This is a genomic window from Arthrobacter sorbitolis, assembly GCF_054510995.1.
Map to the genome: position 1 here is coordinate 274,424 of NZ_JBTNDM010000002.1, position 114,268 is coordinate 388,691.

At 71.0% G+C, this 114,268-nt stretch carries 101 protein-coding genes and 1 tRNA gene (2 of these 102 cut by a window edge); 50 read left to right on the top strand and 52 right to left on the bottom strand.

From position 1 onward, the window contains the following. A protein-coding gene (locus tag ACX80K_RS05965; protein ID WP_459270953.1) for a tyramine oxidase subunit B crosses the window boundary here: on the top strand, positions 1–236 show its final stretch. 895 nt of this gene lie to the left of the window's left edge; only the last 236 of its 1,131 coding nucleotides appear in the window; its start codon lies beyond the left edge, outside the window; it ends in the stop codon at positions 234–236. A gap of 108 nt (positions 237–344) precedes the next feature. On the opposite strand, the gene ACX80K_RS05970 is transcribed toward ACX80K_RS05965, so the two are convergent. Next, complete coding sequence (locus ACX80K_RS05970) at positions 345–1,376, bottom strand: DUF695 domain-containing protein (RefSeq protein WP_459270954.1); 1,032 nt, start codon at positions 1,374–1,376, stop codon at positions 345–347. A gap of 25 nt (positions 1,377–1,401) precedes the next feature. Further along, complete coding sequence (gene trmB / locus ACX80K_RS05975; RefSeq protein WP_459270955.1) at positions 1,402–2,280, bottom strand: tRNA (guanosine(46)-N7)-methyltransferase TrmB; 879 nt, start codon at positions 2,278–2,280, stop codon at positions 1,402–1,404. 216 nt (positions 2,281–2,496) lie between these two features. Here trmB and ACX80K_RS05980 point away from each other — a divergent pair, with 216 nt between their 5' ends. The 3 genes from ACX80K_RS05980 (at position 2,497) to ACX80K_RS05990 (ending at position 5,778) form a co-directional block, all read left to right on the top strand. After that, on the top strand, positions 2,497–3,258 hold the full coding sequence (locus ACX80K_RS05980) for a GAF and ANTAR domain-containing protein (protein WP_459270956.1): 762 nt from the start codon (positions 2,497–2,499) through the stop codon (positions 3,256–3,258). 326 nt (positions 3,259–3,584) lie between these two features. Continuing rightward, positions 3,585–5,261: a DEAD/DEAH box helicase gene (locus tag ACX80K_RS05985; RefSeq protein ID WP_459270957.1), complete on the top strand. Its 1,677-nt coding sequence runs from the start codon at positions 3,585–3,587 to the stop codon at positions 5,259–5,261. 115 nt (positions 5,262–5,376) lie between these two features. Next, positions 5,377–5,778 carry a YccF domain-containing protein gene (locus tag ACX80K_RS05990; protein ID WP_459270958.1) on the top strand — a complete coding sequence of 134 codons (402 nt, stop codon included), beginning with the start codon at positions 5,377–5,379 and terminating at the stop codon, positions 5,776–5,778. A 48-nt stretch (positions 5,779–5,826) separates the two neighbouring features. On the opposite strand, the gene ACX80K_RS05995 is transcribed toward ACX80K_RS05990, so the two are convergent. From ACX80K_RS05995 to ACX80K_RS06015, 5 genes are all read right to left on the bottom strand, one after another. Beyond that, a complete protein-coding gene (locus ACX80K_RS05995) occupies positions 5,827–7,557 on the bottom strand; it encodes an amidase (protein WP_459270959.1) in 1,731 nt (576 codons plus the stop codon). Continuing rightward, positions 7,557–8,585, bottom strand: coding sequence for an agmatine deiminase family protein (locus tag ACX80K_RS06000; RefSeq protein WP_459271375.1), 1,029 nt, complete (start codon positions 8,583–8,585; stop codon positions 7,557–7,559). The genes ACX80K_RS05995 and ACX80K_RS06000 overlap by 1 nt, the downstream gene beginning before the upstream one ends. A gap of 149 nt (positions 8,586–8,734) precedes the next feature. Then, a complete protein-coding gene (locus ACX80K_RS06005; protein WP_459270960.1) occupies positions 8,735–10,276 on the bottom strand; it encodes an APC family permease in 1,542 nt (513 codons plus the stop codon). Positions 10,277–10,535: 259 nt separating this feature from the next. Beyond that, on the bottom strand, positions 10,536–12,023 hold the full coding sequence (locus ACX80K_RS06010) for a flotillin family protein (protein WP_459270961.1): 1,488 nt from the start codon (positions 12,021–12,023) through the stop codon (positions 10,536–10,538). 141 nt (positions 12,024–12,164) lie between these two features. Then, positions 12,165–14,147 carry a penicillin-binding transpeptidase domain-containing protein gene (locus tag ACX80K_RS06015; RefSeq protein WP_459270962.1) on the bottom strand — a complete coding sequence of 661 codons (1,983 nt, stop codon included), beginning with the start codon at positions 14,145–14,147 and terminating at the stop codon, positions 12,165–12,167. A gap of 113 nt (positions 14,148–14,260) precedes the next feature. Here ACX80K_RS06015 and ACX80K_RS06020 point away from each other — a divergent pair, with 113 nt between their 5' ends. Then, entirely contained in the window at positions 14,261–15,274 is a 1,014-nt protein-coding gene (locus ACX80K_RS06020; protein ID WP_459270963.1) for a serine hydrolase domain-containing protein, read from the top strand. 88 nt (positions 15,275–15,362) lie between these two features. After that, positions 15,363–17,987, top strand: a complete 2,625-nt coding sequence (gene clpB, locus ACX80K_RS06025) for an ATP-dependent chaperone ClpB (RefSeq protein ID WP_459270964.1) — start codon at positions 15,363–15,365, stop codon at positions 17,985–17,987. A gap of 68 nt (positions 17,988–18,055) precedes the next feature. Here clpB and ACX80K_RS06030 read toward each other — a convergent pair whose 3' ends face one another. Then, entirely contained in the window at positions 18,056–19,354 is a 1,299-nt protein-coding gene (locus ACX80K_RS06030) for a septum formation family protein (RefSeq protein WP_459270965.1), read from the bottom strand. Between the two features lie 294 nt (positions 19,355–19,648). Between ACX80K_RS06030 and ACX80K_RS06035 the strand changes: the two genes are divergently transcribed. Further along, positions 19,649–19,888, top strand: a complete 240-nt coding sequence (locus tag ACX80K_RS06035) for a DUF3073 domain-containing protein (protein WP_459270966.1) — start codon at positions 19,649–19,651, stop codon at positions 19,886–19,888. A gap of 149 nt (positions 19,889–20,037) precedes the next feature. On the opposite strand, the gene ACX80K_RS06040 is transcribed toward ACX80K_RS06035, so the two are convergent. The 3 genes from ACX80K_RS06040 to ACX80K_RS06050 form a co-directional block, all read right to left on the bottom strand. Then, positions 20,038–21,198: an ROK family transcriptional regulator gene (locus tag ACX80K_RS06040; protein ID WP_459270967.1), complete on the bottom strand. Its 1,161-nt coding sequence runs from the start codon at positions 21,196–21,198 to the stop codon at positions 20,038–20,040. A gap of 86 nt (positions 21,199–21,284) precedes the next feature. Further along, entirely contained in the window at positions 21,285–22,343 is a 1,059-nt protein-coding gene (locus ACX80K_RS06045; RefSeq protein WP_459270968.1) for a LacI family DNA-binding transcriptional regulator, read from the bottom strand. 480 nt (positions 22,344–22,823) lie between these two features. Then, positions 22,824–23,642: a DUF2382 domain-containing protein gene (locus ACX80K_RS06050; RefSeq protein WP_459270969.1), complete on the bottom strand. Its 819-nt coding sequence runs from the start codon at positions 23,640–23,642 to the stop codon at positions 22,824–22,826. 322 nt (positions 23,643–23,964) lie between these two features. Here ACX80K_RS06050 and ACX80K_RS06055 point away from each other — a divergent pair, with 322 nt between their 5' ends. Continuing rightward, complete coding sequence (locus tag ACX80K_RS06055; protein ID WP_459270970.1) at positions 23,965–24,582, top strand: hypothetical protein; 618 nt, start codon at positions 23,965–23,967, stop codon at positions 24,580–24,582. Between the two features lie 100 nt (positions 24,583–24,682). Here ACX80K_RS06055 and ACX80K_RS06060 read toward each other — a convergent pair whose 3' ends face one another. From ACX80K_RS06060 to ACX80K_RS06070, 3 genes are all read right to left on the bottom strand, one after another. Beyond that, positions 24,683–26,173, bottom strand: a complete 1,491-nt coding sequence (locus tag ACX80K_RS06060; protein WP_459270971.1) for an FGGY family carbohydrate kinase — start codon at positions 26,171–26,173, stop codon at positions 24,683–24,685. A gap of 3 nt (positions 26,174–26,176) precedes the next feature. Then, positions 26,177–27,367, bottom strand: coding sequence for a xylose isomerase (xylA, locus tag ACX80K_RS06065; RefSeq protein WP_459270972.1), 1,191 nt, complete (start codon positions 27,365–27,367; stop codon positions 26,177–26,179). Between the two features lie 116 nt (positions 27,368–27,483). Next, on the bottom strand, positions 27,484–28,521 hold the full coding sequence (locus ACX80K_RS06070; protein WP_459270973.1) for a LacI family DNA-binding transcriptional regulator: 1,038 nt from the start codon (positions 28,519–28,521) through the stop codon (positions 27,484–27,486). A gap of 178 nt (positions 28,522–28,699) precedes the next feature. On the opposite strand from ACX80K_RS06070, the gene ACX80K_RS06075 reads away from it, so the two are divergent. Further along, a complete protein-coding gene (locus ACX80K_RS06075) occupies positions 28,700–29,845 on the top strand; it encodes an endo-1,4-beta-xylanase (protein ID WP_459270974.1) in 1,146 nt (381 codons plus the stop codon). Between the two features lie 31 nt (positions 29,846–29,876). Next, positions 29,877–32,915 carry an endo-1,4-beta-xylanase gene (locus tag ACX80K_RS06080; RefSeq protein ID WP_459270975.1) on the top strand — a complete coding sequence of 1,013 codons (3,039 nt, stop codon included), beginning with the start codon at positions 29,877–29,879 and terminating at the stop codon, positions 32,913–32,915. 165 nt (positions 32,916–33,080) lie between these two features. Here the strand turns inward: ACX80K_RS06080 and purM are convergent, their stop codons facing one another. From purM to ACX80K_RS06125, 9 genes are all read right to left on the bottom strand, one after another. Continuing rightward, positions 33,081–34,205, bottom strand: coding sequence for a phosphoribosylformylglycinamidine cyclo-ligase (gene purM / locus ACX80K_RS06085; protein WP_459270976.1), 1,125 nt, complete (start codon positions 34,203–34,205; stop codon positions 33,081–33,083). Next, on the bottom strand, positions 34,202–35,761 hold the full coding sequence (gene purF, locus ACX80K_RS06090) for an amidophosphoribosyltransferase (protein ID WP_459270977.1): 1,560 nt from the start codon (positions 35,759–35,761) through the stop codon (positions 34,202–34,204). Before purF ends, purM begins: the two co-directional genes overlap by 4 nt. 68 nt (positions 35,762–35,829) lie before the next feature. Next, on the bottom strand, positions 35,830–36,966 hold the full coding sequence (locus ACX80K_RS06095; protein ID WP_459270978.1) for an EAL domain-containing protein: 1,137 nt from the start codon (positions 36,964–36,966) through the stop codon (positions 35,830–35,832). Positions 36,967–36,976: 10 nt separating this feature from the next. After that, complete coding sequence (locus ACX80K_RS06100) at positions 36,977–37,150, bottom strand: DUF1059 domain-containing protein (RefSeq protein ID WP_459270979.1); 174 nt, start codon at positions 37,148–37,150, stop codon at positions 36,977–36,979. Between the two features lie 107 nt (positions 37,151–37,257). Continuing rightward, positions 37,258–37,674 carry a hypothetical protein gene (locus tag ACX80K_RS06105; protein WP_459270980.1) on the bottom strand — a complete coding sequence of 139 codons (417 nt, stop codon included), beginning with the start codon at positions 37,672–37,674 and terminating at the stop codon, positions 37,258–37,260. Between the two features lie 19 nt (positions 37,675–37,693). Beyond that, positions 37,694–39,298 (bottom strand): DUF2079 domain-containing protein, encoded by a 1,605-nt coding sequence (locus tag ACX80K_RS06110; RefSeq protein WP_459270981.1) that lies wholly within the window; start codon positions 39,296–39,298, stop codon positions 37,694–37,696. Further along, on the bottom strand, positions 39,295–39,660 hold the full coding sequence (locus tag ACX80K_RS06115; protein ID WP_459270982.1) for a sterol carrier family protein: 366 nt from the start codon (positions 39,658–39,660) through the stop codon (positions 39,295–39,297). Before ACX80K_RS06115 ends, ACX80K_RS06110 begins: the two co-directional genes overlap by 4 nt. 13 nt (positions 39,661–39,673) lie before the next feature. Beyond that, positions 39,674–40,678 (bottom strand): asparaginase, encoded by a 1,005-nt coding sequence (locus ACX80K_RS06120; RefSeq protein ID WP_459270983.1) that lies wholly within the window; start codon positions 40,676–40,678, stop codon positions 39,674–39,676. 142 nt (positions 40,679–40,820) lie between these two features. Next, positions 40,821–42,497, bottom strand: coding sequence for a molybdopterin-dependent oxidoreductase (locus ACX80K_RS06125; RefSeq protein WP_459270984.1), 1,677 nt, complete (start codon positions 42,495–42,497; stop codon positions 40,821–40,823). A gap of 115 nt (positions 42,498–42,612) precedes the next feature. Here ACX80K_RS06125 and purD point away from each other — a divergent pair, with 115 nt between their 5' ends. The 3 genes from purD (at position 42,613) to ACX80K_RS06140 (ending at position 46,179) form a co-directional block, all read left to right on the top strand. After that, the gene (purD, locus tag ACX80K_RS06130; protein ID WP_459270985.1) at positions 42,613–43,905 is read left to right on the top strand and encodes a phosphoribosylamine--glycine ligase; all 1,293 of its coding nucleotides are present in this window, start codon (positions 42,613–42,615) and stop codon (positions 43,903–43,905) included. Beyond that, on the top strand, positions 43,902–44,801 hold the full coding sequence (locus ACX80K_RS06135; RefSeq protein ID WP_459270986.1) for a phosphoribosylaminoimidazolesuccinocarboxamide synthase: 900 nt from the start codon (positions 43,902–43,904) through the stop codon (positions 44,799–44,801). Before purD ends, ACX80K_RS06135 begins: the two co-directional genes overlap by 4 nt. A gap of 370 nt (positions 44,802–45,171) precedes the next feature. Beyond that, the gene (locus tag ACX80K_RS06140) at positions 45,172–46,179 is read left to right on the top strand and encodes an SMP-30/gluconolactonase/LRE family protein (protein WP_459270987.1); all 1,008 of its coding nucleotides are present in this window, start codon (positions 45,172–45,174) and stop codon (positions 46,177–46,179) included. A 54-nt stretch (positions 46,180–46,233) separates the two neighbouring features. Here the strand turns inward: ACX80K_RS06140 and ACX80K_RS06145 are convergent. The 5 genes from ACX80K_RS06145 to ACX80K_RS06165 all read right to left on the bottom strand — a co-directional run bounded on the left by ACX80K_RS06145 (position 46,234) and on the right by ACX80K_RS06165 (position 53,496). Then, positions 46,234–46,310, bottom strand: a tRNA-Pro gene (locus ACX80K_RS06145). Between the two features lie 99 nt (positions 46,311–46,409). After that, positions 46,410–48,260, bottom strand: coding sequence for an ABC transporter ATP-binding protein (locus tag ACX80K_RS06150; RefSeq protein ID WP_459270988.1), 1,851 nt, complete (start codon positions 48,258–48,260; stop codon positions 46,410–46,412). Further along, positions 48,257–50,089 carry an ABC transporter ATP-binding protein gene (locus ACX80K_RS06155; RefSeq protein ID WP_459270989.1) on the bottom strand — a complete coding sequence of 611 codons (1,833 nt, stop codon included), beginning with the start codon at positions 50,087–50,089 and terminating at the stop codon, positions 48,257–48,259. Before ACX80K_RS06155 ends, ACX80K_RS06150 begins: the two co-directional genes overlap by 4 nt. A 106-nt stretch (positions 50,090–50,195) precedes the next feature. Next, complete coding sequence (locus tag ACX80K_RS06160) at positions 50,196–51,143, bottom strand: metallophosphoesterase (protein ID WP_459270990.1); 948 nt, start codon at positions 51,141–51,143, stop codon at positions 50,196–50,198. A gap of 1 nt (position 51,144) precedes the next feature. After that, positions 51,145–53,496 (bottom strand): transglycosylase domain-containing protein, encoded by a 2,352-nt coding sequence (locus ACX80K_RS06165; RefSeq protein ID WP_459270991.1) that lies wholly within the window; start codon positions 53,494–53,496, stop codon positions 51,145–51,147. A 35-nt stretch (positions 53,497–53,531) separates the two neighbouring features. Here ACX80K_RS06165 and ACX80K_RS06170 point away from each other — a divergent pair, with 35 nt between their 5' ends. Genes ACX80K_RS06170 through ACX80K_RS06180 form a run of 3 tightly spaced genes read left to right on the top strand, consistent with a single transcriptional unit; the run spans position 53,532 to position 55,096 of the window. Beyond that, positions 53,532–53,687 carry a DUF4177 domain-containing protein gene (locus ACX80K_RS06170; protein WP_459270992.1) on the top strand — a complete coding sequence of 52 codons (156 nt, stop codon included), beginning with the start codon at positions 53,532–53,534 and terminating at the stop codon, positions 53,685–53,687. 2 nt (positions 53,688–53,689) lie between these two features. Then, a complete protein-coding gene (locus tag ACX80K_RS06175; RefSeq protein WP_459270993.1) occupies positions 53,690–54,178 on the top strand; it encodes a RidA family protein in 489 nt (162 codons plus the stop codon). Between the two features lie 3 nt (positions 54,179–54,181). Beyond that, positions 54,182–55,096: an NUDIX hydrolase gene (locus ACX80K_RS06180; RefSeq protein ID WP_459270994.1), complete on the top strand. Its 915-nt coding sequence runs from the start codon at positions 54,182–54,184 to the stop codon at positions 55,094–55,096. A 135-nt stretch (positions 55,097–55,231) separates the two neighbouring features. On the opposite strand, the gene ACX80K_RS06185 is transcribed toward ACX80K_RS06180, so the two are convergent. After that, the gene (locus tag ACX80K_RS06185; RefSeq protein WP_104050098.1) at positions 55,232–55,909 is read right to left on the bottom strand and encodes a Crp/Fnr family transcriptional regulator; all 678 of its coding nucleotides are present in this window, start codon (positions 55,907–55,909) and stop codon (positions 55,232–55,234) included. Positions 55,910–56,143: 234 nt separating this feature from the next. Here ACX80K_RS06185 and ACX80K_RS06190 point away from each other — a divergent pair, with 234 nt between their 5' ends. Next, on the top strand, positions 56,144–57,343 hold the full coding sequence (locus tag ACX80K_RS06190) for a MarP family serine protease (RefSeq protein ID WP_459270995.1): 1,200 nt from the start codon (positions 56,144–56,146) through the stop codon (positions 57,341–57,343). A gap of 7 nt (positions 57,344–57,350) precedes the next feature. On the opposite strand, the gene ACX80K_RS06195 is transcribed toward ACX80K_RS06190, so the two are convergent. Next, on the bottom strand, positions 57,351–58,355 hold the full coding sequence (locus ACX80K_RS06195) for a DUF2332 domain-containing protein (RefSeq protein WP_459270996.1): 1,005 nt from the start codon (positions 58,353–58,355) through the stop codon (positions 57,351–57,353). 210 nt (positions 58,356–58,565) lie between these two features. Between ACX80K_RS06195 and ACX80K_RS06200 the strand changes: the two genes are divergently transcribed. The 3 genes from ACX80K_RS06200 (at position 58,566) to ACX80K_RS06210 (ending at position 62,299) form a co-directional block, all read left to right on the top strand. Continuing rightward, entirely contained in the window at positions 58,566–60,260 is a 1,695-nt protein-coding gene (locus tag ACX80K_RS06200) for an ABC transporter substrate-binding protein (RefSeq protein ID WP_459270997.1), read from the top strand. 96 nt (positions 60,261–60,356) lie between these two features. Continuing rightward, complete coding sequence (locus ACX80K_RS06205) at positions 60,357–61,361, top strand: ABC transporter permease (protein ID WP_459270998.1); 1,005 nt, start codon at positions 60,357–60,359, stop codon at positions 61,359–61,361. After that, positions 61,358–62,299, top strand: coding sequence for an ABC transporter permease (locus ACX80K_RS06210; protein WP_459270999.1), 942 nt, complete (start codon positions 61,358–61,360; stop codon positions 62,297–62,299). Before ACX80K_RS06205 ends, ACX80K_RS06210 begins: the two co-directional genes overlap by 4 nt. A gap of 9 nt (positions 62,300–62,308) precedes the next feature. Here the strand turns inward: ACX80K_RS06210 and ACX80K_RS06215 are convergent, their stop codons facing one another. The 5 genes from ACX80K_RS06215 to ACX80K_RS06235 form a co-directional block, all read right to left on the bottom strand. Further along, positions 62,309–63,286, bottom strand: coding sequence for a DUF5996 family protein (locus tag ACX80K_RS06215; protein ID WP_459271000.1), 978 nt, complete (start codon positions 63,284–63,286; stop codon positions 62,309–62,311). 75 nt (positions 63,287–63,361) lie between these two features. Beyond that, positions 63,362–65,248, bottom strand: a complete 1,887-nt coding sequence (locus tag ACX80K_RS06220; RefSeq protein WP_459271001.1) for a dipeptide ABC transporter ATP-binding protein — start codon at positions 65,246–65,248, stop codon at positions 63,362–63,364. Between the two features lie 50 nt (positions 65,249–65,298). Further along, positions 65,299–65,808, bottom strand: coding sequence for a type II 3-dehydroquinate dehydratase (aroQ, locus tag ACX80K_RS06225; RefSeq protein ID WP_459271002.1), 510 nt, complete (start codon positions 65,806–65,808; stop codon positions 65,299–65,301). Positions 65,809–65,815: 7 nt separating this feature from the next. Next, positions 65,816–67,147 carry an MFS transporter gene (locus tag ACX80K_RS06230; protein WP_459271003.1) on the bottom strand — a complete coding sequence of 444 codons (1,332 nt, stop codon included), beginning with the start codon at positions 67,145–67,147 and terminating at the stop codon, positions 65,816–65,818. A 102-nt stretch (positions 67,148–67,249) separates the two neighbouring features. Next, positions 67,250–67,831, bottom strand: a complete 582-nt coding sequence (locus tag ACX80K_RS06235) for a TetR/AcrR family transcriptional regulator (RefSeq protein WP_459271004.1) — start codon at positions 67,829–67,831, stop codon at positions 67,250–67,252. Positions 67,832–67,940: 109 nt separating this feature from the next. On the opposite strand from ACX80K_RS06235, the gene ACX80K_RS06240 reads away from it, so the two are divergent. Further along, on the top strand, positions 67,941–68,363 hold the full coding sequence (locus tag ACX80K_RS06240; protein ID WP_459271005.1) for an organic hydroperoxide resistance protein: 423 nt from the start codon (positions 67,941–67,943) through the stop codon (positions 68,361–68,363). 48 nt (positions 68,364–68,411) lie between these two features. On the opposite strand, the gene acs is transcribed toward ACX80K_RS06240, so the two are convergent. Then, positions 68,412–70,370 carry an acetate--CoA ligase gene (gene acs / locus ACX80K_RS06245; protein ID WP_459271006.1) on the bottom strand — a complete coding sequence of 653 codons (1,959 nt, stop codon included), beginning with the start codon at positions 70,368–70,370 and terminating at the stop codon, positions 68,412–68,414. A gap of 320 nt (positions 70,371–70,690) precedes the next feature. Between acs and ACX80K_RS06250 the strand changes: the two genes are divergently transcribed. From ACX80K_RS06250 to ACX80K_RS06260, 3 genes are read left to right on the top strand one after another with little or no spacing between them, the layout of a single operon-like run. Beyond that, positions 70,691–72,130, top strand: a complete 1,440-nt coding sequence (locus ACX80K_RS06250) for a PrgI family protein (protein ID WP_459271007.1) — start codon at positions 70,691–70,693, stop codon at positions 72,128–72,130. Between the two features lie 43 nt (positions 72,131–72,173). Further along, positions 72,174–72,977 (top strand): endonuclease III, encoded by an 804-nt coding sequence (nth, locus tag ACX80K_RS06255; RefSeq protein WP_459271008.1) that lies wholly within the window; start codon positions 72,174–72,176, stop codon positions 72,975–72,977. After that, positions 72,970–73,668 (top strand): NUDIX hydrolase, encoded by a 699-nt coding sequence (locus tag ACX80K_RS06260; RefSeq protein ID WP_459271009.1) that lies wholly within the window; start codon positions 72,970–72,972, stop codon positions 73,666–73,668. Before nth ends, ACX80K_RS06260 begins: the two co-directional genes overlap by 8 nt. A gap of 8 nt (positions 73,669–73,676) precedes the next feature. Here ACX80K_RS06260 and ACX80K_RS06265 read toward each other — a convergent pair whose 3' ends face one another. Continuing rightward, positions 73,677–75,362, bottom strand: coding sequence for a bifunctional 3'-5' exonuclease/DNA polymerase (locus ACX80K_RS06265; RefSeq protein WP_459271010.1), 1,686 nt, complete (start codon positions 75,360–75,362; stop codon positions 73,677–73,679). A 104-nt stretch (positions 75,363–75,466) separates the two neighbouring features. On the opposite strand from ACX80K_RS06265, the gene ssd reads away from it, so the two are divergent. The 7 genes from ssd to ACX80K_RS06300 all read left to right on the top strand — a co-directional run bounded on the left by ssd (position 75,467) and on the right by ACX80K_RS06300 (position 81,174). Beyond that, on the top strand, positions 75,467–76,528 hold the full coding sequence (gene ssd, locus ACX80K_RS06270) for a septum site-determining protein Ssd (RefSeq protein WP_459271011.1): 1,062 nt from the start codon (positions 75,467–75,469) through the stop codon (positions 76,526–76,528). A gap of 86 nt (positions 76,529–76,614) precedes the next feature. Next, positions 76,615–77,883 (top strand): TadA family conjugal transfer-associated ATPase, encoded by a 1,269-nt coding sequence (locus ACX80K_RS06275; protein WP_459271012.1) that lies wholly within the window; start codon positions 76,615–76,617, stop codon positions 77,881–77,883. Between the two features lie 203 nt (positions 77,884–78,086). Next, positions 78,087–78,662 (top strand): type II secretion system F family protein, encoded by a 576-nt coding sequence (locus ACX80K_RS06280; RefSeq protein ID WP_459271013.1) that lies wholly within the window; start codon positions 78,087–78,089, stop codon positions 78,660–78,662. An 8-nt stretch (positions 78,663–78,670) separates the two neighbouring features. Further along, complete coding sequence (locus tag ACX80K_RS06285; protein ID WP_459271014.1) at positions 78,671–79,318, top strand: type II secretion system F family protein; 648 nt, start codon at positions 78,671–78,673, stop codon at positions 79,316–79,318. 548 nt (positions 79,319–79,866) lie between these two features. Next, positions 79,867–80,313 (top strand): DUF4244 domain-containing protein, encoded by a 447-nt coding sequence (locus ACX80K_RS06290; protein WP_459271376.1) that lies wholly within the window; start codon positions 79,867–79,869, stop codon positions 80,311–80,313. A 95-nt stretch (positions 80,314–80,408) separates the two neighbouring features. Continuing rightward, positions 80,409–80,798 (top strand): TadE family type IV pilus minor pilin, encoded by a 390-nt coding sequence (locus ACX80K_RS06295; RefSeq protein WP_459271015.1) that lies wholly within the window; start codon positions 80,409–80,411, stop codon positions 80,796–80,798. Beyond that, positions 80,791–81,174, top strand: a complete 384-nt coding sequence (locus ACX80K_RS06300; protein ID WP_459271016.1) for an Rv3654c family TadE-like protein — start codon at positions 80,791–80,793, stop codon at positions 81,172–81,174. The genes ACX80K_RS06295 and ACX80K_RS06300 overlap by 8 nt, the downstream gene beginning before the upstream one ends. 40 nt (positions 81,175–81,214) lie before the next feature. Here the strand turns inward: ACX80K_RS06300 and ACX80K_RS06305 are convergent, their stop codons facing one another. Beyond that, entirely contained in the window at positions 81,215–83,662 is a 2,448-nt protein-coding gene (locus ACX80K_RS06305; protein WP_459271017.1) for a DEAD/DEAH box helicase, read from the bottom strand. A 48-nt stretch (positions 83,663–83,710) separates the two neighbouring features. Next, positions 83,711–84,361, bottom strand: coding sequence for a GNAT family N-acetyltransferase (locus ACX80K_RS06310; protein ID WP_459271018.1), 651 nt, complete (start codon positions 84,359–84,361; stop codon positions 83,711–83,713). 86 nt (positions 84,362–84,447) lie between these two features. On the opposite strand from ACX80K_RS06310, the gene trhO reads away from it, so the two are divergent. The 6 genes from trhO to proC all read left to right on the top strand — a co-directional run bounded on the left by trhO (position 84,448) and on the right by proC (position 93,117). Further along, positions 84,448–85,374 carry an oxygen-dependent tRNA uridine(34) hydroxylase TrhO gene (gene trhO, locus ACX80K_RS06315; protein ID WP_459271019.1) on the top strand — a complete coding sequence of 309 codons (927 nt, stop codon included), beginning with the start codon at positions 84,448–84,450 and terminating at the stop codon, positions 85,372–85,374. After that, positions 85,374–87,191, top strand: coding sequence for a DUF7059 domain-containing protein (locus ACX80K_RS06320; protein WP_459271020.1), 1,818 nt, complete (start codon positions 85,374–85,376; stop codon positions 87,189–87,191). Before trhO ends, ACX80K_RS06320 begins: the two co-directional genes overlap by 1 nt. A gap of 122 nt (positions 87,192–87,313) precedes the next feature. Beyond that, the gene (gene topA, locus ACX80K_RS06325; protein ID WP_459271021.1) at positions 87,314–90,061 is read left to right on the top strand and encodes a type I DNA topoisomerase; all 2,748 of its coding nucleotides are present in this window, start codon (positions 87,314–87,316) and stop codon (positions 90,059–90,061) included. Between the two features lie 61 nt (positions 90,062–90,122). Continuing rightward, positions 90,123–91,136 carry a Ppx/GppA phosphatase family protein gene (locus ACX80K_RS06330; protein ID WP_459271022.1) on the top strand — a complete coding sequence of 338 codons (1,014 nt, stop codon included), beginning with the start codon at positions 90,123–90,125 and terminating at the stop codon, positions 91,134–91,136. 1 nt (position 91,137) lies between these two features. Next, complete coding sequence (locus ACX80K_RS06335; RefSeq protein WP_459271023.1) at positions 91,138–91,938, top strand: sugar phosphate isomerase/epimerase family protein; 801 nt, start codon at positions 91,138–91,140, stop codon at positions 91,936–91,938. Between the two features lie 321 nt (positions 91,939–92,259). Then, positions 92,260–93,117, top strand: coding sequence for a pyrroline-5-carboxylate reductase (gene proC / locus ACX80K_RS06340; protein WP_459271024.1), 858 nt, complete (start codon positions 92,260–92,262; stop codon positions 93,115–93,117). On the opposite strand, the gene ACX80K_RS06345 is transcribed toward proC, so the two are convergent. From ACX80K_RS06345 to ACX80K_RS06355, 3 genes are all read right to left on the bottom strand, one after another. Continuing rightward, the gene (locus ACX80K_RS06345) at positions 93,083–94,279 is read right to left on the bottom strand and encodes a glycosyltransferase 87 family protein (protein WP_459271025.1); all 1,197 of its coding nucleotides are present in this window, start codon (positions 94,277–94,279) and stop codon (positions 93,083–93,085) included. The genes proC and ACX80K_RS06345 overlap by 35 nt on opposite strands. 97 nt (positions 94,280–94,376) lie before the next feature. Then, positions 94,377–95,045 carry a potassium channel family protein gene (locus ACX80K_RS06350; RefSeq protein ID WP_104050125.1) on the bottom strand — a complete coding sequence of 223 codons (669 nt, stop codon included), beginning with the start codon at positions 95,043–95,045 and terminating at the stop codon, positions 94,377–94,379. After that, positions 95,038–96,450, bottom strand: a complete 1,413-nt coding sequence (locus ACX80K_RS06355) for a TrkH family potassium uptake protein (RefSeq protein WP_459271026.1) — start codon at positions 96,448–96,450, stop codon at positions 95,038–95,040. Before ACX80K_RS06355 ends, ACX80K_RS06350 begins: the two co-directional genes overlap by 8 nt. Before the next feature lie 164 nt (positions 96,451–96,614). Here ACX80K_RS06355 and ACX80K_RS06360 point away from each other — a divergent pair, with 164 nt between their 5' ends. The 4 genes from ACX80K_RS06360 to ACX80K_RS06375 all read left to right on the top strand — a co-directional run bounded on the left by ACX80K_RS06360 (position 96,615) and on the right by ACX80K_RS06375 (position 99,184). Then, positions 96,615–97,817, top strand: a complete 1,203-nt coding sequence (locus ACX80K_RS06360; protein ID WP_459271027.1) for an acetoin utilization protein AcuC — start codon at positions 96,615–96,617, stop codon at positions 97,815–97,817. A gap of 42 nt (positions 97,818–97,859) precedes the next feature. Then, a complete protein-coding gene (locus ACX80K_RS06365) occupies positions 97,860–98,381 on the top strand; it encodes an ArsR/SmtB family transcription factor (protein ID WP_459271028.1) in 522 nt (173 codons plus the stop codon). 306 nt (positions 98,382–98,687) lie between these two features. Continuing rightward, entirely contained in the window at positions 98,688–98,900 is a 213-nt protein-coding gene (locus ACX80K_RS06370; RefSeq protein ID WP_459271029.1) for a helix-turn-helix domain-containing protein, read from the top strand. 185 nt (positions 98,901–99,085) lie between these two features. Further along, the gene (locus ACX80K_RS06375) at positions 99,086–99,184 is read left to right on the top strand and encodes a 30S ribosomal protein bS22 (RefSeq protein ID WP_003792170.1); all 99 of its coding nucleotides are present in this window, start codon (positions 99,086–99,088) and stop codon (positions 99,182–99,184) included. Positions 99,185–99,332: 148 nt separating this feature from the next. Here ACX80K_RS06375 and ACX80K_RS06380 read toward each other — a convergent pair whose 3' ends face one another. Then, a complete protein-coding gene (locus ACX80K_RS06380) occupies positions 99,333–100,145 on the bottom strand; it encodes an HAD family hydrolase (protein WP_459271030.1) in 813 nt (270 codons plus the stop codon). Positions 100,146–100,220: 75 nt separating this feature from the next. Between ACX80K_RS06380 and ACX80K_RS06385 the strand changes: the two genes are divergently transcribed. Both ACX80K_RS06385 and ACX80K_RS06390 read left to right on the top strand, forming a co-directional pair. Continuing rightward, a complete protein-coding gene (locus ACX80K_RS06385) occupies positions 100,221–100,475 on the top strand; it encodes a glutaredoxin family protein (protein WP_459271377.1) in 255 nt (84 codons plus the stop codon). Positions 100,476–100,610: 135 nt separating this feature from the next. Continuing rightward, positions 100,611–101,318, top strand: coding sequence for a redox-sensing transcriptional repressor Rex (locus tag ACX80K_RS06390; protein WP_459271031.1), 708 nt, complete (start codon positions 100,611–100,613; stop codon positions 101,316–101,318). 40 nt (positions 101,319–101,358) lie between these two features. Here the strand turns inward: ACX80K_RS06390 and ACX80K_RS06395 are convergent, their stop codons facing one another. Together ACX80K_RS06395 and ACX80K_RS06400 are read right to left on the bottom strand one after the other, a co-directional pair. After that, positions 101,359–102,021, bottom strand: a complete 663-nt coding sequence (locus tag ACX80K_RS06395; RefSeq protein ID WP_459271032.1) for a hypothetical protein — start codon at positions 102,019–102,021, stop codon at positions 101,359–101,361. A 191-nt stretch (positions 102,022–102,212) separates the two neighbouring features. After that, positions 102,213–102,770, bottom strand: coding sequence for a YceI family protein (locus ACX80K_RS06400; RefSeq protein WP_459271033.1), 558 nt, complete (start codon positions 102,768–102,770; stop codon positions 102,213–102,215). A 167-nt stretch (positions 102,771–102,937) separates the two neighbouring features. Here ACX80K_RS06400 and ACX80K_RS06405 point away from each other — a divergent pair, with 167 nt between their 5' ends. The 5 genes from ACX80K_RS06405 (at position 102,938) to ccsB (ending at position 107,918) form a co-directional block, all read left to right on the top strand. Continuing rightward, a complete protein-coding gene (locus ACX80K_RS06405; RefSeq protein WP_459271034.1) occupies positions 102,938–103,612 on the top strand; it encodes a histidine phosphatase family protein in 675 nt (224 codons plus the stop codon). A 90-nt stretch (positions 103,613–103,702) separates the two neighbouring features. Further along, the gene (locus ACX80K_RS06410; RefSeq protein WP_459271378.1) at positions 103,703–104,272 is read left to right on the top strand and encodes a TlpA family protein disulfide reductase; all 570 of its coding nucleotides are present in this window, start codon (positions 103,703–103,705) and stop codon (positions 104,270–104,272) included. Positions 104,273–104,332: 60 nt separating this feature from the next. Next, positions 104,333–105,100: a cytochrome c biogenesis CcdA family protein gene (locus ACX80K_RS06415; protein WP_459271379.1), complete on the top strand. Its 768-nt coding sequence runs from the start codon at positions 104,333–104,335 to the stop codon at positions 105,098–105,100. Positions 105,101–105,159: 59 nt separating this feature from the next. Then, complete coding sequence (resB, locus tag ACX80K_RS06420; protein WP_459271035.1) at positions 105,160–106,884, top strand: cytochrome c biogenesis protein ResB; 1,725 nt, start codon at positions 105,160–105,162, stop codon at positions 106,882–106,884. After that, complete coding sequence (ccsB, locus tag ACX80K_RS06425) at positions 106,884–107,918, top strand: c-type cytochrome biogenesis protein CcsB (RefSeq protein WP_459271036.1); 1,035 nt, start codon at positions 106,884–106,886, stop codon at positions 107,916–107,918. The genes resB and ccsB overlap by 1 nt, the downstream gene beginning before the upstream one ends. 352 nt (positions 107,919–108,270) lie before the next feature. Here the strand turns inward: ccsB and ACX80K_RS06430 are convergent, their stop codons facing one another. Then, complete coding sequence (locus ACX80K_RS06430) at positions 108,271–108,717, bottom strand: PLD nuclease N-terminal domain-containing protein (protein ID WP_459271037.1); 447 nt, start codon at positions 108,715–108,717, stop codon at positions 108,271–108,273. A gap of 30 nt (positions 108,718–108,747) precedes the next feature. Here ACX80K_RS06430 and ACX80K_RS06435 point away from each other — a divergent pair, with 30 nt between their 5' ends. After that, positions 108,748–109,053 (top strand): DUF4229 domain-containing protein, encoded by a 306-nt coding sequence (locus ACX80K_RS06435; protein ID WP_459271038.1) that lies wholly within the window; start codon positions 108,748–108,750, stop codon positions 109,051–109,053. Between the two features lie 27 nt (positions 109,054–109,080). Here the strand turns inward: ACX80K_RS06435 and ACX80K_RS06440 are convergent, their stop codons facing one another. The 6 genes from ACX80K_RS06440 to ACX80K_RS06465 all read right to left on the bottom strand — a co-directional run bounded on the left by ACX80K_RS06440 (position 109,081) and on the right by ACX80K_RS06465 (position 113,614). Continuing rightward, positions 109,081–109,962, bottom strand: a complete 882-nt coding sequence (locus tag ACX80K_RS06440) for a 1,4-dihydroxy-2-naphthoate polyprenyltransferase (protein ID WP_459271039.1) — start codon at positions 109,960–109,962, stop codon at positions 109,081–109,083. Positions 109,963–110,007: 45 nt separating this feature from the next. Continuing rightward, positions 110,008–111,138 carry an AMP-binding protein gene (locus tag ACX80K_RS06445; RefSeq protein WP_459271040.1) on the bottom strand — a complete coding sequence of 377 codons (1,131 nt, stop codon included), beginning with the start codon at positions 111,136–111,138 and terminating at the stop codon, positions 110,008–110,010. A gap of 7 nt (positions 111,139–111,145) precedes the next feature. Continuing rightward, on the bottom strand, positions 111,146–112,099 hold the full coding sequence (locus ACX80K_RS06450) for a 1,4-dihydroxy-2-naphthoyl-CoA synthase (protein WP_459271041.1): 954 nt from the start codon (positions 112,097–112,099) through the stop codon (positions 111,146–111,148). 87 nt (positions 112,100–112,186) lie between these two features. Next, positions 112,187–112,624, bottom strand: coding sequence for a VOC family protein (locus tag ACX80K_RS06455; RefSeq protein ID WP_459271042.1), 438 nt, complete (start codon positions 112,622–112,624; stop codon positions 112,187–112,189). Positions 112,625–113,012: 388 nt separating this feature from the next. Continuing rightward, on the bottom strand, positions 113,013–113,186 hold the full coding sequence (locus ACX80K_RS06460; protein WP_459271043.1) for a hypothetical protein: 174 nt from the start codon (positions 113,184–113,186) through the stop codon (positions 113,013–113,015). Beyond that, entirely contained in the window at positions 113,183–113,614 is a 432-nt protein-coding gene (locus tag ACX80K_RS06465; RefSeq protein ID WP_459271044.1) for a hotdog fold thioesterase, read from the bottom strand. The genes ACX80K_RS06460 and ACX80K_RS06465 overlap by 4 nt, the downstream gene beginning before the upstream one ends. 454 nt (positions 113,615–114,068) lie before the next feature. Between ACX80K_RS06465 and ACX80K_RS06470 the strand changes: the two genes are divergently transcribed. After that, positions 114,069–114,268, top strand: the 5' portion of a protein-coding gene (locus tag ACX80K_RS06470; RefSeq protein ID WP_459271045.1) for an ABC transporter substrate-binding protein. It continues 1,093 nt past the right edge of the window; 200 of the gene's 1,293 nt are visible here — the first part of the coding sequence; the start codon lies at positions 114,069–114,071; its stop codon lies beyond the right edge, outside the window.

The following is a 114,268-nucleotide window of genomic DNA, read 5'->3' on the forward strand; positions in this document are numbered from 1 at the left end:
CGCACTGGTTCGGGCTCCTCGGGAACGGGACACTGCCGCCCGCGAAGATCGAGGAGATCGCCGACATCGCGACCGGGAAGCTCCCCGGTCGCCGGGACGACGACGAGATCATCCTCTACTCCGTCGGAGGGATGCCCGTGGAGGACGTCGCCTGGGCGACGGACCTCTACCGCGTCGCCGAGGAGAAGGGCATCGGCACTGTCCTGAATCTCTGGGACGCGCCGGCCCTCGCCTGAGCGGCGACACTGCCACCCCCACACTGCCACCCCGTCGAGGGCGCCGGTGGTCCTCGCACGCGCCGGACCCGCTGCCGGCCGGTGCGGTCGGTGTCGGGCGGCACGCCGTCAGGCGAAGTCCTGCATCTTCCTCCAGCCGGGGTCGAGCGCGTGCCTGGCCGTCACGGGTCGCCGCTCCCGCGCGGCGGCGTCGAGGACGTCCCGTCCGTTCTGGTCCTCGGAGTCCGAGTAGAAGTGGAACGTCCTGACGCCCTTCGAGGTCTCGGCCGCGACGAGCATCCCGCGGTGGCCGAGGCCGCGCACGAGGGCGTCCTCCAGGTCGTCCAGGGCGCCCAGGGCCGACGGCCGGGGAAGGCCCTGCCCGTCGGCGTCGAACGGGACCCGCAGTGCCGTGTGGAGGTCGAACCGGGGATGGTCGATCCACCGCAGCGGACGCAGGACCCGCACGAGGACCGGGTCGCCGGTGCCGAGCGTCCCCTGCATCAGCAGCCAGCCCGGATCGGGCAGGGTCCGCGCCAGGTCCGTCACCCGGGCCGGCAGATCCGACGCAGGGATGCTGCCCACGACGTCGTCGACGATGCAGTCCACACGGCGGACCCAGCGTTCCACGTCGTCCTCGCCGAGCAGCCACTCGAGCAGCAGGACGCACAGGCCGTGCTCGTCGTCCCACTGGCCCGTGAAGCCGGGGTTGTGGACCGCGACGATCAGGCCGTCGCCCCCGGGTGCGACGGCGGCGTGGACGCGGGTGCGGCTCAGGTCGAAGGTCCTGCCGCGGTAGGTGATGGTCGAGTCGAGCATGTCGGGCCGTGCGCTGCGGGCGGGGAGGAACTCCCAGCGCCTGCCCGACGGCGGGGACGCCCGGTACCAGCGCTCGGCCACGGGACGCAGCGCGGCATCACCTCCGCTGGAGACGCAGAGGGTGTGCTCGGCGTCGACGCCCGTCCGTGTCTCCCACTCGAGGCCGCGGGCGATCGCCCGCACCCTCCGGGTCATCTCGTCGACGTAGGCCCCGAAGTCGCCGGCCCGCGTGGCGGTGGTCAGCAGGTCCTCGCCGTCGTCCGCCCACCACTGCCAGAACGCGACGATGGGGTCCGTGCCCCGCCCCCGGCCGGGGCGTGCCCGGCGGCCGAAGAGTCCCATAGCGCCTGCTTCCCCCGGTGCCCGGTCAGCGGCGGCGGTAGGTGAGGTCGAAGACCATGCGTCCGGCCGTGATCGCCTTGTTCTCGAAACTCGTGAGCGTCCGCCCGTCGAAGCGCGGCGCCCACCCGCCGCGCTCGTCGACGCCTTCGTTGACTCCCGTATTGCCGGTGCTCACCGGGTCTCGGCCTTCCCGCACCGGAGCGCCGCCCACGACGGACTCCACGCCGCTCTCCCACACCTGGGTGAGGGGACTCTCCGCGCCGGCGCGCTCGCCGTCGTGCAGGTTCTCGAAGTGCCCGCTCGCGTCCAGGGCCGCGCGCATCTGCACCGCGTAGCTGGACCAGTCGGTGGCCAGGCGGAAGATGCCGCCCGGTTCGAGGACACGCGCCGCAAGCCCGACGTAGTCCTCCTTGACGAGCCTGCGCTTGTGGTGGCGGGCCTTGTGCCAGGGGTCGGGGAAGAACGTCCACAGCTCGGCGACGGAGGACTCCGGGATCATCCCCGCGAAGGCCGCTGCCGCATCGACCTGAGCGGTGCGCACGTTCGTCAGTTCCTTCTGGCTGATGCGCAGCATCGTCTGGGCCAGCCCCGGGCGGTAGACCTCGAGGGCGAGGTAGTCGCGGTCCGGGTCGAGTCCGGCGGCGTGCGTGATGGCCTCGCCGAGCCCCGAGCCCACCTCGACGACGAGCGGTGCGGTCCGCCCGAACACCGCACCGGCGTCGAACACGAACCCGGGTGCCACGGAGGTGTCGGCGTTTTCGAGGCGCGGCACGTCGACGAGGAATTCCGCCGCGAGTTCGTCCCATGCCTCGCGGCGCCGTCCCTGCAGGCGCGAGCCCCGCCGGACGAAGGACACGGGCTGGGTGCGGTGCGGCTGGTCGGGGGTCTGTGCTTGTGGCTCCATCACCCTCAAGGCTACCGGCAGCGGGCGGGCCGGCCCTTCCATCCCGGGGCGCACCGGACGGCGCCTTCCGGTGCGCCGGAATGATCCCGGCCCGACGTCGGGCAGGCCGGTCTGCGGGCCGCGAGGCCACGCGGCGTCCCACCGGCAGCCGGCGGTGCTCTGGTGCAAGCAGTCCGAGGGTGGCAGAGTGATCCCACTGACCCGAGGAGGCGCGAGATGGAGACGGGTTTCAATGCGGTGGCGCCGGCTGGGGCTGGTGGCGGTGACGCCGCGGGCAACTTCGCCGGCGACCTGGCGACGCAGCTGAGCGGACTGGCGCGGGAGTTCCGACGCCAGCCGGACGTGGAGTCGACCCTCGCGGAGATCGTCCGGGCGGCCCTCTCCCTCATCCCTGCCGCGACGGACGGGTCGATCAGCCTCGTCCGGGCCCGTCGGCGCGTGGAATCGCGGGCCGCGTCGGGGGAGCTGCCCCGGATCATCGACGCCCTGCAGACCGAGACCGGGCAGGGCCCCTGCCTCGACGCCGTCTTCCGGGAGCGGATCGTCCGGGTGCCCAGCCTCCGGGAGGAGACCCGGTGGCCCGACTTCGCGAGGCGTGCCTGGGATGCCGGGGCCCGCAGCATGCTCTCCTTCCAGCTGTTCGTGGAGCGCGACAACCTCGGTGCCCTCAACCTGTACGGCGCGGAGGTCGGTGAGTTCGGGGAGGAATGCGAGCAGGTGGGCCTCCTGGTCGCCGCGCACGCCGCGATCGCGCTGTCCGACGCGCAGGAGATCTCCAATCTCAACGCGGCACTCATCAACAGGGACGTCATCGGCCAGGCGAAGGGCATCCTGATGGAGCGCCACAAGCTGACCGCCCACGAGGCGTTCCTGGTGCTGTCCTCGGCGAGCACGAAGACCAATACCCGGCTGATCGAGGTCGCCGAGCAGCTCGCCCTCCACGGGGACTTGGCGGCGCGACGCCGGCGGACAGACTAGGGGGCCGGACCCGCCCGGCATCCCGCCCGGCATCCCGCCCGTCGCCCGGCGTCCCGTCCGGCGCCCCGTGACGGGAACGGTGGCCGCGCCGCCGGGCGCCGATGCGGGCTCGGGGCTGCTCTGCTGGTAAACTGGGGATACTTGCCTGCGCAGGGCGGATCGGTTCCGCCAGTGAGATGCGCAGCCTGCGTCGCTAGAACGCATTCTTTTGTCCCGCATCCAGCTTCCGGAACCGGAAGCGCGGTGGACACTGTCTGACTTTTCTTCGGCGAACCCCCGTGCCGACCGGTGCCGGGGAAGATGAGAAGAAAGCTCCTGTACTTCACATGACTACTTTTGCTGCCCTCGGTGTGCCCAAAGCGCTGGTCGAGAACCTCTCCGCGCAGGGGATCACCGAACCGTTCCCCATCCAGGTCAAGTCCCTCCCGGACTCCCTGGCCGGGCGCGACGTCCTCGGCCGCGGCCGCACCGGCTCGGGCAAGACCCTCGCCTTCGCGCTGCCGATGGTCACCCGCCTCGCCGAGCAGGAAGCGGCCTACCGCCGCAAGCCGGGACGGCCGCTGGCCCTCGTGCTCGCTCCCACGCGTGAGCTCGCCACCCAGATCAACGCCACGGTCGAGCCGCTCGCCCGGGAGCTCGGCCTCAACACCACGGTGATCTACGGCGGTGTGTCCCAGCAGCGCCAGGAGAAGGCGCTCCGTGCCGGCGTCGACATCGTCATCGCCTGCCCCGGCCGCCTCGAGGACCTGATGCGCCAGAAGCTCATCACGCTCGAGTCCGTCGAGGTCACCATCCTCGACGAGGCGGACCACATGGCCGACCTTGGGTTCCTCCCCGTCGTGAAGAAGCTCCTCGACACCACGCCGAAGGACGGCCAGCGCCTGCTCTTCTCGGCCACGCTCGACAACGGCGTGGACAAGGTGGTCAACCGCTACATGACCAACCCCGTCACCCACTCGGTCGACGATCCGCAGGCCGCGGTCACCACCATGGAGCACCACGTGCTCATGGTCGGCGACCAGACGCAGAAGAAGCAGCTCATCGTGCAGCTCGCCTCGGGCACCGGACGCCGCCTGCTGTTCATGCGGACCAAGCACCACGCCCGCAAGCTCGCCAAGACCCTGACCGACGCCGGCATCCCCGCCGTCGACCTCCACGGCAACCTCTCCCAGAACGCCCGGGACCGGAACCTGGCCGAGTTCTCCTCGGGCGACGTGCGTGTCCTGGTCGCGACGGACGTCGCCGCCCGCGGCGTGCACGTGGACGACGTCGAGCTCGTGGTCCACGTGGATCCGCCCACGGAGCACAAGGCCTACCTGCACCGCTCGGGCCGCACGGCCCGCGCAGGATCCTCGGGAACCGTGGTCACGATCACCCTGCCCGAGCAGAAGTCCGAGGTGCAGAAGCTGATGAAGGCCGCAGGCGTCGACGTCGCCTTCGAGACCGTTAAGGCGACCTCCCCGCTCGTCCAGTCCCTGATCGGCGACCTCGCGGACAAGATCGATCCCCGCACCCGGGCCGCGCTCCTCGCATCCCGCGAATCGGCGCGTGGCGAGGGCACCTCGACCGGCGCGAACGCCGAGCGCAAGCGCGCCCGCCGTGGCACGGCAGCCCCGGCTGCCGGAGGCCGTGGAGGACGGGGTGGACGCGGACGCGTCTCCGCCGAGCCCCAGTCGGCGCAGGGCAATCGCGCCGACCGCCGCAAGGACCAGCCGCAGGCGCCCCGCTTCGGGTCCGACGCCGGTGCCGCCCCGAAGACCGGTGGTTCCCGCCGTCGCGCCGACGAGCCCCGCACCGCCTCGGAGACCTCGACGCGCAGCCGTCGTCCCGCCTCCGGCCAGCGCGTCGGCGACGCCGTCCGCAGGCCTGCCGCAGGAGCCCCCGCGGCAGGCGGCCAGCGGAGTCACGCGCCGTCGTCGGCCCCGCGGACCGAGGGCGCACGCCGCGCCGCCGGCGCCCGCAGGGCGAGCGCGCCCGCGTCGAACGACCGCCGCACCCGCTAGCAATCCTGCCGCCCGACGCGGCCGCGCACGTCGAGGACCCCTACCCGGAAGGGTGGGGGTCCTTCCCGTTCCCGGAAGGGGTGCGTTGCCGCGGCTCGTACGGGACAATGGGCGGATGAGCGCAATCCTGAACGTCATCTGGCTTCTGTTCGGCGGCATCTGGCTCGCCCTGGGGTACTTCGCGGCGGGGATCATCTGCTGCCTGCTGATCGTGACCATCCCGTTCGGCGTCGCCTCGTTCAGGATCGGCATGTACGCGCTGTGGCCCTTCGGCCAGACCGTCGTGAACCGGGGCGGGCCGACGAACGGCTTCGCCGCGGTCGGGAACGTCATCTGGCTCCTCGTCGCGGGGATCTGGATCGCGATCGGCCACGTGCTCACGGCCATCCCGATGTTCGCCAGCATCATCGGCATCCCCCTCGGGATCGCCAACCTCAAGCTCATCCCGGTGTCCCTCGCGCCGCTCGGCAAGGTGATCGTCCCGTCGTCGGGCACCTACCTGCCCACCTACCGCTGAGTCCTGCCGCTGAGTCCTGCCGCTGAGTCCTGCCACGGTGACACCCGGTCAGCCGTCCGCTTCCAGCCGGGGCGTCCGCGGTGGTGCGACGCGCCGGGCCGTGCCGGTGCGTTCGAAGGCGGCCGCCAGCTCGAGCAGGCCCGTGTCGGCATAGGCGGGCCCGGCGAAGGTCAGGCCGACCGGCATCCGCAGGTCCTCGAGCAGTCCCATGGGTACGGTGACCGTCGGGATACCCAGGTGCCGTGGGACGAGGTTCCCGTTGGACACCCAGACACCGTTGCGCCAGGCGATGTCCGCCGACGCGGGGTTCCGGTCGCTGTCCGCGGGTCCGATGTCCGCGGCCGCCGGGAAGATCACGGCGTCGAGCCCGTGCTGCTCCATCCACAGGTCGAGGTCCAGCCGCCGGGTCTCCTCGAGTCCTCGCAGTCCCTCCTCGAGATGCGGGATGTCCGTCAGTCCGTCGATGGCGTGCTCGCGGACGTGCGCCGGGTACCCGGTGATGTCGTCGTCGAACCCGTGGTAGCGGTCCGGGAGGGCGCCCTCCGGCGGGGGGAAGATCGTCGACCCGTCGACATCGGCGAGGCCGGAGAGCGCGGGGTCGCCGTTGGCTTGTAGGAAGTCGTGCCACGCCCACGCGGACAGATCCGTGATCTCCCGGCGCATGAAGTCCTCACTCACGAGGCCGCGGGAGGAGAGGGTCGGTGCTCCCGGGCGATCACCTTCGTAGTTGGAGACGACGGGGAAGTCGACCTCGACCACCTCAGCCCCTGCGTCCTCGAGGTCGCGGCGTGCGGCCTCCCAGAGCGCGATGACCGACGGGCGCGTGGAGATCCGCTGCCCGGTGGGTCCGCCGATGCCCGGCGCCTCGCCCGTCCCGGCGTCCGGGTCCGCGTTGATGTACATGCGGGGGACACCGAAGCGTCTGCCGGCGAGTACCCGGCGCGCGTCGTCGATGCTGCCCGGGCGGAGGGCGGGGTAGGAGGCGGGCCGGAGTTCCGACGCCGGGGGGATGGGGAGCCAGGGCTGCGCCCTCCAGAAGTCTCCGCGCGTCTCCGCGTCGTCGGCGACGATGACGTCGAGGACCTCGAGGAGGTCCGCCATGGTCCGGGTGTGCGGGACGACGACGTCCATGGTGGGGACGAGGGGCCAGTTGCCGCGCACGGAGATGACCCCGCGGGACGGGGTGTAGGCGCACAGCCCGTTGTTGGAGGCGGGTGCCCGGCCCGAGGACCACGTCTCCTCGGCCAGGCCGAAGGCGGCGAAGCACGCGGCCGTCGCCGTCCCCGAGCCGTTCGAGGATCCGGAGGCGAAGGCAGCGGTGAGGTAGCCGGCGTTGTAGGGGCTCTCGGCCCGGCCGTAGAGCCCGCGCTGCATGCCCCCGTTGGCCATGGGCGGCATGTTGGTGAGGCCGATCAGGACAGCTCCGGCGCCGCGGAGACGCTCGATGGTGAACGCGTCGCGCCGGGCGACCAGATCCCGGAAGGCGGGGGACCCGGCCGCGACGGTGAGGCCCTCGACCTGGTAGCTGTCCTTGGCCGTGTAGGGGATGCCGTCCAGCGGCCCGAGCAGCTTGCCCTCGGCACGGCGGCGGTCCGACGCGCGCGCCTCGTCCGGTGCATCGGGATTCATTACGACGACGGAGTTCAGCCGGGGGCCGTCCCGGTCGAACGCCTCGATCCGGCGGAGGTAGGCGGTGACGAGCTCCTGGCTGGTCGCCGTGCCCGTTTCGAGGGCTTCCCTCAGCTCCGCGAGACTCGCCTCCACCACGTCGAAGCCCATCAGGCACCGCCCGTGCCCCGTGGGGCAGGTTGCTGCTGCGTGATGCAGTGGATGCCGCCGCCGAAGGCGAAGATGTCCCGGGCGTCGACGAGTTCGACGGTCCGGCCCGGGTACGCCTCCTGCAGGATCGCCGCGGCGACCACGTCGTTGGGGTCGTCGAAGGCGCAGAGCACCACCACACCGTTGGCGACGTAGTGGTTGATGTAGGACCAGTCGACGATCCCGTCGTCGTCGTGGGTGACGGTGGGCGCCGGTACGTCGATGATCGACAGGGGGCGGCCGTCGGCGTCGACGGCCGCTTCGAGTTCCCTCCTGAGGAGACGGGTCACGTCATGGTCCGGATGCCCCGGATCGTCCTGCCGGTGGAGGAGGACCGATCCCGCGGGGGTGAAGGCGGCGACGATGTCGACGTGCCCCCGGGTGCCGAACTCCCCGTAGTCACGGGTCAGGCCCCGGGACAGCCAGACGGCGTGGCGGGTGCCGAGCCGGGCGTGGATCTCGGCCTCGACGGATTCCCTCGTCGCCCCTGGGTTGCGGCCCGGATCCAGCTGGACGGTCTCCGTCAGCAGCACGGTGCCGCGTCCGTCCACGTGGAAGCCGCCACCCTCGTTGACGAGTCCGCTGCCGAGGGCCGGTACTCCGGCCAGGTCCGCCACCGCGCGTCCCACGTGCCGATCCCTGGCCCAGGCCGCCCAGTGCTGGGCGCCCCACCCGTTGAACACCCAGTCGACGCCGGCGACCGCGCCGCCCGGACCGTGGACGAAGGTGGGGCCGGAGTCGCGCAGCCACGCATCGTCCAGTGGAGCCGATCCGATCGCGACGGTTCCTCCGAGGAGCGCCGTCGCCGCCTCGGTGTCCGCGGGATCGGCGAGGACCGTCACCGGCTCGTAGCGGGAGATGGTCCGCGCGACGCGCGCCCAGGCGGTCCGTGCCCGCTGCAGGGTGTCACTGCCGGGGCGCCCGAAGGTGTCGTTCGCGGGAGGGAAGGCCATCCAGGTGCGGTCGTGGGGCTCCCACTCCGCGGGCATCCCCTGCGTTCCCGGGTCGGCGGCTGCCTCGACTGTGAGGGACGTGCTGTCGTGCTGTCGGGAGTTCACTGCGGTTCCTTCGGATCGGGGGGGTGTCGGGACGGCGCCGGGGAGTGTCGGGACGGCGCCGGGGGCTGCCGGGAGGCTCGTCAGTCGTCGAGGACGAGCGACGACGAGTCGCGCGTCAGGGTCCGGCCGCGGAAGAAGTCGGGGCTGCGCCGGTGGACGACGAGCATGACGACGGCGCCGGCCACGAGGATGCCGATGCCGATGACGAAGACGAGGCCGACACCGAGGACTTCGGATCCGCTGCCGAACGCCGGGTCCCAGCTGTCCACGGCCGTCTGGAGGAAGACGACGAGAAGTCCGATCCCGCCGAGGAGGGGCGCGCAGAGCCGGTAGGCCACGTTCCGGATGCTGCTGAACAGCGAGTCCCTGAAGTACCAGACGCAGGCGAGGGCGGTCAGCCCGTAGTAGAAGCAGATCATCAGGCCGAGCGCCTGGATGGTGTCGTTGAGGACGTTCTCGCTGATGAGGCGCATCAGGACGTAGAACGCTGCCGAGACGGCGCCCGCGAAGACCGTCGCGTAGACGGGCGAGTTGAAGCGTGTGCTCACTCCCGCGAACCGGCCCGGCAGGGCACGGTAGTAGCCCATGGCGAGCAGTGTGCGGGCGGGCGAGACGAAGGTCGACTGCAGCGACGCCCCGCAGCTCGAGAGGACGGCCAGCGACAGGAGGATCGCGAACGGGCCCATCACGGGGGCAGCGAGACCGGTGAACACGTTCTCGGAGTTCTCCGGGTTGTTCAGCCCGATCCCAGTGTCACCGATGCCGGCGAACATCACGGTGGCGATCGACCCGAGGAGGTAGATCACGAGGACGGCGACCGCCACGACCGTGGCGGCCAGACCCGACGTCCTGCGGCCGTCCGTGGCCTCCTCGCTCACGGTGAGGCAGACGTCCCAGCCCCAGAACGCGAAGATGGAGAGCGACAGGCCGGCGGCGAAGGCGGAGAAGCTCTCGATCCCGAACGGGTTGAACCACTCCCAGCTGAAGGCGAGGCCCGAGGCGTTGCCTGCCGCGATCCGCGCGAACGCCTGGACGGTGTACCAGGCGAGGACGAGCAGCTGGAAGCCGACGAGGACGTACTGCACCGTGCGCGTGGTGCGGATGCCCCGGCAGGACACCCAGACCGCTGCCCCCATGAAGACCAGGCAGGTGACGATGTTGACGGCCTTGTTCGAGGTCAGGTCGGCGAGCGATGCGTTCCCGGTGAGTTGCCCGAGGAACAGGTAGAAGAAGTCCACGGCCACGCCGGCCAGGTTGGACAGGACGATGATGTTCGCCGCGAGCAGGCCCCACCCGCCCATCCATCCCACGAAGGGGCCGAAGGCCTTCGTGACCCAGGTGAAGGTGGTCCCGCTGTCCGGCGAGTCGGCGTTGAGTTCCTTGTAGGCGAGGGCGACGAGGAACATGGGGACGAACCCGACGAGGAAGATGGCCGGCAGGTGGACCCCGACCTCCGCGACCGTGAGGCCCAGCGTGCTGGTCAGGACGTAGGCCGGCGCGATCGTCGAGATGCCGATGACGACGATGGCGAGCAGTCCGAGCTGGCCGCGGGCGAGGCCCTTCGGCGAGGTCGCCGTCCCGGCGGAGCCGGCTCCGGAGGTCGCGGTCCTACTGGGCGTCATGGGCACGATGGTCGGCCTTCCTTCGGCCGGCGGACGCGCCTCGTCGTCGACGAGTCCACCGGAGCGGGTGCGGCCGGCGGGATGTCCGATCGCAGGCGGGACGTGACCCGCACCTCAAAATGAATGGCATTCATTTACTCGGACCACTGTAGGGGGCATCCCCGGCTTTGGGAAGGGGCCGCCAGGGCCGGCTCGGCCCCGGGCATGAGGAAAGGCCGCCACCGACGACGCGGTGACGGCCCTCCCCGGTCCTGGCGAGCTAGGACCCGTTGGCGGCGGAGGACCCGCCGGAGCCGTTCATCCCGACCTTGTCCGCGTTCTTCAGCAGGTCGCCGAGCAGCGTGATGATGTCGAGGCCCGTCGTGTCCTTGACCAGCTGCGTGGTCTGGTGGACGCCGTTCGAGACGTTCTTGCTGAGCTGGCTCGCGCCGTCGTTCGAGACGACGGTCATGGTGTCGATCGCCGACATGGGGGCCGCGATCTCGCGGGCCATCGCCGGGAGGACCTCGAGGACCTTCGACAGGATGGCGGCCTGGTTGAACTTCTCGTAGGCCTCCGCCTGCGCCGCGATGCCGGCGGCCTCGGCCTTGCCGCGGGCCTCCGCGGACCCGGCCTCGGCGTCACCGCGGGACGCGATGACGGCGGCATCCGCACGGCCCCTGGCCTCGTTGATCGCTGCCTCGGCGGTGCCGCGTGCTGTGTTCGCCGCGGCGTCCGCCTCGGCCGCCACGCGGTCGCCCTCGGCGACGAGCTTGCGGCGTGAGAGGTCCACGCGGGCCTCGATCTCGCTCGCCTCGGACGCGCGGCGACGCTCCTCGAGCTTCGCGTCCGCCTGCTGGATGAGGCGGTACTTCTCGGCGTCGGCGGGCTTGCGCACCTCCGTGTCCAGTTCACGCTCCCGGAGTTCGGCACGCCGCTGGGCGACCTGCTGCTCCCGCATGATGACCTGCTCCTGCTGTTCGGCCTGCGCGAGCGGACCCGACGCGTCGGCACGCGCCTGGCGTGCGTCCGCCTCCTCCTTCAGCTCCGCGCGCCGGATGATCAGCTGCTGCTGCGCGAGGGCCACCTGCTCGTCCGACAGGGCCCGGGCCTGTTCGGACTCCTGCATGGAGCGCGCCTCGGCGATCTTGGCGTTGCGCTCGGCGAGGGCGGCCTCGGGCCGGCCGAGGTTCTTCAGGTACCCCGAGTCGTCGTCCACGGACTGGATCTGGAACGTGTCGATCTCCAGCCCCTGGTTGTGCATGGAGTGCTCCGCCTCCTCCTTGACGCTCTTGGCGAAGGTGGCGCGGTCCCGGATGATCGACTCGACCGTCAGGGTCCCCACGATGGAGCGCAGCGAGCCCGAGAGCGTCTCCTGCGTGTAGTGGTCGATGGCGTCCTGCTGGTTCAGGAAGCGCTGCGCCGCCTTCCGGACGGCGTCGGCGTCGCCGCCCACCTTCACCTGGGCGACACCCGTCAGGTGCAGCTTGATGCCGTTCTTGGAGATGCCCTCGATGCGCAGGGACACCTGCCGGGAGGCGAGGGACAGGGGATAGGCGCGCTGCGAGAACGGGTTGATGAAGATGCGGCCGAAGACGACGCGCTGGCTGTCGGGGTCCGGCTGCCCCTTGCTGTCCTTCGACGAGATGATGAGTGCCTGGTCCGGGCTGGCGATGTGCAGCGCCATGCGGGCGAGCACGATGGCGACGACGATGACGACGAGCAATACCACCGCGCCGATGATGAGCGGGATGAACGTGAGATCCACTGCGACCCTTTCAACGGTCTTCGAATTGCCTCCGGCGCACCTGGTGGGCGCCGGAGGATGATCAAGCTCCTGTCTTCACTGCGCTGATCCGACCCCCATGTCGTCGAAGTGGACGGGCCCGCATGCTGCGGGCCCGTGGTCCTAGGAAGCGGCTCCGGTGAGGAACGCCTGCAGGAGGGGACCGCCGGACGTGGACCCCAGTTCGCCCTCCTCGACGAAGACGGCGACGGCGAGGTCGCCCTGCAGGGCGACGACCCAGGCGTGGGTGCGCGGCGGGGTCTCGCTGCCGAACTCCGCGGTGCCCGTCTTGGCCAGGACGGGTTCGCCCGGCACGTCCTGGAGGAGCTGCGCGCCGCCCTGCTCGACGACGGCTGCCATCAGCGTCTTCAGCGTCGCGGACTCGGCAGCCGTGAACGCGCTCGGCGTCGCCGCCTCGGACGGTGCCGCAGCGGCCGACGGCCCCGCGTCGCCGGTCGGTGCGGCCGTCGCCGCTGCGCTCTCCGATCCGGGGTCCAGCTCGGTGGACTCGCCGGGTCCCAGGAGCGTGGGTGTGACGCGCGCACCGGCCCCCACGGAGGCGGCCATGGTGGCGAGCGAGAGAGGTGACACCAGGACCTCGCCCTGGCCGATCATGGCGGCGGCGTGGGCGGTGCCCTCCGCCTCGGCCGGTACGGAGCCGAAGAACGCGGGCGTGCCGATGCTCGCCTCGACCCCGATGCCGAGATCGGTGGCGGCTCCCGCGAGGTCCGCCTGGCTGATCCTGTCCCGCGCCGAGATGAACCCGGTGTTGCAGGACTGCGCGAAGGTCTCGAGGAGTGGGATGGTGCCGAGGAACCGGTCGGGGTAGGTGCCGGCATTGTTGAACATCCGGCCGTCCACCGTCACCTCCTCCGTGCACTCGGTGGGCGTCTCCGGGGTGAAGCCCTGCCGCAGGAGCGCGAGGCTCGTGGCCACCTTGAAGGTCGAGCCGGGCGGGTACTGGCCCAGGAGTGCGGTCTGCAGCCCGTCGCTGCCCGGGCCGTTGGCGGCCGCGAGGATCTCGCCCGTGCTGGGCCGGATGGCCACGATGGACGACGCCGAGGGTTCGTCGGCGAGCACGTCCTCGCCGAGGCTCTGCAGCCGGGGATCGAGCGTGGTCGCGAGGTCGTCGCCGTCCACGGCCGGCCGGGCGAACAGGCGCTGGGTGGGCGTTGCCGGCGCGTCGACCGGCGCGGCATGGACCTCCACGCCGGGCGTCCCGGCGAGCCGGGCGTTGTGCTGCAGCTGCAGGCCTCCGAGGCCCGTGATGTCCCCGGCCGCGACGGCGCCGCCGGACTGTTCCACGAGTTCCTCGGTCGCCTCACCGACACTCCCGAGCAGCTCCCGGGCGAAGGTGCGGGTCGGCCCGAGTTCGAGCGTGTCCGCCTGCCGCAAGGCGCCCGGGATGGCATCGATCTGCGCGTCCGTCACGGTGCGGGTGGCGTCGTCGCGCAACACGAGGGCCACCACGAAGGCCTCGGCGCCCGCCTCCGCGACCTGCTGTCCGTAGTCGGCGGGGTCCAGCTCGAGCAGCGTCGCGAGCAACCGCGCGGACGCTGCCTGCTGGTCCGCGGGGACGAGCGTCTTGTCGATCCCGACCCGGAGGACGGGGCGCTGGGTGACGATGACCTCGCCACGTGCCCCGGTGATGTCCCCGCGGTCGCCCGGGACACGGGTCAGCGTCAGCTTCTCCCGGGGCAGGAGGTCCGGGACGAACACCGAGGGGTCCCAGGCGGCCTGCCAGACGTCCTCGACGCGCGTCAGGTCCGCCGTCGTGCTGTAGGTCCAGTCGGAATCGGTGGCGTCGAGGTCCCAGACGTAGTCGAGGGTCGCCGTCGCGCTGTCCTCGCCCGTCTCCTCGACGCCGGCCACCGTGACCTGCGGAGCCCCGGGCGCGAAGCCGTCGGTGATCGCGGCGAGCTCGCCCGTCACCGCTGACGCCTCGGCGGAGGCGAACGTCGATTCCCCGACGTCGAGCCGGCCGAGGCCCTCGGCCAGCGTGCGGGCCGCGTCGTCCGCCGTCGGGCGTGCGTCGGTGCAGGCCGCGAGACTCACGGCGAGGAGGGCGGTGGTCAGCACGGACGTGGCGCGGTGAAGTTTCCCCATACGGCTCATTATGTCCGAGGCGGCCGTTTCGGCCGGCTCTTCGGCCCGCCGGGGCGTCGCGGGGGCCCGGGACGCGGCGTACCATTCGAGGTCCACGACCCACGGGGGCAGCGATGCACATCGATGCGCGGACACTCGACGACGCCGTGGCGCGGAACGCGTTCACGGGCGTCGCCACGGTGGACACCGGGGAGCGCCGGACCCTGGAACGCTGCGAGGGCTTCGTGCACCGGGGTTTCCGGGTGCCGATGACGGCGGACCTACGGATCGCGATCGCCAGCGGCAGCAAGGCGTTCACGGCCCTCGCCGTCCTGCGCCTGGTGGAGGACGGACGGCTGCGGCTCGAGCAGCGGGTTCGCGACCTGCTGGGGGACGCCCTGCCGCTGATCGCGGACACCGTGACGGTCGAGCACCTGCTGACGCACACCTCGGGTATCGGCGACTACCTGGACGAGAGCGCCGACTGGGAGGCCTCCGACTACGTGCTCACCGTCCCCGTGCACACGCTCACCACGGCCGAGGCCTTTTTACCGCTGCTCGACGGGCACCCGCAGCAGTTCGCCCCCGGTGAGCGGTTCGCCTACTGCAACGGCGGCTACGTGGTGCTGGCGATCCTCCTGGAACGGGTCACCGGGACGACCTATCACGACGCCGTCCGGAAGTTCGTCCTCGACCCCGCGGGCCTCGGGCGCACCGGGTTCCTCCCGCTGAACGACCTGCCGGCCGACGCGGCGCCCGGCTACGTCCTCGACGACGGCGACCTGATGAACACGCTGCACCTGCCGGTGCTCGGCACCGGCGACGGCGGGGCGTTCACGACGGCCGCCGACCTGCACCGGTTCTGGCTCGCCTTCCTCGACGGACGCATCGTCGCGCGCGACACCGTCGCGGAGATGATCCGCCCTCGCCACGACGTCCCGGAGGAGGGGCTGCGCTACGGGATGGGCTTCTGGCTGCATGCGTCCCGGCCCGCGCTCGTCCTCGAGGGCTACGACGCCGGGGTGTCCTTCCGCTCCACGCACATCATCGGCACGCGGACCACGGTGAGCGTGCTGGGCAACAGCTCCGAGGGTGCGTGGCCCGTCATCCGGGCGCTCGCTGCCGCGATCGATGCGGGGCCCGGATAGCAGGGAATGCCCGGCCGCTCCCCAAAGTTGAGTCAAGTACACTCAAGGTGATCGCATTCCCCTGCGTCCGACCAGAAAGGATCCGCCCGTGGACACCAATTTCACCACCAAGAGCCGTGAGGTGCTGTCGGCTGCCGCTATGAATGCCTCCACGGCGGGCAACGCGCAGATCGAGACGCCGCACTTCCTCAAGGCGCTGCTCGACCAGCGGGAGGGCGTCGCCGTGGCGCTCCTTCGGGCTGCCGGTGCGGACCCCGACACCGTCAGCGTGCAGGCGAGCTCCTCGATCAGGGCACTGCCGTCGTCGTCGGGCTCCTCCGTGGCGCAGCCGCAGTTCTCCCGCGGCGCCCTGCAGCTCGTCAACGCCGCGAAGGAGGAGGCCGAGACGCTGGGGGACCAGTTCGTCTCCACCGAGCACCTCCTGCTGGCGCTCGCCTCCGACGCCGGAGCCGCGGGCGGCATCCTCCGGTCGGCCGGACTCACGCGGGAGGCCCTCGCCGCCGCGCTGCCCGGCGTGCGGGGAGACCGGCGCGTGACCTCGCCGGATCCCGAGAACACCTTCCAGGCCCTCGAGAAGTTCGGCGTCGACCTGACCGAGGTGGCCCGCAGCGGCAAGCTCGATCCCGTCATCGGCCGCGACGCGGAGATCCGCCGCGTGGTCCAGGTGCTCAGCCGCCGCACCAAGAACAACCCCGTCCTGATCGGCGAACCCGGCGTGGGCAAGACCGCCGTCGTCGAGGGCCTGGCCCAGCGCATGGTCGCCGGGGACGTCCCCGAGTCGCTCCGGGGGAAGCGGCTCATCAGCCTCGACCTCGGCTCCATGATCGCGGGCGCCAAGTACCGGGGGGAGTTCGAGGAGCGGCTGAAGGCAGTGCTCGAGGAGATCCGCTCGTCCGACGGCCAGGTGGTGACCTTCATCGACGAACTCCACACCGTGGTCGGCGCGGGCGCATCCGAGGGCTCGATGGATGCCGGCAACATGCTCAAGCCCATGCTGGCGCGGGGCGAGCTGCGGCTCATCGGGGCGACGACGCTGGACGAGTACCGCGAGAACGTGGAGAAGGATCCGGCGCTGGAGCGCCGGTTCCAGCAGGTCTACGTCGGCGAGCCGTCGGTGACCGACACCGTCGGCATCCTGCGCGGCCTGAAGCAGCGCTACGAGGCGCACCACAAGGTCTCGATCGCCGACTCCGCGCTCGTCGCCGCCGCCACGCTGTCCTCCCGGTACATCCCGGGCCGGCAGCTCCCCGACAAGGCGATCGACCTCGTGGACGAGGCCGCCTCGCGCCTGCGCATGGAGATCGATTCCGCGCCGGTGGAGATCGACGAACTGCGCCGCTCCCTCGAGCGGATGCGCATGGAGGAGATGGCGCTGTCCCGCGAGAAGGACGAGGCGTCCCTCGAGCGGCTGCAGGCCCTGCGCGCCGAGATGGCGGACCGCCAGGAGGAGCTCGACGGGCTGAACGCACGGTGGGAGGCGGAGAAGGCGGGACTGAACCGCGTGGGTGACCTGAAGGCGTCCCTCGACGACCTGCGCTCACAGGCCGACCGCGCCCAGCGCGAGGGCGACCTCGAGACGGCGTCGCGCATCCTCTACGGCGAGATCCCGCAGGTGGAGCGCGAGCTGCGCGAGGCGCAGGCGGCGGAGGAGCAGACCGTCAGCGGACCCGAACTGATGGTGGCCGAGGAGGTCACGGCCCAGGACATCGCCGAGGTCATCTCCGCCTGGACGGGTATCCCCGCCGGGCGCATGCTGCAGGGCGAGAGCGAGAAGCTGTTGCGCATGGAGGAGGTGATCGGCGCACGCCTGATCGGCCAGCAGCAGGCCGTCTCGGCGGTGTCCGACGCCGTCCGCCGCGCGCGGGCCGGTGTCTCCGACCCGAACCGCCCCACCGGGTCCTTCCTGTTCCTCGGCCCCACGGGCGTGGGCAAGACGGAGCTCGCGAAGGCGCTCGCCGACTTCCTGTTCGACGACGAGCGCGCCATGGTCCGGATCGACATGTCCGAGTACTCGGAGAAGCACTCGGTGGCGCGCCTCGTGGGTGCGCCTCCGGGATACGTCGGCTACGAGGAGGGCGGGCAGCTCACCGAGGCGGTCCGGCGCCGGCCCTACAGCGTGGTGCTGTTCGACGAGGTGGAGAAGGCGCACCCCGAGGTCTTCGACCTGCTGCTGCAGGTGCTCGACGACGGGCGCCTCACCGACGGCCAGGGCCGCACGGTCGACTTCCGCAACGTCATCCTCGTCATGACCTCGAACCTCGGCTCGCAGTTCCTCGTGGATCCGTCGCTCGACGAGGCGGCGAAACGCGCCGCCGTAATGTCCGCCGTCAACGCGAACTTCCGGCCCGAGTTCCTGAACCGCCTCGACGACGTCGTGGTGTTCGACCCGCTGAGCCTCGACGAGCTCTCGCGGATCGTGGACCTGCAGGTCAGGGCGCTGGGCGACCGGCTCCACGACCGTCGGCTCGAGCTCGACGTCAGCGGGGCCGCGAGCGAGTGGCTGGCCCTCACCGGGTTCGACCCGGCGTACGGCGCGCGTCCCCTCCGGCGGCTCGTGCAGCGCGAGATCGGGGACCGGCTGGCCCGGGGCATCCTCGCGGGGGAGATCCTCGACGGCGATACCGTCGTGGTCGACCGTCCGGAGCCGGACGCCCTCGGTCCTGGCGACGCCGGTCCGGAGGCGGACGGCCTGGTGGTACGCGCCGCGCGGTAGCCCGGCAGCGATGCCGGGTGTCGGGAGGGGAGCCTCGGGACCCCCTCCCGACACCCGCATCGGCCCGGTCAGGGGCCGAGGAGGCTCCGACTCAGGGTGCCGCCGTCCTCGACGACGGCGAAGCAGTCCACGCGCCGGTCGCCGCCGGCCCACGTCTCGGTCGTCGGCGTGGCGCGGAGGAGGGTGACCTGCACGTCGCCGTCGATCGCGTCCGGGTCGATCCCGGACGAGGCGGTGGCGCATGCCGACTCGGCGCGCAGGCCGAGCTGGTCGCGGCCGGGGAACTCGGCGTCGTCCGGGTAGTTCTCACTCGCCACGAGTTGCGCGTTGTGGGGCGCCGAGCAGTCCACCCGTGCGGCGTCCTCGGTGATGTCCGTGAAGCCGGCCAGGCATTCGCCCGCGGCGAGCGAGGACGGGTCGACGCGGTCCTCGTCGTCGGTCCCGCCGAAAAGGGACACGATGAGCCAGACGAGGAGTCCGACGAGCACGACGACGCCGCCGATCACCAGCAGCAGGGGCAGGGCGCCGCCCTTCGTCCGGCTCCTATCACGCAGCGGCAGCCCCTCGCCGGGCTCGTCGCCGGGCGCCTCGGGGACCCCGTCGGTCCGGGCGGCGGTCGCGCCGCCGTCGACCAGTCCGACGCCGGGGGAACCGGCCGGCGTTCCGCTTTCTGAGCCGACTCCACTGCGTCCGGCAGGCCCCGCGCCGTCCCCCGCGCGGTCCCCTGTGCTGTTCCCTGCGCCGTTCGCTGTGCCGATGAAGGCCGGATCGGTGCCGGGGTAGAGGCCCGGGTGCCCGAGGCCCGGCTCGCCGCTCTCGGGCGGGAAGGCGTCCGGGCCGCCGTCCGGACCGTGGACGTCCCTGCCCCCGCCGTCCTCGCTGCCCTCGGGGTCCTCGGCGTTCTCACGATCTCCGCCGCGGGTGTCGCCTGCGCCGGTGTCGACTGTCGGGCCGACGGCGGTGCTGCCGGCACGGGTGTCACGGGCATCACCGGCCACGCCGCCCGCGGGTGCCGTACCGTCCGGGGAGACGCGGACGGCAGGGGTGTCGGCGGGCATCGGCCCGCCGACCAGCGTCCCGGTCCTCTCCGCCTCCGCGGCGACGGCCCGGGCTTCGGCGGCCGCCTCCTCGAGTGAGGCGGCTTCGGCGGTGTCCGTGCTGATCCGCGCCGGTTCGAGGGCCGGCTCCGCCAAGTCGAGGGCCTCGGGCGAGACCGACAGCTCCGGTTCGAGGGTGTCGGGTGAGACGTCGCCGTCGTCGAGGACGACGTCGTCGGGATCCACGACCGCCGGGTCCTCCTGCAGTCCCGGTTCGCCGGGTGCGGCACCGCGTGCGGACTCCCTCTGTGCCTGCTCCTCGTTGCTCATGGTGGGCCGCTGTCTCCTTGCATTCGTGAGGACTCGTGGCCGGGCGCCCCGGCGTGGCTCCGACTCTATCCAAGATCACCTCCCGCACGGAGCCGCGGCGAGGCGTTCCGGCGAGCGGGCTCGTCACGGCGACCGGGGCCCGTGCCCCGCGGACAGGAACCGGGCTCGGGCGCCGGTGAAAGCATGTAACCTATACTTACGACAATTTGACCAAATATTCCGGGGCCTCGCTGCAGCCTTGGGCCTCGCGCCCCAGTGACCACCTCCGGATCTAAGCACAAAGGGGGTCACGCCATGGGGCGCGGCCGTCAAAAGGCAAAAGCTACCAAGCAGGCCAGGGACATGAAGTACTTCAGTCCGGCCACTGACTATTCGGCACTGCAGCGAGAGCTCACAGGCCCGGGCAGTCGTGCTTCCACCCGACGTACCGAACCTCTCGAGCCGGTCGAACCCGACTACTCGCAGTACGAGGACAAGTACGCCGACGAGGTCGACGACGGCGGCGAGGAGAGCGGCTCACGCCGCACCGGCTGACAGACCCGCCGTCCTTCCGCAGGCGCATCACCCCGACAGGGAGGATGCGCCCTTTCGTGTGCCCGGACCGGGACGTCCCACCGGCGGTCCCTGACGGGTGAGCCGGCGCGGCTGCCGCCCGTCCCCGTCGCGCCGGACGCGTGGGATCCTCAGGAGGGTGACGCGAGCAGGGGACGGAAGGCCAGTTCCGCCGCTCCGATCAGGAGGAGTTCCGGGCCGAGGGCGGCGCGGCGGACCTCCACCCCGCCCGCGAGGGACGCCGAGTTGACGGTCTCGCTGAGCAGGTCCCCGCGGAACCCGACGAGCGCGCCGAGGAAACCGCCGAGCACGATCAGGCGGGGATCGAAGATATTGGTGAAGTCCACCAGCGCGACGGCGAGCAATTCCAGCTGGCGTTCCGCCTCCGCCCGGACGGCCGCCCCCGGGTCGTCGGACAGCACCCGCTCGAGGGCCTCGATACCGCCCCCGGCCTCGCCGGCGGCCCCGAGCAGCCGTTCCAGCCGCACCTCGGCGTCGAGGCACCCGGAGCGTCCGCAGTGGCAGGCGGCGCCGCCCGGGCTGACGAGCGTGTGGCCCAGTTCCCCGCCGTAGCCGCGGCTCCCCACGAGCTGCGCCCCGCCGGTGACGATCCCGCCGCCGATGCCGCTCGCGCTGCCGTTGAGGTACACCGCGTCGCTCACCCCGAGTGCCGCGCCGAAGATGCTCTCCGCGAGGGAGCCGAGGGAGGCGTCGTTCGCGGCCACGACCGGGAGCCCGAGGGCCCGGGTGAAGGGCCCGGTGAGGTCGGCGTCCCGCCAGCCCAGGTGCGGCGCGACGAGCACGCGTCCCGTGCCCGCGTTGACGAGGCCGGGCAGGGCGATACCGACGCCGAGGATCCGGTCGAGGCCGGCCAGGGTGGGCTGGAGGTCCTGCACCGTGTCCCGCGTGAGCGCGACGGCGTCGTCGAGGGTCGGGATGCCGCGGGTCTCGCGACGGATGCGCTGGTGGACGTGTCCGCCGAGGCCGACGACGCCGACGGTCAGGGCGTCGATGTCCGGGTTGACCGCGAGCACCGCCACCCCCGGGTTCACCTGCACGATGGGGCTCGGGCGGCCCACCCGGCCGCCGACGGCCGGCTCCGATTCACGCACCAGGTCCTTCTCGGTGAGGGCCTGCACGAGGGCGCCGACCGTCGACCGGTTGAAGCCGCTGCGGCGGGTCAGCTCGGATCGGGACAGCGGCCCGTCCCGGTGCACCATGGTCAGGATCTGGGACAGGTTCTGCGCACGGAGACCCTCGGTGCCGTTCGCCGTACCGAGTGGTGACCGCACGGCCCGGATCCCCCTTCGTGGTGCAGGAGCCTGAAGTGCGCCTGGTCGGACCTCCATCGTAACGAGACGCCGGGGTCGGCCCGGCCTCAGGCCCGCTGCCCGATCGGGCCGGCGACCTGCAGGACGCCGCCCGACGGTGGCGAGGTGCTCTGGCGCACCACGAGACTCGTCGCGAGGTCGAGCCGCAGGTTGTCGGGGCGGTGCCCGTCGCGCAGGCGCAGGACCATGCGGGTGGCTTCCTCGGCCATCTGGATGAGCGGCTGGTGGACGGTCGTCAGGGCGGGGCTCGACCACTGCGCGACCGGCAGGTCGTCGTACCCCACGATGGAGAGCTCTTCCGGGACCCTGAGCCCGATCTGGCGGGCGGCGTCGAGCACGCCCAGGGCCTGCAGGTCGCTGCCGGCGAAGATCGCGGTGGGCGGATGGGGCGCACGCAGTAGGGCGAAGGCGTGGTCGCGTCCGCCGTCCACGTGGAAGTTGCCGAACCTGATGAACGACGGGTCGATGGGCAGGGACGCCCTGTTCATGGCCGAGCGGTATCCGTCGATCCGCGCGAGGGAGCACATCATGTCCTCCGGTCCGCTGATCGCCGCGATGCGCGTGTGGCCCAGGTCGATCAGGTGGCGCGTGGCCATCATCCCGCCCGACCAGTTGGCGGACCCCACCGAGGGGACGTCCGGGGACGGATCGCCGGCCGGATCGATGATCACGAACGGGATCGAGCGGGCGTCGAGCTTGGTGCGGAACTCGTGGGGCAGTTCCGAGAAGACGAGGACGACGCCGGCAGGCCGCCTCGACATGACTCCCTCGATCCACTCGGGTCCGGGCGCATGCCGGGAGCCCGTCTCCGTCAGGACGACGCTCAGTCCGCGGCCGCGGGCCACGTTCTCCACCCCCCGGATCAGCTCGAGCGCCCACGCGCTCTCCAGTTCGTGGAACACGAGTTCGACGAGGTTCGCCTTCGCGGTCGAGACCTTGCGCCGCCGGTAGCCGTGCTCCTCCAGGAGCTCCTCAACTTTCGCCCGGGTTCTCGGCGACACGTCGGTGCGGCCGTTGAGCACCTTGGAGATGGTGGAGAGCGAGACCCCTGCTTTCGTGGCGAGCTGGGCGAGGGTGACGCGCGGTTCGTCCGCCGGAATCGACATGTGGCATAGCCTACCCCCGCCCATCCGCGGGGGATCGGACGCCGTTCGCCGCAGGATGGGACGGGTGGCACAGCCGCCCCTGCGCTTCCGAAGGAGTGCTACACACACTCGACCCACCACACTACTTTCGATCTGATCATCAAAACTTGCGGGAAGCGTTCAACGATGAACGACCGAACCCCGCTGTCCCGCGGTCTCGCGGGCACCGCGGTCATGATGCTCGGCCTCACCCTCGCGCCCGTCTCGATCGGGGAGCGGGAGCGCGCGGACGTGCTCCTCCCGCCGTTCGAGATGGCCGTCCGCGAGTCGGGGGTCCGCTCCGTCATGCACGCCTCCACGGAGGTCGACGGGGTGGCGCAGCGTGTCCGTGAGGGCCGAGGTGGAGCCTGCGCCGGGCAGGAGTGCCCGGACCGGGGCGGACACACCGGAGCGCGCTCCGTCATCGGCGCGCCCTCCGGTCGAGCGGTGTCGGCCGGCGGGTCAGCGGCGGGTGCCGTCGCCCTCGGTCTCGATGCGCTCTTCGCGCACCTGCTCGTTGACCGTCTGCTGCTCGGTGACGGTCTCCTTGTCGAGGCGGACGCGTTCCACGGGGACGGCCTCCTTCTCCACGACGGGACGCTCCTCGGTCAGGACGACCTCGTGCTCCTCCTCGCTGATGGCGGGCCCGTCCAGCGCGTCACCACGGTTGGCGTCCGTGATCGGCTCGCGCTCGACGCGGACCTCCTCGTGGGTCACGGGGACCGTCTTGGTGACGTTCTCGGTCACCACGTGCTTGCGCAGGCGCGCCCTGCCGGCTTCATGTGTCTCGGTGCCGACGCGGAGCTCCTCCTTGGAGCGCGTCATGGCATCGTCGGTCGTGGGGCCCGAGGTGTCGTGTCCCACGGTCCCGCGGCTGTCGGAGCGGTCCACCTGCTCGTCGCCGGGCTGGAAGCCGGGGGCTTCGCGGCCCTGGCCCGAGGTCGTGTCCGTCGTCGTCGTGCCGGATCCGAGGCTGTAGTGCCGGTACAGGCGCTCCTCCTCCTCCGGGCTCAGGTGGCCGTCACGCTCGACGGACGGGGCGTCCTTCACGAGCTCCTTGGAGTAGGGGACGCGGACGTCGTTGCCGTCGGCAGAGGCGTCCTGCAGCGGCACGAAGGTCTCCTTGGTGCCGAACAGTCCCGTGTTGACAGTGACCCAGCTGGGCTGCCCGGTGCTGTCGTCGACGTACAGCTCGCCGACCGAGCCGAGCTTGTCGCCGTCGTTCGTGTAGACCGTGCCCTTGCCGGTGGTGAGGCGGTCGAGATCTTGCGAGGTGATCATGTAGTGCTCCTAGCATGTGCAACCGTGACCGTGCAGCGGGGGACTGCACTCCGCCTCACTGTAGGCAAGCCACAAACAGATAACAAGCCTCCTTACTACTTTTCGGGTCGCGCGGCTCCTGCCCGGGGGTGGCCGGAAGCGCTCCCCGCCCCGGCCTGACGCGGAAGACCACGCCGACTCCCCGTGTTCCTGCACGCAGGGCAAAACAACCGGGTTGCGCTCACGGAACGGCTTCGGTCACGGTAGTAAGCAGACTGATCATTGGTGTCCGACAGCATCCGCTGCGGAGGGCACGGTGATCCACCGACCGAGGAGCAGCATCATGGCATCAGACAACGCATCGGGGGCGAGTACCCCGAGGAGCAGGCGCAACGACGTCGTGGCGGCGGAGAAGGAACGCTTCGGCGGCATCAAGTGGGGCTCGGCGTTCTTCGGCTGGCTGACCGCGATCGGACTGACCGTCCTGCTGAGCGCCCTGGCCACCGCGATCGGTGCGGGCGTGGGAGCCGCGAACACGAACGGCGCGTCCGACGCCGCGAACCAGGCCACGCAGAACGCGGAAACCCTCGGCATCGTCAGCGGCATCGTCCTGGCGATCATCCTGTTCCTGGCCTACTACTGCGGCGGGTACGTCGCCGGGCGCATGGCCCGCTTCGACGGCGTGAAGCAGGGCGTCGCCGTATGGGCGTGGGGCATCATCATCGCGATCGTCGTCGCGATCCTCGCCGCCCTCGCCGGCGACCAGTTCAACGTCCTCTCCAGCATCGGCGGAGCACCCCGGATCCCCGTCGACGGCAGCCTGCTGACCGCCAGCGGCCTCATCGCCCTCGCGATCGCCGTCCTCGTCCCCCTGATCGGGGCCATCCTCGGCGGCAAGGCCGGCATGCGCTTCCACCGCAAGGTCGACCAGGTCGGCATCGACCACCAGGCCGGCATCTGACCCACCCGCACCCCACTAAGGAGAGGCACCACCCCGCCGGGGTGGTGCCTCTCCTTCGTCCGGGGCGCGCGTCGGTCCGCGGGCCGTTCATCGGGACGCCCTAGAAGCGCAGCGACCCGATCGCCGTCCTGTACTGCTCACGGATGACGGGACGATGGTCGGCGGCCCGATCCTCGCGCAGGTCCACGACCCAGCGCGGCCTCGACCCCGTCAGCGCCCAGGCGGCCTGCGCAGCCGCTCCCCGTGCCACGTACTCGCCGGGCGCGGGGATCCGCACGGGCAGATCGAACACCTGTGCGGCGACCTCCTGCACTGCGGCATTCTGCGCCGCGCCGCCGATCAGCAGCAGGTGCCGGGGTGCGACCCCTGCCGCCCGCACGGCGTCCAGGGCATCCGCCAGCCCGCAGAGCATGCCCTCGATCGCCGCCCGCGCGAGATTCTCCCGGGTACCGGAGGCGATGCTGAGGTTGTGGAAGCTCGCCCTCGCCGTGGGCAGGTTGGGCGTGCGCTCGCCCTCGAAGTACGGGACGACGACGACGCCGCCGGAACCCGGCTCCGAGCCGCGGGCCAGCTCCGCGAAGCCCTCGTGGTCCACCCCCAGGAGGCCTGCCACGGACGAGAGGACCCGGGCGGCGTTCAGGGTCGCCACGAGGGGGAGGAACAGGCCGCTCGCGTCGGCGAAGCCCGCCACCGTCCCCGAGGTGTCGGCCACGGCACCGGCGGCGACGGCGAAGACAGTGCCGCTGGTGCCCAGCGACACGACGACGTCGCCCTCCTCGGCCCCGAGGCCGAGCGCTGCCCCCGCGTTGTCCCCGGCGCCCGCACCGAGGGCGATCCGACGGTCCCCCGACGCGAGGAACGAGGGGTGCACGCTCCCGGCGTCGGCCTCGGCCGACAGCACGCGGGGGAGGACCACGGCGTCGGCGTCCGTGCCCGATGCCGTCCCCCCGGAACCCTGCGCCTCACGGGCGGGGCGGCCGAGCATCAGTTCGAACAGGTCGAGGTCGTACGCGTCCGCCGCCGGGCTCCAGTACCCGGTACCGCTCGCATCCGAGCGGTCGGTGACCAGTTCCTCGAGCACGGGGCCGAGGGGCGACCCGCCCTCGGGCCCGAAGCCGCGCAGCCGCCACGTCAGCCAGTCGTGCGGGAGTGCCACGGCGGCGATGGCCGGGACGACGTCGGGTTCGGCGTCCCGCACCCAGCGCACCTTCGTGCCCGTGAAGGACGCCACGGGCGCGGACCCGGTCCGGGCCACCAGGGCGTCGACGCCGAGCTCGGCGATCAGGTCCCGTGCGGCGCCGGCGGAACGGGTGTCGTTCCACAGCAGTGCGTCCCGGAGGACCCGGCCGTCCCGGCCCAGGAGCACCATGCCGTGCTGCTGGCCCGCGATCGAGAGCGCGTCGACGTCGTCCCCGAGTCCGTTCCCGGATTCCAGGGCCGTGAGCAGCGCCCGCCACCACGCCTCGGGGTCCACCTCCGTGCCCTCCGGGTGGGAGGCTCGGCCGGTGCGCACCTCGGCGCCGTCCCGGGTGTCGACCACGACGACCTTGCAGCTCTGCGTCGACGAGTCGACGCCCGTGACCAGGGCCATGGGTCAGCGGGCCCCGAGCAGGTGCTCGATGAAGAGCTGCTGCAGCTTCACGAACCCGAAGCCCTTGCCGTTGAAGTACGCGTCGGCGTCGAAGTCCTCGTAGGAGGAGCGGTCGGCACGCAGGGCCTCGTAGCCCTCGCCGTCGCCGAGCGTGGGCTCGTTGATCTCGGAGACGCGCGACGCGGCCAGGGCCGCCTGCACCTCGGGGTCCGCACGGAAGGCTGCGGCACGCTCCTTGAGGAGGAGGTAGGTCTGCATGTTGGCGGATGCGGAATCCCACACGCCGTCCATGTCCTCCGTGCGGCTCGGCTTGTAGTCGAAGTGGCGGGGGCCGTCGTAGGACGGGCCACCCGCGGGACCGCCGTTCTCCAGGAGGTCGACGAGGGAGAAGGCGTTCTGCAGGTCGCCGTGGCCGAACACGAGGTCCTGGTCGAACTTGATGCTGCGCTGGCCGTTGAGGTCGATGTGGAACAGCTTGCCCTGGTAGAGGGCCTGCGCGATGCCGTGGGTGAAGTTCAGTCCGGCCATCTGCTCGTGCCCGGTCTCCGGGTTGATGCCGACCAGTTCCGGGCGCTCGAGGGTCTCGATGAAGGCCATCGCGTGCCCCAGTGTGGGCAGGAGGATGTCGCCGCGCGGTTCGTTGGGCTTCGGTTCGATCGCGAAGCGGATGTCGTAGCCCTTGTCGGTGACGTAGTCGCCGAGCAGGTTGACGGCCTCGCGGTACCGCTCGAGGGCGCCGCGGATGTCCTTGGCGGCGTCGTACTCGCTGCCTTCGCGCCCACCCCACATGACGAATGTCTGCGCGCCGAGCTCGGCCGCGAGATCGATGTTGTCGAGCACCTTGCGGATCGCGAAACGACGCACGCCGCGGTCGTTGCTCGTGAAGCCGCCGTCCTTGAAGACGGGGTGGCTGAAGAGGTTGGTCGTGACCATCGGCACGATCAGGCCGGTCGAGTCGAGGGCGCCCTTCAGCCTGTCGATCTGCGCCTGGCGCTCGCCGGCACTGCAGCCGAAGGGGAAGAGGTCGTTGTCGTGGAAGGTCAGGCCGTAGGCACCGAGATCGCTGAGGCGGTTGACCGCTTCGACCACGTCGAGGGGCGCGCGGGTCGCGGAGCCGAACTGGTCCTGGGCTTCCCAGCCGACCGTCCAGAGTCCGAAGGAGAATTTGTCGTCGCGGGTGGGCTCGATCGTCATTGAGTGCTCCAGGGGTGTGTGTGACTAATATGTTGCCGTTACAAACATATTAGGTTTAGGCACAGAGTCAAGGGGTGACGGCTGCTTGCGCTCCCGGCCCGAGGGTGCGAGTCCGGTCAGGAGCGGAGGGCGCGCACACTCGCGCGGCGGATGAGCTTCGTCGAGAGCTCGATGCGCGGACTCTCGACCGGCTCGCCGCGCATCAGCCGCACGAGCGTCCGGGCGGCGAGCATCCCCATCTCGGACAGGGGCTGGCGGACCGTGGTCAGGGGCGGGGAGGCCCAGGACGCCTCGGGAAGGTCGTCGAAGCCGATCACGCTGAGGTCGTCGGGGATGCGGAGGCCCTGCTGGCGTGCCGCCTCGTACACGCCGAGGGCCATCTGGTCGCTCGCCGCGAAGATCGCGCTCGGGCGGTCCTCCCGGGCGAGCAGTTCCACGCCGGCGGCGAAGCCCGAGGCGTAGTCGAAATCGCCGGTGATCACGAGTGCGGGGTCGAAGGCGAGACCGGCGGCGTCGAGTCCTGCCCGGTAGCCGTCGAGACGGGCCCGGCTGCACCAGATGCCCGGCCGTCCGGCGACGAAGCCGATGCGCCGGTGGTTCTGCTGGACGAGGTGCTCGGTCGCCGTCACGGCACCCGTCCAGTTCGTGGCACCGATGGTGGGCACCTCGAGGTCCGGGACGCCCGCGGGGTCGATGACGATCACGGGCAGGTGGAGGCGCTGCAGTTCCGCGTGCAGGAAGGAGTCGAGATCGGTGGTGACGAGGATGGCGCCGTCGCTCGCCCTGTCGGCCAGCGTGTCCAGCCACTTGCGTGTCGAGTCGGTGCCGCCGCGGCGGTGGATGGCGGACACGACCACCGACAGGCCCTCGCCGTTGAGCGCCTCCTCGACCCCGCGGATGATCTCGACCGCCCAGGGGCTGTCGAGGTCGTTGAACACGAGGTCCACCAGTCCCGACGGCGCGGGGGCCGCCGCCCCGCGGCGCCGATAGCCGTACTCGCGCAGCAGCGCTTCGACCCGCTCGCGCGTCGCCGGGGCGACGTCCGACCTGCCGTTGAGGACGCGGGAGACCGTCGGGACGGACACGCCGGCCGCGGCGGCGATGGCGGAGATCGTCACCGCCGGGCGGGCGTTGTCCTGCGCATGGTCCTGCACGTCGTCCTCCTCGGCCCACCGACGCTGCAGACCTGCACCCCCGGAGCGAAATCGAATCCACCCTTGACCTCCCGGGTGTGATGTTCCTAACCTACAGCAACGGTGTTTCCGGAAACTTCCGGAAAACGTCCGATCGAAGTATCGGTCACCGCACCTCAGGTACCTCAAAGGAGAGCTCATGCAGGTCCGTTCATCTCTCGCCGCCGCAGTCCTCGCGTCGGCCGTCCTCCTGCCCGTGGCCGTCCCCGCCCAGGCGGTGCAGCCTGCCCGTACCCCGGGCATCGAGAAGGCAAACGACAGGAAGGACACCCTCCGCTGGGTGGCACCGCAGGACCTAGAGATCGGCACGGCCGTCGCCGGCGGCGGCCACCACGAGACGCAGCCCTACCCCGACCCGTTCACCTTCGACCAGGAGTACCGGGAGCGCCTCGCGGCCGAGTTCAGCTCCGTCTCGCCCGAGAACCAGCTGAAGTGGGAGTTCGTCCACCCGGAGCAGGGCACCTACCGGTTCGCGGAGATGGACGCGATCGTGGCCTTCGCCCAGCAGAACAGGCAGGTGGTCCGCGGGCACACCCTGTTCTGGCACAGCCAGAACCCCGCCTGGCTCGAGGAGGGCGACTTCACCCGGGACGAGCTGCGCGCCATCCTCAAGGACCACATCCAGACCGTCGTGGGCCGCTACGCAGGGAAGATCCAGCAGTGGGACGTCGCCAACGAGATCTTCAACGACAACGGCACCCTCCGCACCACGGACAACATCTGGATCCGGGAACTCGGCCCCGACATCATCGCCGATGCGTTCCGCTGGGCGCACGAGGCGGACCCGAAGGCCAAGCTGTTCTTCAACGACTACGGGGTCGAGGGCATCAACGCCAAGAGCAATGCCTACCTCGACCTGATCCCGCGCCTGCAGGCCGAGGGGGTGCCGGTGGACGGCTTCGCCATCCAGGGTCACCTCAGCACCCGCTACGGGTTCCCGGGCGATCTGCAGGCCAACCTGCAGCGCTTCGACGATCTCGGCCTCGAGACGGCGATCACCGAGATCGACGTGCGCATGGACGTCGCCGCGGGGACGTCACCGACCGACGCCCAGCTCGCGAAGCAGGCGGGCTACTACCAGCGGGCCCTCGAGGCCTGCGTCTCGGTGGACGAGTGCAACTCCTTCACCATCTGGGGCTTCACCGACAAGTACTCGTGGGTGCCGGTGTTCTTCACGGGCGAGGGGGAGGCGACGGTCATGGAGGACGACTTCGCCCGCAAGCCCGCCTACTACGCGCTGCAGGACACCCTCGAGCAGGCGTCCCCCGGGCGCGGGAACCGCTGATCCGATGATCGACGACAGAACAGGAAGAACCATGAGACGACGTTGTCTGATCGCCGGAGCCACGGCCTTCGGCCTGGTCGCCGGGGCGGGCGCCCTGGCGCTGCCCGCGGCGAACGCCGAGGAGCCGGCCGTGCTCCTCAGCGAGGATTTCGAGGACGGCGCTTTCGGGCCGCTCGTCCGGAACGGCGGAGCCGCACTGTCGGTCGTCGACGCCGACGGCGACAAGGCCCTGCTGGTCCAGGGCAGGACCAACGACTACGACGGCGTCAAGACGCCGGCGGACCTCCTGCAGGCCGGCGGTATTTACTCCTTCTCCGCGCAGGTGAAGCTCTCCGCCCCCGCGGGGACGACGACGTCGGCGCGCTTCGTCGTCGAACCCGCCTACAGCTGGGTCGGCAACACTCAGGTGTCGGCCGACGCGTGGACCACGGTGAGCGGGACGTTCAGCGCCCCAGCCGGCGCCGACCCGGCCACACTGCGCGCCTACCTCGGGACAGGAGACCTCGGTGCGCCCTACGACTATCTCGTGGACGACGTCGTGATCACCGGCACGGCCGGTCCCGGCGACGGTGGAGCATGGCAGCCCACGCCGGATCCGGCCTTCGTCCCCGGCGGGGCCACGAACCCCACCACCACGCCCCTCGCCGCGGCCCGCGGCACCGGGGACGTCGTCGCCCTCACCTTCGACGACGGCCCCAACCCGGGCGAGACCGCCGCGGTCCTCGACGTCCTGCGGGACAGGGGCATCACGGCGACGTTCTGCATCATCGGGCAGAACGTGCAGGCCGACGGCGGCGCGGACCTCCTGCGGCGCATCGTCGCCGAGGGGCACACGCTGTGCAACCACGGCACGTCCTTCGCGGACATGGGCTCGTGGACGCGGGCGCAGGTCGAGGCCGACCTGAAGGAGAATCTCCGCATCATCCGTGCGGCCGCGGGCGATCCCGCCCTGCAGGTGCCCTACTTCCGGGCGCCGAACGGCAGCTGGGGCGCCATCGGCGAGGTCGCGGCAGCACTCGGCATGCAGCCGCTGGGCCTCGGGAACGTCATCTCCGACTGGGACGGCAACGATCTCAGCGAGGCCACCCTCACGGACAACCTGCGCAGGGCGTTCACGCCCGGCGCGGTGGTTCTCGCGCACGACGGCGGCGGCGACCGGTCCAACACGGTCAAGGCCGTGACGACGGTCGTGACCGAGAAGCTGGCCGGAGGCTGGACCTTCACGCTCCCGAGCGGCGGAGCCACCGGCGGGACACCGGGGATCTCGAGCGGCTTCGAGTCCGGCACGGACGGCTGGACGGCCCGGGGCGACGGCGTGCAGGTCGGCGCCGGCAGTGACGCCCGGACCGGCACCGGCAGCCTGCTCGTCACGGGCCGCACCCAGCCCTGGCACGGCGCGGCCCTCGACGTCACCGCCGGACTCCCCGTCGGCTCGGCGATGGAGGTGTCCGTCTGGGCGAAGCTCGCTCCGGGCCAGTCACCCGCCTCCCTCAAGGTGTCCGTGCAGCGCGACAACGGCGGCGCCAGTGCGTACGAGGGCGTGGCCGGTGCTGCGGCGTCCGTCACCGCCGACGGCTGGACGCAGCTGAGGGGCACCTACACCCTCGGTGCGGCGGCGGACAAGGTCCAGATCTACGTCGAGGGCCCCGTGGGCGTCGACTTCCTCCTCGACGACTTCGGCCTCGCCCCGTTCGGCGAAAAGCCCATCCAGACCGACGTGCCCGGGCTCAAGGACGTCCTCGGCGCGGACGGGATCGAGCACGTCGGCGTCGCCATCGACACCCGCGAGACCGTGGGTACGGCGGCGGACCTCGTCCGCAGGCACTACGACGCCTTCACCCCCGAGAACGCTGGCAAACCCGAGAGCGTGCAGCCGGTCGAGGGCCGGTTCTCCTTCGCCCAGCTGGACCAGCTGCTCGACTTCGCCGACGCCAACGGCATCGAGGTGTACGGGCACGTCCTCGCGTGGCACTCGCAGACCCCGGCATGGTTCTTCAAGGACGGGGCGCGCGACCTGACGGACAGCCCCGCGGACCAGGCACTGCTCAAGGCCCGCATGGAAGCCCACATCAAGGGCATCGCCGACCACATCGATGCCCGCTACCCGGACGGGAACAGCCCGATCTGGGCGTGGGACGTGGTCAACGAGGTCATCGCCGACGGAGACACCGCCAATCCGCACGACATGCGGGACAGCCGGTGGTTCCAGGTGCTCGGCGAGGGTTTCGTGGACGAGGCCTTCCGGCTGGCGGACCGCTACTTCCCCGATGCGGCGCTGTTCATCAACGACTACAACACGGAGATGCCGGAGAAGCGGGCCGACTACCTCTCGCTGATCGGCGCGCTCGAGGCACGGAACGTGCCGATCGACGGCGTGGGACACCAGGCCCATGTGGACGTCGCCCGGCCGGTCCAGTGGCTCGAGGACTCCGTCGTCGCGGTGGAGCGCCTGAACCCCGAGCTGCTGCAGGCCATCACGGAACTCGACGTGAACGCCTCCACGGAGAACCAGGGAGCCGATGTCAGCGGCGCCCCGGCCGACCCCTACAGCCCTGCCTTCGAGAACGACGAGGACGCGGCGGCCGAGGTGGGCTACTACTACCGGGACCTGTTCGCGATGCTGCGGGAGCACAACGAGTCCGTCGACTCGGTGACGTTCTGGGGCATCAGCAACGCCCGCACCTGGCTGCGGACGTGGCCGATGGCCCGGCCGTGGGAGCAGCCGCTGCCCTTCGACGACGAGCTGCAGGTCACCCCGGCGTACTGGGGGATCGTCGACCCGGCCAGGCTGCCTGCGCGGCCGGCCGACGTGCTGGCGCCGAGGATCGCCGACCGGTCGGACGTCCAGGCGGTCTCCAACGGTGCGAGCGGCGCGAAGGTGGAGTACACCCTGCCGTCCGCCATCGACACCCTCGACGGCGTCGTACCGCCGGCCTGCGACCCGGTGTCGGGCTCGCGCTTCGTCCTCGGTGTCACGACGGTCACCTGCACCGCCACGGACGAGGCGGGCAATACCCGCACCAGCTCGTTCGACGTCGTCGTCACCCGCAAGCAGCCCGGAAAACCCTGACCGGTGCCGGCACGACAAAGCCCCTGTCCTCCTCGGAGGGCAGGGGCTTCGTCGTACCGGGATCGTGCCTGGGTCGGAGCCGTCACTCCTGCCCGGTCGGCGCCGGGAATGCCCACGGGGTCCGGCGGCCCGGCGGGCCGGGTGGCACAGGTCAGGAGGCGTAGGTCAGGAGGCGTAGGTGCCGACCAGCCGGACGGATCCGCCGTCGACGCCCTTGGCGCCCTGCACGTAGTCCGGACCGTCGGTGCTGCCGCCGCTCGCGGACTGCACGCCGCCCATGACCCAGGACGGCACACCGGCGGCGTTTAGCTGGGCGAGGGCGGCGTCCGCCGCGGACGCGCCGACGATCGCAACCATGCCCACGCCGAGGTTCAGCGTCCGCTCGAGGTCGGGCAGCGGTACGTTGCCGAGCTGCGAGACGAGCGTGAAGACCGGCGGGAGCTCCCAGGTGGAGCGGTCCACCGTCGCCTCGAGTCCACGGGGCAGCACGCGGGCGAGGTTCGCTGCGAGGCCGCCGCCGGTGACGTGGCTGAAGCCGTGCACCTGCGCGGCGTCGGTGCGGGCGAGCGCGAGGCAGTCGGCGGCGTAGACGCGCGTGGGCTCGAGGAGTTCCTCGCCGAGGGTCCGGCCGAGCTCCGACACCTGCCGGTCGAGCGCCCAGCCCGCCTGGTTGATGACACGGCGCACCAGCGAGTACCCGTTGGAATGGAGGCCCGAGGACGCCATCGCGATCACGACGTCGCCCTCGCGGACGCGTTCCGGGCCGAGCACGCGGTCCGCCTCGACCACGCCCGTCGCGGCGCCCGCGACGTCGTACTCGTGCTCGCCGAGCAGGCCCGGGTGCTCCGCGGTCTCCCCGCCCACCAGGGCCGTGCCCGCCACCGAGCACCCGGCCGCGATACCGCGGACGATGTCCGCGATGCGTTCGGGGACCACCTTCCCGCACGCGATGTAGTCGGTCATGAACAGCGGCTCCGCGCCGACCACCACGATGTCGTCGACCACCATCCCCACGAGGTCGAAGCCGATGGTGTCGTGGATGTCCATGGCCTGCGCGATCGCCACCTTGGTGCCGACACCGTCGGTCGACGTCGCGAGGAGCGGCCTCGTGTAGGTGAGGAGGCGGGACACGTCGAAGAGTCCCGCGAAACCGCCCACCCCGCCGATGACCTGCTCGCCGTGCGTGGCCCGCACGGCGTCCTTCATGAGCTCGACGGCGCGGTCACCCGCCTCGACGTCCACTCCTGCGCTGGCGTACGTGATGGGATTGCGCAGCTGATCCAGGCTCATACCCGCTCTTTCTTGTCCTCGTCGGTCAATACGGCCTCGAACTCGGCGTCGGGGCCGGGATCGCACCCCGTGGCCCCGACCTTGTCGGCGGGGTCCAGCCGTTCGAGCAGGTTCTTGCCCAGCCGGTCGTCCTCGGGCAGGGCGATCGGGTAGGTCCCGGTGAAGCACGCCGTGCACAGGCGCTCGCGGGGCTGCTGGGTGGCGTCGATCATGCCGTCCTCGGAGATGTACGCGAGGCTGTCGGCGCCGATCGACGTGCTGATCTCGTCGATCGCGGCTCCGTTGGCGATCAGCTCGGCGCGGGACGCGAAGTCGATGCCGTAGAAGCAGGGCCAGCGGACGGGCGGCGAGGAGATCTTCACGTGGACCTCGGCGGCCCCCGCCTCGCGCAGCATCCGCACGACGGCCCGCTGCGTGTTGCCGCGCACGATCGAATCGTCGACCACGATGATGCGCTTGCCGCGGATGACGGACTCGAGGGCGTTGAGCTTGAGCCGGATGCCGAGCTGGCGCAGCGTCTGGCTGGGCTGGATGAAGGTGCGGCCCACGTACGCGTTCTTCACGAAGCCGTGGGCGAAGGGGATCCCGGACTCCTCGGCGAAGCCGACGGCGGCGGGGGTGCCCGATTCGGGGACGGGGATCACGATGTCCGCTGCCGCCGAGTTCTCGCGGGCCAGCTGCCGACCCATCTCCACGCGTGCCTCGTACACCGAGCGCCCCGCGATCGCGGCGTCGGGCCGGGCCAGGTAGACGTATTCGAAGACGCACCCGGCGGCGGTCGGTGAGGCGAAGCGGCTGCTGCGCACGCCGTCCTCGTCGATGGCGATGAATTCGCCGGGCTCGATCTCGCGGATGTAGCTCGCGCCCACGGTGGCGAGGGCCGCCTGCTCGGAGGCGACGACCCAGCCGCGCTCGAGGCGGCCGAGGACCAACGGGCGGACACCGTGGGCATCCCGCGCCGCGTACAGCGTTCCTTCGTCCATGAAGACGAAGCAGAAGGCCCCGCGGATGCTCGGCAGCAGCTCGAGGGCCGTCTGCTCGAGCGAGCGGTCGTCGTCGCCGCCGAGGAGCGCGGTGACGAGGGCCGTGTCCGTGGTGTTGCCCTGCGCCATCTCGCCGGCGCGGGGCTTGCCGCCGCGGGTGAGGACCATCTGGTAGAGCTCGGCCGAGTTGGTGAGGTTGCCGTTGTGGGCCAGGGCCACGGTGCCCGCGGCGGTGGCGCCGAGGGTGGGCTGCGCGTTGGCCCAGTGCGAGGAGCCGGTGGTCGAGTACCGGCAGTGGCCGACGGCGATGTGGCCGGTCAGCGTGTTGAGCGTGGACTCGTCGAAGACCTGGGACACGAGGCCCATGTCCTTGTAGACGTTGATCCGGTGGCCGTCGCTCGTCGCGATGCCCGCCGATTCCTGGCCGCGGTGCTGCAGCGCGTAGAGGCCGTAGTAGGCGAGTTTTGCCACCTCCTCGCCGGGAGCCCAGACACCGAAGACGCCGCAGGCGTCCTGTGGTCCTTTTTCGCCGGGGAGAAGATCGTGGGAGAGTTGTCCGTCGCCGCGCACCATGCGGCCATTCTCTCACGCTGGGCGGTGGCCACCGGCGCGGATGTGCGACGACGGTCCGCCGCCCTCCGTCAGCCGGAGGGTGTAGGAAGCCCGCCCGCCATCCGTCCGATGAGCCGCTCCATGCGGGCGATGCCCACGAAGCGGCCCGCGTTGTCGGTCACGAGGAGCGGTGCGAAGCGGGTGGCACGCTCCCGGGTGATGGACCGCGTGAGGGCCTCGTCGACGGGAGTGTCCACGTTGACCACCATCCCGGGGGTGACGATGCCCAGGCCGGCCGCCTCCTCGGTCAGGATCGCGACGGGCCTCCGTCCGTCGAGCAGCACGACGTCGGTGAGGAACGGGTTCGCCGCGAAGAGGGCGGCGGCAGAGCCGGGCGACGCCGCGGTCGCGACCCGTTCCACGACGCCGCGCACCGTGGAGGCGGGAGCGGTGCGGGACCGGGACGAGAGGCGCAGGGCGAGGTCGACGTCCAGTGCCGGCCAAGGCGGGGCCGGGCGGCCGAGGAGGTAGCCCTGGACGAGCGGGACGCCCAGCGCGGCCAGGGCGTCGAGCTCCTCGACCCTCTCGACACCCTCCGCGAGGATCCAGGCATCGACCCTGCCCGCGAACAGCCCGAGCATCTCGATCAGTGCCCGCTTCGCCTCGTCGACGTCGATGTCGCGCACGAGTTCGCGGTCCAGCTTGATCATGGAGGGGCGCAGCGCGAGCAGGTGCTGCAGCCCCGCGTATCCGGAACCGGCGTCGTCGACGGCGATGAGCGCCCCGGCGGCGCGCAGGGACTCGAGGTGCGGTTCCAGCTCGAGGTACGAGTCGATGGGGGTCTGCTCGGTGAGTTCGACGACGACGCCGCCCAGGTGCCCCTGTTCTGCCCATACGCCCCGCACGGCGGCTGACGGCAGCAGCCGGGGCGACACGTTGACGGTGAGGAAGCAGTTGGCGGGCAGGCTGCCGCGATGGGCGAAGGCGCTCCGCAGCGCGGCCGCCTCGAATGCCGCGGCACTCCCCGACCGGTGCGCGCGGGCGAACCACACCTCGGGGTCCTTCTCCGGATACCCCGGGAAGCGCGTGAGCGCCTCGTAGCCCACCACCGTGCCGCGCACGGTGTCGATGATCGGCTGGTAGACGGAGGTCAGCCCCTCGCCCGAGCAGGCGCGGGCGAGTTCGGCGGCCTCGTGCGCACCCTGGTCCTGGCGCAGCACCGTCACGGAGGCGGGGTCAGACCGAAACGATGCTGCCGCGCACCGCGCGGACGAGGTCTGGCGGGAGTTCCGTCAGCCCGTGGACGGACAGGGCATGTGCACCGACGCCGGCGAGGATCTCGTCGTCCGTGCTGCACACCCAGCGGGCGTCGCACCCCGGGACCACGTCTCCGCATGCGAAAGCCTTCATGAACGTCTCCTTCTCCCGGTACGACAATGGACCCCGTCCCCACTATCGGCCCCGGGGGAGCGGCCGTTAGTGGTTCGGCCGGGAAGATCCTCCGGCGGGGAGAGGCGTCAGGCCGCGTCGTCGTCGTACGTGCGCTCCGCACGGGCGCGCTCGGCGCGCCGAATGCTGCGCCGGTCGACGACGAGCACCAGCAGGGCCGCGAGGAGCAGCCCGGGCAGGGCGAACGCCACCGTGAAGAAGCCGAGGATCGATTCGCGGGTGAGCGTGGGGTCGTCCGGGCCGGTGTAGGCGACGACGAGCGCCGCCGTGAACCCGACGAACGCGCCGAGCAGCATGAAGGGCACGAACTTCGGCGCCCTCCGGATGGTCACCTCGCGGTAGGCGGGTCCGGCGGGAGCCTCGCCGCGGACGGTCGCGTCCCGGTCGCTGTCCCGGTCCGCGGGCCCCTCGGCCGGCACCGGACCGTCGCCGCGCGGATCGGGCTGCTCGGGTGTGCTGTGCGGCAGGGGCTGGTCGGAGGTCATGGTTTAAGGCTACCGGGCGTCAGCGTGCCAGCTCGACGAGCTGGTAACCCGCCTCGCGGAAGACGAGCGTGTAGTCGGTGCCGGGATAGCGCTGTTCGGCGTGAGCCTCGGCGTCGCCCGGTCGGACAGCGCCCCAGCTCCAGTCGTCGGCGTCGACGATCAGGTAGTCCGGGGCCGGGTTGGTGTTGCCGAGCCAGTACACGCGCGCGTCGGGGGTGAGGTAGGCCATCAGCACCACCCCGCTCTCCACCGTCGATCCGGCGGGGATGAGGTCCATCATGCGGTGGGCGGCGTCCCAGCGCTCCGACGGCCGATAGGTCTCCGGTTCGGCGAGGACGGCGAGCTTCTGGACCGGCAGCAGGACGAGGCAGGCCGCGACGGCGGCGGGGACGCCCACGAGGGCCGCGGTGCGGACCCAGGCCCGGGGACTCGTCCGGAGGAGGTGGACGCCGTCCACGAGCGCGAGGAACAGCACGGGCATGAGGACCGCACTGTAGTGCCACTCGTGCCCCCAGTACCATTCCTCGCTCGAGGCGAACCGCCACAGGAGGGTGGGCGCCAGCACGAGGCCCAGCGGGGACCGCAGGAACAGGAGACCGCCGGCGAGCAGCAGCAGCAGCAGCGTCTCGTACTTCGCGGCACCGGAGACGAGGCCGACGACGGCGCCCGCCGGATCCGCGGCCATCCCGCCGACGTCGATCCGGTCCGAGTAGTCGTACCGGCCGGCCGCGTTGAGGGCGGGCAGGATCACGCGGACGGAGACGACCAACCACAGCGCACCCCAGGCGGCCAGCCACAGCCCGGCGGCGGTGCGGAGCCGCCAGGCGAGGACCAGCCCCAGCGCGATGACCGTCAGCCCCAGGTCCTCCTTGACGAAGACCAGCAGCCCGCCCCATACGACGGCCGGCAGCACGCGTCGCTGCAGGACGGCCTCGAGGCTCAGCGCGAGCAGGGGTACCGCGAAGGCGATCTCGTGGAACTGCGCGGCGACCGCGGACTGGAGGCCCCAGGACAGGGCGTAGGCGGTCCCGACGGCCATGCCCGGAACCGGCCCGAGGAGCCGCATCCCCGCCCTGGCGACCACGGCCACCGAGAGTCCGAAGAGGAGGTCCTGCACGATCAGGAGGGTGAGCCCCGACGGCGCGAGCGCGTAGGCGGGCGCGAGGAGGACGAGCAGCGGGTGGAAGTGGTCGCCGAGGAGGTTGAAGCCCTCGCCCTTGATGGGCACGATCGGCGCACCGAGTCCGGCGTAGGCCTTCGCGAGCTGCGTGAAGATCCCGAGATCCCAGGACGGCGACGCGAGCTGGTTCCACTGGGTGACGGAGAAGACGGTGTAGAGGGCGGCTGCCGCGAGGCCCGTCAGCCAGGCCCCGGGAGGCTGGCGGCGGACCGCCGCGGCGGTGCGGGTGCGGAGCGGGAGCGGACCGTCCAGGGGTCCCGCGCCCCCCGCACCGCGCGCCCGGGCCGTCGAACCCTCCCGCGAACCGGGCCGCGAACCGGGCGATCGGCCGGGCCGCCGGCCGTGCCGCTCGCCGCGCGACTGTCCGACCGGGGGCGACGCCGTCGATCCCGTCGCCGTCGATCCCGTCGCGGGAGCCGGATCCACGGACCGGTCGGTGCTCACGCGGGGCGCCGGAAGAGGGGGAGCCAAGCGCTGAGGTCGGCCCGCTGGCCCGACGCCGCGACCTTCCCGGCTGCGAGCGCACGAGGCCAGTCCGTGCCGCCCGTGACGAGGGCGAGCCAGGTGGTGGCGTCCGTCTCGACGACGTTCGGGGGCGTGCCGCGGGTGTGGCGTGGGCCCTCGACGCACTGCGTCACCCCGAAGGGCGGCACGCGGACCTCCACGCTGTTGCCGGGCGCGAGCTCGGCGAGCTCCTCGAGGGTGAACCGCACGGCGGTCGCGAGTTCCGTCCGCCGCGCCGAGCCGGCGGCCACCTGCGCCAGTGCCCGGTGGCCGTCCTCGGGAGTGATGCGTCGGCGTGCCACGGTGCTGCCGGCCCTAGTCGAGCAGTGCCATGACGGGGGCGGCGAGCCGCAGGCTGCCCACCGGGCGGCCGCCGCCGAGGACCGGCCGCACGACCTTCCCGAGGACCTCTCCCACCTTCTCGGCGTCGATCGCGCCGGAGGCAGCGAGGAGGGTCAGCCCCACGAGGGTCGCTGCCCGCGCGTTGCCGTCCAGTACCTTCAGGGCCAGGGTGGCCCCGGTCGGCGCGGCCAGGACGAGGACGCCTTCGGCCCCGCTCTTGGCGAGGACGCCGAGGTCCTCCATGACCACGGAGTTCTCCATGCCGTTGCCGTGCACGGCCCAGGGGTAGTCGAGCATCGCGGTGGCGATCGTCGCGGCACGCGCGTCGGCATGCTTGTCGGAGGGCGCCTTGGCGATCTTGCCGATGCCGCGCGCGAGGCCCGTCAGCGAGACGGCGGCCACGGGGGCGCCGCACCCGTCCACGCCCCACGCAGCCACGGTCTCCTCCGTGTACTCCTCGATGACCGAGGCCACCGACTGCTGGAGCGGGTGGGTGGGCTCGAGGTAGGTCGCGGTGTCCCAGCCGTTCTCGGTGCAGGCCCACAGGAAGGCGGCGTGCTTGCCCGAGCAGTTGAACGCGATGCGCTGCCTGCCCTTCCCGCTCCGGACGAGGTCGTTGCGGGCCTCCTCGTCCTGCGGCCAGTCCTCGGGGCACTGGAGGTGTTCCTCGGTCACGCCGGCGGCGTCGAGCATGGTGCGCACCACGTCCATGTGCTCGGTGCTGCCCACGTGGCTCGCCGTCGCCAGCGCGACCTGGGGGCCGCGCAGCGGCACGCCGGCCTTCATGCTCGCGAGTGCCTGGAACGGCTTGAGCGTGGAGCGGGGGAAGATCGGGGTCGTGATGTCCCCGAGCCCGGTCACGACGGAGCCGTCGGCGGCGAGGACGACGGCGGCACCCACGTGGCGGGACTCGATGAAGCCGTTGCGTTCGAGGACCGCGAAGTCCACGGCGTCGGCCGTAGTGAAGGTGGAGGGCATGGGTCCAGTATTCCCTACTCGATTCCCTCCTCGTCGTGCCGGGCGGGGTGCGCCCGGCGCAACTGAGCCCACCGGAGGGAACGGGTCATCCGGTGGGCGCAGACCTGGTGGGCGTTGCCGCTCCTGGTTCGTGGGGCCGGTGTCACTTCACGGTGAACTGGACCGTCTGCCAGCCCGAGGCGCCGTCCGGGACGGTCTCGGCGCGCTCCTCGGTCTGGAGGCCGTCGACGCGGTCCGTCGCCCGCGCACGGACGGAATGGAGCCCGGACCCGAGGGTCAGTTCGTGGGACCACTGGCGCCACGTGTCCACGGACGCCTCGGCCGCGAGCGTCACGTCCTCCCAGTCCCCGCCGTCGACGGAGACCTCGACCTTCCCGATGCCCCGCTGCTGCGACCACGCGACGCCACCGATCATGACCTGGCCGGCGTCGACCGACGCGAAGGACTCCGGGACCTCGACACGTGCCATGGTCTTGATGGGTCCCTTCTCGGACCAGCCGCGGTCCGTCCAGTACGCGGTCCTGTCCGCGAAGCGCGTCACCTCGAGGTCGACCACCCACTTGGTCGCGGAGACGTAGCCGAACAGGCCGGGCACCACCATGCGGACGGGGAACCCGTGTTCCACCGGCAGCGGCTCGCCGTTCATGGCGATGGCGAGGATCGCGTCGCGGTCGTCCTGGAGGACGGGCAGCGGCGTGGAGGCGCTGAAGCCGTCGGAGCTCGTGGACAGGACCATGTCCGCGCCGTCGAGGGGCTTCGCCCGGGCGAGGACCTCCCGCAGCGGGTAGCCGAGCCACTTCGCATTGCCGGCGAGGTATCCGCCCACGGGGTTGGACACGCAGGTGAGAGTGATGTGCCGTTCGATCAGCTCGGCGTCGAGGAGGTCCTGGAACGAGAGCTCGAACTCCTCCTCGACCATGCCGTGCACGCGCAGCACCCAGTCCTCGGTGGTGAGCTGCGGGACGCTCAGCGCGGTGTCGATCCGGTAGAAGTCGCCGTTCGGCGTGACGAAGGGCGTCACGCCCGCGACGGGGGACTGCACGCCGGCCGGGAGGGCGGGCGCCGGGCTGGCCGGCGCGGGGAACTGCAGGCTGTCCCGGACCGCGGCGATGTTGGTGCGTGCACCCGCGAGTAGGCGTCCGCCGCCTGCGGCCGCCGCGGCGACGACGGCCGTGACGCCGGCGGCGGCGAAGAATCCGCGGCGCGAGGTGGAGCCCCGCACGGCGGCGGCTCCTGCGGGCGAGGCGACGGCGTCGTCCGCGCGGGGCTCCGTGATCACGGCGGTGCGCCCGCCCTCGGAAGCATCGAGGCGTCCGCTCCGGGAGGTGTCGGGTGCTGCGAGGGTGGAAGTGGCCGCGGGTGCTGCCGCACGGTGCAGCCGTGCGACGAGCCACCGGAGGGCGAGCAGGCCCGCCGCGGTGCCGAGGACGGTCGGGACGGCGTCGGGCAGGGAGGACCCGGCGCGCGTCAGGACGCAGGTCAGGATGATGGCGCCCATGAGCAGGACCCCGGCCACGCCCAGCGCCCACCTGCGGAAGGCCACGATGCCGAGGACTGCGGCCAGGAGGGTGATCGTCACGCCCATGCCGACCAGCAGGGCCAGCTTGTCGTCGGTGCCGAACGTCGCGATCGCGAAGTCCTTCATCCACGGCGGGGTGAAGTCGATGAAGGTGGAACCCATCGCGACGACCGGCGTAGCACTCGCGCGGAAGAAGGCGCCGGCGAGCTCGGCGATCCCGAGCACCACGCCCGCGGCGAGGATTCCGGCCAGGGCGGCCAGGAGGGAGGTACCGCGGCGGCGCTCGGGGAGGTTGCTCATGGAAAGTATTCGGAGAGGGGTCGAGGGGGTATGGGTACGGGGGTCTCCGTAACAGGCCATCATCGGGGCGCCGGACGCTGGGTGGGCCGTGCCCCCTCCAGTACGCTGTCCTACTGTGAAGGTTCTTGTGCTGGGCCCCGGCGGCCGCGAACATGCCCTCGTCCGGGCCCTGCTGGCCGACCCGTTCGTGCGGGAGGTCCATGCGGCTCCCGGCAATGCCGGGATCGCCGAGGACGTCCCCACCCACGACGTCGACGCGAACGATCCCGCCGTCGTCACCGACCTCGCACGCAGGCTGGGCTCCGACCTCGTGGTCATCGGTCCCGAGGCTCCCCTCGCCGCCGGGGTCGCCGACGCGCTGCTCGACGCCGGCATCCCCGTCTTCGGGCCGACGAGGGCCGCCGCGCAGCTCGAGGCGTCGAAGGCCTTCGCGAAGCAGGTCATGGCCTCCGCCGGAGTGCCCACCGCGATGGCCCGTGTCGCCGCGACGGACGAGGAGGCCGACGAGGCGCTCTGCACCTTCGGCGCCCCCTACGTCGTGAAGGACGACGGTCTCGCCGCCGGGAAGGGCGTCGTGGTGACCGACGACCTCGACACCGCCCGCGCCCACGCCTCGGCATGCTTCCGGGCCGGCGGCACGGTGATCATCGAGGAGTACCTCGACGGCCCCGAGGTCTCGCTGTTCGTCCTGTCGGACGGACGCACCGTGGTGCCGCTCGCACCCGCGCAGGACTTCAAGCGCATCTCCGACGGCGACCAGGGGCCGAACACCGGTGGCATGGGCGCCTACTCACCGCTCGAATGGGTGCCGGCGACCCTCGTCGAGGAGGTCCTCACGCGCGTGGCGCAGCCCGTCATCGACGAGATGGCGCACCGGGGCACCCCCTTCGCGGGGGTCCTCTACGTGGGCCTCGCCCTCACGTCGCGCGGCATGCGCGTCATCGAGTTCAACGCACGCTTCGGTGATCCCGAGACGCAGGCCGTCCTGGCCCGCCTCACGACGCCGCTCGGCGGGGTGCTGCTGGCGGCAGCGAAGGGCTCCCTCGACCAGATCGACCCGCTCATGTGGTCGCCGCAGGCGGCGGTCGCCGTGGTGCTCGCGTCCGAGAACTACCCCGACACCCCCGTGACGGGCCGGCGCGTCCGCGGCCTGAAGAAGGCCGCGAGGGTCGACGGCGTCCAGGTGCTGCACGCGGGCACGGTGCTGCGGGACGGCAAGGTGGTCAGCGCGGGCGGGCGGGTCCTCGCCGTCGTCGGGCTCGGGGACTCCCTCGAGGACGCACGGGCCACCGCCTACGAGGGCCTCTCCCTGATCGAACTGGAGGGCGGGCAGTCCCGCACGGACATCGCGCTCCGGGCCTCACGCGCCGAGGTCGCGGTCAGCGGCCCCGCGGGTGCTCCGGCATGAGCGGGTTCGCGCCCCCGCACCCCGAGCTGCCGGGCTGGCGGCACGTCTACTCCGGCAAGGTCCGCGACCTGTACGAGCCGGAGGACGGACGCGACGACGTCGTGCTCGTCGTCGCGAGCGACCGCATCAGCGCCTACGACCACGTGCTCACCACGGAGATCCCCGACAAGGGGCGCGTGCTGACCCAGCTCAGCCTCTGGTGGTTCGAGCGCCTCTCCGGCATCCCGCACCACGTACTCGCCGCCGACGCGGCCGGCGGGGTGCCCGCCGCGGTCGAGGGCCGGGCCATGATCTGCCGGAAGCTCATCATGTACCCGATCGAGTGCATCGCCCGCGGCTACCTGACCGGCAGCGGACTGCTCGAATACCGGGCATCGCGCACTGTCTGCTCGCTGCCGCTGCCCGAGGGGCTCGTCGACGGATCCCGCCTGGAGCCTCCGCTCTTCACACCGTCGGCCAAGGCCGAGGTGGGCGAGCACGACGAGAACATCACCTACGACGCCGTCGTCGTGACGGTGGGCGACGACGCCGCAGCCCAGCTCCGTGCCCTCACGCTCGACATCTACACGCGTGCCGAGGCCATCGCCCGGCAGCGCGGGATCCTCCTCGCGGACACCAAGGTGGAGTTCGGCCTCGACCCCGCCACGGGGCGGATCACGCTCGGCGATGAGGTCCTCACTCCCGACTCCTCGCGTTTCTGGGACGCCGCGCTCTACGCGCCCGGGCAGGCGCAGCCGTCGTTCGACAAGCAGTTCGTCCGTGACTGGCTGACCTCCGACGCCTCCGGCTGGGACCGCGACTCGGAGCCGCCCGCGCTGCCCGACGACGTCGTCGAGCGGACCCGCGCCCGCTACATCGAGGCGTACGAGCGCCTGACGGGCCGCACCTTCGCCTGAGTCCCGACGCCGGGTGCGGGGTGCACCGGGTGACCGGGTGAACCGGTGTACGGCCGTCCCGATGCATGACGACGGCTCGACGACGGCTCGACGACGGCTGGAGGACGGCCCGGGGACGCGCCGAAACGCGGGGACAATGCCCGGCGGCGGATCGTTGTGTCTCCGGTCCGGGCTGCAGCCCCGTCGGCGCCCCGGCCTCCGCGGCCGGCCCGAGCACCACCGATGCGGGCCTGGCCCGAATCGGCGCAGGTCTGCAGCTTCCTGCGACACAGCTATCTGCACCACAGCTTTATTCGACACAGGTTTATTCGACACAGCGCCGTGCGGATCCTCAGGGCCACGACCGGCGCCGAACCCCTCGAGGAGCACAGTGAACAGCACCCAGTACACCCAGCACACCCCGCACCGCCCAGCGGCCACCCGGCGCGCCGCCCGGGCCGCCGTCGCCGTCGCCGCGACCGCCCTCCTGCTGCCCGCGGCGGGGGCCGTGGCCGCCCCGCCGACGTCGACCGTCCAGGCGTCGACCGTCCAGGTATCGGTGGCCTCCCACCGGCAGGACACGAGCATCCCGCTCCCCGGGGCGTCCTCCGCCGAGGGCATCGCCAAGGGCAGGGGGTCCACGTTCTACGCGGGGGACCTCGGCCGCGGGGACATCTTCCGCGGCGACGTCCGCGACGGGACGGCCGAGCTGTTCATCGACGCACCCGAGGGCAGGGCCGCCGTGGGCCTCAAGGCCGATGCGCGGAACGACCTGCTGTTCGTCGCGGGCGGAGCCACCGGCCAGGCCTACGTGTACGACACCCGCACGGGGGACGACGTGGCGGTGTTCCAGCTCGCCACGGGCGACGCGTTCATCAACGACGTCACGCTCACGCGGGACGGCGCCTACTTCACCGATTCGCGGAGCGCGGCGCTGTACTTCGTCCCCGCGGACGACCGGCAGCTCGGTGAGCCGCGGACGATCGCCCTCTCAGGGCCCGCCGCAGCGGTGACGCCTGGCTTCAACCTCAACGGCATCACGTCCGTCGACCGCGGCAGGACCCTGATCGTCGCGCACTCCGCCAACCAGGCCCTCTACACCGTCGACCCGGAGACGGGCGGGAGCGCGGTCATCGACACGGGGGCACTGCCGAACGTCGACGGCATCCTGGCCAAGGGGGACACCGTCTACGCGGTCCAGAACCGCAGCAACCAGGTGAGCCGGATCAACCTGTCGAGGGACCTGTCCGGCGGGGAGGTCGAGGACGTCATCACGAGCCCGCTGTTCGACGTCCCCACCACGGTGGCGCTGTTCGGCAACACGCTGGCGCTCGCCAACGCGAAGTTCGGCGCGGTGGATCCGGACGGCTACGAGGTGGTGACGGTCTCCGCCCGCTGAGCGGGGCCGGACATGCCAGAGGCCCGCCGGCTGGTGCCGGCGGGCCTCTGGTGCTGGTCGGGGTGACAGGATTTGAACCTGCGACCTCGTCGTCCCGAACGACGCGCGCTACCAAGCTGCGCCACACCCCGATGTCGCTCCCCGGGAGGCCGAACCACCCGAACCGCAACTGTCCAAGGATAGCGGAGGATCAGCGGCGAGGAAAACCGGGCCCGACGGCGCCGGACGGCTCAGACCAGCGAGTCCTTCCATGCCGCGTGCAGCGTCGCGAACCGGCCCGTCCCGCCGATCAGTTCCGCGGGCGTCCCGTCCTCCACGACCCGGCCGTCGTGCACCACGAGGACGCGGTCGGCGATCGCCACCGTGGACAGCCGGTGAGCGATGATGAGCGCCGTGCGGTTGCCGAGGAGCTTCTGCAGGCCCTCCTGCACGAGCCGCTCGCTCGGGATGTCGAGCGACGACGTCGCCTCGTCGAGGATCAGGACCGCAGGGTCGGCGAGGAACGCCCGGGCGAAGCTGATGAGCTGTCGCTGCCCCGCGGACACGCGGCCACCCCGCTTGTTGACGTCCGTGTCGAAACCCTCCGGGAGCTCGAGGATGAACCGTTCCGCGCCGACGGCCCGCGCCGCCGCGACGATCTCCTCCCGGCTCGCCTCGGGCTTGCCGAGGGCGATGTTGTCCGCCACGGATCCGCTGAACAGGAACGCCTCCTGCGTCACCATGACGACGGCGCGCCGCAGGTCCTTCGGTGCGAGGTCGCGGAGGTCCACGCCGTCGAGCGTCAGCCGGCCCTCGGACACGTCGTAGAAGCGGGCGATCAGCTTGGCCAGGGTAGACTTGCCGGCGCCCGTCTGCCCGACGAGCGCGACGGTCTGCCCGGCACGGATCGACAGGTCCATGGTCGGCAGCACCACGGGACCGTCCCCGTAGCGGAAGCTCACGCCGGAGAACTCGACGTCTCCGCGCGGGTGCGGCAGCGACACCGGGTGCTTCGGCGGCCGGACGGTGGGTACCTCCTCCAGCAGCCCGGAGACCTTCTCCAGCGCCGCCGCGGCGGACTGGAACGAGTTGTAGAACATGGCCATCTGGTCGACCGGCTGGAAGAAGCGCTTGCTGTAGAGGAGCAGCGCGAGGAGCGCGCCGACCTCCAGCGTGCCGCCGAGGACCCTGAACCCGCCGAACACCAGCACGACGGCGACCGTCACGTTGCCGATGAGGACGAGTCCGGGCTGGAAGACGCCGTTGAGGTTGATGGACCGGACGGTGACCGTGCGGTAGTCCTCGGCCAGCTCGTCGTACCGTTCCGCGTTGACCTGCTCCCGGCGGAAGGCCTTCACGGCGCGGATGCCGGTCATCGTCTCGATGAAGTGCACGATCAGCTTCGCCGACACCACCCGGGACTCGCGGTACGCGATCTGCGAGTGCTTCTGGTACCAGCGGGCGAGGAGGAACATGGGCACCGCGGCGGCGAGGATGAGGAAGCCGGTCCGCCAGTCCAGGGCGAAGATGGTGACCGCCGTGAACAACATGAAGATGGCACCCGAGGCGAGGGAGCTGACCCCCGAGTCGAGCAGTTCGCGGAGCGCCTCGAGGTCCGAGGTCTGACGGGAGATGATGCGCCCCGAGGTGTACTTCTCGTGGAACTCGAGGCTCAGCCGCTGCGTGTGGCGGAAGACCCGCAGCCGGAGATCGAGCAGCATCGCCTGGCTGAGCTGGGCCGTCGCGCGGACGTAGCCGGCGGTCAGGACCGAGGCGAGCACCGCCGCCAGGAGGTAGGTGCCGCCGGCGGTCCACAGCAGGAGCGGGTCGCCCTCCCTCAGGGCGGGCAGGGCGCGGTCGATGCCGAACGCGATGATGGCCGGACCGGCGACCCGCGCTGCCTGCGAGATGACGACCAGCAGGACGGTCCAGACGAACTGCCGGCGGTTCGGTCGGATCAGGGAGCCGAGGAGCTTGAAGGACCGCGACCGGACGGACCTGCTCTGGGCCCGGTCGAGGAGGACGTCGTCCTCGTTGAGCACGCCGGCGGAGGTGGCCCCCTGCGGGCCCGTGCCCCCGGGCGTGCGCGGGGTGCGGCTCATGCCAGCGCCTCCTCGTCGTCGTGTGCCGGTTGCAGGGGCTGGCCGGTGCGTCCGAGCTGCGCGATCTCCTCGTCGTCGAGGCTGGCGATGACGTACCGGTAGTGGTCGTTGCGGGCGAGCAGCTCGGAGTGCGTGCCCACGTCGGCGATCCGCCCGTCCTGCAGGAGTGCCACGCGGTCCGCCAGGGCGACCGTGGAGGGCCGGTGCGCGACGATGAGTGTCGTCGTGGCACCGAGCACGGCCCGGAGCCCCTGCTCGACGCGTTCCTCGGTGGCGACGTCGAGCGCGGACAGCGGGTCGTCGAGGACCAGGACCGTCGGCTGTGCGGCGATCGCGCGTGCGAGGGCGATGCGCTGGCGCTGGCCGCCGGACAGGCTGAGCCCCTCCTCGCCGATGAGCGTGTCCAGCCCCTCGGGCAGACCGTAGGCGAATTGGGCCTGCGCCACCTCGAGGGCCTCGGCGAGGATGCGCTCGGCCTCCGCGCCGGTTGCGTCGGAACCCATGAGCACGTTGTCACGGACGGAGCTGGAGAACAGCGTGGTGTCCTCGAAGGCGACCGCGACGAGCGTGCGCAGGTCACGGAGCGTGAGCTCGCGCAGGTCCACGCCGTCGATGCTGATGCTCCCGCCCGAGACGTCGTAGAGGCGCGGGACCAGTTGGAGGAGGGTGCTCTTGCCGCACCCGGTCACGCCGACGAGCGCCATGGTCTCGCCGGCCCGCAGGGTCAGGTCGATCCCGTCCAGGACGTCGCCGGTGTCCGCGTGAGCGTCGGGGTAGCGGAAGTGCACGGCGTCGAACACCACGGCGCCGACGGGCGCCTCGAGGCGGACGGGCGAGGGGGGATCGGTGATGGTGTTCTCGGACTCCATCACGTCGTAGTGCCGGTCGATGGCCGTCTTCGCCGTGAACGTCATGGCGAGGAGCGGGCCGATGAACTCCACGGGCCCCGCGACCGCGGCAGCCGTGGCGAAGAAGGCCACGAGCGCGCCGATGCTGACGTCCCCGCCCGCCGCCAGCGTGACGCCGACCACGAGGGAGGCGCCGAGCGCGAGTTCCGGCAGGAGCGTCACGATCATCGAGAAGTGCGCGAGGGACTTCGCCTTGAAGATCTCCGTCCGGCGGAGTTCCTCGGCCTGCTCCTCGAAGTCCTCCAGCGCCTCGCGGCTCCGCCCGAAGGCCTTGAGCACGCGGATCCCGTGGACCGACTCCTCGACCGTGGTGGCGAGGTCCCCGGCCTGGTCCTGGCTCTTCCGGGACACCCGGCTGTAGGAGGTGCGGAAACGGTACCCGTAGATCATCAGGGGTACGGCGGCGGCGACGAAGATCAGGGCCAGGACCCAGCTCATCAGGAACATGACGATCACGCCCATCACGACGGTCAGCGACGTCACGACCAGCATGATGAGGCCGAAGGCCATCCAGCGTCGCATCAGGTTCAGATCGCTCATGGCACGCGACAGGAGCTGGCCGCTGCCCCACCGGTCGTGGAACTCGACCGTCAGGTTCTGCAGGTGGCGGTAGAAGGAGGTGCGCATGTTCGTCTCCACCGTCGTCGCCGGCGTGATGACGAACTGGCGGCGCAGCGCGACGAAGGCGGCCTCGAGGACGCCGAGGAGCAGGACGATGCCGGACGCGATCCAGACCGTGCGGGCCGAGCCGCCCTCGGCGAGTGCGTCGTTGATGAGCACCCGCAGCACCTGGGGGATGGCGAGGGCCATGACGCTCGCGCCCAGCGCGCACAGCAGGCCGAGGACGAGCCGCGGGAGGATGGGCCGGACATGCGGGTAGAGCCGTCCGAGCGATTCCCGCAGCGTGTTCTGGTTCTTCATGCCATCTCTTCGGTGATCGATGGTTATTGGTGTCCCTCAGCAACCATCCTAGGCCAGGAGGGCTGTGCCGCCGGTCACGTCGCGGGGACCCGAAGAGGCAGCGGCGCTAGCGGGGACTCCGGGGGGTGAGCGTCAGGAGGACGGCCTCCGGCCGGCAGGCGAAGCGCACGGGGGCGAACCGCGAGGTCCCGATGCCGGCCGAGACGTTGAGCGGGACCGAGCGGCCGTCGGCGTCCCACTGCGTCAGTCCACGGGCACGCCACGTGGGCAGGTCGCAGTTGCTGACCAGGGCGCCGTAGCCCGGGATGCACACCTGACCGCCGTGCGTGTGGCCGGCGAGGATGAGATCCGCCCCGCCGTCCGTGAAGTAGTCCAGCACGCGCTGGTAGGGGGCGTGCGCGACGGCGATCCGGAGGTGCGGGGCGTCCGCGGAGGTGCTGCTGCCCGCGGGGTAGGGCACGTACCGGTCGCGGCCGAGGTGCGGGTCGTCGACGCCCGTGAAGTCAATGCGCAGTCCGCGGAACCCGATGGACTGCGACCTGTTGGTCAGGTCGACCCAGCCGGCAGCGCCGAAGGCGCTGAACATGTCGGCCCAGGGCAGGTCCTGGGGAGCCGACTCCTTCGGTGCGATCGACGGGCCGGCGAAGTACCGCAGCGGGTTCTTGATGACCGGGGCGTAGTAGTCGTTGGACCCGGGGACGAAGACGCCGGGGACCTTGAGGAGCGGTTCCAGCGCCTCGAGCAGGGGCCCGATGGCCTTGCGGTGGCTCAGGTTGTCGCCCGTGTTGACCACGAGGTCGGGATCGAGGCCGGCAAGGCGATGGAGCCAGTCCGCCTTCGACTTCTGCCCGGGCACCATGTGGATGTCGGAGAGGTGCAGCACCCGCAGGGGCGAGGATCCCGGCGGGAGGATGGGGAGGGTCTCCTCCCGCACCTCGTACAGCGTGCGCTCGACGGCCGAAGCATAGGCGAGGGTTGCGGCTGCGGCCGTCAGGGTGAGCCCTGCCGCCCAGCCGAGCGGTGTCCCGCTCCGGGGTGTGGAAGTCGATCTCACGCTAGCCGTTGCCTCCGTCGTCGCCACCGGTGCCGTCGTCGCCGGCATCTCCTCCAGTGGTACCACCCGTGGAGGGGCCCGTGCCAGTTTCGCCCGTGCCGGTCGCGCCGGAGTTGATCCCGGCCCCGCCGGTGTTGGTGCCGGTGCCGTTGCCCGGGGTGGCCGGGCGCGCGGGGTTGACCGGCGTGGTGCGCTGGCCCCCGTTGACCATGTTGGCCGGCGGCGCCGCGAACGGCGTACCCACGTAGAGGCCCGGGATCTGCTGCATGAAGCGGGCCCAGGAGGGACCCGCGATGAGCGAGCCGTCGATCTCGGGGTAGACCTGGCCACCGATCTGCAGTCCGCCGAGCGAGCTGCCCTCGCCCTCGCCCTGCCAGTTGCCGACCCAGCTGGCGGTGACCATGCCGGAGTTGTAGCCCATGAACCAGGTCTGCGAGCGGGCGTCGTTGGTCCCGGTCTTCCCGGCCATGGGGATGTCGCCGTACTCGAGTAGCTGGCCGGACCCGGCCTTCATGACCTCCTGGGTGGCCAGGTTGACTCCGCGGGCGACCTCCTTGGAGATCGTCTGCCTGCAGGAGGCGGCGGGGACGGGGTAGCTCGTGCCGTCGACGGCGGTGACCTCGGTCAGGGCGCGGGGCTCGCAGACGGTGCCCTCGTTGGCGAAGCCGCCGAAGGCCTTCGCCATGGACATGGGGGCCGCGGCGACGCCGCCACCGATGAGGGCGGGCGGGTTGACCGACGGCGGGTTGAGGGTGCCTTCGCGGCTGCCGGCGTCGTGCACCCCCATGTCGAAGGCGATGTCGCGGATGCGGCAGAGGTCCAGCTGCTTCGCGGTCGCCATCGTGATGGTGTTCAGGGACTGCGCCAACCCGTCGAGGACGGTCGTGTACCGGTAGTTCTGGTCGCCGTAGTTCTGCGGCGTGTAGCCCTCGAGTTCCGGCGTGTTGATGACGTAGTTGCCGCCGTCCATGCAGCTCGCGCGCCAGCGGTCGCCCTCGGGGTAGGTCTTCTTGGTGCCGTCGACCACCTGGTTGAGGGCCTTGCCCGCCTCGACCCAGGCCGCGACGGTGAACGGCTTGTAGGTGGACCCGGGCTGGAAGCCGCCGCCGCCGCCGAGGCTCTTGGACGGGTCGCCGCCGGCGAACTCGTCGACGTTGAAGTTGAGGACCGTGTTGCCCTGCGCGGCCTCCGGGTTGTACCGGGTGTTCTGCGCCATGGACAGGATGTTGCCGGTCTTCGGCTCAAGGCTCAGCATGGTGTGGCCCACTGCGCCGTCCGTGGTGTCAGGATTCGCGGTCTCGTTGACGGCGGTCTGCGCAGCGGCCTGGACGCGGGAGTCGAGCGTGGTCTTGATCGTCAGGCCCGAGCGGAAGAGGACCTTCTCGCGGTCCTCGGGCGTCTCGCCGTAGGCGGGGTCGTTGAGGATCAGGTGCGTGACGTAGTCGCAGAAGTAGGGCGCCTGGGCCGCCCCGACGCAGCCGCTCAGCGTCGGCGTGATGTTCAGGCCGAGGTCCGTGGCGATGGCGGCGTCGTGCTCCTCCTGGGTGATCTTGCCGCGGGTGAGCATCGCGTCGATGACGATGTTGCGGCGCTGCAGCGCGCCCTCCGGGTTCGACTCGGGGCTGTAGGCGCTCGGGCCGTTGACGAGCCCGGCCAGCAGCGCGCTCTGCTGGATGTTCAGGTCCTTCGCGTCGACGCTGAAGAAGTACTTGGAGGCGGCCTGCACGCCGAAGGTCGTACCGCTGAAGGGGACGATGTTGAGGTAGCCCTCGAGGATCTCGTCCTTCGAGAGCTCCTTCTCCACGGCGATGGCGAGCTTCATCTCGCGGAGCTTGTCGCCCACGGTCTTGCCGCCGCCGCTCAGGGTGACGGTCCCGCCGTTCTGCCGCGCGGAGTCGATCAGGACGTTGTTGACGAACTGCTGCGTGATGGTGGAGGCTCCGCGGCTCGTGCCGCTCGAGACGTTGCTGGCGATCGCGCCGAGGATGCCCTCGAGGTCCACGCCGCCGTGCTCGTAGTAGCGGTAGTCCTCGATCGCGATGAGGGCGTTCTGCATCGTCGGGGACACCTGGTCGAGCGTCACCGGCTGGCGGTTCTCCTCGTAGAGGGTCGCGATGAGCGACCCGTCAGCGGCCTGGATGGTGGTCGGCTGCGCCAGGGCCTCGCGCTCCAGCTCGGCCGGCAGCTGCTCGAAGAACTGCAGCGAGGCGGAGGCGCCGGTACCGGCGGCGGCGGCCACGGGCACGAGGAGGCCCGCGGCGAGCACACCCGCAAGACCACTGATGCCGAGGAAGGCGATGATCTTGCCGAGGGTGGTTGCCGTGTCGAAGAGGGGTGATTTGCGCGCAGCCATTATTCCAGTTTACAAGCACGCGCTAGGCTTTCCCCATGACGAAATGGGAGTACTCCACGATTCCGCTCATCATCCACGCGACGAAGCAGATCCTCGATCAGTGGGGCGCGGACGGGTGGGAGCTCGTGCAGGTGGTCCCCGGGCCCGACGGCAACGGCCTCGTCGCGTACCTGAAGAGGGAGAAGAGCTAGCAGTGCCTGCTGGGAATACCGCGGTTTCCGCCGTGGAGGCCCGCCTCGCGGACCTCGGCATCGCCCTGCCCGACGTGGTCCCGCCCGTCGCGTCCTACGTCCCTGCCGTGATCAGCGGCAATCACGTGTACACCTCGGGACAGCTGCCGTTTATTGAGGGCAAACTCACAGCTTCGGGCAAGGTCGGGTCCGACGGCGGAGTCGACGCCGCGACGGCGAACTCGCTGGCCGCGACCTGCGCCGTGAACGCCCTGGCAGCCATCAAGAGCCAGATCGGCGACCTCGACCGCATCACCCGGATCGTGAAGGTCGTCGGCTTCGTCGCGTCCGATCCCTCGTTCACCGGCCAGCCCGGTGTCGTCAACGGTGCCTCCGAACTGCTCGGCGCCGTCCTCGGCGAGGCCGGCGTGCATGCACGCTCCGCCGTCGGCGTGGCAGTCCTCCCCCTCGACTCGCCCGTCGAGGTCGAGGTCATCGCGGAGTTCGTCTAGGCCGTGGACCGGCTCAGCACCCGGCTCTTCCCCGTCGCTCCGGACCAGCGCACGGCAGCACAGAGCTGGATCGAACACGGGGAACGCACCCCGCTGAAGGCTCGCCCGGCGTCGTCGGTCGTCCTGCTGCGCGACAGCGCGATCGGCACCGAGACCTACCTCTCCTACCGGCGGGGCAGTTCCCCCCTCGGCGTCCTCGGGTTCCCCGGCGGGAGCATCGAGGAGTCCGACGACGACGACCTGCGCTGGTTCGGTCCGACGCCGGCCATGTGGGCGAAGGCCCTCGGCGTCGAGGACCACCGTGTGGCCCGCCGCCATGTGCTGTGCGCGATCCGCGAACTGTTCGAGGAGACCGGGGTGCTGCTCGCCGGACCCGACGCCTCGTCCATGGTGGAGGGCACGCAGGCGAAGGAGTGGATGAAGGCGCGCGAGGCGATCAACGAGGGTGAGTGCCGGTTCACGGACATCCTCGGGCGCCGCGGCCTGGGCGTCCGGACGGACCTCATCAAGCCGCTCTCGCACTGGGTGACGCCGGACTTCGCGCACCGCCGCTTCGACACCCACTACTTCGCCGCCGCGCAGCCGGTGAACCAGGAGCCGAGCATCCTCGCGAGCAAGGGCGTCTGGGGGCAGTGGCGCTGGGCCGCCCAGGAGATCGCCGACCGTGACACCACGAGGCTCGGCGACGAGGTGGGCCAGCCGAACACGGTGGGCCGCACGCTCAGCGAGCTGGCGGTGCCCGCCGTCGAGATCATCCTCGAGAAGATCGGGTCCTCGCGCGGCTGCATCGCTTACCTCTCGCACAAGCGCCCGGTGAAGGTCTACCACCCGCAGCTCGCCGAGCGCGACGGCGACCTCATGCTGCAGGTCGAGTGCCCGAAGCTCACCGAGGGCGGGTCGGTCCAGCGGGGGCGCTGACGCCGTCCGGTCCCTTCCGCGGGGACAGCATGGAATGCTGCGCGAGCGCGCTCCGAGCGGACCGTCCCGATGCCGGTGCCCGGAACGACGGAAGGCACCCGCCGTCGGGCAGGTGCCTTCCGTCGTCGGGTGGGGTCAGCGGCTGCGCTGGCGGAGGCGCTGGATGTCGAGGATGACGACGGCGCGCGCCTCGAGGCGGAGCCAGCCGCGCTGGACGAACTCGGCCAGCGCCTTGTTGACGGTCTCCCGTGACGCCCCGACGAGCTGGGCCAGTTCCTCCTGCGTGAGTTCGTGCGCCACGAGGATGCCGTCGGTCGCCGGCCTGCCGAAGCGGTCGGCGAGGTCGAGCAAGGCCTTCGCGACGCGCCCCGGGACGTCGGAGAACACGAGGTCCGCGAGCGATTCGTTGGTGCGGCGGAGGCGGCGGGCGAGCGCCTGCAGGAGCTGGGCGGACACCTCGGGACGCGTCTCGAGCAGCGTCCGCAGGTCCTCGTTCTTCAGGCCGGCCAGGCGCGTCTCGGACACGGCGGTCGCCGTCGCGGTGCGGGGGCTCGGGTCGAACAGCGCCATCTCACCGAACAGCTCGCCGGGGCCGAGGATCGCGAGGAGGTTCTCGCGCCCGTCCTGCGCGGTGCGCCCGAGCTTGATCTTGCCGGAGACGATGAAATACAGCTGGTCGCCCTGGTCGCCCTCCCGGAAGACGGACGATCCGCGGGGCAGATCCACTTCGATCAGCTCGTCCGTGAGCGCCGCGAAGACGTCGTCTCCCAGTGATGCGAAGAGGGGCGCCCGGCGCAGTACCTCGATATCCATGAACTCTCCTGATGAATTGCGTCGTTCCGCGGCGGTCCCCGCTGTCTTCTGCTGTCCATCTTGCCGTACCCGAGCGGTTGTGACGACTGATACACGCCCCCGTCCCCGGTATTCGGGCGCCCCGGGGTCCGTTCCCGGCGTCCTGCCAGGCTTCTTCCCATGGCGCGCGGCTAGAATCGCTCGCAGTGTCGGGAGGCAAGCGATTCTCCCGCCGTCCAGAGCCAGGAGAACGTAGTGCCGGAATTCAGCCTCGCGGGGTTCACGCTGCTCGACCTCGTGCTGGTGGTGGTCCTCCTCGGCTATCTCGTGACGGGGATCCGCAACGGCTTCCTCGTGACCCTCGGCGGCATCGCCGGCTTCGTCGCCGGCGCGGTCGCGGCGTTCTTCTCGATCCCGCTCGTCAGCGCGTGGGTGCCCGACAACCCCTGGCGCCTGATCGCGGTGATCGGTACGGTCGTGGTGCTCGTCATCGTCGGCCAGGCCGTCGGCTCCGCGCTCGGCGCATCCATCCGCCGCTGGTCCGACGTCCCGCCCCTGCGCCTCGTCGACCGGATCCTCGGTGGCGTGGTGAACGTCGTCGTCGCCGCCCTCGTGCTCTCCATGCTCGCGTTCAGCGTGGGGACCCTCGGCGTCCCCTTCCTGTCGCAGCCGCTGGCGGCCTCGCAGGTGATCCGGGGGATCGACACGGCGACTCCCGGGCCGGTGCGCACCTGGATGGCGCAGCTGCGGACCATCGCGGTCGACGACGGCATCCCCACGATCCTCGAGAGCGTGGGCCCCGCGACACCGGCGATCGTGCCCGACGCCTCGGTGGACACCCCCGAACTCGCGGCGGCGGCCGCCTCGGTCGTCCGCATCACGGGCACGGCGTTCCGGTGCGGCCAGAACCAGACCGGGTCCGGGTTCGTCGTCGCACCGGGCCGGGTGATCACGAACGCGCACGTCGTCGCCGGGGTGGACGAGCCCGTGGTCGAGGTGCCTGGCGGCGGTGCACTGCCGGGGCGGGTAGTGCAGCTCGACACGGCGCGCGACATCGCGGTGATCGCCGTCGACGGCCTGCGTGCCGCCCCGCTGACGCTCGGCGACGAGCTCGAGCGGGGAGCGACGGCGGCGTTCGCCGGATACCCGGCGGGCGGCCCGTACCGGATCCAGCCCGCGAGCGTGCAGGGCCTCTCGCCCGTGCTCGTCAACAACATCTACGGCGCCGACGCCCAGCCGCTCCAGGTCTACAGTCTCGCGGCGAACGTGCAGCAGGGGAACTCGGGCGGACCGCTCCTCGACCTGCAGGGCCGTGTGGCGGGTGTCGTCTTCGCGAAGTCCACGGCCGATGCCCCGGTGGGCTACGCGCTGTCCCTCGAGGAACTGCGCCCCATCGCCGAGAGCGCGCCCGACCTGTCGGACGCCGTCTCGGCGGGACAGTGCACGCGCGGCTAGGAGCCCCCTAGAGCCATTCGATGGACTGCCCGTGCGGCCCCGTGCGCGCGACCGACCGTCCGTTGTGCTGCAGCACGAACCTGCCGTCCTTCTCCCCGGGCGCCTTCTCCAGCGCGCCGGGCACGCCGTCGAGCGTGCCGTGGCCCTCGTGGGAGAGCCAGTGCACCGGGTGCTCGCGGTCCGCCGTGAGCCGCATCATGGTGTCGCGGAACCGGCGCCGTCCCTCCGCGTCGAGATACGCGAGCACGGCGCTGTGGAACACGACGACGACGGCGTCCGCCGGCGCCCGCCGGACGAGCGGTTCGACCTCGTCGTTCAGATCACCCCGGACGAGCAGCGGCGGGTCCGCGCGGACGACGCCGAGCGCGGCCCGGAGCCGCTCCGCGCGGAACCGGTGCTCGGGCCAGACGAGCGCCTCGAGCCAGCGCACGTCGCCGTCGTCGCGTGCGTCCAGGGGATTCAGGTCGATCCCCGCGCGCCAGGTCACGGGAGGCAGGGCCGACGGCAGCGGCACGTTCCCGGCCACGGCGCAGGCGAGCGGCGGGACCGGGGAGCCGCCGTCGGGCACGAGGGATGGGCCGGGGGAGTAGGAGTACGCGTACCGGTCCGGATAGAGGCAGGCGCCGGCGGACGCCCCGACCTCGATCAGGGCCAGCGGCCTGTCCTCCGCCGCGCTGATCGCCGCGAGGCTCGGCAGGAGGACCGCGCAGCGTCCGGCCTCGTTGGTCTGGGTGGTCCGCGTCTCCAGGACGTGGCGGATGTCCGGCCAGTGCTCGACGACGAAGGTCCGGAAGGTGCCGTAGTCGCCGAGGGGCACGCCGACGAAGCGTGCGGCGCCGAGGAACAGGACGGGCTGGCGGCGTGCCGGGGGGAGGGTGTCGAGGAGGGCGAGCACCTCCTCGTCGTCGCTGACCCCGGTGCACCACTCGTCGTATTGGGGGGAGTATCCGCGGGCATCGACCTCGGCGAACCGCCGGTAGCGCACGGATGTCGCCGTTTCCTTCTCCGTCATGGTTCCTCCGGTTTCGCAGGTATCTCGCGGGCATCACCGGCGTCGGCCGTGGCACCCGCGATGCCAAATCGTAACCACGGATGCCGCCGAAATGCCGCCGGCGGGCCGGCCGGAAGTTAGGCTCGTCACACGGATCAGCGCGTTCGCCGCCGTGGTCCCCATCACTACCGGTAGATCCGGTAGGAACCACTCGTCCACCAGGAGCACTACATGTCTAACCGAGGCACATCCGTGCGCGGCGCAGGTTTCGCGAGGAAACGCGCGGCGCTCACAGCAGGATTCTCCATCGCAGCACTCCTCCTCACCGGCTGCGTGCAGAGCCAGCGCGAGGAGGAGACCGGGGCCGAGGGCGATGCCGCCGTCGATTCCACCTTCGTCTTCGCCGCCTCCTCCGACCCGAAGTCGCTGGACCCGGCCTTCGCCAGTGACGGCGAGTCCTTCCGGGTCAGCCGCCAGATCTTCGAGGGGCTCGTGGGCGTGGAACCGGGCACCGCCGACCCCGCACCGCTGCTCGCCGAGTCATGGGAGACCGCCGAGGACGGCCTGTCCACCGTCTTCCAGCTCAAGGAAGGCGTCACCTTCCACGACGGCACGCCGTTCGACGCAGAAGCGGTCTGCTTCAACTTCGACCGCTGGTACAACTGGACCGGCATCCAGCAGGCCGAGTCGACGTCGTACTACTACGGCTCCCTGTTCCGCGGCTTCGCCGACAGCCCGGACGAGGCCGTCTACAAGTCGTGCGAGGCCAATGGAGACAACGAAGTCACCATCAACCTCGCCAAGCCGTTCGCCGGGTTCATCCCCGCCCTCTCACTTCCGGCCTTCGGCATGCAGAGCCCCACAGCGCTCGAGGAGTACTCGGCCGACGAGATCGGTGGCACCTCGGAGGCGCCCTCGCTCAGCGAGTACGCCCTCGGCCACCCCGTGGGCACCGGCCCGTTCAAGTTCGACTCGTGGAACGTGGGCCAGCAGCTCGAACTGTCCATCTACGACGACTACTGGGGCGAGAAGGGCCAGATCACCAAGACGATCTTCCGCATCATCGACGATCCGCAGGCACGCCGCCAGGCCCTCGAGGCCGGCGACATCGACGGCTACGACCTCGTCGCTCCCGCCGACACGCAGTCCCTCAAGGACGCTGGCTACAACATCACCGCCCGTGATCCCTTCACGATCCTCTACCTGGGCATGAACCAGGTCGTCCCGGAACTCAAGGACCCCAAGGTCCGCGAGGCCATCGCCCACGCGATCGACAAGGAGGCCCTCGTGGCGCAGACCCTGCCCGAAGGCACGAAGGTCGCCACGCAGTTCATCCCCGAGGTCGTCGACGGGTACAACGAGGACGTCACCACCTACGACTTCGACCCCGAGCGCGCCAAGGAACTGCTCGCCGAGGCGGGCTACCCCGACGGCTTCGAGGTCACGTTCAACTACCCGACGAACGTCTCCCGTCCGTACATGCCGACGCCGGAGCAGGTCTTCACCAACCTGCAGGCCCAGCTCGCGGATGTCGGCATCACGGTCAAGCCCGCTCCCGCCGCCTGGTCGCCCGACTACCTGAACCAGATCCAGGCGACACCCGACCACGGCCTGCACCTGCTCGGCTGGACCGGCGACTACAACGACACCGACAACTTCATCGGCGTCTTCTTCGGCCAGCAGAAGCAGGAGTTCGGCTTCGACAACCCCGAGCTCTTCGCGGCCCTCGACGAGGCCCGCGGGATCAGCGACCGCGACGAGCAGACCGAGCTCTACAAGGAGATCAACGAGCAGATCGCCGAGTTCAACCCGGCCATCCCGCTCGCCCACCCCGCTCCGTCGCTTGCCTTCGCGCCGCGCGTCACCTCCTACCCGGCGAGCCCCGTCAACGACGAGGTCTTCACGAACATCGAGCTGAGCGAGTAGCAGGACCACGCAGCGCGGGCCGGCCACTTCTTCGAGCGGCCGGCCCGCGCCGCACTACCCCCGCCCGGCGTCCCGGTTCACCCGGAAGGATCCCCAGTGTTACGCGTCATCGGTAAGCGGCTAGCCCTGCTCATCCCCACCCTGTTCGGCCTGTCCATCCTGCTGTTCCTGTGGGTGCGCAATCTCCCCGGCGGCCCGGCCACCGCCCTCCTCGGGGAGAAGGCCACCCCGGAAGCCATCGCCCGGATCAACGAGCTGTACGGCTTCGACCGCCCTCTGATCACCCAGTACCTGACCTACATGGGCAAGCTCCTCCAGGGGGACTTCGGCGTCTCCATCAACACGAGCCGTCCGGTGCTCGAGGAGTTCGCCACCCGGTTCCCGGCCACCATCGAACTGACGATCGTCGCCCTGATCTTCGCCATCGGCGTGGGGATACCGCTCGGGTACCTCGCGGCGCGGCACAACGGCCGGTTCATCGACCACAGCTCGGTGGTCCTCAGCCTGATCGGCATCACGGTGCCGGTCTTCTTCCTCGCGTTCATCCTCAAGTACCTGTTCGCGATCCAGTGGTCGCTCCTGCCCCCGGACGGACGGCAGAGCCCCCGGATCGATGCCACGCACTACACGGGGTTCTACGTGCTGGACGGCCTGCTGACGGGCGAGTACGACGCCGCCTGGGACGCCTTCCTGCACCTGATCCTGCCGGGGCTCGCCCTCGGCACCATCCCGCTGGCGATCATCGTCCGCATCACCCGCGCCTCCGTCCTCGAGGTGCAGAACGCCGACTACGTGCGCACCGCCCGCGCCAAGGGACTCAGGGAGAGCACCATCCGCAGCAGCTTCATCCTGCGGAACGCGATGCTCCCCGTGGTCACGACGATCGGCCTCCAGCTGGGCCTGCTCATCTCCGGTGCGGTGCTGACCGAGACGGTCTTCGCCTTCAACGGCATCGGCCGGTTCCTGCGGGACGCCATCTTCGGGCTCGACTACCCGGTCCTCCAGGGCTTCATCATCTTCATCGCCGTCCTCTACGCGCTGATCAACCTGATCGTCGATCTCTCATACTCCGTCATCGACCCGAGGGTGCGTGTGCAATGAGTACCATCCTGCCCCCCGCTGCCGGCGGCTCCGCGGCCCCCGCCGATCCCGCGATCGACACCGGGCGCGGCACGGGCCTGTGGAAGGACGCCTACCTCCGGCTGCGCCGGAACCCGCAGGCGATCGTCGGGGCCGTCATCATCGGCCTGTTCCTGCTCGTGGCCATCCTCGCGCCGATCCTCGCGCCCTACGGCGGCGACGAGCTGCCGGGACGCACGTCGATCACACCCACCGCCATTCCCGGGCCGGGCGCGATCGAGGGATTCCCGCTGGGACTGGACCGCTTCGGCGGGGACGTCCTCAGCAAGCTCATCTGGGGCGCCCGGGCCTCGCTGCTCATCGGCGTGGTCTCGACGGCACTCGGCCTCGCGGGCGGCATGCTGCTCGGCCTGCTGGCCGGGGGCCTCGGTGGCTGGGTGGACAGCGTGATCATGCGGTTCGTGGACATCCTGCTGTCCGTCCCCAGCCTCCTTCTCGCCGTCAGCATCGCCGCGATGCTGGGCCAGAGCACCTACGCGATCATGATCGCCATCGGTGTCTCGCAGATTCCCATCTTCGCGCGGCTCCTGCGCTCCACGATGCTGTCGCAGCGGGGCGCCGACTACATCCTCGCGGCGCAGACCCTGGGCCTCAGCCGCAGGACGATCACGATGAGCCACCTGCTGCCGAACAGCATGGGACCCGTGATCGTGCAGGCCACCCTCAGCCTCGCCACCGCCGTCATCGACGCCGCCGCGCTGGCCTACCTCGGCCTCGGCGGCGGGCTGCCGCAGACCGCCGAGTGGGGACGCATGCTCACCTACGCCCAGGCCGAGCTCGGGGTCGCACCGCAGCTCGCCTTCCTCCCGGGTGCGTGCATCGTCATCACGGCGCTCGGCTTCACCCTGCTGGGCGAGTCGCTGCGCGAGGCGCTCGATCCGAAGACGCGCAGGAAGTAGGGCGCTCTCCTACGGGCGCCTGTGCCCCTCCAACCGATCCGGGTCGGTGAGCAGGCCGGTGTCCCAGCACCCCAGGTCCGCCGCCGCCGCGTAGGTGGCCCGCAGGAACGCGAGCAGCGCGCCGTCGGGGTCCTCCGCCGCCCGCGCGGCCTCGTACGGGAGCAGGAACTGCCGGAACTCGTCGCTGTAGAACGCGCCGTCGACGTCGACGGGTGCATCGCGGTAGCCCTCGGGCTCCGGGTACGCATACGAGTAGAAGGCGCCCTCCTCCCCGCCGCCGGGCCAGAACCCGCAGCTGGAGAGCTCGTGCGAGTACCCCTCCTGCATGACCCAGTCGGCGCAGTTCGGGGCACCGCCCGGGTGGAGGGGTGCGGTCCTGCCGGAGAAGCGCGTGCAGGCGAGGTCCATGGCGCCCCAGAAGAAGTGCACCGGGCTCACCTTGCCGAGGAACTCGGCACGGAAGCGGGTGAGGACCCGCTCGGCCTGGACGAGCTGCCGCCAGAACGCCGTGACGGCACCGGGGTCGTAGGACGCGTGGTGGTGGTCCTCCGCGAACGGGACGGCGGGGTCCACCTCCGTGGGGACGGGGCGGATCGGCGCCTCGATCCCCAGCCCGGCCAGGGCGTCCAGGGTCCGCGCGTGGAACTCCGCGACCGACTGCGGCGCGAGCGGCACACTGCGATCCTCCCCGGAGCTGCTCCTCACCACCAGCCGGTGGTGTACGACGTCGAACTCGATGTCGAACATGCCGGCCCGGTACGGGATGGGGGAGGTACCGAGACCCCGCGGCGTGACGTAGAGCGGCACCTGCCACCAGTGGTTGACCAGCGGGGCGTGCGCCATCCGGATCTTGCCGACGACCTGCAGCCACATGTGCAGGGTGGCCCGCGTGTCCTGCCAGTCCGCGACGCGCAGCTCCGGCCAGCCACCGGACCACCCGTCCGCCGTCGCGCCGCCCCTGCCGGCCGGAATGCCCTGGTCGCTCACGGTACCTCCCGCTGTCGGTCGTTCAGCCCACAGTAGGTGCTGCCTCCGCCGGGGGACAGGGCGCGCCCGGCCGGACTAGGACGCGAGGTCCTCGTCGATCTCGAGTTCGTTGCCCGGGATGGAGGCGAGCAGCCGCCGCGTGTACGGGTGCCGGGCGTTCTGGAAGACCTCCTCGGAACTGGCGGCCTCCACCAGTTCGCCGTCCTTCATGACGCAGACGTAGTCCGAGATCAGGCGCACGACGGCGAGGTCGTGGGAGATGAACAGGTAGCTCAGCCCCAGCTCGGACTGCAGGTCGCCGAGGAGCTTCAGGATCTGCGCCTGCACCAGCACGTCGAGCGCGGAGACCGGCTCGTCGCACACGATGAGCTCGGGCTGCAGCGCCAGGGCGCGGGCGATCGCGACGCGCTGGCGCTGCCCGCCGGAGAGCTCGGCTGGGTAGCGCCGCAGGGCGTTCTGCGGGAGCGAGACCTGGTCCAGGAGCTCCCGCACGCGCGCCGCGCGCTCCTTCTTCGATCCGCGGCGGTAGGCGTTGAGCGGCTCCTCGACGATGCGCTCGATCGTGAACATGGGGTTCAGCGACGAGTAGGGGTCCTGGAAGATCGGCTGCACGCGCTGGCGGAAGTCGGACAGCTGGGCCTTGTCGAGCGTGGCTACGTCCATGCCGTCGAACGTCATGGTGCCGGACGTCGGCTCGATCAGCCGGAGCAGCATCCGGGCCGTGGTGGTCTTGCCCGAGCCGGACTCGCCGACGATCGCGACCGTCTGCCCGCGGGGGACGTCGAGGGTGACGTTCTTCGCCGCGTAGAAGTCCTCCTTGCTGCCGCGCCGCCTGTAGACCTTCGTGAGGTCCCGGATCTCCACGATGTTCGGGGGAGCGGCGTGCGCCGGCGCCTCGCCGGTCCGGTCCGGTCCGGTCGGCCGGTCCGACGACGACGTCGCGGCATGCGCGCCGGCAGTGCCCGGTGCCGGCGGGGAGACGGTGTCCCGGTCCGCCCCGGTCGCCGGTGCGGCTCCGGCATGTCCACCCTCGTGTGTTGCCTCGTGCTCGGCGAAGACGGCTTCGGCCAGTTTCAGGCGCGACGCCGCATCCGCCGTGAAGGCGCCGGGCCGCAGGCGCACGGCGGCGACGCTCGGTGCCGCCCGGACGAGGGACTGCGTGTAGGGGTGCTGCGGGTCGTTGAGGAGCTGGTCGGCCGGTCCGGTCTCGACCACGCGTCCGCGGTGCATCACGACGAGTTGTGAGGCACGCTCCGCAGCGAGTCCGAGGTCGTGCGTGATGAGGAGCACCGACGTGCCGAGCTGCTCCGTCATCGAGTCGATCTGGTCGAGGATCGTGCGCTGCACGGTGACGTCGAGGGCCGATGTCGGCTCGTCGGCGATGAGGAGTCGCGGCTGGCACGCGAGGCCGATCGCGATGAGCGCCCGCTGGCGCATGCCACCCGAGAACTCGTGCGGGTACTGCTTGGCGCGCTCGCCGGCGTCGGGCAGCCCGGCGGCGGTCAGGACCTCGATGACCCGCTGCTTGACGTTCTTCTTGGTGGCCATGCCGTGGACCAGGAGGGTCTCGGCGACCTGCGTGCCGATCTTCGTCACCGGGTTCAGGTTCGACATCGGATCCTGCGGGACGAGCCCGATCGCCCGGCCGCGGATGGAGCGCATCTTCGCCTCGGTCAGCGTCGCGAGGTCCTGGCCCTCGAACAGGATGCTGCCGGAGGTGACCCGGCCGTTGCCGGGCAGCAGGCCGATGCACGCCATCGCCGTCGTCGACTTGCCCGAGCCCGACTCGCCGACGATCGCGAGGGCGCTGCCGCGCTTGAGGCTGAAGCTCGCGTCCTCGACCGCGTGGACGTCGCCGTGCGTGGTCCGGAAGCTCACCGCGAGGTTCCGCACCTCGAGCAGGGGTGCCTCGGGGTTCTCGGGCTGGGCGGCCGCGCTGCCGGCGGGAGTGATGTCCGTCATAGCTCCATCGTGCCCTATGGAAGGCCGGGCGGCGTCCGTGCGGCGAGGGCCTACGCTAACTTTTCGGGAACGATGCCGGTGTCCGGGCCGGTCCCGTCGCCGTCCGCGGCGGCCGCGGCGAGCCGGCCGGCGAGGTGGTCCACCGCCAGGCGGTAGCCGTCGACGCCGGCACCCACGATCACGGCGTCGGCGACGCCGGAGATGTAGGAGGAGTGCCGAAACTCCTCACGTCGGTGCACGTTGCTGATGTGCACCTCGACCACGGGCAGCCCGACGGCGGCGAGCGCGTCCCGGATGGCGATCGAGGTGTGGGTGAAGGCGCCGGCGTTGATGACGATCCCGTCCGACGTCGAGCGCGCCGCGTGGATGGCGTCGATGATCTCGCCCTCGTGGTTCGACTGCATCGCCGTGCTGCCGCATCCGCGCCCGCGCGCGGTCTCCGCGGCGAGACGCTCGACGTCGTCGAGCGTCGCCGTGCCGTACACGGCCGGCTCCCGGGTGCCGAGCAGGTTCAGGTTCGGTCCGTTGATGACGAGGATGCTGGGCGTGCGCGGGGTCATGCCCTAACTATGCCGCGCCCGCGGGTGCAGCGGCGGACCGGGGGTCGGCGAGCCGTGCCCGCAGCCGCACCGCGCCGAACGCGCCCGCCGCCGTCACGACGCTCATGACCGCGAGGACGACGCCCGGATGCCACCACGCGCCGTCCGTCGCGATGCCGAACTGCTGGGTGATCGAGGGCGCGAAACCGGCGATGATCGCGGCGATGCTGTAGGCGAAGGACAGCGCGGTGAACGCCGTCTCGGGCCTGAAGATGTCCGCCATGAGCCCGCCGAGGGCGGCCCAGCTGGCGGTCGGCAGGATGCCGCCGAGGATGATCGCCGCGATGTACAGCGGTTCGGTGGCGATGCTGATGACCCAGTAGAGCGGGAAGGCGATGAGTGCCGTCCCGAGCGCTCCGCCCGCGACCACCTTCGCCGAGCCGATGCGCATCGCCAGGTAGCCGAACGCGGGGATGGTGACGAGCTGCAGGACGGAGCCCACGAGGGCAGCGTTGAGTACCGTCTCCTGGGACAGGCCGAGGGTGTCGGTCCCGTAGGCCTGCGTGTAGGTCACCATCAGGAAGTAGGAGCCGATGCCCAGGACGGCGGAGGCGATGGCGACGACGATCGCTGCGGGCTGTGACCGGAGGACCTCGAGGAACGGCGCGCGGGGGAGGGCGTGCCTCCGGCTGGCCTCCTCGAAGACCGGCGTCTCGTCGATCGCGAGCCGCAGGTAGATCGCGACGGCGAGGAACGGGAACGCGAGCAGGAACGGGATGCGCCAGCCCCAGGTGGTCATGACGTCGGGGGCGGCGAGCGTGAGGACCAGGAAGATGGCGGAGATCAGCATGGTGCCGACGGGAGAGCCGAGCTGCGGGATCGAGGCGTACAGGGCACGCTTGCGCGGGGCGGCGTGCTCCGTGGCGATGAGGATGGATCCGCCCCACTCGCCGCCGAGCGAGAGACCCTGCAGGAGGCGGAGCACGGTGAGGATGATCGGGGCCCAGACGCCGATGGTGTCGTAGTCCGGCAGGAGGCCGACGGTGCCGGTCGCCAGGCCCATGAGGGTGATGGTCCAGATCAGGGTGCGCTTGCGGCCGATGCGGTCGCCGAGGTGGCCGAACAGGATGGCGCCGAGGGGTCGTGCGACGAAGCCCATCGCGAAGACCAGGAACGCGGAGAGGGTTCCCGCCAGCGGGTCCTGCTCGGTGAAGAAGACCGTGTTGAACACGAGGGCGGCGGCGGTGCCGAACACGTAGAAGTCGTAGGACTCGAGGGCCGTCCCGACGAAGGAGGCGCCGGCCACACGACGGGCCATGCGCGGGGTGGAGGCAGGGGTCTGCTGGAGGGTTGTGGACACGCTGAAATCATCCTCCGCCGTCCCGTCCGGGGCCATGTTTCAGGACGAACGTCACATCCGGGGTCCCGGCATACCCCCGCGGGGGTGTGCCGGCGGCGGGCGTCAGGCGGGCAGGGGTCCGCGCAGACGGGCGGCGACGATGGCCCGCCCTGCGGTGACGAGCTGCTCCGTCACGGCGCCCGGGTCGCCCATGTATCCGTGCACCATCGCGCCGTCCCGCAGCATCATGAGCTGGTCCGCCACGAGGCGGGGCCGGTCCACGCCCAGTTCGCCCAGCAGGTCGGCGACGACACCGTGCAGCCAGGACCGGTAGCGCCCGACGGCGGCACGCACCGCGTTGCCCTCGGCCGGGTACTCGGCTGCTGCGTTGATGAAGGTGCACCCGCGGAAGCCGGGGCGGCAGGCGGCGTCCCCGTTGGCGGCGGCCAGCCGGAGCAGCACGGCGCATGCGTCCCGGCCGGCTTCCCGCTCGGCGGCGAGGGCGTCCTGCAGCCGGCCGAGCTGGGCGTCGAGGTACGCCACGACGAGCTCGTCCTTGGACGGGAAGTGCCGGTAGAACGTGACCTTGGTGGTCCCGGCGTCGGCGATGACCTTGTCGGCGCTCACCGAGCGGATGCTGTTCTCGTCGAACAGTCGCGTCGCCGAGGCCAGGATGCGCTCGCGGACGGGCGGCGGGGCGTCCATTCTGCTCCTTCGGGTCGTCGTGGGCGGATTACGCGGATGTAGAGTCACTAGTTAGTCTACTAGGAGGCGGGGTGCGGATCAGGCACCCCCGACGAAAGGTTCGACACGCATGAGTGCTCTCTACACGGCAGTGGCCACGGCGACGGGCGACGGACGCAACGGCAAGGCGTACACGGACGACGGGCAGCTGGTCGTCGACCTCGCGGTCCCGAAGGAGATGGGCGGAGCCGGCGGGGCGACGAACCCCGAGCAGCTCTTCGCCCTCGGCTACTCCGCCTGCTTCCACAGTGCCCTGAAGCTCGTCGCGAGCCGCAGCAGCGCGACGATCAGCGACACCGCGGTCACCGCCGAGGTGAGCATCGCCCCGGTCGACGGCGGCGGGTTCCAGCTCGCCGTCGCCCTCCATGCCGAGATCGGCGGGGTGGACCAGGAGACGGCCGACGCGCTCGTCGAGCAGGCCCACCAGGTGTGCCCCTACTCCAATGCGACCCGCGGCAACATCGAGGTCACGGTCGACGCCACGATCGGCTGACCCGCGCCGGCGAGAGGCCCCCGCCCGGGGGCCTCTCGCGTGTGCGGGCTACTTCCGCAGCGAGACGGCGATCTGCTGCATGATCGTCGGATCGGAGAGCGTCGTGGCGTCCCCGACCTCCCGTCCCTCCGCGACGTCCTTCAGCAGGCGGCGCATGATCTTCCCGCTGCGGGTCTTCGGCAGCTCGGGGACCACCAGGATGTTCCGCGGCTTCGCGATCGGGCCGATCTCCTTGGCCACGTGGTTGCGGAGCGTGGTGACGATGTCGTCGTCGTCCTTCGCCGAACCGCGGAGGATGACGAACGCGACCACGGCCTCGCCGGTCGTCTCGTCGCTCGCCCCGACGACGGCGGCCTCCGCCACCGACGGATGGCTCACCAGCGCCGATTCGATCTCCGTGGTCGAGAGGCGGTGGCCGGAGATGTTCATGACGTCGTCGACCCGGCCCAGGAGCCAGATGTCGCCGTCGCTGTCCTTCTTCGCGCCGTCCCCGGCGAAGTACATCGCGTCGAACCGCGACCAGTACGTGTCCTTGAACCGCTGGGGGTCACCCCAGATCCCGCGCAGCATCGACGGCCACGGTTCGCGGATGACGAGGTAGCCGCCGGACCCGTCGGGTACCGGGACGCCCATCTCGTCGACGACGTCGATCGCGATGCCCGGGACCGCCACCTGCGCCGAGCCGGGCTTGGTCGCGGTCACCCCGGGCATCGGGGCGATCATGTGCGCACCCGTCTCCGTCTGCCACCAGGTGTCCACGACCGGGGCCTTGCCCCCGCCGATGACCTCCCGGTACCACATCCACGCCTCGGGGTTGATGGGCTCCCCGACGGAGCCGAGCACGCGGATGGAGGAGAGGTCGAACTTCTGGGGGATGTCACGCCCCCACTTCATGAAGGTGCGGATGGCCGTCGGTGCCGTGTAGAGGATGGACACCCGGTACTTCTCGACGAGTTCCCACCAGCGGCCCTGGTGCGGGGTGTCCGGCGTCCCCTCGTACATGAGCTGCGTGGCGCCGTTGACCAGGGGCGCGTACGTGACGTAGCTGTGCCCGGTGACCCAGCCGATGTCCGCGGTGCACCAGAAGACGTCCGTCTCCGGCCGCAGGTCGAAGGTGTTCCTGTGCGTGAACGCGGTCTGGGTGAGATACCCGCCGGTGGTGTGCAGGATGCCCTTCGGCTTCCCGGTGGTACCCGAGGTGTAGAGGATGAACAGGGGATGCTCGGCGTCGTGGGCGACGGCGGTGTGCTCGTCGGAGGCGGTGTCCACGACGTCGTGCCACCAGAGGTCGCGGCCCTCGGTCCACTCGACGGGCTCGTTGTTGCGGCGCACCACGACGACGTTCGTGACGGTGTGGCCCTCCCGCTCGAGGGCGCCGTCGACCGCGGGTTTGAGGGCGCTCGGCTTGCCGCGGCGGTACGTGCCGTCGGAGGTGACCACGAGCTTGGCCTCGGCGTCGTCGATGCGGCTGCGGAGTGCGTCCGCCGAGAAGCCGCCGAAGACCACGGAGTGGACGGCCCCGATCCGGGCGCAGGCGAGCATCGTGATGACGGCCTCGGGGATCATGGGGAGGTACACGGCGACGCGGTCGCCCTTCTGCACGCCCAGTGACTCGAACGCGTTCGAGGCCCGCTTCACCTCGAGGGTGAGCTCCGCGTAGGTGATCGTGCGGGTGTCACCGGGCTCGCCCTCGAAGTGGATGGCGACGCGGTCGCCGAGGCCGGCCTCGACGTGGCGGTCGAGTGCGTTGTACGCGGCGTTCACCGTCCCGCCGACGAACCACTTGGCGAACGGCGCATCCGACCAGTCGAGGGTCTGCGTGAAGTCCTGGTCCCAGGTGAGGAGCTCGCGCGCCTGCCTGGCCCAGAACTCGGTGCCCTCCTCGCGTGCCTCGTCGTAGAGGGACGGCTGCGCGACGGCGTTCGCGGCGAACTCCGCACTCGGCGGGAAACGGCGCTCCTCGTGCAGCAGGTTCTCGAAGGCGTCGCCCTGATGATCGGCGCTCATGTTCTACCCCTTTGTGACGGTTTCGGTGTCGTGGTCGGTGTCGTGGTCGGTGGCGGGCCGGGTGCATGGCGCCGGTGGTGGCGTCCGGTGCGTCCGGTGCCCGTCCGGTGTGCTTCAGGGGAACACTATCGAGTTCTCCACGCCTTGTGTGCGCCCCGTCACAGGGCCTAGCCGAGCTGGGGCTGTTGTGCGGTGAGCGGTGCCCGATTCCCGCCTGTCGTCGGTGGAGAAGGGGCGGACCGGTGGCTAGGGTGGAAGGAGGTATCCACGACCGGCGGCCGACTGCCGCGGGCGATGAACGCTACGAACGGGAGTCCACCATGACCGAAGCATCCGAGGGGCAGCGCGCCACCGGCGTCGCATCGGCGGGATCACGCCCGGCCCCCACCTCCGACGACGCTGTGTCGGCCGGAGGAACGACGTCGGCCGCAGCCGCCTCGGCCGGCGGGACCCCGGGTCCCGGCAAGGCCGTCGCGGGCACATCGGCGACGGGGACATCGGCGTCCGTCCTCTCCGCCTCAGGCACATCGGATTCCGGCACGGCCCCTGCGGACGTCGCCACGGGCCCGAGCAAGGCCGTGGTAGGACCGTTCACCCTGCGGGAACTGGTCTTCGGGGGAGGCGTGGCGCTCGTCTTCCTCGGCACGCTGCTGCCCTTCATCGGCGGACGGGTCCTCTACACCAACTTCTGGAGCAGCGCCTCCCTCTTCTTCATCGGCATCGGCATCCTGCTGCCCGTGGTCGCGCTGGCGCTCGTGGCCGCCCGCCGCCTGGGCAGTTCCGGACTCCGTGTCGGCTCGCTCTCGGTCGACCAGTTCGCGTCGGTCACCGCTGTCCTGGCCGCCACCTTCTTCTTCCTCCAGACCGTCACCGCCTACCACGTCGGGCCCCTGGTCGCGCTGGTCGGGTCACTGGGCATGCTCGCCGCGACCGTCGTCGGGCCGTTCCTGCCTGTCCTCAAGGACGATTTCACCGACCGCCCGGAGATTCCCGCCCTTCCGGCCGCGCGCCCCATCACCGCCGCCCGCCCCCGCCCGCCGAAGCCGGCCAAGCCGGCAGCAGAGGTGGAGGCCGGACCGGCCCCCAGCAGTTCCCGCACGAACTCCTCGAGCCCGGCCGGGGTCAATCCCGCCGCTGCGGGTGTCCGACAGAACGGCGCCGGCCTGTACGGTGCCGGTGGAGCCGGCGCCGTGGGCGCCGGTGCCGCTGCAGCCGGCCAGTCCGGCATGGAGCGGAGCAGCTCGACCCCGTCATCGACGGGCACCGCGGCGCGGGACGCAGGCCAGGTGGGCGCCCACGCCGTCGGCTCCACATCCGCCGACACCGACGGCCCGCAGGACGGCTCCGCCCGGTCCGATACGGCCCGGGTCGGGGAGACGCGGGTCCACGACGTCGTGAACGACGGGACGCGGACGTTCACCGCAGCCGACTCCTCCAAGGCGCCGGGCGGATCGTCCGGTGACTCCTCCAGTACGTCGTCGAGCGACTCGTCCGGCGAGGAGCGGGGCCGGCAGGAACCCATCACGGCGACCCGCTCGGCCGACGAGGAACCGGTCGTCGAGGCGTTCTGGTTCGCTGTCGGTTCCCAGCGGCCGGTCTACGACGAGCAGAACGGCCGTGAGATCTTCAAGCTGCAGCCGGGCGACTGGGAGGTGGGCATCGAGGACCGCGGCAGCGAGTTCCTGGTGCAGGACAAGCGCACGGGTGCCGTCGGCATCCTGCGGGACCTGCGCAACATCGAGCGCGCTCCCCGCGACTGAGCCGACCCCCGAGTCCGAGAAGTACGCCGAGAGGAGATCCCGAGTGGCAGGCAGGAAGCCCAGGGTGGACGAGGAGTCACCGGTCGCGCTCAAGCGCAGGGCGCGGAAGATCGGCAGGATCCTGGGCGAGACTTACCCGTACGCAGTGGCGGAGCTCGACTTCCGCAACGCGTTCGAACTCCTCGTCGCGACCGTGCTGTCCGCGCAGACCACCGACGTGAGGGTCAACCTCACCACTCCGGCACTGTTCGAGCGATATCCCGACGCCCGGTCCCTGTCGGAGGCCGACGAGATCGAACTGCAGGAGATCATCCGGGCCACGGGTTTCTACCGCGCGAAGGCCAACAGCCTCCTGGCGCTGTCCCGGCGCATCGTCGACGAGTTCGACGGCGAGGTCCCCACCCGCCTCGAGGACCTCGTCACCCTGCCCGGGGTGGGGCGCAAGACGGCCAACGTGGTCCTCGGGAACGCCTTCGGCGTGCCGGGCATCACCGTGGACACGCACTTCGGGCGCCTGGCCCGCCGCTTCCGGTGGACCACCGCGGACGATCCGGTGAAGGTGGAGCTGGACGTCGGGGTCCTCTTCGAACGCAGGGACTGGACGATGCTCTCCCACCACGTCGTGTTCCACGGACGGCGGATCTGCCACGCCAAGAAACCGGCGTGCGGCGTCTGCCCCGTCGCGGCGCTGTGCCCCTCCTACGGGGAAGGCGAGACGGATCCGATGAAGGCCGCGAAGCTGCTCAAGTACGAACTCGCGCCGGGTCGTGAGGAGCTGCTGGAGCAGATGCGCGCCGGACGCTCCCGTGCCGAGCTCCGCGATGCAGGGCACGGGCTGGGTGCCTAGACCCGGCGGCACGGCGTACGACGACCTGGCGGCGTGGGTGAGGTCGAAGGGGGCGCCGGGGTCGGTCCTCGTCCGCCCGGGAGGCTGGCAGTTCGCCGCGCTCGATCCCGCCAGGAGCCGCCGGGCAGCGGTGCTCATCCTCTTCGGCGTCCGGGACGGATCCCGGTCGACGGATGCGGTGGATGGTGATCACGACGACCTGGACATCCTGTTCCTCATGCGCTCCGGCTCCCTGTCCAACCACCCCGGCCAGGTGGCCTTCCCCGGTGGTGCCATCGACCCCGGGGACGCGGATGAGGGTGCGGCCGCCCTTCGTGAGGCGCAGGAGGAGACGGGACTGGATCCGAGCGGTATCGACATCGTGGGGATGCTGCCGGAGGTCGGGCTCCCCGTCAGCAACTTCCTGGTGACGCCGGTGGTCGGCTGGTGGACCGAGCAGTCACCGGTGTACGCCGTGGACGCGGCGGAATCGGAAGCGGTCTTCCGGTGTCCCGTGGCCCTGCTCCTCGATCCGGAGCACCGACGGACAGCGGTGGTGCGGCGCAACGGGTTCGTCAGCCGCACGCCCGCCTTCCTCACGCCCGACGCCGTGATCTGGGGATTCACCGCGCTGCTGCTGGACGCGGTGTTCGACGGGCTCGGGTGGACGAGGCCGTGGGACCGGTCGCAGGAGATCCCGGCACCCCTCTGAGCAGCCCCTCACTTCGCGTCGGCGTAGGACGCCACCGTGACGGTCGTGATGGAGAACTCGATGGGGATGTCCCCGAAGACCAGGCGGGTCGCCGCACGTGCGGCGTCGTCGAGGATGGTTCCGGCCTCCGCCGCGCGATCCGCCGGGACGTGCAGTACCACCTCGTCGTGGAGGAAGAACGCGATGCGGCTGCGCGGCTCCGGGATGGTGCTCGCCGCGAGGCGACGGCGGATCTCCGCCAGCCAGCACAGGGCCCACTCCGCCGCCGACGACTGCACCACGAAGTTCCGCGTGAAACGACCCCGGGCCCGTGCGGCGCCATCCGCCCGGCGCTGTTCCTCCGCCGTCGTCGTCCGCTGCCTCGCCCGCCATTCCTCGGACGCGGGTGGGCAGCCGCGCCCGAGGTGGCTCGAGACGCCGTCCCCCGCTTCCCCGGCCCGCGCTGCCGCCTCCACCACGCCGATCGCCCGGGGATAGGCACGGGTCAGCTGCGGCATCAGCCGGCCGGACTCGCCGCTGGTGGCGCCGTACATGGCACCGAGCATGGCGAGCTTCGCCTTCGCCCGGTCGCCGCCGAATCCCTGGTCAGCGATGCCCTGGTAGAGGTCCCTGCCCCGGGCCGCGGCGGCGAGCGACGAGTCCTGACCGAGGGCCGCCAGGACCCTCGGCTCGAGCTGTGCGGCGTCGGCGACGATGAAGACGTGGCCCTCGTCCGGGCGCACCGCATCGCGGACCTGATGGGGGATCTGGAGCGCACCACCGCCCCGCGACGCCCAGCGCCCGGAGACCACACCGCCGACGACGTACTCGGGGCGGAAGCGGCCGTCGTGCACCCACGTATCGAGCCAGTTCCAGCCGTTCGCGGTCAGGAGCCGCGACAGCTTCTTGTAGGCGAGGAGCGGTCCGATCGCGGGATGCTGCTGGCGCTCGAGTTCCCAGGAGCGCGTCGTCCTCACCTCGATCCCGGCCCGGTGCAGTGCGCGCAGGACGTCCTGCGGTGAATCGGGATTGAGCGTCGGGTTCCCCAGCGCCGCCCGCAGTTCGCCGGCCAGCCATTCGAGCTCCGCGGGGCGGGCACCCTCCGGTGGCCGGGCACCGAGGCTCCGTTCCAGCAACTCCTCGTGGATGTCCCGCCGCCAGGGGAGACCCCAGAACTCCATCTCGGCAGCGATCAGGGCACCTGCGGACTCGGCCGCGACGAGCAGGTTGAGGCGCCCCGGCGCGGCGGCGCTCCCGACGGCGCTGAGCTGGGCGGCGAACTGCTCGACGACGTCGTCGAGGAACGGGCCCGTCGCGCCCTGCGGTTCGTCGAACAGCGAGTGCTGGTTGGGAGGAGGCGGTGGCGGCAGCAGGATCCTCGCCGGTTCGGTCCCGTCGTCCGTCTGCGCCGTCGCCCGCAGCGAGTCGATGTAGGGGGAGGGGCGGCACGAGGGTGACGTGGCGAGGAGGGCGCGCGTCAGCGCCAGGTCCCAGCACCGGTCCACGGGAACACCCGCCGACAGCAGCTCGGGATACCAGCGCCGGGTGCTGTCCCAGACCCAGCGCGGACGTCGGCCCTCGGCGTCGGCGACGGCGGAGGCGAGCCCCGCCCGCTCGACCAGCAGGGGATCACCCGTCGGTGCCCCAGCCGCGTCCAGGCCCTGGAGCGCCACCATGCCGCCGCTCGTCGACGCGGGTGCCACGGCGATGTACATGTCCATATTGTCTGCGGTGGCGGTGTCATTCCTGCAATCGCCGGGTTGTCCACATAACGGTGCACCGGACGGGCGGGCGGGGAGCGCGAGGCGAGGCTTGCTGCATGAGGCAGCAGACCTGGATACCGACCGCCCGGGGGCGGCGCGTGGTCCTCGTCGGCGGCTCGCAGGACGTGCAGGACCAGGTGGCCCGGGCATGCGCCGCCGCAGGGGTCTCCCCGGCCTTGGTCGCCGGACTCGCGGAGGCCCTGGCCCTCGATCCTGCCGTGCTGCTGGTCGGGTCCGAGCAGGCCACGGATGGGTGGGCGGGGCACCGGGAGCTCGTCGTGGTGGGCTCTGCCGGCGACGATGCACGGGTGTGGGGAGCCGCGGCGAACCTGGCGTCGTCCCGGGTGGTCATCCTGCCGCAGGGCGCCGGGTGGCTCGCCGAGCACCTCGGCCACAGCCTGAATCCGGTGGCGGCCGGCGCGGTGGTCGGCTTCCTCGGCACGGCCGGCGGGTGCGGCGTGAGCACGTTCGCCTTCTGGTGTGCACGCGGCCTGGCGCGCGGGGGGCGACCCACGCTGCTGGTGGACGGGCATCCACTGGACGGCGGGCTCGACCTCGCCCTGGGCCTCGAGGAGCGTCCCGGCGTGCGATGGCACGACCTCCGGGAGCTCCGCGGGACACTGAACGCCGAGCAGTTGCGGTCGGCGCTGCCGACCGACGGCAACCTCTCGGTGCTCTCGCACTCGGCCGGTCCTTCTCCCGGGAACGGTGGCATGGAGTCCGCCGCCGCCGTCCTGGACGCCGCGCGCGGCGCGTTCGAGGTGACTCTCGTGGACCTCGACGGCAGGAGTCCCGACGCCCGTTCCCTGGCCTCCGCCTGCGACCACCTCGTGCTGCTCGTCCCTTCCCGGCCGCGCAGCGTCGCGGCGATCGAAGGCGTCCTCCCGATGTTCGGCTCCGTACCCGTGACGATGGTCCTGCGCGGCCCGGTGCTCGACGGACTCGATGCGTGGCAGGTGGCCGAGGTGGCCGGCCGTCCCGGTCCCCTCCCGTATCTCCCCTTCGTCCGCGGTGCCTCGGCGGCGGAAGCGGCCGGCAGGATGCTCGGCTTCGCACTCCCGCGGAAGGTGCGGAAGCTGGTCGGTTCCGTCTGTGCGGGGCTGGAGCCGGACGGATGAGGGCCGACGCCGAGCAGGACGGGCCGACGCGGCGTCAGGTGCGCGCCCTTGGCCGAGCTCCGACGCGTGCCGAGGGAAGCCATCGGGTGGATGCTGGAGCGTCGCCGGCCGGCGATCCCGGGGACGCCTCCATGGTGGACACGGTCCGCAGGGCTGTCCTGGCCGGGAACGTCCGACCGACCGGTGCTGCGTTCGCGGACGCGGTCGGTTCGAGCGGACGACTGCTCGGTTCGGAAGGAACACTGTCGGCCCTGGACCGGGTGCGGGCCGAGCTCAAGGGACTGGGGCCGCTCGAGCACCTCCTCGCGGAGGAATCCGTCACGGACATCCTCGTCAACGGGCCCGATGCCGTGTGGGTCGACGGTGCCGCGGGCCTCCGGCGGGTCGGCCGGCTGTTCACCACGGACGAGGAGGTGCGCGCCCTGGCCGTCCGGCTCGTGGCCGCGGGAGGGCGACGACTCGACGACGGGTGCCCTGCCGTGGACGTCCGCCTCGAGGGGCTCCGGATCCATGCCGTCCTCCCGCCCATCTCGACGGCGGGGACGCTGCTGTCCATCCGTATCCGGCGCCCACGGGTCTTCTCCCTCGCGGAACTCACCGCCGGAGGAACCGCGGCCGGAATGGCGGATGCCCTGACCCTGATGATGCGGAGCCGCCTCAACTTCCTCATCAGCGGTGCGACGGGAACGGGCAAGACCACCCTGCTCTCCACCCTGCTCGGGCTGGCCGATCCACGCGAGCGCATCGTGCTGGTCGAGGACGCCGCCGAGCTCGCCCCTGCCCATCCGCATACCGTGGGGCTCCAGTGCCGGCACGCCAACCTCGAGGGCGCCGGGGTGCTCGACCTCACCGACCTGGTCCGGCAGGCCCTGAGGATGAGGCCGGACCGGCTCGTGGTCGGCGAGTGCAGGGGCGCGGAGGTACGGGAACTGCTGGCGGCCATGAACACCGGGCACGACGGCGGTGGTGCGACGATCCATGCCAATTCGGCAGCAGCCGTCCCGGCACGCCTGAGTGCGCTTGCAGCGCTTGCCGGCTTGTCGGCCGAGGCGCTCGCGCTGCAGGCGGCGAGCGCCCTCGACGTGGTGGTCCATGTGGTCCGGGATGCTCGGGGCCGCCGTGTGGAGAGCCTCGGCCTGCTGGAGCTCGGGCCGCGGGCCGGCCTGCTCGTCCGACCGGTGCTCGTCGATGCCGGGGCCGGATGCCGTCGGGCCGTCGGCTGGGATGATTTCGCCGATCGCGTGGGACGGGATGCTTCCACGGATCGCGTGGGCCGGGGTGGCCCCGCCGACCGCGTGGGCCGGGCAGAATCGGGGCCCGCGTCCGGGCCGCAGCACACGGCCTCCTCGCCATGACCGGGCTGATCGTCGCCCTTCTCCTGGCGGCTTCCGGACTGATCCTCATCTCGACCCGACCGGTCCTCCGGGGGCGGACGGGCAGGCCACTGATCGGTGGAGCAACCGGTCCTCGCCCGTCGCCGGTTGCGGGTCGTCGCCGCGGCAGGCCCCCGGGAGCCGGCCGTCGACCTCCCGTCGATCTGCACGAGGTGCCGCTGTTCGTGCATCAACTGGCCGGGCTCCTCCGGGCGGGACGCCCGTCGCAGGTCCTGTGGGCCGACATGGAGCGGGTCTATGCCGATGCTCCGTCAGCGTTCGCGAGCGCCGCGCTCCCGGTGGTCTCCACTGCGCGCCGGGCTGCAGAGCTGGGCCTGAGCGTCCCGGATGCGCTACGCCAGGAGACGGGAGCAGCCTCGGGGGCCGGCGCGCGAGGGCAGCCATGGGCGCAGCTCGACCGCCTGTGGATCGACCTCTCCGGGTGCCTGATCGTCGCCGAGCGCAGCGGCGCACCGCTGGCGGCCATCCTGACGCAGTACGCCGCACAACTCGACGCCGATCTCGACGGTCTGTCGGCACGGGAGACGGCACTGGCGGGACCGCGTGCCACCGTCGTCCTGCTCGCGTGGCTTCCGCTCGTCGGCCTGATCCTCGGCTTCGCGCTGGGCCTGGATCCGCTGGAGATCCTCCTCGGGTCGTCCCTCGGGCGGATCACCCTTGCCGCGGGCATCCTGCTCATGATCGCCTCCCGCATCTGGTCACGGCGCCTCGTGAGCCGTGCGGGAGGAAGCCCGCCGTGATGGTGGGCGTGACCGTAGCCCTCCTGCTGGCAGCCGGATCCGCCGTCCTGGCTCTCCCGTCGGGTCGTGCACGGCCGCCATCCGGGGCAATCGGGACGACGTCGGAGGGGCGCGGCATCCGGGACGCTCCGTTACTGCTCGATCTGCTGGGTGCGATGGTGGCAGCCGGGGCATCGGTCGAGAAGGCGCTGTCCGTCGTCGCCGGTGCCGGCGAGCCCGAGCTCGGGGCGGCCCTGACGCGGGTCTGCGCGGCCCGACTCCTCGGGGCTCCATGGGAGTCGGCGTGGGACTCGGCGTGGGAGTCTGCGCCGGAACCGGTGCGGGAACCGGTCAGGGATGCGGCGGGGGTTTCCGCGTCCACCCGTGGTGGGGGCTCTCCTGCAGCGTCGCATCGGCGCCGCGCCGAGCGTCACCGGGTACAGATCCTGGCGGACCTTCGTGGAGGTCTGCGTTTCGCCACTTCCACAGGGGCACCGTCGGCCGCCCTCCTGCACGCCCACGCCGCCCAACTACGACGACGGCGCAACCGCGAGATCGACAGGAAGGCTGCCGCGCTCGGTGTGCAGCTCGTGCTGCCGCTCGGCCTGTGCTCCCTGCCGGCCTTCATCTGCCTCGGTGTGGTGCCTGTCGTCCTGGGTCTCCTGCCCGCGCTCTAGCTGCATCGCCCACTGAACGCGGGAAGAGGTCGGCCCGGGCTCCACCTTCTGCAGGGTATCGAGGAACGCCGTGCCGGTCATCCGTCGCTGATTTCCCCCCTCCCGGGTGAAGCCGTTTCTCCTTCCGCTGCGGATCACGGGGTTATCCACTTACCCGTATGCGTCGTCCTGAAGGCCGAGGGCCGGCGCCAGAGTTGGTGTGCGGCGATCGTCGCTCACACCACGCGGGCCACGTTCCGCGTCGATGACAAGGAGATGACATGGCAATGCGATCGCAGGACGGGATGGTGGCCGATGCGGCCTTCCAGGGCTTCGGCGACGGGCTGGCCGAGTCGGAGGCAGCTGCCGGTGCATTGATCGAGCGCTTCCAAAGGGGCGCCGTCGGCGGTGGTACGGATCTGACCCGCAGCAGTGCTCTCGGGCGGGGAGCGGTGCGGAGGGCACCGCAGGATCGGCCGCACACTGCCTGCCCGTTGCCGCCCCTGTCCGTCCTTCCGGCCACGGGCTTCCCGGCCACGGGCTTCCCGGCACAGGCGCTCCCGGCACAGATGCTCCCAGCATGGCCGGTCCGGGCAGGCGGAAGCTCGAGCGGAGCCGGTTCCCGGACGGGCAGTTCGGCATCGGGCAGCAGCGGAGGGCCCGGCCCGGGCGGTGCCGCCTCCGGCTCGGACAGTTCGGAAGGAACCAGCTCGGAGGAAGCCAATCCCGGATCGGCCGACTCGGGCGCGACCGCCTCCGGATCTGCGGTCGGGCTGCCGCGTGATGGCGGCCGTGCAGCGCGCCGGAGCGAGGCGCGGCGTCGGAGATCGAACGAGCGGGCCATCCAGCGCCGAAAGGATCCACTGGACCAAGAGGCTGGGATGGCGACTGCCGAATACGCGATCGCCACGCTCGCCGCGGTGGGATTCGCAGCACTCCTTGTCGCGGTCCTCTCCAGCGGTGAGGTCAAGGGGCTCCTGATGTCCCTGATCACCTCTGCGCTGAATTTCGGCTGATGGGCGGCCGGATCGGGTCACTCCGCGGCGGTGCGGTGCCCACACCCCCGGGCCCGGTACCCGTCCGCGCTTCCGCCGACGCGACTCGGACAGGTGTGGGTCCGACGACCGGACGTCCGACGAATGGGGGTCGGACGTCGGGACGATCGCAGCGAGGCTCGGTCACCGCCGAGGTCGCCGTCGTCCTTCCCGCCCTGGTCGTCCTGCTCGCCGTGCTGATCGGCACGGCCCACATCGGCACCGTCCAACTCCGGCTCGAGGAGGCAGCACGTGCCGGCGCCCGGGAGGTCATGCGGGGCGAGAGCAGTGCGTCCGTGGAGCAGACGGTGCAACGCCTGGCGGGACCCGATGCCGTGACGCGGGTGGTGTCCGTCTCCGGCTGGACCACGGTGGAGGTCCGGGCACGGGTCGAGGGGCCGCTCGTCGAGGTGATGAACATCCAATTGCGTGCAGCGGCGTCAGGGAAGGAGGAGCACGATGGGTAAGCGGTCAGTACCGAGGAGCCAAAAGCACCCGAACCCCGAGGGCGGTGCCGGGACACTCCTCATGGCAGGACTCGCGGTGCTGGCACTCCTCCTGATCGCGTCCGCGGCCCTCCTGCTGCAGGCCGCAGCAACTGCGTCGAAGGCGGCGACCGCGGCCGACCTCGCGGCCTTGGCCGCCGCTGACGCTGCCAGGGGGATCACGTCCGGGGACCCGTGCTCCGCTGCCCGAACGGTCGCACAGCGGCATGGTGCGGAGGTGCGCGAATGCTCGATCGGCGAGACCGGCCCGGGGACGGCCGTGGTTCGCGTCTCCGTCAGCGGACGCGGCCTGCTGCCTGACGCGTCCGGCACGGCGCGGGCGGGTCCACCCCCGTGAAACGGTGCTGGTGTCGGCGGGAAGGCCGACCCCGATGCGCTCAGCCCGCCGTCGCCGCCCGGCCGTGGCCGACGGTGACCGCGGACGAGGCAACGGAAGGGGAATCGGCGACGGGCTCCGACGTCTCGTCCTCCCCGGGTGGGTCCGTGAGGGCCCGACCGGTGGACGCACCGGCCGCCTGGTTGAGGATGAGGGACAGCACGGCGACGGCGCCACCCTTGCTGAGCGGATTGTTCCTGTTGCCGCACTTGGGGGACTGCACGCATGAGGGGCACCCGGACTCGCACTCGCACGCCTCGATGGCGTCGCGCGTCGCCGACAGCCAGGTGCGGGCGGCGTCGAACCCGCGTTCGGCGAAGCCCGCCCCGCCGGGGTGTCCGTCGTACACGAAGATGGTCGGCAGCCCCGTGTCGGCATGCAGCGCCGTCGACACGCCGCCGATGTCCCACCGGTCGCTCGAGGCGACGAGCGGCAGCAGCCCGATCGCGGCGTGCTCCGCGGCGTGGAGCGCTCCGGGAAGCTCCTCGGCGAGGATGCCCTCCGCTTCGAGCAGTTCGGGGCTGATCTCGAACCACACGCTTTTCGTGAACAGGTCCCGGGCCTCGAGCTCCAGTGGTTCCTCGCCGAGGATCTCGTTCGACGAGAACGCCTTGCGCTGGAAGGACACCACCTGGGTCGTCACCTTCACATCGCCGAAGTTCGCGAGCACGCCGCCCCACAGGGCACTGACGTCCCGCCCGATCACCTCGATCTGCGTGACGTCCCGTGCCTGTGTGTAGTAGTCCGGGTGGGCCCGGGCCACCACGGCGTAGTGATCCTGCTCGTTGAGCTCCTGCACCACGAACGTCCGGCCCTGATGGACGTACACCGCACCCGGATGGGCCTGGTAGTGGCTCTGCGGCGAGTCCATCGTCCCCAGCAGTGCGCCGGAGTCCGCCTCGACAATGTTGATCGGTCCGCCGCCGTCGGCCCGCAGGTTCACCATCGCCGCCGCGCTCTGGGGATGCGTCCAGAACCAGCCGGCGGGACGACGCCGCAGGAACCCCTGGTCGCACAGGGTGCCGAGCAGATCCTCGGACGTCGCCCCGAAGAGCTCGAGGTCCGCCTCCGTCAGGGGGAGCTCGGCCGCGGCGGCGCACAGGTGCGGCCCGAGCACGTAGGGATTGGAGGGATCGAAGACGGTGGCCTCGACCGCGAGGTCGAAGACCGCTTCGGGATGGTGCACGAGGTAGGTGTCGAGGGGGTCGTCGCTGGCGACGAAGGCGGCGATGGCGTCCTGGCCCGAACGCCCTGCCCTGCCGATCTGCTGCATGAGGGACGCCCGGGTTCCGGGCCAGCCCGCGACGAGGACGGCGTCGAGGCCGGAGATGTCGATCCCCAGCTCGAGGGCGGATGTGCTGGCCACTCCCAACAGCTCGCCGCTGCGCAGCGACGACTCGAGGGCACGCCGTTCCTCGGGCAGGTAGCCCGAACGGTACGCGGCGATGCGGTGCGGCAGGCTCGGATGCACGTCCTCGAGCATCCTGCGGGTCGTCTGTGCGATGCTCTCCGCCCCGCGCCTGGACTTGATGAACGCGATGGTCCGCACCCGGGAGGAGACGAGGTTCGCGAGGAGGTCCGACGTCTCGGCGATGACCGTGCGGCGGGTCGGGGCACCGTTCTCGCCCTTCTTCCCCGTGAGCTGCGGCTCCCAGAAGGCGACGGTGGTGGAACCGTGCGGTGAGGAGTCCTGGTCGACGGCCCGCGCCGGCGCGCCGATCAGCCTGCCGAAGGACGCGGCGGGGGCCGCGGAGGTGGCCGACGCCCCGATGAACACTGGATGCGCCCCGTAGCTCGCGCAGATCCGCCGCAGCCGCCGCAGGAGGTTCGCCACGTGGGACCCGAACACCCCCCGGTAACTGTGCGCCTCATCGATGATCACGAACTTGAGCCGCCGGAAGAAGCGCGCCCACCACGTGTGGTTGGGGAGGATGCCGTAGTGGAGCATGTCCGGGTTCGCGAGGATCAGGTTGGCGTGGTCGCGGATCCAGCGCCGCGCCCCGGTCTCGGTGTCGCCGTCGTACGTCTCGGCGCGGACTGTGGGCAGTTTCAGCGCATTGATGGCGGACAGCTGGTCCGCGGCCAGCGCCTTCGTGGGCGCGAGGTAGAGGGCCACCGATCCGTTCGGGGCGAGCGTGACCCGGTTCGCCAGCTCGCTGCGGTGGATCTCGTCGAGGACCGGCAACTGGTAGCAGAGGGACTTCCCGGACGCGGTGCCCGTGGCGACGATGGTGTGCGCCCCCTCATGGGCGGACTCGGCACCCTCCACCTGATGGCGCCAGGGCTGGTGCACGCCGCGTGCGGCGAAAGCCGAGACGACGTCCGGGTGTGCCCAGTCGGGCCAGGGTGCGTGCTCGGCGTCACGGGCCGGGATCTCGCGGACATGCAGCAGCTGCTCAGGGTCGGGTCCGCCCCCGAGCAGGGGGATCAGGGAGTCGTGCGCAGCCACGCCGCCATTGTCCCATCGGCGTCGGGGCGGGGGCGGTCGAACGGGCCCTTATCCTCTGATGACGAACACATCGATCAGGTGCTGCCACCCCAGGTATTCGTACAGCGCACGCCCGTCGGCGGACGCCATGAGCAGGCCGGTGGTGACGTCGTCCTCGAGGACCCCGGCGGTGAGGGCGCGCATCACGTAGCTGCCCAGTCCGCGTCGCCGGTAATCCTCCTCGGTGACGATGCGGTCGTAGACCGCGTAGTCGCCGACCGCGGACACCGACCCGCGGGCCGCGAGGCGCCCGTGGGAATGCACCGTGACACGGCGGCAGGCCCCGTCGCGGATGCGCCCGAGGACGAAGTCGTCGCCGGGGGCGCGCGGGTCCTCGACGTCCTGGCCGTGCATGTCGACGCTCATCAGGGACTGCTGCCGATCGGTGACGCGCATGCGGAGCGGGGCGGCGGCGTCGATCAACTCCTGCATCCGGCTGGTGACGACGGTGAGCACCCGCAGGGGGTCCTGCCGGGTCTCGGCGGCCACGTCGAGGAACAGCTCGGTGGTGGGCTCGAAGAGGAAGTGCTCCGTCTGGTCCTGCTGGTCCGTCAGGAGCACCGAGGTGGTGCGGCCGTCGTCGCGCGGCTCATAGCCCCTGCACGCGGACCACCCTGTGATCCACGTCCCGAGGAGTTCTCTGTCTACTTGTGCGCCCATGTGCTGAACCCTAGTTCTCGGCGGGGACTATGGACATAGAGGGCCGCGAGGGTGACCGTTTCGAGACGCGAAGTACGCTTTAACGCGTGTCGACGAACCGTATAGCCCTCTATTACGCCTTTACGCCACTGCCCGATCCGGAGGCGATCCGGCTGTGGCAGCGCGCACTCTGCGAGAAGTGGGGGCTGCGCGGAAGGATCCTCATCTCCAGGGACGGGATCAACGGGACGGTCGGCGGCGAGGTCGGCGCGGTGAAGCAGTACGTCAAGACGACGCGCGAGTACCCGGCATTCAAGGGCATGGAGATCAAATGGTCCGACGGCGGCGCCGACGACTTCCCGCGCCTCAGCGTCAAGGTCCGCGACGAGATCGTCTCCTTCGGCGCCCCCGGTGAACTGAAGGTCGATCAGGACGGCGTGGTGGGCGGCGGCACCCACCTCCAGCCGGAGGAACTGCACGCGCTCGTCGACGCCAAACGCGCAGCGGGGGAGGAGGTCGTCTTCTTCGACGGCCGGAACGCCCTCGAAGCCCGGATCGGGCGGTTCAAGGGCGCCGTGGTACCCGATGTGCGGACCACCCACGACTTCGTCCGCGAACTCGATTCCGGCCGGTACGACGACCTCAAGGACAAGCCCGTCGTCACCTACTGCACGGGCGGGATCCGCTGCGAGGTCCTCTCCAGCCTGATGGTCAACCGTGGCTTCCAGGAGGTCTACCAGCTCGACGGCGGCATCGTCCGCTACGGGGAGAAGTACCGCGACGGCGGGCTCTGGGAGGGGTCGCTGTACGTGTTCGACAAGCGCATGCACCTCGAGTTCAGCGACGACGCCGTCACGCTCGGCAAGTGCGTCCGGTGCCACGCACCCACGAACACCTTCGAGAACTGCTCCGATCCCGCCTGCCGCAACCTCACCCTGTACTGCGCCGGGTGCGCAGCCGATCCCGCCACGCTCCGCTGCCCGCAGGGCTGCGAGTCGGACGAGGCCGAGGCGACGGCCGCGGGCGCCGCCTGATGGTCGGCCCGGCCGTGCACCACCGGGAGTTCGACCACGACGTCGCGTCGGCGCCGTCCGGTCGGGACCTCGCCGCACTCGAAGCCCTCTCCGCGGACCTGGCGGCACTGGACTATACGGTCGACGGCGTCGGCTCGCTGCTGGGCGGTCCCGCCTACTCCGCGCTCGGCCGGGGCCAGCTCGCGCCCGCCCTCCTGGAGGCCCGGCGCCTCCTCCGACACGACGGGAGCGGGGACGGCGACCGGGACGGTGGCGCCGGCGAACTGGAGGGCGGCACGGGGGGCGCTCGCGACCCCCGTGCTGTTCCCGTGCTGCTGTGGCTCCTCGGGGAGGACCTGGCAGAGGACGACCTCCGGGCGGCCTTCCCCGGGACCGGCGTCACCGGGCTCGAAGCGCTCCGGCTCATCGAGCCCGCGCCCGGTGATCCGTGGACCGAGCAAGGGTGCCGCGACGCCGGCCGAGCGTCCGGCGACGCGGGCAGGGAGCCCGGCGACGGGAACCACGCAGCCGCGGATGCGGGCCAGGAACCCGGTGGCGCCGACGAGGGCCTCGCGCCACGCTCCTGGCGTGCCGCCGTCGAACTGCGCCCCTACGCCTCGGACGTCGGGGGCAACCTCTGGGTGGCCAGTGATCTCGGCTCCGAGCAGCGTCCGGGGCCGCTGCGCCACGACCACGTCCTGGGCATCGGCGGGGCGTCACTGACCCTGGCGCAGACCGTGATGAGGACTTCGGTGGAGCGTGCCCTGGATCTCGGCACCGGCAGCGGTATCCAGGCCTTCCATCTCCTCCCGCACGCCCGCCACGTCACCCTGACGGACATCTCCGGGCGGGCGCTCGCGTTCGCCCGGTTCAACCTCCTGCTCAACGCCCCGGCCCTCGGCCTCGACCCGGAGCGACCCGGTGAGCGCGTCAGCCTCCGGCAGGGCAGCCTGCTCGAGCCGGTCGAGGGGGAGCGCTTCGACCTCGTGGTGTCCAACCCTCCCTTCGTGATCACCCCGCGCACCGGGGAGCCGGCCGAGTCCTACACCTACCGCGACGGCGGCCTCGCCGGCGACGCCATCGTCGCGACCCTGGTGCGGGAGCTGCCCGGGGTCCTCACGCCGGGCGGGGCGGCGCAGCTGCTCGGCAACTGGGAGATCACCGAGGGGACCGAGTGGGAGCGGCGGATCCGCGGCTTCGTGCCTCCCGGGGTCGACGCCTGGATCATCCAGCGTGAGCAGCTGACCCCGGTGCAGTACGCCGAGACCTGGTTGCGGGACGCCGCCGAGAACCGGGACCGCGACGCCTACCTGGCGAGCTTCGCGGCCTACCTCGCGGACTTCGCCTCGCGGGACGTCGAGGGGATCGGGTTCGGTTCGGTGTGGCTGCGTCGCCCCCACGGCCCGGGCGACCTCGTCCGCGTGACGCTCGAGGAGATCACGCACGAGATCGAGCAGCCCGTGGGTCCCCACCTCGCCGCCGCCGTCGGGCGCGGGGACTGGCTCGCCGAGCACACCGAGCAGGTCGCCTCCGGCGTCGGCGTCGCCGACGAGTTCCTCCTCGTGGCCGACGACGTCACCGAGGAGCGCCACCAGCGTCCCGGGGCGGAGCACCCCGGCGTCATCCTGCTGCGGCAGGGGGCCGGGCTCCGACGGACCACCCTGCTGAGCACGGAGCTCGCCGGGTTCGTGTCCGCGTGCGACGGCGACCTCACGGCCGGGCAGATCGCGGGCGCCCTCGCGATGCTGCTCGACCGGCCCGATGCGGCCTTCACCTCGGAACTGCTGCTGGACGTCGAGCAGCTCATCCGCGAGGGCTTCCTGATTCCGGTCCCCTGAAACCAGCCGTTACCCTTGTGCGGGTACTCATGACGCATACTGTGAAGTGAGCCCGGCAGCGGGATCCGGACCGGATGCCCGCGTTCATACCCCGGCATCGCACCCGTATTCATAGGAGAGAAGTGCCGACCAAGGCCACGGACAAGAAGCACGGCAAGAAGCTCGTCATCGTTGAGTCCCCCAGCAAGATCAAGAGCATCTCGGGCTATCTCGGTGAGGGTTTCCAGGTCGCCGCGTCCATGGGGCACATCCGCGACCTCCCCCAGCCGTCCGACCTCCCCGCCGAGCTGAAGAAGTCCTCGGTCGGCAAGTTCGCCGTGGACCTCGACAAGGACTTCGAGCCCTACTACGTGGTGTCCCCGGAGAAGCGGAAGACCGTCGCCGAGCTGAAGGCGGCACTCAAGGACGCCGACGAGCTCTACCTCGCGACCGACGCCGACCGCGAGGGCGAGGCCATCGCGTGGCACCTGCTGCAGGTCCTGAAGCCGAAGGTCCCCGTCTACCGCCTGACCTTCGGCGAGATCACTAAGGAGGCCGTGACCCGCGCCCTCGGTGAACTGCGCGACGTCGACATCCCCATGGTCGACGCCCAGGAGACCCGCCGTATCCTCGACCGCCTCTACGGCTACGAGATCTCCCCCGTGCTCTGGCGCAAGGTGGCACGCGGCCTGTCCGCCGGCCGCGTGCAGTCGGTCGCGACCCGCCTCGTCGTCGAGCGGGAACGCGAGCGCATGGCCTTCCGCACCGCGTCGTACTGGGACCTCACCGGGACCTTCGCGCCCGCGGACCCGTCCAAGGGCACCGCCTTCCCGGCGAAGCTCGTCGCCGTCGACGGCAGCCGCGTGGCCTCCGGGAAGGACTTCTCCGACCGCGGCGAGCTGAAGACCGCGAACGCCGTCCCCCTCGACGAGGACGCCGCCCGTTCCCTCGCCACGGGCCTCGAGAGCGCTGCCTTCGAGATCCGGTCCGTCGAGACCAAGCCCTACACGCGTCGTCCCGCCGCGCCGTTCACCACCTCGACCCTGCAGCAGGAGGCGGCCCGCAAGCTGCGCTTCAGCTCCAAGGTCACCATGCAGGTGGCGCAGCGACTGTACGAGAACGGCTACATCACCTACATGCGTACCGACTCGTCGGCGCTCTCCGACCAGGCGATCAACGCCGCCCGCCGCCAGGCGTCGGAGCTGTACGGCCCCGAGTACGTCCCCGAGTCACGCCGCGTGTACAAGGGGAAGGCCAAGAACGCGCAGGAAGCGCACGAGGCCATCCGCCCCGCGGGCGACTCGTTCCGCACCCCGGCCCAGGTGGCGCAGTCGCTGCGCGGCGACGAGTTCCGCCTGTACGAGCTGATCTGGAAGCGCACCGTCGCCTCGCAGATGGCGGACGCCAAGGGTTCGACGGCGTCCCTGCGCCTCGGCGCGCGGAGCACCGACGGCCGGGACGCCGAGTTCGCCGCGTCCGGCACGGTCATCACCTTCCGCGGCTTCCTGGCAGCGTACGAGGAGGGCCGCGACGCGGGCCGCACCGAGGACGGGGCCGACGACGACGCGCAGGGCACGCGCCTGCCCGACGTCGCCAAGGGCGACCCGCTGGGCGCGACGGCGATCGAGGCCGTCGGCCACGAGACCACGCCGCCCCCGCGGTACACCGAGGCGTCGCTCGTGAAGGTGCTCGACGAACGCGGTATCGGGCGGCCGTCGACGTACGCCGCGACGATGTCCACCATCATGGACCGCGGCTACGTGAGCACCCGCGGGCAGGCCCTCGTGCCGAGCTGGATCGCCTTCTCGGTGGTGCGCCTGCTCGAGGAGCACTTCAACGACTACGTCGACTACGACTTCACGGCGGAGCTCGAGGAGGACCTCGACCGTATCTCGCGCGGTGAGGCCGGGCGCGTGGAGTGGCTCAACCGCTTCTACTACGGCGACCGCAAGGACACCGGGCTGCACACGATCGTCTCCGAGCTCGGTGAGATCGACGCCCGGCGGATCAACTCCGTCGAGATCGCGGAGGGCATCACGCTGCGCGTCGGCAAGTTCGGCCCGTACCTCGAGAAGCCACTGCCGGCCGACGCACCGGAGGGCACCGAGCCGCAGCGCGCCAACGTCCCCGACGACCTCGCGCCCGACGAGCTGACGGTCGAGAAGGCCCTCGAGCTCATGGAGGCGCCCACCTCGCAGGAGCGCGTGCTCGGCACCGATCCCGAGACGGGGCGCAGCATCGTGGCCCGCGACGGCCGCTACGGGCCGTACGTGATCGAGCTGATCCCGGAGGTCACTGCGGAGGATCTCGCGAACCAGCCCGTGGAGTACTACAAGAACGGGAAGCCCAAGCCGCCCAAGAAGCCGGCGAAGGTCAAGCCGCGCACGGGATCGCTCTTCGAGTCCATGTCGGTGGACACCGTCACGCTCGAGGACGCCCTGAAGCTCATGAACCTCCCGCGCGTCCTCGGCACGGACGAGGACGGCAAGGAGATCACGGTGCAGAACGGCCGCTTCGGCCCGTACCTGAAGAAGGGCAGCGACTCCCGCTCCATCGGCTCCGAGGAGGAGATCTTCACGATCACCCTCGAGCAGGCGCTGGAGATGTACAAGCAGCCCAAGCAGCGTGGCGGCCGGGCGGTCACCCCGCCGCTCGCCGAGTTCGGGGACGACCCCGTGAGCGAGAAGCCCATCGTGGTGAAGGACGGCCGGTTCGGCCCCTACATCACCGACGGCACCACGAACATCACGGTGCCCGGGAGCATGGCGATCGAGGAACTGACGCGTGAGCAGGCGATCGACATGCTCGCCGAGAAGCGCGCCAAGGGACCGGCGCCCAAGAAGACCACCCGGCGGGCACCCGCCAAGCGCAAGGTCGCCGCGGGCAAGTAGCCCGCGACGCGGCACGCAGGTACTGAAGACAAGCGGGGGAAGAGCTGGAAGCGCAGGAACAATGCGGCTAGGTGTGCTGGACATAGGGTCGAACACGGTCCATCTGCTACTCGTGGATGCCCACCCAGGAGGACGCCCGGTGCCGTTCGCGTCCCACAAGAAGCCCCTGCAGCTGGTGGCGTACCTCGATGAGGACGGCCGCATCTCGCGGAGGGGGCAGGACGAACTCGTCGGGTTCGTCCGTGAGGCGCGCGCCTTCGCCGCGGGCCATGACGCCGAGGACTTCCTCGCCTTCTGCACCTCGGCGATCCGCGAGGCCGGCAACGGCAGCGAGGTCCTGGCCCGTGTGCGGGCGGAGACCGGCGTCGACCTCCAGGAGCTCTCGGGCGACCAGGAGGCGGCCGTGACGTTCCAGGCCGTCCGCCGCTGGTACGGCTGGGGTGCCGAGTCCATCCTCAACCTGGACATCGGCGGCGGCTCCTTCGAGATGGCGATGGGCACCGACGAGCTCCCGGAGGTGGCGCTGTCCGTCCCGCTCGGCGCCGGCAGGCTCACACGCGACTGGCTGCAGGGTGACCCGCCGTCAGCCAAGAGCGTGAAGGAGCTGCGCCGGTACATCCGGGCGACGCTCCGCGAGGCGGTGCCCCGGTTCGAGCACCTCGGGGAGCCGCATCTGGTGGCGGGGACCTCGAAGACCTTCCGCTCGCTCGCCCGCATCGCGGGCGCCGCACCGTCCGCTGCCGGACCGTTCGTCCGGCGCGAGCTGCGGCTGGAGGACCTCACGCTGTGGACGAAACGCCTGGCCGCCATGAGCGCCGCCGACCGCACGAACCTCGACGGCGTGTCCGACCTGCGGGCACCCCAGGTGCTCGCCGGCGCGCTCGTGGCCGAGTGCGCACTCGAACTGTTCAATGTGCCGTCCATGGACATCTGCCCCTGGGCGCTCCGCGAGGGACTGCTGCTGCGGCGGTTCGACGCCAAGATGTTCGAGGCCGACGAGCCGCTGCCGGGAGCCGGGGTGGGCCATGCCCAGCTCGACTCGATGCGGCGCACCTCCCTGCCCAGGGGGGCCTGACATGGCCGGACCCACGAGCGGCCCGCCTGCCATCCCGGTCGCGCTGTCCAGTGCCTCCGTCTATCCGCTCGCCGTCCACGACGCCTTCGCGCTCGCCCAGGACCTCGGCTACGACGGCGTGGAGGTCATGGTCACCAACAACTCGGTGAGCCAGGACCCGGACCAGCTCGGCGTGCTCAGCGAGCGGTACGGGATGCCGATCTTCGCCATCCACGCGCCGACGCTGCTCCTCACACAGCAGGTGTGGGGCAAGGCCTGGACGAAGATCGAGCTCTCCGCGGCGATGGCCGCCGAGGTCGGCGCCCGGACGGTGGTCACCCACCCGCCCTTCCGCTGGCAGACCGGGTACGCCGAGGAGTTCCCGGAGGGGATCGCGCGGGTCGCTGCCGAGTACGGCGTGGAGATCGCCGTCGAGAACATGTACCCGTGGAAGGTCCGGGGCCGCGAGGCGAAGGCCTACCTGCCGCACTGGAACCCGATCCCGGAGCCCTACGAGCGCATCACCTGGGACTTCTCGCATGCCGCCATCGCCGGCATGGACTCGTACGAGGAGATCCGTGCGCTCGGCGGCAGGCTGGCGCACGTCCACCTGACCGACGGCACGCCCAACGGCAAGGACGAGCACCTGCTGCCGGGCCAGGGCATGCAGCGGTGTGCCGAGGCCCTCGGCCACCTCGCCGCGTCGGAGTGGGACGGCGTCGTCGCCGTGGAGGTGAGCACCCGCCGAGCACGCGGTGCAGGGGAACGCGAGGAATGGCTGGCGGAGACGCTGCGCTTCGCGCGCGAACACCTCGGGCACTGACGCTCCGCACAGCGCCTCAGGAGAGGGGCGCTGGAGCCGGCTCGGCCGACAGGGCCCCGTAAGCGGCGCGGAGACGGGCCGCCTGGAGCGGTTGCCGGGGGATGGCCTCTTCCGGGCGGGAATCGGGTCCTTAAAGGGAATCGGCGCCGGTAGGACCAGATGTTGGGGGGATCATCTGCTGCCACCGGCGCCGGACCGGATCAGGAATTCCGGTCTCACTCGCACCCTTATGAGGTAGGTACGACAGTAGGCCCCCACCTTGTGCAGCAGCACCGAGAACGCTGGGAGAAGGCTGGACAGCACGCATGGCAGGATGGGGCCATGACACTCCATGCCACGCAGCGCATCGCCTTCCTGGGGTGCGGATCCATGAACGAGTCCATCCTGGCCGGGCTGCTGGCCGCGGGTCTCGACCCCGCCCTGGTCACGGCCACCGTGCGTCGGTCCGCCCGGGCCGCAGAGCTGGCGGAGCGGCACGGCGTGCGGGCACTCGCCACCTCCGACGACGGCGCCGCGAACGTCACCGCCGTGCAGGACGCCGACGTCGTGGTCCTGGGCGTGAAGCCCGTGGGCATCGTCCCGCTCGCCCGCGAGATCGGGCCCGTCCTGAAGCCGTCCGCCGTCGTGCTGAGCGTTGCTGCCGCGGTGTCGCTCGCCATGATCGAGGCCGCCCTGCCCGAGGGACAGCCGGTCATCCGGTCCATGCCGAACACGCCCGCGCGGCTCGGCCGGGGCGTGCTGTCGATCTCGGCCGGTTCCGCTGCCGGTCCGGACCTCATGGCGCAGGCACGCGACCTCCTGCGGCCCGCCGGCACCGTCGTCGAGATCCCCGAGGACCAGGTGGATGCGCTCTCGGCCGTCAGTGGATCAGGCCCCGCGTACGCGTTCTACCTGGCCGAGGCGATGGCCGCCGCGGGCGCGGAGCTCGGCCTCGACGCCGGTCTGGCGGCGCTGATCGCCCGGGAGACGGTCGCGGGTGCGGGCTTCATGCTCGCCGAGGAGGGTGCCGACGCCGCAGCCCTCCGCCGAGCGGTCACGAGCCCCCACGGCACCACACAGGCGGCCATCGAGACGTTCGACGCCTCGAACCTGCCGGGCATCGTCGCCGACGGAGCCCGTGCCGCGGTCGCCCGTGCCGGCGCGATCACGCGCGAGCTGGCGGATCCGTCGTCGCCCTGACGGGCTGCTGCGAGGCCCACACGGCCAGGAGCGCGACCGGCAGGACGACGCCGAGACCGGTGAACAGCCGCAGCGGCAGGGGTCCCTCGCCCGACACGGTGCCGGTGAGGGTCAGGGTCACGGTGATCGACGAGAACAGCATCACGGGAACGAGGGCGCCGAGCAGCACGCGACCGAGCATCCGCGGGGTCCGCGCGCACCGCCGGGCGAAGACGTAGCCGACCGGGAGGACGAGCGCGATCCACACCCAGTGGTGGAACCAGGAGATGGGGGAGATCGCGAGCATGACCACCGCGTTGGCGGTGACGGCGCGGAGGACGTCGCCGTCACGGTCGGCCCGCCGGATCGCCGCGTGGCCGAGGGCGACGACGGCCAGGGACGCCAGGACCCAGACGGGCCGCTGCAGGTCGTCCGCCAGCCCGGACTGCGCGACGATCGAGTTGAGCGACACGTTGTAGAGATCAGCCGTCGCCCCCACCCGCGAGGCGTCGAACAGCGCGTCCAGCCAGAACGCGGCCGACTCCCGGGGCGCCAGGAGCCACCCCACCGCCACCGTCCCGCCGAAGGACGCCGCCATCCAGGCCAGTGACCGCCAGTCGCGCCGGGCGAGGAACACCAGGCCGAAGGCCAGCGGCGTCAGTTTGATGCCGGCCGCGATCCCGACGAGCACCCCCGAGGGCAGACGGGTGGATCGCAGCAGGTCGGCGAGGACCAGCACCATCAGGAGCGCGTTGACCTGGCCGAAGCCGAGGCCCTCACGCCACGGACCGCTGATACCGATGAGCAGCATCGCCGCCAGGACGGCGGCGTACGTCCGCCCCGCGGCACGGGGGCGGGCAGGCCGCGAGGCCTGCAGGTAGCGCACGACGACGACCGCGACGCCGGCGAGGCAGACGCACGAGAGCGCCGTGACGATCCCGAGGGCCGCCGCCTCGGGGAGCAGCGCGAGCGGCACGAGGAGGATCGCGGCGAACGGCGGATACGTGAACGGCAGTCCGCGCGTATCGGTCTGCACGAGCGCGTCGTCGTACAGCTCCTTGTCGCCGGCCCGCCCGAGCAGCGCGAGCGCACCCTGCCTGTACACGGAGAGGTCGAGCCCGTGGATCTGCGCCGCCACGACGACGAGGGCGAGGACCGCCGCCCCGGCGAGGGCGGCCGCCACCAGGCCGAGGAGCCGGGGCGCATCGCCGGTGGATGGACGACGGGACCCGCCCGGCCTGCTCGCCCGCGCCGTCGCGCGAGGGCCGGCTCCGGGCACGCTAGGGCCGGCCGGCAAAGCGCTCGAGCAGGTCCACGTGGCCGGACACGATCAGCATGTCGCGGCCGGACACCTTCGTGTCGGGGCGCGCATAGGTGAAGTCCTCGCCCGGCGACTTCACGCCCACCACGGTGACGCCGTACTTCGAACGCACGGAGGACTCGGCGAGCGTGAAGCCCTGTGTCTCCTTCGGCGGGTACATCTTGACGATCGCGAAGCCGTCGTCGAACTCGATGAAGTCCAGCATCCTGCCGCCCACGAGGTGCGCCGCGCGCTGGCCGGCATCGGCCTCCGGGTAGATGACGTGGTTGGCGCCGATGCGCTTGAGGATCTTGCCGTGCGAGGGCGTGATGGCCTTGACCCAGAGGTGGTCGATGCCGAGGTCCACGAGGTTCGCCGTGATCAGCACGCTGGACTCGATCGAGGTACCCACCCCGACGACGGCGGCCGAGAACTCCTGGGCGCCGAGCTGGCGGAGCGAGTCGATGTTCGTCGCATCTGCCTCCACCACGTGCGTCAGGATGCTGGCAAACTTCTGCACGAGCTGCGGGTCCCGCTCGATGGCGAGGACCTCGCGGCCCTGCCGGACGAGCTGTTCGGCGGTGGCCGCACCGAACCGGCCGAGGCCGATCACGAGGACGGGTGCATTGTGGGCGGGTCTTTCAGCCAATGATCGGCCTCTCGTCGGGGTAGCGGTACAGCGTGCTGCGTTGCCTCAGCGCGAGGGCCGAGGCGAGGGTGATGGTGCCCATGCGCCCTGCGAACATGAGCGCGGACAGGACGTACTTGCCCGCCGGCGGCAGTTCGGCACTCAGGTTGGTGCTGAGTCCCACGGTCGCGAAGGCGGAGATCACCTCGAAGACCACCTTGTCGAGGCTCTCGTCGGAGATCGCGAGGATGAGGCCGCTGCCCACCAGGACGAGCGTGGCACCCATGAAGATCACCGAGATGGCCACGCGCATCACCCCGTGGGGGATGGTGCGGCCCCACGCGCGGACGTCTGAGTCGCCCCGGGCCTCGGCGACGATCGCGAGGAACATGACGGCGATCGTGGTGACCTTGATGCCGCCGGCCGTGGACGCCGAGCCGCCTCCCGCGAACATCAGGGCGTCCGTCAGGAGCATGGTCGTGGTGTTCATGTCGTTCTGGTCCACGAGGTTGAAGCCGCCGGAGCGCGTCATCACCGAGGCGAAGAGGGCATGGATGGTCTTGTCGACCACGTTCAGGTTCGCGATCGTCCGGTCGTTCTCCCACTCGAGGAATCCCCAGGCGAAGGTCCCGGCCACCAGGAGGATCAGGGAGACGAACACCGTGAGCTTGGCGTGCAGCGTCCACTTCCTGAAATGGTGGCGGACCTGGACGAGGACCATGACCACGGGGAACCCGAGGCTGCCCAGGAAGACGCCGACCATGAGCGGCGTCAGGATCCAGAGGTCCGTCTCGTACGGCACCAGGCCGTCGCTGTGGGGGGTGAAGCCCGCGTTGTTGAAGGCGGAGATGGAGTAGAAGACGCCGTGCCAGAGTGCCTGCCACCAGGGTTCCCCGAGGATCATGAACCGGGGGATGAGGACGACGGCGAGCACGATCTCGATGACGACCGACGTGGTGATGACGATCCGCAGCAGCGTGCCGATCTCACCGAGGCGGCTCGCGTTGTTCAGCGCCTCCTGGGCGAGGAGCTTGCCGCGCACGCCGAGGCGCTTGCTCACGATCAGGGCGAGGAGGGAGGCGAGCGTCAGGGTGCCGAGCCCGCCGATGAAGATGCCGAGCAGGATGACCAGCTGGCCGAAGAAGGACCAGTGCGTCGCGGTGGACACCACGGTGAGACCCGTGACGCAGACGGCGGACACCGCGGTGAAGAAGGCGTCGTGCAGGGGCGTGACCTGCCCGTTGCTGGCCGACACGGGCAGGCTCAGCAGCACCGTGAACACGAGGATGACGGCGGTGAAGATGAAGAGGGCGAGGCGTGCGGGCGAGCTGTTCGCGAAGGAGTCGACGAAGTCGCGGATCGAGGCCAGCAGCCTGAAGTACCCGTTCTGATCGTCCTTCAGCCACCGTGGCTGTTGACTTAGCATTGACGCCCGCTTGCCCCGTTTACTGGTCCTCCCGCCGAAGCGGCACCGTCTTCATCCGTCCCGGTCCCCGCCGGCACCGATCGGTCCTGATTGTCCCTTGCAGTAGTAAAGCATCCCACCGGGGTGCGTCGTCGGAATATCGCCCATCGCGTAGCCTTGCAGGGATGTCTACGCATTCCAGGTCAGCGGTGCCCCTCCAGGTCGTCTGGGGCGAATCCATGCTGGCCTACGACTTCGGCGGGCAGCACCCCATGAACCCCGAGCGGCTGCACCTCACCGCACGCCTCGTGCGGGAGTGCGGCCTGCTCGACCTCGACGGCGTGGCGGTCGCCGACCCGTTCGTCGCCTCCGACGACGACCTCGCGACCGTCCACAGCGCCGACTACATCAGGGCCGTGCGGCAGGTCAGCAGCAACCCGGGCACCTCCGACGCCGCCCGAGGCCTCGGCACCGAGGACAACCCGGCGTTCGCCGGCATGCACGAGGCCAGCGCGCGGCTCGCGGGCGGCTCGCTGGGCGCGGCGGAGGCCATCCTCGACGGCACAGCCGTGCGGGCCGTCAACTTCGGGGGCGGGATGCACCACGCCGCCCGATCCCGGGCCAGCGGCTTCTGCATCTACAACGACACCGCCGCCTCCGTCCAGCGGCTGCTCGACCGCGGCGCGCGGCGCGTCCTCTACATCGACGTGGATGCGCATCACGGCGACGGCACCCAGAGCATCTTCTGGAACGAGAGCCGCGTCATGACCATCTCGCTGCACGAGACGGGCATGAGCCTCTTCCCCGGCACGGGCTTCGCCAACGAGACCGGCGGACCGCAGGCCGAAGGCTCGGCGGTGAATGTCGCCCTGCCGACGACCGCCGGGGATGCGGCGATGCTGCGGGCCTTCCACGCCGTCGTCCCGCAGCTCGCAGCGGCCTTCGCGCCCGACGTCATCGTCAGCCAGCACGGGTGCGACTCCCACCGCGAGGATCCCCTCACGAACCTGCGGGTCAGCGTCGATGCCCAGCACGCCATGATGGTCGGCGTCCGGGACCTGGCGGACCGCCTGTGCGGGGGCCGGTGGATCGCCACCGGCGGAGGAGGGTACGCCCTCGCGAGCGTGGTGCCCCGGTCCTGGGCCCTGCTGGTGGCCGTCGCGGCAGGAGCGGCCACCGGCCCGAGGACCCCCGTGCCCGACGCGTGGCGCCAGTACGTCCTCGAGCGGCACGGCGTGGACGCTCCGCGCCTCATGGGCGACGGCGCCGACACGTGGTGGCGCTCCTGGGAGGTCGGCTACGATCCGAACGACGAACTGGACCGCACGGTGATGGCCACGCGGAAGGCTCTGTTCCCCCTGCACGGACTCGATCCCTGGTTCGACTGACCTCAGGATGCCGTCGCGCGCATATATCGCTAGGGTGGGCGGATGGGAATCGATGATGTATTCGCCGTCATCGCCGAAGGCACGCGCAGGCAGATCCTCAGACACCTGCGCGACGGCGACAAGGCCGTGGGCGAGCTCGTGATCGAGCTGCAGGTGAGCCAGCCGACGGTCTCCAAGCACCTGAAGGTCCTGCGGGAAGCGGGGCTCGTCACCATGCGGGCCCAGGGCCAGAAGCGCTACTACTCCCTGGACACTGCGCCGCTCGGACACGTGCGCGAGTGGCTGGCCGGGTTCGAGGCGGAGGGAGCGCAGCACCCTGCGCCGTCCGACCTCGGCGCGGCCCTGCAGGGCCGGCACGATCCGGCCCCCGAGACCGTGTCGGAGGCCATCGCCGCAGCGGAGCCGGCGGAGGCAGGGGTACTCGCCGCTGCGGTCCTCGCGGGGCCGGCACCGGCGGAGGTGGACATCCCGAGGCCCCAGATCGGCAGGACGATGGGACGTGCGGCCGAGCGTGCGGCCGACCTGCTCTCGCAACTGCGCCGCCGTCGCGACCCGTCCTCCTAGGGCGTCGGCACTGCGACGTCAGCACTCCGACCGCGCGACACTAGAGCGAGACCGAGGCGACGCCGGGACCCCGACAGGCGTGATCCCCCGAGCCGGTCGCCTGGGGGCGTCGGCGCTCCGGCGGCGGAGACGAGAAGGCGTGGGTCCCATCCGCACTTTCACTTCCGTAACATCTGCCACTACAATCGACCCCTAGACGGACAATCCTTTCGCTACAAGGCGACACGCCGAACAGTCGCCCCGGGGTATGCTTCTCGATGCCGGTCGGACGAAGCGCGGGCCTCCATGCAAAGGAAAAGTGGTGAGATGGCAGACGGGAACACCTTCTCGGATGTGCAGTTCCTGACGGTCGCCGAGGTGGCTGATCTCATGCGCGTCTCGAAGATGACCGTGTACAGGCTCGTCCATGCAGGAGACCTGCCGGCGGTGCAGTTCGGCCGCTCCTACCGCGTCCCCGAATCCGCAGTGGGGGAGTTCCTCCGCAACGCCCAGGTCGACGGACAGTCCGAGAGCGCCTGAGCCGTCCGGCCTGTTCTCCAAACGGATGTACCCTGTTAAGGAGCGTTTGGGGCGGGTTTTCACCCGCCCGACTTTTTGCATCACCAGGGCAACTGCCATCAGGCACACGCCATCCGCCTCCAGTGCAGGCCCGCCGGCTTCCGGCCGCGGTCAGTGCTGGCACCACGACAGTCTGTGAGGACTCTATGGGTTCAGTAATCAAGAAGCGCCGCAAGCGTATGGCCAAGAAGAAGCACCGCAAGCTGCTTCGCAAGACCCGTCACCAGCGCCGCAACAAGAAGTAGCCAGGCGCCCGGCCTCGAGCCGGGGGCCTACCGACCGGCCCGGATCCCGGCCCTCGTGGCAGGGGCTCCGGGCCGCCGTCGTTCCCGGGCCCGATCGTCCCCGGGAGGGAGCCGCGGCACCGGCGGAGGAACGGGCGGAGGAGCGGAGTCAGCGACTCCGGAAGCGGGAGAACCCACGCCACAGTCCGTACACGGACCCGGCGAGGGTGGCTGCACGAAGCCCGAACGTCGCAGCGCGCCGCCCGCTGCGGAAGTCGTACACCGGCCAGTTGTTGGCCCGGGCATGGCGGCGCAGCCGGTTGTCGGGGTTGATCGCGACGGGGTGCCCGACGACGGTCAGCAGGGGGATGTCGTTGTAGGAGTCGCTGTAGCCCCAGCAGCGCGAGAGGTCGAGGTTCTCGCGGGCCGCGAGGACCAGGATCGCCGCGGCCTTGGCCGGCCCGTGCAGGAACTCGCCGACGAGCTTGCCGGTGTAGAGGCCGTCGGCCACCTCCCCGACCGTCCCGAGGGCGCCCGTCAGGCCCAGCCGGCTGGAGATGACGCCGGCCACCTCCACGGGTGTCCCCGTCACCAGCCAGACCTGCCGCCCCGACGTGAGGTGCTGGTCGGCCAGGGCCCGGGCGCCCGGCCAGATCTTGGACGCGATCATCTCGTCGTAGACCTCCTCGCCCAGCGCGAGGATGTCCTCGTGGGCGATCCCGATGGCGAAGGCCAGGGCCGCGTCCCGGACCGAGTTCACGTCGGTCATGGTCTCGCCGCGCATGATGAAGCGGAGCTGCTTCCAGGCCAGTCCCGCCGCGAACCGCAGGGTGAACGCCTTCCGCTGGTACATCTTCCGGGCCACGTGGAAGAGGCTCGCGCCACGCATCAGTGTGTTGTCGACGTCGAAGAACGCCGCCTCGCCCTGGGGCGGTGCCGGAGGCTCTGGGAGGGGCCGCGTGCCCCGGGGTGCGTCCGGCATGTTCCGAGTGTAGTTCTCTCCCGACCCTTCCCCGCGGCGCGGCAGTACGGTTGGGGGATGGAAATGCCTGCCGAGATGCCGGGGCCCGGCGTCGTCCTCCTCACCCGCCCCGCGTGCCACCTGTGCCAGGACGCACGGGAGGTGGTGGCGCGCGTGACCGCCGACGTCGGCCTCGGTTGGCGGGAGCTCTCCGTGGCCCAGGCGCCCGCGCTCGGGGCGCGCTTCGCCGAGGAACTGCCCGTCCTGTTCATCGACGGCGTGCAGCGCGATTTCTGGTCCATCGACGAGGGCCGGCTGCGCCGGCTGCTGTCCCGTCCTCCGGGCATCTGAGCCCATGCAGGGCCCCGGCTCCCGGCTTGGTGACCCCGCACCGTCGGCATACAGTGGGGGTACTTCCGCCCCCGACGACGAGGGACCGGACGGTCCGCCCGCTCACCGCGGGCGGTGGCGCTAGCAACGGAGCCGATGACAGTGACAACGCCGGACATGCCAGGCCTCCATCCCGTCGGGGATGGGGCGCGCCGCATCCCGCCAGCGTCCGTGGCCCGCCTCACCATCTACCTGAGGGCCCTCAACGCACTGCTCGCGGAAGGTGTCGACCGCGTGTCCTCCGAGGAGCTCGCGGACGCGGCCGGGGTCAACTCGCCCATGCTCCGCAAGGACCTCTCGTACCTCGGGTCCTACGGCACGCGGGGGGTCGGCTACGACGTGCAGGTCCTCAACCGGCAGATCTCCATCGCGCTCGGGCTCACTCTCGACTGGCGTGTGGCCATCATCGGTGCGGGAAACCTCGGCCGAGCACTGGCGGGCTATTCCGGGTTCGTGTCACGGGGATTCGAGATCGTCGCGCTCTTCGACGCCGACCAGCTCGTCGTCGGGTCGGAGGTCGGGTACCTCCGGGTGAGCGCCATCGACGACCTCGAGGCCGTGCTGGAGCGGACACGCACCAACATGGCGGTCCTCTCCGTGCCGGGGGCGGTCGCGCAGGAGCTGTGCGACCGGCTCGTCGCCGCGGGCATCGCGAGCATCCTCAGCTTCGCACCCGTGGTGCTGCAGGTGCCGCCGCACGTACAGCTGCGCAAGGTGGACATGGCCACGGAGTTGCAGATCCTGGCCTACCACGCACAGAGGGCGCAGGAGCCGGACCTCGGTCCGATCTCCCGCGCCCAGTGATCGTGCGGCGACCGGTTCGCCGCGATCGACAGCCGCCTGGTCAGTACCCGAGCTTCTGCGGTGCGAAGTAGGGCCGTGCGGGCTTCAGCCAGGTCATCACGACGCCGGCGACGCCGAGGAGCATCACGATCACGCTGAGAGCCGTCGCAAGCCCTGACGTGGGCGGCACCGCCTGGCCACCGGCCTCTGCAGCCTGACTCACGAGCGGCATGAGCAGGAGGGTGGCGGAGACCGCCAGCACGTCGAGGGCGGCCAGGACGGTCGCCGTGATGCGCGCCCAGTTCTGGCCCCTCCGGATGAAGATGGCCAGGACCACGTAGATGGCGGTGAAGACGACCGCGAACACCAGGCCGACGGCGACCCCGACCCCCGCACCCGCGACGTCGGGCATCTCCGTCGTCAGCGAGGAGATGATGGAGGACACGAGGTAGAGGATTCCGGCGGCCAGGATGAGGTAGTAGGCCCTCGTGACCTCCTTCGGGGCGGGACCCTTGTCCGCCTGCTGGGGTACCGCACCGCCGCCGGGGTACGCGTAGCCCGAGGGCTGCGCAGCCTGGTAGCCGTCCTGGCCCTGCTGGCCGGACTGGCCCTGGGTTCCGCCGTACGGTCCGGCGGGATTCTGGCCGCTGCCGTTCGTGGTGGGCGGGTTCCAGCCCTGCCCCTCGCCCTGCCCTGTGCCCGGGGTGTCCTGTGGTGTGCTCATGCGGCGTCCTCCGTTGCGCTCGTCTCCGGTCATCCATCCGCTGGTGCCCCCATGGACGTCCGCAGCGTGGGTGTGGTCCCTGCAAGACTAGTTCGTCGGTTCCCGGACGGAACAGGGCCGAACGCAGAAGGCCGGCGCCGTCGGGGGACGGCGCCGGCCTTCTGCGCGGTCGCGGCTCGGGCCGCGCCGGATCAGGCGGTGACGACGGCGGGGGCCACGAAAGCGGCCTCGATGGTGATGGTCACCTTGTCGCCGACCAGGACGCCGCCGGCCTCGAGGGCCGCGTTCCAAGTCAGGCCGAAGTCCTTGCGGGAGATGCTCGTGGAGGCGGAGACGCCGGCGCGGGTGGCACCGAAGGGGTCCACGGCCACGCCGTTGAACTCGGCGTCGAGGACCACGGACTTGGTGATGCCGCGGATGGTGAGGTCGCCGTTGATGCGGTAGGTCTCACCGGAGCCCTCGTGGGAGGTGGAGACGAAGGTCATCTCGGGGTATTCCTCGACGTCGAAGAAGTCGGCACCCTTGACGTGGCCGTCGCGGTTCTCGTCGCCCGAGGTGAAGGACGCCGTCCTGATGGTCGCGGAGATGCTGGAGTCCTCGAGGGAGGAACCCACGGTGAGGGACGCGTCGACGTCCTTGAAGGAGCCGCGCACCTTGCTGATGCCGGCGTGGCGGACGCTGAATCCGACCTCGCTGTGCGCGGGGTCGAAGGACCAGGTGCCTGGGGTGAGGGTGGAGGGAACAGTCATGGTGAACTCCTGAGGTGGACCGGAAGATGCGTACGCCCTAGATAAGCATGCGTATGCATGATTTATTCCATAAATCAGTAAAATGTTCAACCATTGACCGCCTGCTGTCCCCCAGAGCAGAGCCCACCGATTCGCCCTCGCGTGCGCGCATGCGGGAAACTGGAGGAATGCAGCGATCAACCGTCCACCTGGTGCGCCACGGTGAGGTCCACAATCCCGAGGGTGTCCTGTACGGCCGGCTCCCCGAATTCCACCTCTCCGAACTCGGCCGGCGCATGGCCGAACAGGTGGCGGGCCACTTCGAGGAGCAGCGCCGCGCGGGGGCCGACATCGTGCACCTCGTGGCGTCGCCCCTGGTCCGGGCGCAGGAGACGGCGCAGCCGGTCGCGGAGGCGCTCGGCCTCGCCATCACCACGGATCCCCGCATCATCGAGGCGGAGAACCGTTTCGAGGGGATGTCGCGGATCAAGAGCAGGCTCCGCCAGCCGCGGTACTGGCCGCTGCTCGTCAACCCGTTCCGGCCCTCGTGGGGGGAACCGTACGCGCAGCAGGCCGAGCGCGTGATGGCGGGTGTCCAGGATGCGCGCCGCCGGGCGGTCGAGCTCGCCGGGGGCGACCCGGACCGACCCGTCGAGGTGATCCTCGTCAGCCACCAGCTCCCCATCTGGGTCACACGGCTCGCCGCCGAGCACCGCCGCCTGTGGCACGACCCACGGCAGCGCGAGTGCACCCTCACCTCGATCACGTCGCTCGACTTCGTCGGCGACACCATCCAGCGGGTGCGCTACACGGAGCCGTGCGCCGACCTGCTGCCCGGTGCGGCGAATGTCCCCGGCGCGTAATAGAATTACTACACGTCGTAGAAATCAACGGAAGAAGCCGTGACTCAAACCGCACGCTCCACGAAGCGCCGTCCCCTGGCCAAGCTGGGGATGGCTCTGGCCCTGACCGTGCCGGTTTCCCTCGTGCTGACGTCGTGCGCTGCGGAGGACCCGCTCGCCCAGCAGGCCGCGGCGGGGGACGGCAAGAACTACATCGCGGGTGACGGCTCCGTCACCGAGTACGCGGCGGCGGATCGGGGAGAGCCCGTCGAGCTGTCCGGGGACCTCTTCGACGGCACCGCTGTGTCCAGCGCGGACTGGGACGGGCAGGTCACCGTCCTCAACTTCTGGTACGCCTCCTGCGCACCCTGCCGGGAGGAGGCGCCGAGCCTCGTCGCGCTGCACGACGAGTTCGAGCCGCAGGGTGCCGTCTTCTACGGCGTGAACATCCGCGACGAGCGGGCGACCGCCGAGGCGTTCGAACGCAGCTTCGACATCCCCTACCGGAGCTTCGACGACAAGGACGGCGGAGTGCTGCTCGACATGACCCAGTACGTACCGCCGCAGGCGGTCCCGACGACGATCGTCCTCGACCGCGAGGGGCGCGTATCGGCGCGGATCCTCGGACTCGCGGACCGCAGCACCCTCGAGGCACTGATCGACGATGCCCTCGCCGAATAGCGCGTCCGTCGCGCCGTGCCGATGAACCTCCCGACGCTCCCGGTGGGGTCGGCAGTGTCCATGCCCCTCGCCGCGGGGAACGGCTTCGCCGACACCGTCCTCAACGGTTCCATGCTCCTCGCCCTGCCGGTGGCCCTGCTGGCCGGCCTCGTCTCCTTCGCCTCGCCCTGCGTCCTGCCCCTCGTCCCCGGCTATCTCGGGTACGTCACCGGGCTGACCGGCGTGGACCTCGAGAAGCAGAAGAGGGGACGCATGGTCGCCGGCATCGGCCTGTTCGTCCTCGGCTTCTCCGTGGTCTTCATGGCCTACGGGACGCTGTTCGGTCAGCTCGGCGCCTTCCTGCGCGTCTCCCAGGGCTGGCTCATCCAGGTGTTCGGCGTCGTCGTGATCCTCCTGGGCGTGGTGTTCATGGGCGGCCTCTCCTGGTTCCAGCGCGAGAGCCGGCTGCATGCCAGGGTGCCGGCGGGCCTGCTGGGGGCACCCCTGCTCGGTGTGACCTTCGGACTGGGCTGGGCGCCCTGCATCGGGCCGACACTCGGTGCCGTCCAGCTGCTCGCGATCTCCGGCGACGACGCCACGGCCCTCAAGGGGGCCGTGCTGACCTTCGTCTACTGCCTGGGCCTCGGGTTGCCGTTCCTGTTCATCGCCCTCGGCGTGCGCCGCGGCATGGGAGCGCTCGCCTTCTTCCGTCGGCACCGGCTGCTGCTGCAGCGGTCGGGGGGCGGGCTGCTGGTGCTCGTGGGCGTGCTCATGGTAAGCGGCGTCTGGAACCTCCTCATCACGCAGCTCCAGGACCTGCTGATCGGCAACGTGGTCCTGCCGATCTGACCGGGCGGCTCGACCGACCACCACGAGCACCACGACCACCACGACGACGGAAGGCCACAGTGAAGCAGGACGTTTCGAAGGACACGAGGGACGGGACGGGCACCACGGGTGCCAGGTCCGACGTCGTCCTGCCCTCGCTCGGGCTCCTCGGCACCCTGCGGTGGGCCTGGACGCAACTGACGAGCATGCGCACGGCACTGTTCCTGCTGCTGCTGCTCGCCGTCGCGGCGGTGCCCGGTTCCCTGTTCCCGCAGCGGCCGGCGAATCCCGCCGTCGTGACGCAGTACCTCCAGGACAATCCGGACACCGGGCCCGTCCTCGACTGGTTCCAGCTCTTCGACGTCTACTCGTCCGTCTGGTTCTCCGCGATCTACCTGCTGCTCTTCATCTCGCTCATCGGCTGCGTGATCCCGCGTGCGATCGCGCACTTCAGGGCTGTCCGCTCCAAGCCACCACGCACGCCGAAGCGGCTCTCCCGCCTGCCCGTCTACGGCACGCTCGAGGTGCCCGCCGGCGAGGCCCGCGACGCGGGGCTCACCCCCACCGCCGCTGTCGAGCAGGCCGCCATGCTCCTGAGGAAGCGCGGCTACCGCGTGGATGTGCGCGACGCCGGGACCGATCGGCCCTCCGTGGGCGCGGAGCGCGGCCTGGCCAAGGAGCTCGGCAACCTCGTCTTCCACACGTCGCTGATCGGCGTCCTGGTCTCGGTCGCCGTCGGCGGGCTCTTCGGCTACAACGGGCAGAAGGTCATCGTCGAGGGCGACAGTTTCGTCAACACGCTGATCGGCTACGACAGCTTCAGCCCCGGATCCAACTTCTCCGACGACCGGCTCTCGCCCTACTCCCTCCGCCTCGACTCCTTCGACGTCCGTTTCGACCGGGACCAGATGAGCCACTACGGGCAGCCACTGGACTTCACCGCGAAGGTCACCACGCAGGACGGCCCGGGCCAGGACGAGGAGCAGCAGGTCCTCAAGGTCAACGCGCCGCTCACGATCGGCGGCACGAACGTGTACCTCGTCGGCAACGGCTACGCGCCCGTCGTGACCGTGCGCGACGGCGAGGGCAACATCGCCTCCGAGGGACCCGTCGTCTCGGTCCCGTCCGACGCCCTCTACACGTCCCTGATCGTCCTCAAGGCACCGGACGCCAAGCCGGAGCAGCTCGGCTTCGTGGGGTTCTTCCTCCCCACGGCGTTCGTGGACGAGGAGGGTGTGTCCTTCTCGAGGGATCCGGACCCCTTCAACCCCCAGCTCAACCTGAACTCCTACTACGGCGACCTGGGGCTCGACGACGGCACACCGGAGAACGTCTACGTCCTCGACACGGAGAACCTGACCGAGCTCAACAGCCGCAACAACGACGACGGCGGGATCGTGCTCGGCGTCGGCGAGACGTACGACCTGCCCGAGGGCAAGGGATCGGTCACGTTCGACGGGCTCAAGCGCTATGTCGCCCTCGACATCCACCACGACCCGGGCGAGGTGGGAGCGCTCGTGTTCTCCACCCTCGCACTGCTCGGCCTGACGGCATCCCTGTTCATCGGCCGGCGCAGGCTGTGGGTCCGGACGGGTGAACACCCGGACGGGCGCATCATGCTCGAGTACGGGCTGCTGGCACGCGGTGAGGACCACCGGCTCACGGCGGAGGCCAAGGCGATCGAGAAACTGCTGGCGGACCGCTGGTTGGTCCCGTCCGGTACCGCGGGGGAACATAGGGAGCAGGACGCCGCGCAGTCGGCAGCCGGCTCCGGGCACGCGCACCACAACGCAAAGGACAACTGATGCCACTACCAGTCAACGCCGAGCTCGGGCAGGTCAGTGAGCTCTTCATGCTGCTCGCCTCCATCGCCTACGTGGTGGCCCTGGTCTTCTTCGTGCTCGACCTCGTGAAGTCGAGCTCGACCATCGGGGCGCTCGAATCGCGCCTCGCCGACGAGAGATCGGCTCCCGCCCGCACCCTCGCGGGGGTGGGTGCGCGCGGGGCAGGCTCGACGACCGCCGCCGCGTCCACCGGCCCTGCGACGGCCGACGACTCCATGGACTACGGTTCCGGCCCACGGCGTGGACTGGCCCGCGTCGCGGTCTCGCTGACCGTCCTCGCCGCGCTGATCCACGGTGCCGCCGTCATCACGCGGGGCGTCGCTGCCCACCGGGTGCCGTGGGGCAACATGTACGAGTTCTGCACCACGGGTGCCTTCCTCGTCGCCCTCATCTTCCTCGTCACGCTCACGCGCAAGGACCTCCGGTTCGTCGGCTCGTTCGTGCTGGGACTCGTCGTCATCATGATCTGTGCCGCGACCGTCGGCTTCCCGACGCCCGTCGCCCGACTGATCCCGGCCCTGCAGAGCTACTGGCTGATCGTGCACGTCTCGATCGCCGTCGCGTCCTCGGCGCTCTTCACGATCACGTTCTCCATGTCCGTGCTGCAGCTCCTGCAGACCTCGCGGGAGGCCAAGCTCCTCGCGGGCAAGGCCGACAACGCACGGTTCCTGCGCCTGGTGCCGTCCGCCCTCAGCCTCGAGAACCTGTCCTACCGCCTCAACGCCGTGGCGTTCGTCGGCTGGACCTTCACCCTCATGGCCGGCGCCATCTGGGCCGAGCAGGCCTGGGGCCGCTACTGGGGCTGGGACACCAAGGAGGTCTGGACCTTCGTGATCTGGACCGTCTACGCCGGTTACCTGCACGCCCGCGCGACGCGGGGCTGGACCGGGACGCGCGCCGCCTGGTTGTCGATCGTCGGATACCTCTGCATCGTGTTCAATTTCACCATCGTGAACATCTACTTCTCGGGACTGCACAGCTATTCGGGGGTCTAGCCGGACGACCCGCCTGCTCGGAAGCCCCGCGGCCTGCGCCGCGGGGCTTCCGCGCTGTACGGGCGGGCCGTGGGGCGTTCGATGCGGAGCCGGTTCCTCGGGTGGGTGATCGGACGCAGGTCGCGTCCGGCGGCGTCGGGACAGCGCGCCGGACGTCTCGCCCGAGCGCGCTGGTTCGGTGGGACGGGCGGCGGCCCGACAGGGCGACTTCCGCCCGGGCGGCGGCCCGATGGGGCGATGTCGGCTCGGGCGGCGGCCGACATGTTCGGATGACGACGCCCACGCGCTGCATCAGCCGGCGGGTACTGCCGTCGCGCAAGGGCGGTCCTGAGGGGCCGGTGCGCGACTCCCGTCAGGGGTGATGCGCTCCCGTGGGGCCGGACCCGGCGTCGTCGTTGCCTTCGCCGTCGTGCTTGTCCTCGCGGGCGGGGGAGTCCTTCCCGACCTCGCGGGCTTTCGCCTCGCGTTCCTTCTGCTCCTGCTCGCGCCGGCGCCTCTCCTCCACGCGGGCCCGCTGCCAGCGCTGCGCCTCGAGGTTCTGCAGGAACGCCGGATCGTCGTCCGGGGCGGTGGGCTGCCGTGGTGAGGGGCGTCGGGGCCCGGACGGTCCCTGCTTTCGGGGGCGGCCGAAGAGGAACCACATCCCGGCGCCGATGAGCGGCAGCACGAGGATGGTGAGGAACCACGCGGTCTTCGAAATGCTCCGCACCTCGTGTTTTCGGCTCATGACGCAATCGATCAACGCGTAGATGACGACGGCGACCGCCAGGATCGCGGCGAAGAGCAGGAGGCGGGGCATGCGCCAATTGTAGGCGAGTAAACTTGGAGCGTGGCCTTCCTCAAATTCACCGCCCTGCGCCTGCTGCTGATCGTCGTGTTCTACGTGGCGTGCGTGCTGCTGGGCCTCGGATTGTTCCTGTCCGCGGTGGTCGCCGCGATCCTCGCGTGGTGCGTCACCTACCTGTTCGCACGGAACCTCCGCGACGCCGCCGCGGCGACGCTGCAGCGCCGCCTCACACCCGGCGCCCCACCGGTCCGGACGGCCGTGGAGCTCGACGACGCCGCCGCCGAGGACGCCCTGGACCCCAACACCCCGGTCAATACGGACAGCAGACCCCGCGGCACCGCGGCCTGACAGGAATTCCGCCGGTTCCCCGCCCGCCTACGTGAGGACGGTGACCACGATGCCCGCGGCGAACAGGACGCTGAACCCCAGATTGATCAGGCCCGTCTGCTTCAGCACGGGGATCAGGCTCTCGCGCTTCTTCCCTGTGAGCATCAGTCGGCTCGGCATCAGGCAGGCCGGGACGAGCAGCAGGACGAGCAGCACCCAGGGGTAGTCGTAGGCCAGGAACAGCGGCAGCAGGATGGCCGCAGCGAGCATCATGACGAAGCTGATCCGGGCCGGGGTGTCCCCGAGGCGCACCGCGAGCGTCCTCTTGCCCACCGCGGTGTCCGTGGGGATGTCGCGGACGTTGTTGGCCATGAGCAGTGCCATGGCGATCAGGCCCGTGCTGATGGCGCCGATCCAGGAGGCCGCACTGAGCCGGTCCGCCTGTGTGAAGGTGGTGCCCAGGGTGGCGACGAGGCCGAAGAACACGAAGACGAACAGGTCGCCCAGCCCGAGGTACCCGTAGGGGTTCTTGCCACCGGTGTACCCCCAGGCCGCGGCGATGCAGCCGACGCCCACAAGCAGCAGCAGCCATGCCTGCGACAGGACGATCAGCGCGAGGCCCGCGAGCACGGCGAGGCCGAAGCAGGTGAACGCCGCGGCCTTCACCTGGCCGGGCCGGGCCGCACCGGACCCTGTGAGGCGCAGGGGACCCACCCGCTCGTCGTCCGTCCCGCGGATGCCGTCGGAGTAGTCGTTGGCGTAGTTGACCCCCACCTGCAGCAGGACCGAGACGATCGCCGCGAGTACCGCGTTGACGGGCTTGAACGAGCCGAGCCCGAACGCCGCGGCACTCCCGATGATCACGGGGGCGAACGCCATGGGCAGGGTGCGGGGGCGGGCTCCTTCGAGCCACTGTGCGGCAGTCGCCACGGAGAAGTCCTTGTCGTCGGGTGGATCGGGCGGTGTCCGGGGCGCCTAGGCGCGGTCGAGGAGCGTGGAGATGGTGCGGCGGTCGGGCTTGCCGCCCGGCAGCAGCGGAAAGGCGTCCAGGGTGACGATGGCCTTCGGGACGGCGTGTGCTCCCAGTTCGACGTGGACGGCCTGCCGGATGACGTCGGCGTCGACGTCGCCGACGATCGCCGCAGCCACCGCGGTGCCCCATTCCTCGCTGGAGATGCCGAGCACCATCGCCTGTTCCACGCCGGCCAGTGCCTCGATGACGTCCGAGACCTTCGTCGCCGACACCTTCAGGCCGCCGGTGATGATGACGTCGTCGATCCGCCCGTGGACGGTGACCGACCCGTCGAGTGACACCTCGCCGGCGTCGTCGGTGATGAACCAGCGCTCACCGGAGTTGAAGGCGAACTTCTCCTCGGTGAGGGCGGGCGCGCCGAAGTAGCCGTCCGCCAGGACGGGACCGCCGATGCGCAGGCGTCCCCCGACCGAGCGGAGCTCGACGCCCTCGAGCGGCGTGCCGTCGTAGACGCATCCGCCGCATGTCTCGCTCATGCCGTAGGTCTCGACGACCTTCAGGTCATGGCTCCTGGCGAGGGAACGCAGCGATGCGCCGGCCGGAGCTCCACCGAGGAGGATCCCGTCGAAGCGCCGCAGCACCCGGAGAGTCTCGGGCGACGGGTCGGCGAGCAGCCGGTGGAGCTGCGTGGGGACCAGGGAGGTGAGCCGGACCCGGTCCGTCAGTTCTGCCGCGGCGCTGGTGAAGGCCGCAGGGGTGAAGCCTGCGGAGGTGTCCATGGCCCACGGCTGCGTGCCGGCGAACAGGGACCGCACGAGCACCTGGAATCCGGCCACGTAGTGCACGGGAAGGGTCAGGAGCCACTGGCCCTCGGCCTTGAGCGCGAGGGCGGTGCCCATGGCGGACGCGGCGAGGGCGTCGACGCTGAGCATCGTCTGCTTCGGTACCCCGGTGGACCCGGAGGTGCTGATCACGGCGGCGATCTCGTCGTTCGGCAGGACGCCGTCGAAGGCCTGGTCCGGCCCTGCATGGGGGGCGACGGCGGGGCCCTCGCCCGCGAGGGCGGCGGCGAGGGGCTTCAGCAAGCCGAGGGGGTCGAAGCCCTCGGGGGTGTACACGGGGAGGAGTTCCACGCTGCTCCTAGAAGTAGTAGGGGAACGGGGACCAGTCCGGGGCCCGCTTCTCGAGGAATGCTTCCTTGCCCTCGACGGCCTCGTCCGTCATGTAGGCCATGCGGGTCGCCTCGCCCGCGAAGACCTGCTGGCCGGCGAGCCCGTCGTCAGCGAGGTTGAAGGCGAATTTGAGCATGCGGATGGCCTGCGGGCTCTGGCGCGCGATGTCGGCCGCGTACGCGAGGGCCGTCTCCTCCAGGCCCGCGTGGTCCACGGCCTCGTTGACCGCGCCCATCTCGACCATGTCCCGTGCGGAATACTCGCGGGCGAGGAAGAAGATCTCCCGGGCCTTCTTCTGCCCGATCTGCCGCGCCAGCAGCGCCGAGCCGTAGCCGGCGTCGAAGCTGCCGACGGTGGCATCCGTCTGCTTGAACCTGCCGTGCTGCGCCGAGGCGATGGTCAGGTCCGCGACGACGTGCAGGCTGTGCCCGCCGCCCGCCGCCCAGCCGTTGACGACGGCGATGACCACCTTCGGCATGGTGCGGATGAGCCGCTGCACCTCGAGGATGTGGAGGCGGCCGGCGCGGGCCGGGTCGATGCTCTCCGTCGTCTCGCCCTCGGCATACCGGTAGCCGTCACGGCCACGAATGCGCTGGTCGCCGCCCGAACAGAAGGAATGGCCGCCGTCCCGGGGGCTCGGACCGTTGCCGGTGAGCAGGACGGTGGCGACGTCGGGCGACATGCGGGCGTGGTCGAGTGCCCGGTAGAGCTCGTCGACGGTACCCGGACGGAACGCATTGCGCACCTCCGGACGGTCGAAGGCGATGCGTACGGTGGGGAGGTCGCGCACCACGGCGCCGTCGGCGTCGCGCTCCACCGCCCGGTGGTAGGTGAGGTCCGTGAAGTCCCCGAACCCCTGGACGAGCCGCCAGCGGATGGGGTCGAAGATGTCGGATACCTGGGCGGGGAGCTCTGAAGTCACCCGTCCACTCTAGCCGCGCGGCAGGGACGGCAGCCCCGTCGGGTCCCGGTGCGGGGTGGGGGCCGGGCGGATCCTGGCGGTCCCGGTTCAGGCGATGCAGAACTCGTTACCTTCCGGGTCGAGCATGACGTACCAGGTGTGCGGGCCCTGCGAGTGACGCTCCACGTAGCGGGCACCCCGGGCCTCGAGCCGCGCGCGTTGGGCGTCGCGGTCCGTTCCGCCGAGGTTGATGTCCACGTGCAGACGGTTCTTCACCGTCTTCGGCTCCGGCACCGGCTGGAAGAGCATGCGCTCCCGCCCCGGCCGGCCCACGTCCTCGGCGCGACAGATCGCCGTGCCGTCCTTCCAGACACGCCTGCCGTTGTGTTCGATCACGTCGGATGCGCGGGCATGGCCCTCCGCGATCATCCTGTCGAGGAACGCCTCGTCGGTGGGTTCCACCACCCAGTCGAGGGTCTCCGCCCACCAGTCGGCCTGGGCGTGCGGATCCTTGCTGTCGACCGAGATCTGGATGGCGAAGGGCATGGCGACAGAGTAGGGCCGGCGAGCGGGTTTCGGAAGGTGCGGGAGGTCCTGTGCTGTCCGCGGTCCCAGCTGCACCGGAGCCGGGCGAGGTCCACGGCGCTGTGCACCGCTGAGTAGTACCCGGACCTGTACCCCTCGGCGGGCGGGGAGGCGCGCACCGCGGCCACCTCTGCGACACCGGCGTCGTTCCCGCCGGCCGGGATGCTGGTGTCCGTCGAGAGCGCTCCCGACGCGACGACCTGCGCCACCTGTTCCGGGAGGTTCGACGGCGCCACCCGGGTCGGTGGCCGCCCTCGCGCCGGCGCAGGTGGCGTCTGCGGCCAGTTCCACCGGCTTGCTCCGTCGAGGAGGCCGGGCAGGCCCAGGGGGACCGGCCGCAGCTGTCCGGCTAGGACCCGGCGCCCGACCCCGACGCGTAGGAATCACCGAGGGCCACGTGGGACAGGGGATGTCCGTGCCGTGCGGCGGCCGGACCTGCCGCACCACCGAGCAGTGCGCTCGCGGCCAGCGCGACGACGGCGAGGCGGACCACGCGGTACCCCGCGACAGGCGGGGGCCTCATCCTTCCGCGCCACCGGACGGGACGGGCCTGTCCAAAAGCAGGTTCGTGATGCGGAGGGTACAGAGGCGCTGCCCCGCCTCGTCGGTGAGCAGCACCTCGTGGGTCGTGAGCGTGCGGCCCAGATGGATGGGCGTCGCCGTGATGGTCACGGTCCCGGCCCGGGCGCCCCTGTGGTGTGTCGCCGAGACGTCCACACCGACCGCCGTCTTCCCGAGCGTCGAGGCGTGGATCACGGCTGCCCACGAGCCGACCGCCTCGCCGACGGCCAGGGAGGCACCACCGTGCAGGAGGCCGAAGGATTGACGGTTGCCCGCCACCGGCATGGTCGCGACGACGCGCTCGACCGACTGCTCCACGATGACGACGCCCATCTTCTCGTCGAGTTCACCGAGAACGATGGTCCAGGGGGAGGAAGGCTCGTGCGTCATCGAGAAGATACTCCTGCTGCAGGAAGGGCGGTCGTCGCCACTCTAGCGGTGCGCCCGGCGCCGCCTCGCACGGACCTCAGGTAACGATCCGATCACGCCCACCCAAGTCGCCCGCCCCTGACCTGCGGTGATGATCTCGGCGCGAAGTATTTCGGCGCCGTGGAAGCGCTCCCACTTGACAGTGTCGTGGGTCACAGTCAGGATGGTGCGACAGCGTGAGAGCGCTCCCACCGGGTCTGATCTCCCGGCCGGATTCGGTCTCGGGCTATGGCTGATTACTCGCTCCGGCGGTGGGCACCGGGTGCTCCCGGATCCCACCGCCGGCATTCCACTCCTGGCACAGGCCCTCGGACGGGCCCGGCCCGCGCCCTGCCCGGACGCCGCGCCCCAGGACGTTCCAACCAGAACCCGCTGCACCCGGCGGTGGGATCCAAACCTGACAAAGGAGTCATCCGTGCACAGCAGAGCACGCATCACCACACTCTCGGCCGCGGCAGCATGCCTCGCCCTGGCACTCACCGCCTGCGGCTCCGGCGGTTCGGAGAACGCCGGCGTCGACGGCGAGACCGGCACGGAGGACGTCACCCTCTCGGTCGGCACGTTCAACGAATTCGGGTACGAAGAGCTGTTCACCGAATACGAGGAGCTCAACCC

Coding starts and splice junctions, on each gene's coding strand:
- ACX80K_RS06400 (WP_459271033.1), bottom strand. CDS start 102,770: ATGACTGTTCCCTCCACCCTCACCCCAGGCACCTGGTCCTTCGACCCC.
- ACX80K_RS06410 (WP_459271378.1), top strand. CDS start 103,703: ATGGCTCTGGCCCTGACCGTGCCGGTTTCCCTCGTGCTGACGTCGTGC.
- ACX80K_RS06045 (WP_459270968.1), bottom strand. CDS start 22,343: ATGTCGATTCCGGCGGACGAACCGCGCGTCACCCTCGCCCAGCTCGCC.
- ACX80K_RS06370 (WP_459271029.1), top strand. CDS start 98,688: ATGGCAGACGGGAACACCTTCTCGGATGTGCAGTTCCTGACGGTCGCC.
- ACX80K_RS06380 (WP_459271030.1), bottom strand. CDS start 100,145: ATGCCGGACGCACCCCGGGGCACGCGGCCCCTCCCAGAGCCTCCGGCA.
- ACX80K_RS06035 (WP_459270966.1), top strand. CDS start 19,649: ATGGGGCGCGGCCGTCAAAAGGCAAAAGCTACCAAGCAGGCCAGGGAC.
- ACX80K_RS06075 (WP_459270974.1), top strand. CDS start 28,700: ATGCAGGTCCGTTCATCTCTCGCCGCCGCAGTCCTCGCGTCGGCCGTC.
- ACX80K_RS06150 (WP_459270988.1), bottom strand. CDS start 48,260: ATGAGCCGCACCCCGCGCACGCCCGGGGGCACGGGCCCGCAGGGGGCC.
- ACX80K_RS06000 (WP_459271375.1), bottom strand. CDS start 8,585: ATGCCCGCGGAGTGGGAGCCCCACGACCGCACCTGGATGGCCTTCCCT.
- ACX80K_RS06310 (WP_459271018.1), bottom strand. CDS start 84,361: ATGGGCGCACAAGTAGACAGAGAACTCCTCGGGACGTGGATCACAGGG.
- purM (WP_459270976.1), bottom strand. CDS start 34,205: ATGAGCCTGGATCAGCTGCGCAATCCCATCACGTACGCCAGCGCAGGA.
- ACX80K_RS06155 (WP_459270989.1), bottom strand. CDS start 50,089: ATGAAGAACCAGAACACGCTGCGGGAATCGCTCGGACGGCTCTACCCG.
- ACX80K_RS06390 (WP_459271031.1), top strand. CDS start 100,611: ATGACAGTGACAACGCCGGACATGCCAGGCCTCCATCCCGTCGGGGAT.
- trmB (WP_459270955.1), bottom strand. CDS start 2,280: ATGGAGCCACAAGCACAGACCCCCGACCAGCCGCACCGCACCCAGCCC.
- aroQ (WP_459271002.1), bottom strand. CDS start 65,808: ATGACCCCGCGCACGCCCAGCATCCTCGTCATCAACGGACCGAACCTG.
- ACX80K_RS06355 (WP_459271026.1), bottom strand. CDS start 96,450: ATGCTAAGTCAACAGCCACGGTGGCTGAAGGACGATCAGAACGGGTAC.
- proC (WP_459271024.1), top strand. CDS start 92,260: ATGACACTCCATGCCACGCAGCGCATCGCCTTCCTGGGGTGCGGATCC.
- ACX80K_RS06335 (WP_459271023.1), top strand. CDS start 91,138: ATGGCCGGACCCACGAGCGGCCCGCCTGCCATCCCGGTCGCGCTGTCC.
- ACX80K_RS06455 (WP_459271042.1), bottom strand. CDS start 112,624: ATGCCCTTCGCCATCCAGATCTCGGTCGACAGCAAGGATCCGCACGCC.
- ACX80K_RS06430 (WP_459271037.1), bottom strand. CDS start 108,717: ATGCCCCGCCTCCTGCTCTTCGCCGCGATCCTGGCGGTCGCCGTCGTC.
- ACX80K_RS06375 (WP_003792170.1), top strand. CDS start 99,086: ATGGGTTCAGTAATCAAGAAGCGCCGCAAGCGTATGGCCAAGAAGAAG.
- ACX80K_RS06300 (WP_459271016.1), top strand. CDS start 80,791: ATGGGTAAGCGGTCAGTACCGAGGAGCCAAAAGCACCCGAACCCCGAG.
- ACX80K_RS06135 (WP_459270986.1), top strand. CDS start 43,902: ATGAGCGGGTTCGCGCCCCCGCACCCCGAGCTGCCGGGCTGGCGGCAC.
- ACX80K_RS06220 (WP_459271001.1), bottom strand. CDS start 65,248: ATGACGGACATCACTCCCGCCGGCAGCGCGGCCGCCCAGCCCGAGAAC.
- ACX80K_RS06320 (WP_459271020.1), top strand. CDS start 85,374: ATGGTCGGCCCGGCCGTGCACCACCGGGAGTTCGACCACGACGTCGCG.
- ACX80K_RS06185 (WP_104050098.1), bottom strand. CDS start 55,909: ATGGATATCGAGGTACTGCGCCGGGCGCCCCTCTTCGCATCACTGGGA.
- ssd (WP_459271011.1), top strand. CDS start 75,467: ATGAGGCAGCAGACCTGGATACCGACCGCCCGGGGGCGGCGCGTGGTC.
- ACX80K_RS06020 (WP_459270963.1), top strand. CDS start 14,261: ATGCACATCGATGCGCGGACACTCGACGACGCCGTGGCGCGGAACGCG.
- ACX80K_RS06005 (WP_459270960.1), bottom strand. CDS start 10,276: ATGACGCCCAGTAGGACCGCGACCTCCGGAGCCGGCTCCGCCGGGACG.
- ACX80K_RS06250 (WP_459271007.1), top strand. CDS start 70,691: ATGACCGAAGCATCCGAGGGGCAGCGCGCCACCGGCGTCGCATCGGCG.
- ACX80K_RS06015 (WP_459270962.1), bottom strand. CDS start 14,147: ATGGGGAAACTTCACCGCGCCACGTCCGTGCTGACCACCGCCCTCCTC.
- ACX80K_RS06330 (WP_459271022.1), top strand. CDS start 90,123: ATGCGGCTAGGTGTGCTGGACATAGGGTCGAACACGGTCCATCTGCTA.
- ACX80K_RS06170 (WP_459270992.1), top strand. CDS start 53,532: ATGACGAAATGGGAGTACTCCACGATTCCGCTCATCATCCACGCGACG.
- acs (WP_459271006.1), bottom strand. CDS start 70,370: ATGAGCGCCGATCATCAGGGCGACGCCTTCGAGAACCTGCTGCACGAG.
- ACX80K_RS06265 (WP_459271010.1), bottom strand. CDS start 75,362: ATGTACATCGCCGTGGCACCCGCGTCGACGAGCGGCGGCATGGTGGCG.
- ACX80K_RS06100 (WP_459270979.1), bottom strand. CDS start 37,150: ATGAAGGCTTTCGCATGCGGAGACGTGGTCCCGGGGTGCGACGCCCGC.
- ACX80K_RS05980 (WP_459270956.1), top strand. CDS start 2,497: ATGGAGACGGGTTTCAATGCGGTGGCGCCGGCTGGGGCTGGTGGCGGT.
- ACX80K_RS06465 (WP_459271044.1), bottom strand. CDS start 113,614: ATGACGCACGAGCCTTCCTCCCCCTGGACCATCGTTCTCGGTGAACTC.
- ACX80K_RS06105 (WP_459270980.1), bottom strand. CDS start 37,674: ATGACCTCCGACCAGCCCCTGCCGCACAGCACACCCGAGCAGCCCGAT.
- ACX80K_RS06210 (WP_459270999.1), top strand. CDS start 61,358: ATGAGTACCATCCTGCCCCCCGCTGCCGGCGGCTCCGCGGCCCCCGCC.
- ACX80K_RS06290 (WP_459271376.1), top strand. CDS start 79,867: ATGCTCCCAGCATGGCCGGTCCGGGCAGGCGGAAGCTCGAGCGGAGCC.
- ACX80K_RS06385 (WP_459271377.1), top strand. CDS start 100,221: ATGCCGGGGCCCGGCGTCGTCCTCCTCACCCGCCCCGCGTGCCACCTG.
- ACX80K_RS05985 (WP_459270957.1), top strand. CDS start 3,585: ATGACTACTTTTGCTGCCCTCGGTGTGCCCAAAGCGCTGGTCGAGAAC.
- ACX80K_RS05970 (WP_459270954.1), bottom strand. CDS start 1,376: ATGGGACTCTTCGGCCGCCGGGCACGCCCCGGCCGGGGGCGGGGCACG.
- ACX80K_RS06200 (WP_459270997.1), top strand. CDS start 58,566: ATGTCTAACCGAGGCACATCCGTGCGCGGCGCAGGTTTCGCGAGGAAA.
- ACX80K_RS06405 (WP_459271034.1), top strand. CDS start 102,938: ATGCAGCGATCAACCGTCCACCTGGTGCGCCACGGTGAGGTCCACAAT.
- ACX80K_RS06235 (WP_459271004.1), bottom strand. CDS start 67,831: ATGGACGCCCCGCCGCCCGTCCGCGAGCGCATCCTGGCCTCGGCGACG.
- ACX80K_RS06460 (WP_459271043.1), bottom strand. CDS start 113,186: ATGAGGCCCCCGCCTGTCGCGGGGTACCGCGTGGTCCGCCTCGCCGTC.
- ACX80K_RS06240 (WP_459271005.1), top strand. CDS start 67,941: ATGAGTGCTCTCTACACGGCAGTGGCCACGGCGACGGGCGACGGACGC.
- ACX80K_RS05995 (WP_459270959.1), bottom strand. CDS start 7,557: ATGGGCTTCGACGTGGTGGAGGCGAGTCTCGCGGAGCTGAGGGAAGCC.
- ACX80K_RS06125 (WP_459270984.1), bottom strand. CDS start 42,497: ATGAGCAACCTCCCCGAGCGCCGCCGCGGTACCTCCCTCCTGGCCGCC.
- ACX80K_RS06120 (WP_459270983.1), bottom strand. CDS start 40,678: ATGCCCTCCACCTTCACTACGGCCGACGCCGTGGACTTCGCGGTCCTC.
- ACX80K_RS06395 (WP_459271032.1), bottom strand. CDS start 102,021: ATGAGCACACCACAGGACACCCCGGGCACAGGGCAGGGCGAGGGGCAG.
- ACX80K_RS05990 (WP_459270958.1), top strand. CDS start 5,377: ATGAGCGCAATCCTGAACGTCATCTGGCTTCTGTTCGGCGGCATCTGG.
- ACX80K_RS06030 (WP_459270965.1), bottom strand. CDS start 19,354: ATGAGCAACGAGGAGCAGGCACAGAGGGAGTCCGCACGCGGTGCCGCA.
- ACX80K_RS06080 (WP_459270975.1), top strand. CDS start 29,877: ATGAGACGACGTTGTCTGATCGCCGGAGCCACGGCCTTCGGCCTGGTC.
- ACX80K_RS06415 (WP_459271379.1), top strand. CDS start 104,333: ATGCCCCTCGCCGCGGGGAACGGCTTCGCCGACACCGTCCTCAACGGT.
- ACX80K_RS06365 (WP_459271028.1), top strand. CDS start 97,860: ATGGGAATCGATGATGTATTCGCCGTCATCGCCGAAGGCACGCGCAGG.
- ACX80K_RS06055 (WP_459270970.1), top strand. CDS start 23,965: ATGGCATCAGACAACGCATCGGGGGCGAGTACCCCGAGGAGCAGGCGC.
- ACX80K_RS06060 (WP_459270971.1), bottom strand. CDS start 26,173: ATGGCCCTGGTCACGGGCGTCGACTCGTCGACGCAGAGCTGCAAGGTC.
- ccsB (WP_459271036.1), top strand. CDS start 106,884: ATGCCACTACCAGTCAACGCCGAGCTCGGGCAGGTCAGTGAGCTCTTC.
- ACX80K_RS06195 (WP_459270996.1), bottom strand. CDS start 58,355: ATGACGGAGAAGGAAACGGCGACATCCGTGCGCTACCGGCGGTTCGCC.
- purF (WP_459270977.1), bottom strand. CDS start 35,761: ATGGTGCGCGGCGACGGACAACTCTCCCACGATCTTCTCCCCGGCGAA.
- ACX80K_RS06360 (WP_459271027.1), top strand. CDS start 96,615: ATGTCTACGCATTCCAGGTCAGCGGTGCCCCTCCAGGTCGTCTGGGGC.
- xylA (WP_459270972.1), bottom strand. CDS start 27,367: ATGACGATCGAGCCCACCCGCGACGACAAATTCTCCTTCGGACTCTGG.
- ACX80K_RS06050 (WP_459270969.1), bottom strand. CDS start 23,642: ATGATCACCTCGCAAGATCTCGACCGCCTCACCACCGGCAAGGGCACG.
- ACX80K_RS06165 (WP_459270991.1), bottom strand. CDS start 53,496: ATGGCTGCGCGCAAATCACCCCTCTTCGACACGGCAACCACCCTCGGC.